General features: G+C 68.0%; 93 protein-coding genes (2 of these 93 running past the window's edge). 49 read left to right on the top strand and 44 right to left on the bottom strand.

Annotated elements, in window-relative coordinates; translation table 11 throughout:
* Positions 1 to 293, bottom strand: the start of a protein-coding gene (locus ABNQ39_RS18300) for a glycosyltransferase family 9 protein (protein WP_376962409.1). 718 nt of this gene lie to the left of the window's left edge; only the first 293 of its 1,011 coding nucleotides appear in the window; its start codon is at positions 291 to 293; the stop codon falls past the left edge of the window.
* Positions 290 to 1,468 (bottom strand): LPS export ABC transporter permease LptF, encoded by a 1,179-nt coding sequence (gene lptF, locus ABNQ39_RS18295; protein ID WP_376962407.1) that lies wholly within the window; start codon positions 1,466 to 1,468, stop codon positions 290 to 292. Before lptF ends, ABNQ39_RS18300 begins: the two co-directional genes overlap by 4 nt.
* A 162-nt stretch (positions 1,469 to 1,630) precedes the next feature.
* Between lptF and ABNQ39_RS18290 the strand changes: the two genes are divergently transcribed.
* From ABNQ39_RS18290 to ABNQ39_RS18275, 4 genes are all read left to right on the top strand, one after another.
* Positions 1,631 to 3,793, top strand: coding sequence for an O-linked N-acetylglucosamine transferase family protein (locus tag ABNQ39_RS18290; RefSeq protein ID WP_376962405.1), 2,163 nt, complete (start codon positions 1,631 to 1,633; stop codon positions 3,791 to 3,793).
* 77 nt (positions 3,794 to 3,870) lie between these two features.
* A complete protein-coding gene (locus ABNQ39_RS18285) occupies positions 3,871 to 5,235 on the top strand; it encodes a PQQ-dependent sugar dehydrogenase (protein WP_376962403.1) in 1,365 nt (454 codons plus the stop codon).
* A gap of 63 nt (positions 5,236 to 5,298) precedes the next feature.
* Positions 5,299 to 6,441 (top strand): cysteine desulfurase family protein, encoded by a 1,143-nt coding sequence (locus ABNQ39_RS18280; RefSeq protein ID WP_376962401.1) that lies wholly within the window; start codon positions 5,299 to 5,301, stop codon positions 6,439 to 6,441.
* A gap of 87 nt (positions 6,442 to 6,528) precedes the next feature.
* Entirely contained in the window at positions 6,529 to 7,200 is a 672-nt protein-coding gene (locus tag ABNQ39_RS18275) for a hypothetical protein (RefSeq protein ID WP_376962399.1), read from the top strand.
* 63 nt (positions 7,201 to 7,263) lie between these two features.
* On the opposite strand, the gene ABNQ39_RS18270 is transcribed toward ABNQ39_RS18275, so the two are convergent.
* A complete protein-coding gene (locus ABNQ39_RS18270; protein WP_376962397.1) occupies positions 7,264 to 7,914 on the bottom strand; it encodes a porin in 651 nt (216 codons plus the stop codon).
* Between the two features lie 309 nt (positions 7,915 to 8,223).
* Between ABNQ39_RS18270 and ABNQ39_RS18265 the strand changes: the two genes are divergently transcribed.
* Entirely contained in the window at positions 8,224 to 8,448 is a 225-nt protein-coding gene (locus ABNQ39_RS18265) for a hypothetical protein (protein WP_376962395.1), read from the top strand.
* A gap of 139 nt (positions 8,449 to 8,587) precedes the next feature.
* Positions 8,588 to 9,394: a hypothetical protein gene (locus ABNQ39_RS18260; RefSeq protein WP_376962393.1), complete on the top strand. Its 807-nt coding sequence runs from the start codon at positions 8,588 to 8,590 to the stop codon at positions 9,392 to 9,394.
* Positions 9,395 to 9,565: 171 nt separating this feature from the next.
* On the opposite strand, the gene ABNQ39_RS18255 is transcribed toward ABNQ39_RS18260, so the two are convergent.
* The 16 genes from ABNQ39_RS18255 to ABNQ39_RS18180 form a co-directional block, all read right to left on the bottom strand.
* Positions 9,566 to 10,327 (bottom strand): 5-oxoprolinase subunit PxpA, encoded by a 762-nt coding sequence (locus tag ABNQ39_RS18255; RefSeq protein WP_376962391.1) that lies wholly within the window; start codon positions 10,325 to 10,327, stop codon positions 9,566 to 9,568.
* 42 nt (positions 10,328 to 10,369) lie between these two features.
* A complete protein-coding gene (locus ABNQ39_RS18250) occupies positions 10,370 to 11,944 on the bottom strand; it encodes a methyl-accepting chemotaxis protein (protein ID WP_376962389.1) in 1,575 nt (524 codons plus the stop codon).
* Positions 11,945 to 11,989: 45 nt separating this feature from the next.
* Positions 11,990 to 13,012 carry a biotin-dependent carboxyltransferase family protein gene (locus ABNQ39_RS18245; RefSeq protein WP_376962387.1) on the bottom strand — a complete coding sequence of 341 codons (1,023 nt, stop codon included), beginning with the start codon at positions 13,010 to 13,012 and terminating at the stop codon, positions 11,990 to 11,992.
* Positions 13,009 to 13,776 carry a 5-oxoprolinase subunit PxpB gene (gene pxpB, locus ABNQ39_RS18240; protein ID WP_376962385.1) on the bottom strand — a complete coding sequence of 256 codons (768 nt, stop codon included), beginning with the start codon at positions 13,774 to 13,776 and terminating at the stop codon, positions 13,009 to 13,011. The genes ABNQ39_RS18245 and pxpB overlap by 4 nt, the downstream gene beginning before the upstream one ends.
* 41 nt (positions 13,777 to 13,817) lie before the next feature.
* A complete protein-coding gene (locus ABNQ39_RS18235; RefSeq protein ID WP_376962383.1) occupies positions 13,818 to 14,579 on the bottom strand; it encodes a substrate-binding periplasmic protein in 762 nt (253 codons plus the stop codon).
* 86 nt (positions 14,580 to 14,665) lie between these two features.
* Positions 14,666 to 15,454, bottom strand: a complete 789-nt coding sequence (locus ABNQ39_RS18230) for a putative hydro-lyase (protein WP_376962381.1) — start codon at positions 15,452 to 15,454, stop codon at positions 14,666 to 14,668.
* A gap of 163 nt (positions 15,455 to 15,617) precedes the next feature.
* Entirely contained in the window at positions 15,618 to 16,385 is a 768-nt protein-coding gene (locus ABNQ39_RS18225) for an ABC transporter ATP-binding protein (protein ID WP_428846414.1), read from the bottom strand.
* Between the two features lie 4 nt (positions 16,386 to 16,389).
* Complete coding sequence (locus ABNQ39_RS18220; protein WP_193548444.1) at positions 16,390 to 17,109, bottom strand: ABC transporter ATP-binding protein; 720 nt, start codon at positions 17,107 to 17,109, stop codon at positions 16,390 to 16,392.
* Positions 17,106 to 18,122, bottom strand: a complete 1,017-nt coding sequence (locus tag ABNQ39_RS18215) for a branched-chain amino acid ABC transporter permease (RefSeq protein ID WP_376962379.1) — start codon at positions 18,120 to 18,122, stop codon at positions 17,106 to 17,108. Before ABNQ39_RS18215 ends, ABNQ39_RS18220 begins: the two co-directional genes overlap by 4 nt.
* Positions 18,122 to 18,988: a branched-chain amino acid ABC transporter permease gene (locus ABNQ39_RS18210; RefSeq protein ID WP_109049546.1), complete on the bottom strand. Its 867-nt coding sequence runs from the start codon at positions 18,986 to 18,988 to the stop codon at positions 18,122 to 18,124. The genes ABNQ39_RS18215 and ABNQ39_RS18210 overlap by 1 nt, the downstream gene beginning before the upstream one ends.
* Before the next feature lie 226 nt (positions 18,989 to 19,214).
* Entirely contained in the window at positions 19,215 to 20,555 is a 1,341-nt protein-coding gene (locus tag ABNQ39_RS18205) for an ABC transporter substrate-binding protein (protein ID WP_376962377.1), read from the bottom strand.
* 174 nt (positions 20,556 to 20,729) lie between these two features.
* Complete coding sequence (locus tag ABNQ39_RS18200; protein ID WP_376962375.1) at positions 20,730 to 21,650, bottom strand: LysR family transcriptional regulator; 921 nt, start codon at positions 21,648 to 21,650, stop codon at positions 20,730 to 20,732.
* 52 nt (positions 21,651 to 21,702) lie between these two features.
* On the bottom strand, positions 21,703 to 22,272 hold the full coding sequence (locus ABNQ39_RS18195; RefSeq protein ID WP_376962373.1) for a hypothetical protein: 570 nt from the start codon (positions 22,270 to 22,272) through the stop codon (positions 21,703 to 21,705).
* Entirely contained in the window at positions 22,269 to 22,931 is a 663-nt protein-coding gene (locus ABNQ39_RS18190; RefSeq protein ID WP_098738091.1) for a ParA family protein, read from the bottom strand. Before ABNQ39_RS18190 ends, ABNQ39_RS18195 begins: the two co-directional genes overlap by 4 nt.
* 148 nt (positions 22,932 to 23,079) lie before the next feature.
* A complete protein-coding gene (locus ABNQ39_RS18185; protein ID WP_376962371.1) occupies positions 23,080 to 23,733 on the bottom strand; it encodes a hypothetical protein in 654 nt (217 codons plus the stop codon).
* A complete protein-coding gene (locus tag ABNQ39_RS18180; RefSeq protein WP_376962369.1) occupies positions 23,730 to 24,626 on the bottom strand; it encodes a helix-turn-helix domain-containing protein in 897 nt (298 codons plus the stop codon). Before ABNQ39_RS18180 ends, ABNQ39_RS18185 begins: the two co-directional genes overlap by 4 nt.
* Before the next feature lie 680 nt (positions 24,627 to 25,306).
* Here ABNQ39_RS18180 and ABNQ39_RS18175 point away from each other — a divergent pair.
* Positions 25,307 to 26,539 carry a plasmid replication protein gene (locus ABNQ39_RS18175; RefSeq protein ID WP_098738088.1) on the top strand — a complete coding sequence of 411 codons (1,233 nt, stop codon included), beginning with the start codon at positions 25,307 to 25,309 and terminating at the stop codon, positions 26,537 to 26,539.
* Between the two features lie 4 nt (positions 26,540 to 26,543).
* Here the strand turns inward: ABNQ39_RS18175 and ABNQ39_RS18170 are convergent, their stop codons facing one another.
* The 4 genes from ABNQ39_RS18170 to ABNQ39_RS18155 all read right to left on the bottom strand — a co-directional run bounded on the left by ABNQ39_RS18170 (position 26,544) and on the right by ABNQ39_RS18155 (position 30,991).
* A complete protein-coding gene (locus ABNQ39_RS18170; protein ID WP_376962367.1) occupies positions 26,544 to 27,179 on the bottom strand; it encodes a phosphatase PAP2 family protein in 636 nt (211 codons plus the stop codon).
* Between the two features lie 100 nt (positions 27,180 to 27,279).
* Complete coding sequence (hutG, locus tag ABNQ39_RS18165) at positions 27,280 to 28,095, bottom strand: N-formylglutamate deformylase (RefSeq protein ID WP_376962365.1); 816 nt, start codon at positions 28,093 to 28,095, stop codon at positions 27,280 to 27,282.
* Positions 28,092 to 29,630, bottom strand: a complete 1,539-nt coding sequence (gene hutH / locus ABNQ39_RS18160) for a histidine ammonia-lyase (protein ID WP_376962363.1) — start codon at positions 29,628 to 29,630, stop codon at positions 28,092 to 28,094. The genes hutG and hutH overlap by 4 nt, the downstream gene beginning before the upstream one ends.
* Complete coding sequence (locus ABNQ39_RS18155; RefSeq protein WP_376962361.1) at positions 29,627 to 30,991, bottom strand: formimidoylglutamate deiminase; 1,365 nt, start codon at positions 30,989 to 30,991, stop codon at positions 29,627 to 29,629. Before ABNQ39_RS18155 ends, hutH begins: the two co-directional genes overlap by 4 nt.
* A gap of 96 nt (positions 30,992 to 31,087) precedes the next feature.
* On the opposite strand from ABNQ39_RS18155, the gene hutI reads away from it, so the two are divergent.
* The 3 genes from hutI to hutU are packed head-to-tail and all read left to right on the top strand — an operon-like array spanning position 31,088 to position 34,800.
* On the top strand, positions 31,088 to 32,341 hold the full coding sequence (gene hutI / locus ABNQ39_RS18150; RefSeq protein ID WP_376962359.1) for an imidazolonepropionase: 1,254 nt from the start codon (positions 31,088 to 31,090) through the stop codon (positions 32,339 to 32,341).
* Positions 32,338 to 33,066, top strand: a complete 729-nt coding sequence (gene hutC / locus ABNQ39_RS18145; RefSeq protein WP_376962357.1) for a histidine utilization repressor — start codon at positions 32,338 to 32,340, stop codon at positions 33,064 to 33,066. Before hutI ends, hutC begins: the two co-directional genes overlap by 4 nt.
* A 51-nt stretch (positions 33,067 to 33,117) precedes the next feature.
* Entirely contained in the window at positions 33,118 to 34,800 is a 1,683-nt protein-coding gene (gene hutU / locus ABNQ39_RS18140; RefSeq protein ID WP_376962355.1) for a urocanate hydratase, read from the top strand.
* A gap of 17 nt (positions 34,801 to 34,817) precedes the next feature.
* On the opposite strand, the gene ABNQ39_RS18135 is transcribed toward hutU, so the two are convergent.
* Positions 34,818 to 36,146 carry a GH1 family beta-glucosidase gene (locus ABNQ39_RS18135; RefSeq protein WP_376962353.1) on the bottom strand — a complete coding sequence of 443 codons (1,329 nt, stop codon included), beginning with the start codon at positions 36,144 to 36,146 and terminating at the stop codon, positions 34,818 to 34,820.
* A 189-nt stretch (positions 36,147 to 36,335) separates the two neighbouring features.
* Between ABNQ39_RS18135 and ABNQ39_RS18130 the strand changes: the two genes are divergently transcribed.
* Positions 36,336 to 37,361, top strand: a complete 1,026-nt coding sequence (locus ABNQ39_RS18130; RefSeq protein ID WP_376962351.1) for a hypothetical protein — start codon at positions 36,336 to 36,338, stop codon at positions 37,359 to 37,361.
* Between the two features lie 37 nt (positions 37,362 to 37,398).
* Here ABNQ39_RS18130 and ABNQ39_RS18125 read toward each other — a convergent pair whose 3' ends face one another.
* Both ABNQ39_RS18125 and ABNQ39_RS18120 read right to left on the bottom strand, forming a co-directional pair.
* Positions 37,399 to 38,478 (bottom strand): transglycosylase SLT domain-containing protein, encoded by a 1,080-nt coding sequence (locus ABNQ39_RS18125; RefSeq protein WP_376962349.1) that lies wholly within the window; start codon positions 38,476 to 38,478, stop codon positions 37,399 to 37,401.
* Positions 38,479 to 38,659: 181 nt separating this feature from the next.
* Entirely contained in the window at positions 38,660 to 39,121 is a 462-nt protein-coding gene (locus ABNQ39_RS18120; RefSeq protein WP_376962347.1) for a hypothetical protein, read from the bottom strand.
* 423 nt (positions 39,122 to 39,544) lie between these two features.
* Between ABNQ39_RS18120 and ABNQ39_RS18115 the strand changes: the two genes are divergently transcribed.
* Entirely contained in the window at positions 39,545 to 41,512 is a 1,968-nt protein-coding gene (locus ABNQ39_RS18115; protein WP_376962345.1) for a methyl-accepting chemotaxis protein, read from the top strand.
* A gap of 196 nt (positions 41,513 to 41,708) precedes the next feature.
* Here ABNQ39_RS18115 and ABNQ39_RS18110 read toward each other — a convergent pair whose 3' ends face one another.
* The gene (locus ABNQ39_RS18110; protein WP_376962343.1) at positions 41,709 to 43,160 is read right to left on the bottom strand and encodes a catalase; all 1,452 of its coding nucleotides are present in this window, start codon (positions 43,158 to 43,160) and stop codon (positions 41,709 to 41,711) included.
* A 121-nt stretch (positions 43,161 to 43,281) separates the two neighbouring features.
* Here ABNQ39_RS18110 and ABNQ39_RS18105 point away from each other — a divergent pair, with 121 nt between their 5' ends.
* The 3 genes from ABNQ39_RS18105 to ABNQ39_RS18095 all read left to right on the top strand — a co-directional run bounded on the left by ABNQ39_RS18105 (position 43,282) and on the right by ABNQ39_RS18095 (position 47,878).
* Positions 43,282 to 44,253, top strand: coding sequence for a LysR substrate-binding domain-containing protein (locus ABNQ39_RS18105; RefSeq protein WP_376962341.1), 972 nt, complete (start codon positions 43,282 to 43,284; stop codon positions 44,251 to 44,253).
* A gap of 108 nt (positions 44,254 to 44,361) precedes the next feature.
* The gene (gene glgX / locus ABNQ39_RS18100; RefSeq protein WP_376962339.1) at positions 44,362 to 46,740 is read left to right on the top strand and encodes a glycogen debranching protein GlgX; all 2,379 of its coding nucleotides are present in this window, start codon (positions 44,362 to 44,364) and stop codon (positions 46,738 to 46,740) included.
* 67 nt (positions 46,741 to 46,807) lie between these two features.
* Positions 46,808 to 47,878, top strand: a complete 1,071-nt coding sequence (locus tag ABNQ39_RS18095; protein ID WP_376962337.1) for a zinc-binding metallopeptidase family protein — start codon at positions 46,808 to 46,810, stop codon at positions 47,876 to 47,878.
* A 14-nt stretch (positions 47,879 to 47,892) separates the two neighbouring features.
* Here the strand turns inward: ABNQ39_RS18095 and ABNQ39_RS18090 are convergent, their stop codons facing one another.
* Positions 47,893 to 49,584, bottom strand: coding sequence for a sensor domain-containing diguanylate cyclase (locus ABNQ39_RS18090; RefSeq protein WP_376962335.1), 1,692 nt, complete (start codon positions 49,582 to 49,584; stop codon positions 47,893 to 47,895).
* Between the two features lie 454 nt (positions 49,585 to 50,038).
* Between ABNQ39_RS18090 and ABNQ39_RS18085 the strand changes: the two genes are divergently transcribed.
* The 6 genes from ABNQ39_RS18085 to ABNQ39_RS18060 all read left to right on the top strand — a co-directional run bounded on the left by ABNQ39_RS18085 (position 50,039) and on the right by ABNQ39_RS18060 (position 56,406).
* Complete coding sequence (locus ABNQ39_RS18085; RefSeq protein ID WP_376962333.1) at positions 50,039 to 51,145, top strand: TRAP transporter substrate-binding protein; 1,107 nt, start codon at positions 50,039 to 50,041, stop codon at positions 51,143 to 51,145.
* 336 nt (positions 51,146 to 51,481) lie between these two features.
* Positions 51,482 to 52,591, top strand: a complete 1,110-nt coding sequence (locus tag ABNQ39_RS18080; RefSeq protein WP_109049521.1) for an ABC transporter ATP-binding protein — start codon at positions 51,482 to 51,484, stop codon at positions 52,589 to 52,591.
* A gap of 67 nt (positions 52,592 to 52,658) precedes the next feature.
* Positions 52,659 to 53,705, top strand: a complete 1,047-nt coding sequence (locus ABNQ39_RS18075) for an ABC transporter substrate-binding protein (protein WP_376962331.1) — start codon at positions 52,659 to 52,661, stop codon at positions 53,703 to 53,705.
* 250 nt (positions 53,706 to 53,955) lie between these two features.
* The gene (locus ABNQ39_RS18070; protein ID WP_376962329.1) at positions 53,956 to 55,206 is read left to right on the top strand and encodes an ABC transporter permease; all 1,251 of its coding nucleotides are present in this window, start codon (positions 53,956 to 53,958) and stop codon (positions 55,204 to 55,206) included.
* Positions 55,203 to 56,033, top strand: a complete 831-nt coding sequence (locus tag ABNQ39_RS18065; protein WP_376962327.1) for an ABC transporter permease — start codon at positions 55,203 to 55,205, stop codon at positions 56,031 to 56,033. Before ABNQ39_RS18070 ends, ABNQ39_RS18065 begins: the two co-directional genes overlap by 4 nt.
* Before the next feature lie 91 nt (positions 56,034 to 56,124).
* Positions 56,125 to 56,406, top strand: coding sequence for a hypothetical protein (locus ABNQ39_RS18060; protein WP_376962324.1), 282 nt, complete (start codon positions 56,125 to 56,127; stop codon positions 56,404 to 56,406).
* Between the two features lie 32 nt (positions 56,407 to 56,438).
* Here ABNQ39_RS18060 and ABNQ39_RS18055 read toward each other — a convergent pair whose 3' ends face one another.
* The gene (locus ABNQ39_RS18055; RefSeq protein WP_376962322.1) at positions 56,439 to 57,005 is read right to left on the bottom strand and encodes a cupin domain-containing protein; all 567 of its coding nucleotides are present in this window, start codon (positions 57,003 to 57,005) and stop codon (positions 56,439 to 56,441) included.
* 219 nt (positions 57,006 to 57,224) lie between these two features.
* On the opposite strand from ABNQ39_RS18055, the gene ABNQ39_RS18050 reads away from it, so the two are divergent.
* The 3 genes from ABNQ39_RS18050 (at position 57,225) to ABNQ39_RS18040 (ending at position 61,424) form a co-directional block, all read left to right on the top strand.
* Complete coding sequence (locus tag ABNQ39_RS18050; RefSeq protein WP_376962614.1) at positions 57,225 to 58,685, top strand: NAD-dependent succinate-semialdehyde dehydrogenase; 1,461 nt, start codon at positions 57,225 to 57,227, stop codon at positions 58,683 to 58,685.
* A 23-nt stretch (positions 58,686 to 58,708) separates the two neighbouring features.
* Positions 58,709 to 59,998, top strand: coding sequence for a 4-aminobutyrate--2-oxoglutarate transaminase (gabT, locus tag ABNQ39_RS18045; protein WP_376962320.1), 1,290 nt, complete (start codon positions 58,709 to 58,711; stop codon positions 59,996 to 59,998).
* Between the two features lie 223 nt (positions 59,999 to 60,221).
* The gene (locus tag ABNQ39_RS18040) at positions 60,222 to 61,424 is read left to right on the top strand and encodes a CaiB/BaiF CoA transferase family protein (protein WP_376962318.1); all 1,203 of its coding nucleotides are present in this window, start codon (positions 60,222 to 60,224) and stop codon (positions 61,422 to 61,424) included.
* Positions 61,425 to 61,481: 57 nt separating this feature from the next.
* On the opposite strand, the gene ABNQ39_RS18035 is transcribed toward ABNQ39_RS18040, so the two are convergent.
* On the bottom strand, positions 61,482 to 62,522 hold the full coding sequence (locus tag ABNQ39_RS18035; RefSeq protein ID WP_376962316.1) for a zinc-dependent alcohol dehydrogenase family protein: 1,041 nt from the start codon (positions 62,520 to 62,522) through the stop codon (positions 61,482 to 61,484).
* A gap of 135 nt (positions 62,523 to 62,657) precedes the next feature.
* On the opposite strand from ABNQ39_RS18035, the gene ABNQ39_RS18030 reads away from it, so the two are divergent.
* On the top strand, positions 62,658 to 63,125 hold the full coding sequence (locus ABNQ39_RS18030) for an Lrp/AsnC family transcriptional regulator (protein WP_376962314.1): 468 nt from the start codon (positions 62,658 to 62,660) through the stop codon (positions 63,123 to 63,125).
* Between the two features lie 90 nt (positions 63,126 to 63,215).
* Here the strand turns inward: ABNQ39_RS18030 and ABNQ39_RS18025 are convergent, their stop codons facing one another.
* Positions 63,216 to 64,991 (bottom strand): methyl-accepting chemotaxis protein, encoded by a 1,776-nt coding sequence (locus ABNQ39_RS18025; RefSeq protein ID WP_376962312.1) that lies wholly within the window; start codon positions 64,989 to 64,991, stop codon positions 63,216 to 63,218.
* A 501-nt stretch (positions 64,992 to 65,492) separates the two neighbouring features.
* On the opposite strand from ABNQ39_RS18025, the gene ABNQ39_RS18020 reads away from it, so the two are divergent.
* Positions 65,493 to 66,395 carry a DMT family transporter gene (locus tag ABNQ39_RS18020; RefSeq protein WP_376962310.1) on the top strand — a complete coding sequence of 301 codons (903 nt, stop codon included), beginning with the start codon at positions 65,493 to 65,495 and terminating at the stop codon, positions 66,393 to 66,395.
* A 19-nt stretch (positions 66,396 to 66,414) separates the two neighbouring features.
* Here ABNQ39_RS18020 and ABNQ39_RS18015 read toward each other — a convergent pair whose 3' ends face one another.
* The 3 genes from ABNQ39_RS18015 to ABNQ39_RS18005 are packed head-to-tail and all read right to left on the bottom strand — an operon-like array spanning position 66,415 to position 69,232.
* Positions 66,415 to 66,789 (bottom strand): hypothetical protein, encoded by a 375-nt coding sequence (locus ABNQ39_RS18015; protein WP_376962308.1) that lies wholly within the window; start codon positions 66,787 to 66,789, stop codon positions 66,415 to 66,417.
* A 35-nt stretch (positions 66,790 to 66,824) separates the two neighbouring features.
* Complete coding sequence (locus ABNQ39_RS18010; protein WP_376962306.1) at positions 66,825 to 68,126, bottom strand: hypothetical protein; 1,302 nt, start codon at positions 68,124 to 68,126, stop codon at positions 66,825 to 66,827.
* A gap of 2 nt (positions 68,127 to 68,128) precedes the next feature.
* On the bottom strand, positions 68,129 to 69,232 hold the full coding sequence (locus ABNQ39_RS18005; RefSeq protein WP_376962304.1) for a hypothetical protein: 1,104 nt from the start codon (positions 69,230 to 69,232) through the stop codon (positions 68,129 to 68,131).
* A gap of 214 nt (positions 69,233 to 69,446) precedes the next feature.
* Between ABNQ39_RS18005 and ABNQ39_RS18000 the strand changes: the two genes are divergently transcribed.
* The 4 genes from ABNQ39_RS18000 to ABNQ39_RS17985 all read left to right on the top strand — a co-directional run bounded on the left by ABNQ39_RS18000 (position 69,447) and on the right by ABNQ39_RS17985 (position 74,339).
* A complete protein-coding gene (locus tag ABNQ39_RS18000; RefSeq protein WP_376962302.1) occupies positions 69,447 to 71,471 on the top strand; it encodes an AsmA family protein in 2,025 nt (674 codons plus the stop codon).
* Between the two features lie 70 nt (positions 71,472 to 71,541).
* Positions 71,542 to 73,317: an SLC13 family permease gene (locus ABNQ39_RS17995; RefSeq protein WP_376962300.1), complete on the top strand. Its 1,776-nt coding sequence runs from the start codon at positions 71,542 to 71,544 to the stop codon at positions 73,315 to 73,317.
* A 116-nt stretch (positions 73,318 to 73,433) separates the two neighbouring features.
* Positions 73,434 to 73,913 carry a hypothetical protein gene (locus ABNQ39_RS17990; RefSeq protein ID WP_376962298.1) on the top strand — a complete coding sequence of 160 codons (480 nt, stop codon included), beginning with the start codon at positions 73,434 to 73,436 and terminating at the stop codon, positions 73,911 to 73,913.
* A gap of 135 nt (positions 73,914 to 74,048) precedes the next feature.
* The gene (locus ABNQ39_RS17985; protein ID WP_174469996.1) at positions 74,049 to 74,339 is read left to right on the top strand and encodes a hypothetical protein; all 291 of its coding nucleotides are present in this window, start codon (positions 74,049 to 74,051) and stop codon (positions 74,337 to 74,339) included.
* 52 nt (positions 74,340 to 74,391) lie between these two features.
* On the opposite strand, the gene ABNQ39_RS17980 is transcribed toward ABNQ39_RS17985, so the two are convergent.
* A complete protein-coding gene (locus tag ABNQ39_RS17980; RefSeq protein WP_376962296.1) occupies positions 74,392 to 75,423 on the bottom strand; it encodes a purine-nucleoside phosphorylase in 1,032 nt (343 codons plus the stop codon).
* 204 nt (positions 75,424 to 75,627) lie between these two features.
* On the opposite strand from ABNQ39_RS17980, the gene ABNQ39_RS17975 reads away from it, so the two are divergent.
* The 3 genes from ABNQ39_RS17975 to ABNQ39_RS17965 all read left to right on the top strand — a co-directional run bounded on the left by ABNQ39_RS17975 (position 75,628) and on the right by ABNQ39_RS17965 (position 83,584).
* Complete coding sequence (locus ABNQ39_RS17975; protein ID WP_376962294.1) at positions 75,628 to 76,791, top strand: aminotransferase; 1,164 nt, start codon at positions 75,628 to 75,630, stop codon at positions 76,789 to 76,791.
* Between the two features lie 164 nt (positions 76,792 to 76,955).
* Positions 76,956 to 78,614 carry a sensor histidine kinase gene (locus tag ABNQ39_RS17970; RefSeq protein WP_376962292.1) on the top strand — a complete coding sequence of 553 codons (1,659 nt, stop codon included), beginning with the start codon at positions 76,956 to 76,958 and terminating at the stop codon, positions 78,612 to 78,614.
* A gap of 188 nt (positions 78,615 to 78,802) precedes the next feature.
* Positions 78,803 to 83,584 (top strand): alpha-2-macroglobulin family protein, encoded by a 4,782-nt coding sequence (locus ABNQ39_RS17965; RefSeq protein ID WP_376962290.1) that lies wholly within the window; start codon positions 78,803 to 78,805, stop codon positions 83,582 to 83,584.
* A gap of 58 nt (positions 83,585 to 83,642) precedes the next feature.
* Here ABNQ39_RS17965 and ABNQ39_RS17960 read toward each other — a convergent pair whose 3' ends face one another.
* The gene (locus ABNQ39_RS17960) at positions 83,643 to 83,831 is read right to left on the bottom strand and encodes a hypothetical protein (protein ID WP_098738052.1); all 189 of its coding nucleotides are present in this window, start codon (positions 83,829 to 83,831) and stop codon (positions 83,643 to 83,645) included.
* A gap of 336 nt (positions 83,832 to 84,167) precedes the next feature.
* On the opposite strand from ABNQ39_RS17960, the gene ABNQ39_RS17955 reads away from it, so the two are divergent.
* The 5 genes from ABNQ39_RS17955 to ABNQ39_RS17935 all read left to right on the top strand — a co-directional run bounded on the left by ABNQ39_RS17955 (position 84,168) and on the right by ABNQ39_RS17935 (position 90,998).
* Positions 84,168 to 84,647, top strand: a complete 480-nt coding sequence (locus ABNQ39_RS17955) for a MerR family transcriptional regulator (RefSeq protein WP_376962288.1) — start codon at positions 84,168 to 84,170, stop codon at positions 84,645 to 84,647.
* Positions 84,644 to 85,780, top strand: coding sequence for a thiolase family protein (locus ABNQ39_RS17950; RefSeq protein WP_376962286.1), 1,137 nt, complete (start codon positions 84,644 to 84,646; stop codon positions 85,778 to 85,780). The genes ABNQ39_RS17955 and ABNQ39_RS17950 overlap by 4 nt, the downstream gene beginning before the upstream one ends.
* Before the next feature lie 26 nt (positions 85,781 to 85,806).
* Positions 85,807 to 88,146 carry a 3-hydroxyacyl-CoA dehydrogenase/enoyl-CoA hydratase family protein gene (locus ABNQ39_RS17945; protein WP_376962284.1) on the top strand — a complete coding sequence of 780 codons (2,340 nt, stop codon included), beginning with the start codon at positions 85,807 to 85,809 and terminating at the stop codon, positions 88,144 to 88,146.
* A gap of 16 nt (positions 88,147 to 88,162) precedes the next feature.
* Positions 88,163 to 89,953, top strand: coding sequence for an acyl-CoA dehydrogenase C-terminal domain-containing protein (locus tag ABNQ39_RS17940; protein WP_376962282.1), 1,791 nt, complete (start codon positions 88,163 to 88,165; stop codon positions 89,951 to 89,953).
* A 391-nt stretch (positions 89,954 to 90,344) separates the two neighbouring features.
* On the top strand, positions 90,345 to 90,998 hold the full coding sequence (locus ABNQ39_RS17935) for a response regulator (protein WP_376962280.1): 654 nt from the start codon (positions 90,345 to 90,347) through the stop codon (positions 90,996 to 90,998).
* Between the two features lie 81 nt (positions 90,999 to 91,079).
* Here the strand turns inward: ABNQ39_RS17935 and ABNQ39_RS17930 are convergent, their stop codons facing one another.
* From ABNQ39_RS17930 to mutY, 6 genes are all read right to left on the bottom strand, one after another.
* Positions 91,080 to 91,514, bottom strand: a complete 435-nt coding sequence (locus tag ABNQ39_RS17930) for a CBS domain-containing protein (RefSeq protein ID WP_174469987.1) — start codon at positions 91,512 to 91,514, stop codon at positions 91,080 to 91,082.
* A 255-nt stretch (positions 91,515 to 91,769) separates the two neighbouring features.
* Complete coding sequence (locus ABNQ39_RS17925; RefSeq protein ID WP_376962278.1) at positions 91,770 to 92,477, bottom strand: OmpW/AlkL family protein; 708 nt, start codon at positions 92,475 to 92,477, stop codon at positions 91,770 to 91,772.
* 156 nt (positions 92,478 to 92,633) lie between these two features.
* Entirely contained in the window at positions 92,634 to 93,143 is a 510-nt protein-coding gene (locus ABNQ39_RS17920) for a hypothetical protein (RefSeq protein ID WP_376962276.1), read from the bottom strand.
* Between the two features lie 45 nt (positions 93,144 to 93,188).
* Positions 93,189 to 94,328, bottom strand: coding sequence for an NAD(P)/FAD-dependent oxidoreductase (locus ABNQ39_RS17915; RefSeq protein WP_376962274.1), 1,140 nt, complete (start codon positions 94,326 to 94,328; stop codon positions 93,189 to 93,191).
* Positions 94,329 to 94,361: 33 nt separating this feature from the next.
* The gene (locus tag ABNQ39_RS17910; protein ID WP_376962272.1) at positions 94,362 to 95,078 is read right to left on the bottom strand and encodes a DUF1194 domain-containing protein; all 717 of its coding nucleotides are present in this window, start codon (positions 95,076 to 95,078) and stop codon (positions 94,362 to 94,364) included.
* A gap of 33 nt (positions 95,079 to 95,111) precedes the next feature.
* Entirely contained in the window at positions 95,112 to 96,170 is a 1,059-nt protein-coding gene (gene mutY, locus ABNQ39_RS17905) for an A/G-specific adenine glycosylase (protein ID WP_376962270.1), read from the bottom strand.
* Positions 96,171 to 96,319: 149 nt separating this feature from the next.
* On the opposite strand from mutY, the gene ABNQ39_RS17900 reads away from it, so the two are divergent.
* The 3 genes from ABNQ39_RS17900 to smc all read left to right on the top strand — a co-directional run bounded on the left by ABNQ39_RS17900 (position 96,320) and on the right by smc (position 101,122).
* Entirely contained in the window at positions 96,320 to 96,793 is a 474-nt protein-coding gene (locus ABNQ39_RS17900) for a DUF721 domain-containing protein (protein ID WP_376962268.1), read from the top strand.
* 66 nt (positions 96,794 to 96,859) lie between these two features.
* Positions 96,860 to 97,522: a DsbA family protein gene (locus ABNQ39_RS17895; protein WP_376962266.1), complete on the top strand. Its 663-nt coding sequence runs from the start codon at positions 96,860 to 96,862 to the stop codon at positions 97,520 to 97,522.
* A gap of 138 nt (positions 97,523 to 97,660) precedes the next feature.
* Positions 97,661 to 101,122, top strand: coding sequence for a chromosome segregation protein SMC (gene smc, locus ABNQ39_RS17890; RefSeq protein ID WP_376962264.1), 3,462 nt, complete (start codon positions 97,661 to 97,663; stop codon positions 101,120 to 101,122).
* A 30-nt stretch (positions 101,123 to 101,152) separates the two neighbouring features.
* Here the strand turns inward: smc and ABNQ39_RS17885 are convergent, their stop codons facing one another.
* Both ABNQ39_RS17885 and ABNQ39_RS17880 read right to left on the bottom strand, forming a co-directional pair.
* The gene (locus ABNQ39_RS17885) at positions 101,153 to 102,205 is read right to left on the bottom strand and encodes a hypothetical protein (protein WP_376962262.1); all 1,053 of its coding nucleotides are present in this window, start codon (positions 102,203 to 102,205) and stop codon (positions 101,153 to 101,155) included.
* 66 nt (positions 102,206 to 102,271) lie between these two features.
* Positions 102,272 to 103,552 carry an NAD(P)/FAD-dependent oxidoreductase gene (locus tag ABNQ39_RS17880; RefSeq protein WP_376962260.1) on the bottom strand — a complete coding sequence of 427 codons (1,281 nt, stop codon included), beginning with the start codon at positions 103,550 to 103,552 and terminating at the stop codon, positions 102,272 to 102,274.
* Between the two features lie 168 nt (positions 103,553 to 103,720).
* On the opposite strand from ABNQ39_RS17880, the gene ABNQ39_RS17875 reads away from it, so the two are divergent.
* The 8 genes from ABNQ39_RS17875 to ABNQ39_RS17840 form a co-directional block, all read left to right on the top strand.
* Complete coding sequence (locus tag ABNQ39_RS17875) at positions 103,721 to 105,064, top strand: glutamine synthetase family protein (RefSeq protein WP_109047704.1); 1,344 nt, start codon at positions 103,721 to 103,723, stop codon at positions 105,062 to 105,064.
* 660 nt (positions 105,065 to 105,724) lie between these two features.
* Entirely contained in the window at positions 105,725 to 108,613 is a 2,889-nt protein-coding gene (locus ABNQ39_RS17870) for a UbiA family prenyltransferase (RefSeq protein WP_376962258.1), read from the top strand.
* Between the two features lie 61 nt (positions 108,614 to 108,674).
* Entirely contained in the window at positions 108,675 to 109,049 is a 375-nt protein-coding gene (locus ABNQ39_RS17865; protein ID WP_376962256.1) for an EamA family transporter, read from the top strand.
* A 665-nt stretch (positions 109,050 to 109,714) separates the two neighbouring features.
* Positions 109,715 to 110,812, top strand: a complete 1,098-nt coding sequence (locus tag ABNQ39_RS17860; RefSeq protein WP_376962254.1) for an extracellular solute-binding protein — start codon at positions 109,715 to 109,717, stop codon at positions 110,810 to 110,812.
* A 99-nt stretch (positions 110,813 to 110,911) separates the two neighbouring features.
* Positions 110,912 to 112,063, top strand: a complete 1,152-nt coding sequence (locus tag ABNQ39_RS17855) for an ABC transporter ATP-binding protein (RefSeq protein WP_376962252.1) — start codon at positions 110,912 to 110,914, stop codon at positions 112,061 to 112,063.
* Positions 112,060 to 113,004 (top strand): ABC transporter permease subunit, encoded by a 945-nt coding sequence (locus tag ABNQ39_RS17850; RefSeq protein WP_376962250.1) that lies wholly within the window; start codon positions 112,060 to 112,062, stop codon positions 113,002 to 113,004. The genes ABNQ39_RS17855 and ABNQ39_RS17850 overlap by 4 nt, the downstream gene beginning before the upstream one ends.
* Positions 113,001 to 113,834 (top strand): ABC transporter permease subunit, encoded by an 834-nt coding sequence (locus ABNQ39_RS17845; RefSeq protein WP_376962248.1) that lies wholly within the window; start codon positions 113,001 to 113,003, stop codon positions 113,832 to 113,834. The genes ABNQ39_RS17850 and ABNQ39_RS17845 overlap by 4 nt, the downstream gene beginning before the upstream one ends.
* 540 nt (positions 113,835 to 114,374) lie before the next feature.
* On the top strand, positions 114,375 to 115,343 hold the 5' portion of the coding sequence (locus tag ABNQ39_RS17840; RefSeq protein ID WP_376962246.1) for an agmatine deiminase family protein. Its footprint extends 75 nt past the window's final position; 969 of the gene's 1,044 nt are visible here — the first part of the coding sequence; its start codon is at positions 114,375 to 114,377; the stop codon falls past the right edge of the window.

Here is a 115,343-nt window from a genome sequence, read left to right as displayed (position 1 = left end):
CGCCGCGCCGGCACCAGCCGCCCGACCGCCGAATTGCGCAAATCCACCACGAGATCCCAGCGCGTGCCGACGCAGTCCAGCCACAGCCGCAGCCAGTGCCGCGCATAGGACCGCTTCGCCAGCGGGATCAGCCGCTCCAGCCCCGGCACCGACCGGAACAGCGGCGCCGGCAGCGGCCCGCAGGCGACGGTCAGCCGCGCCCCCGGATAGGCGTCGGTCAGGTGGCCGAGCAGCCCGGTCGACAGCACCGCGTCGCCCAGCCGGTTGGAGGTGATGAAGAGGATGCGGCTCATGACGCCGACGACCCGGCCCGGCCTGCATCCGGGCCGGCATCGGGGTGGGCATCGAGGTCGGCATCGGGAGCCCCCTTCCGGCGCCCCGGACGCAGGCTGAGGCCGCGCGACATCACCCAGAGCGGCGGCAGCAGCATCGCCAGCGGCATGGCGTACATCAGCGGCACGAAGACGGTTGCCTTGCCGGCGAGGCTGGTCAGGCCCAGCGCGCCCGCCTGCAGCCCCATCACCGCCAGCACGGCGATGGTGACGCGGGAGGACTGGCCGCGCCGGTTGAACTCGCCCGACAGCAGCGCCGACAGCGCCACCAGCGCATAGGTCAGAGCCAGCAGCGGCGAGGAGAAACGGTGGTGCAGCTCGGCAATCAGGCCGCGGCGCATGCGGTCGTCCTGGGCCGGGACGTTGCCGTCCATCAGTTCCGCCGTCGTGCGCTCGCGGGCGTCGGGCCAGCGGTCCGCCGCCTGGGGCGCCACCGCCTTCAGGTCGACGGCATAGCGGTCGAAGAACAGCTGCGACAGCCGGTTGGTCTTGCGGTCCAGCTCCTGCCGGTTGCCGTCATAGACGACGAAGCGCGTGCCGTCCGGGCCGGTCTGCATCACCGCGCGGTCGCCCATGATCGTCACCGGCTTGTCCGGCTGGCGCCCGTCATGGATCAGCACCTTGTGCAGGTTGCCGTCGGAATCGCGGTCCCGCAGGAAGACGCTGAAGCGGTCGCCGACCTCGTTGAACACGCCCTCGCGCAGGAACAGCTGCGAATAGTCGCTGCGCACGGTGTATTCCATCCGCACCAGCTCGCGGTGGGCCGCCGGGGTGATCCAGATGTTCAGGGTGAAGACGACGACCGTCACCCCCACCGCCAGCACCAGCGCCGGGGTCGAGAGCGAGAAGGGGCCGACGCCGGCCGCGCGCATCACCACCAGCTCGCTGTCCGTCGCCATCTTGTTGTAGGTGAACAGGATGGCCCCGACCAGCGCCAGCGGCAGCACGATGCCGAGGAAGGTCGGCACGGTCAGCAGCAGCAGCCACAGGAACATGCCCATCGGCGCGCCGGCGCTGACCACGATCTCGATCAGGCGCAGCGACTGGCTGAGCCAGATGGTCAGCGTCAGGCCGGCCGTCGAATAGAGCGTGGCGATCAGCAGGTTGCGGAACAGGTACCGTTGCAGTCGGTTCATCGGGGATCGGCCGGGGGCTGTATACGGCCGGCAAGCTGACCGTCCCGGCCCGCCGGGTCAAGTGTTGAAAACCGCGCGCGCCGACACGGGTGCCCGCTCGGGCGCCCCCTCGGACTGGGAAAGCGCTGGCGCCCGCCCGCGCCAGCCGGTATGACGGTCGTCATGGCGACGATCCAGGAAGCGATGGCTGCCGCGGTGGCGCATCATCAGGCCGGCCGGCTCGGCGAGGCGGCGGCGCTGTATCACGCCGTCCTGGATGCCCTGCCCGGCCATGCCGACGCCGCCCATCTGCTGGGCGTCGTCCATTTGCAATCGGGCCAGCCCGAGCGCGCCGTCACCCTGATCCGCGGCGCCATCCAGCACAATCACCGGGTCGCCGACTATCACGACAATCTCGGCAGCGCGCTGAAAGCGCTGGGCCGGCTGGAGGAGGCGGTGGCCGCCCACCGGCAGGCGGTGCGCCTGCGGCCGGAGTTCGCCCAGGCGCTCTACAATCTCGGCAACGCGCTGGAGGCGCAGGGCCGGCTGGAGGAGGCGGCGACCGCCTTCCGGCAGGCGGCGGCGCGCCGTCCCGGCTATGCCCGCGCCCGCTTCAACCTGGGCAACGTGCTGGCGGCGCTGGGCCGGCGGGGGGACGCCGACGACGCCTATCGCGCCGCCCTGGCCGACGATCCGACCTTCGTCGAGGCGCATGCCAACCGTGGCGCCCTGCTGCTGGCGCTGGAGCGCCCGCGGGAGGCGGCGGCGGATCTGGCCCGCGCCCTGGCGCTGCGCCCCGACCATGCCCCGGCCCTGTCCAACCTCGCCGCGGCCCGGCTGGCGCTGGGCGACCGCGACGGTGCCGAGCTTGCGGCCCGCAATGCCGTGGCCGCCCGCCCGGATCTGGCCGACTGCCTGCTGCGGCTGGGCGAGGTGCGCCAGCGCGCCGACCGGCTGGGGGCCGCCGCCGACGCCTACCGGACGGCATTGGCCTGGAACCCGGGGCTGGCGGAGGCGCAGGCCAACCTCGCTCTGGTCCGCCAGGGCCAGGGGCTGCTCGATGCGGCGGAAGCCGGCAACCGGCGGGCGCTGGCGCTCGACCCTGGTCTCGCCGACGTTAGGTCCAACCTCGCCTATCTGCTGCTGTTCCGGCCGGGGGTGACGGTGGCGGCGGTGCTGGAGGCGCATCGCGACTGGGACCGGGTGCATGGCGCGCCCCACCGCGGGCGCTGGGTGAAGCCGGGGAAGGCCGGCGCGCGGAAGGGGCCGCTGACCGTCGCCATCCTGTCCGGCGATTTCCGCCGCCACCCCGCCGGCCTGTTCGCCCTCCGCACGGTGGAGGCGTTGCCGGGACAGGACATCCGGCTGCTGCTCTACGCCAACCAGAGCGAATCCGACGACGTGACCGGCCGCTTCCGCAAGGCGGCGGCGCAATGGACCCCGGTCGCCGGCCTGACGGATGCGGAGCTGGCGGCGCGGATCCGCCACGACCGGCCCGACGTGCTGATCGATCTTTCCGGCCACAATGCCCGCGGCCGTCCCGGCGTCTTCGCCCGCAAGCCGGCCCCGGTGCAGGTGGCATGGTCGGGCTATATGGCGACCACCGGGCTGGCGGCGATGGATGCGCTGGTCGCCGACCGCCACCATGTGCCGGAGGGAATGGAAGCCTTCTATGCCGAGCGGGTGCTGCGCATGCCCGACGCCTTCATCGCCTACGATCCGCCGGATGTTGAGGAACTGCCGCTGACACCGCCCCCCTGCCTGTCGGGCGGGCCGGTCACCTTCGGCAGCTTCAACATCCTGACCAAGCTGAACGACGGCGTGCTGGCGGCCTGGGCGGCGATCCTGGGGCGGGTGCCGGAATCGCGTCTGCTGATGAAGACCAAGGCACTGTCCTGCCCCGATACCGCCGCCCTGTGGCGCGGCCGGCTGGCCGCCGCCGGCATCGACCCCGGCCGGGTGACGATGGTCGGCGCCACCGGCAGCCTGGACCATATGCGCTGGTGCGCGTCGGTCGATGTGGCGCTCGACCCCTTCCCCTTCTCCGGCAGCACCACGACCCTGGAAACGCTGTGGATGGGGGTGCCGGTCGTCACCCTGCCGGGCGAGACCTTCTCCAGCCGCCATTCGCTCGCCTTCCTGACGGTGGCGGGTGTGGAGGGCTGCATCGCCGCCGATCCAGCCGATTATGTGGAGCGCGCCGTCGCCTGGGCGGCGGACCGGCAGGGGCTGGCGGATCTGCGCCGCACCTTGCGGACCCGCATGGCCGCCGGGCCGCTGTGCGACGGCGGAAAGCTGGCCGCCGCCCTGGCGGGGGAACTGCGGGCCCTGGCCTTGCCGCACTGACGGCGGAACCAACCCGAATGCGCCGGCGTTGAGCGTTGGGTACTCCCTCCACGCTTACAGACGCGGGATTTCGGCGCATGCACAGCACCACACGGCTCGCCTTCATGCTTTCGGCGACGGTCGCCGTCCTGTCGCTCGCCGGCTGCGGCGATCAGGCGTCCTTGCCGGTGTCGGCCGGCACCGGCCCCAACCCGACGCTGCCGGCACCGAAATCCACGCTGATCCCGACGGTCAACATCGCCGACGCCATCGGCTGGCCGCAGGGCGCGCAGCCGGTGGCGGCCCAGGGGCTGAGCCTCACCGCCTTCGCCACCGGCCTGGACCATCCGCGCTGGATGCTGGCCCTGCCCAACGGCGACATCCTGGTGGCGGAGACCAACGCTCCGCCGAAGCCGGAGGACGGCAAGGGCATCAAGGGGTGGGTGATGGGGCTGGTGATGGGCAAGGCCGGCGCCAAGACGCCGAGCGCCAACCGCATCACCCTGCTGCGCGACAGCGACGGCGACGGCAAGGCCGATGTCCGCGAGCCCTTCCTCGAAGGGTTGAACTCGCCCTTCGGCATGGCGCTGGTGGGCAGCGACCTCTACATCGCCAACAGCGACGCGGTGGTGAAGGTGCCCTACAAGCCGGGCGACACCCGGATCACCGCCAAGCCGGTGAAAATCGTCGATCTGCCGGGCGGGCCGATCAACCATCATTGGACCAAGAACATCATCGCCAGCCGCGACGGCACCAAGCTCTATGCCACGGTCGGCTCCAACAGCAATGTCGGGGAGAACGGGATGGAGGCGGAGCAGGGCCGCGCCGCCATCTGGGAAATCGACCTGAAGACCGGGGCGCACCGCATCTTCGCCTCGGGCCTGCGCAACCCGAACGGCATGGACTGGGAGCCGACCTCCGGCGTCCTGTGGACCGCGGTCAACGAACGCGACGAGATCGGCAGCGACCTCGTCCCCGACTATATGACCTCGGTGAAGGACGGCGCCTTCTATGGCTGGCCCTACAGCTATTACGGCCAGCATGTCGACCAGCGGGTGGAGCCGCAGCGCCCCGACCTCGTCGCCAAGGCAATCCCGCCCGACTATGCGCTGGGTCCGCACACCGCCTCGCTCGGCCTGACCTTCTCCCGCCAGGGCGACCTGCCGCCGAACCTGCAGGAGGGCGCCTTCATCGGCCAGCACGGCTCGTGGAACCGCGACCCGGCCAGCGGCTACAAGGTGATCTTCGTGCCGTTCCGCAACGGCAAGCCGGCGGGCGAGCCGGTGGATGTGCTGACCGGCTTCCTCGACAAGGACGGCAAGGCGCAGGGCCGTCCGGTCGGCGTGATCCTGGATAACAAGGGCGCCCTGCTGGTCGCCGACGATGTCGGCAACGCGATCTGGCGCGTCGGCGGCACCGCCACCGCACAGTCGGCGGAGCGGCCGGACCAACCGGCGAAGTAGCGACGGCGAGGGGAGGCGGGCATCCCCCCTCCCCTTCGCCGCGCGATGGCGCGATACTGCGTCATGATCTATCTCGACCATCTGGCCTCGACGCCGCTCGACCCGCAGGTGCTGGAGGCGATGCTGCCCTGGATGCGGATTGACGCGGCCGGCAACCCGCACGCCGCCCATCCGGCCGGCTGGCGTGCCGCCGACGCCATCGAACAGGCGCGGGCAGAGGTCGCCGCCCTGGTCGGCGCGCAGCCGGGCGAGGTCGTCTTCACCTCCGGCGCCACCGAGGCCAATGCGCTGGCAGTGCTGGGCGGCGTGCTGGCGAGCGGCGGCTGCGTCGTTTCGGCGGTGGAGCATGCCAGCATCCTCGGCTGCCTGCCTGAGCTGCGGCGGCGCGGCCATCCGGTGACCGTGCTGCCGGTCGACGGCAGCGGCTTGGTCGATCCGGCTGGATTGGACAGCGCCCTGTCCGGCCTGCCGAAGCCGTCCCTGGTCTCGGTGATGGCGGCGAACAACGAGGTCGGGACGGTCCAGCCTCTCGCCGAACTGGCCGCGGTCGCCGCCCGCCACGGCGCGACGATGCACAGCGACGCGGTGCAGGCGCTGGGCACGCGCACGCTCGACATGGCTGCGCTCGGGCTGCATGGGCTCAGCCTGTCGGGGCACAAGCTGTATGGGCCGATGGGCATCGGCGCGCTGATCGTCCGGCCGCCCTTCCGGCCGGTGCCGGCCTCGGCCGGCGGCGGGCAGCAGCGCGGCCTGCGGGCGGGAACGCTGCCGACGCCGCTCTGCGTCGGGCTGGGTGCCGCCTGCCGGCTGGCGCGGACGCGGCGAGAGGAGGATGCCCGCCGCATCGGCGCGCTGCGCGACCGGCTTTGGCAGCGCCTGCGGGACCAGCTGCCCGGCATCCGCCGCAACGGAGCGGCGGATGGGCTGGCCGGCTGCCTGAACGTCACCCTTCCCGGCATCGACGCCGCCGACCTGCTGCTGGACCTGCCGGAGCTTGCCGTCGCCACCGGGTCCGCATGCCACAGCGGAGCTGGCGAGCCGTCGCATGTCCTGCTGGCGCTCGGCCTGTCCGCAGCGGACGCCCATGCCAGCCTGCGCCTCGGGCTGGGCCGCGGCACTACGGTCGCGGAGGTGGACGAGGCGGCCGACCGGCTGACCACTGCGTTGGGTTCGGCCACGCTGGGATCAGCAAATCCAGGGGAATGAATCGCCCTGCTGGAGCGTCCTCCTTCAACTGGCTCCGCCGGTAAGGGCTGATCCGGCGGGGAAAACAACGGCAAAGGGAGAGAAACCATGATCGGTGCGAGCATCCGGACCGCGGCGGCGGCCGCCTTCCTGTTGGCGATCCCGGCGGCTGCGTCGGCGCAGCAGGCTGGTCCGTCCGCCATGACCTTCTTCGTCACCAGCGCCGGCACCGGCAAGGGGGCCGATCTCGGCGGGCTGGCCGGCGCCGACCAGCATTGCCAGCGGCTGGCCCAGGCGGCGGGCGCCGGCAGCCGCACATGGCGGGCCTATCTCAGCACCCAGGCAGCCGATGGCCAGCCGGCGGTCAACGCGCGCGACCGCATCGGCAAGGGCCCCTGGCAGAACGCCAAGGGCGAAATGGTCGCCCGCTCGGTCGAAGAGCTGCACGGCACCAACGCCCTGACCAAGCAGACCGCGCTGAACGAGAAGGGCGAAACGATCAACGGCCGTGGCGACCAGCCCAACACGCACGACATCCTGACCGGGTCGCAGCCCGACGGCACCGCCTTCCCCGCCGGCCAGGACATGACCTGCGGCAACTGGACCAGAAGCGGGACCGAGGGTGCGGCCATGCTCGGCCACCATGACCGCATGGGCCTGGACGAGCAGCCGCCGGCGAAATCCTGGAATTCGTCGCACGCCTCGCGCGGCGGCTGCAGCCAGGATGCTCTGAAGAGCACCGGCGGCGCCGGGCTGCTCTATTGCTTCGCGGCGAACTGAGCGGTTCGTCCCCGGCCAGGGCGGGGGAATGAGCGAACCGTTCCCCTGTCCCTTCCGGTGAGTTCAGAACACCAGACGCGCGCCGACCTTGACCACCGCACCCATGGACTCGGCACCAGTGTCGATGTTGGTGTCGGCCATCACCTGCCACTGCGGCGTGATGCGATAGGCCAGATCGGCGAGGTAATGGCCGCTGGCGGTACCATTCTCCGGCAAGGTCCGGCGCGCCCGCAACGACAGGGTCATGTCGCCGCGCCCATAGGCCAGCGCCGCGTTCAGGCTGCGCACCGACACGCCGTCGGACTCCTGCTGCTGGCGCAGATCGCCGTCGAGCGTCACGCTCTGCCATGCGAACTGGGTGCCGACGATCCAAGACTGGCGCGGCAGGCGGCGGCTGTCGCTGCGCACCCGCGCCCGGCTGGTCCCGGCGGAAAAGCGGGTGCTGATGCCGCCCATCAGGACGGTCTTGCGCACCGCCGCCTCGACCAGATGCATGGCCTCGCGCGGGTCGGGCATGTCGCCGGCACCGCGCGGCATCGGGGTATAGCTGGCGCCCAGCTCGAAACCACGCAGCGGCGGGGTGTAATAGCTCAGCTTCGCCGTCCGGCTGCCGGCCCCGGTGGAGGCCGGCACGGCCGCCGCCCCGACCAGCCGGTTGCGGGCACTGTCGGCCTGACCGATCTCCAGTTCCCCCCATGAGACATCGACGGCCAAAAAATGCCGCTGATCTGAAAAACTACCCTTTTGGTATAGGATATCCGCAGACGCACCGGTTGCCGATAAAATCGCCATTGCCGCCAGAATAGGCATGGAAATGCTTCGTTTCATTTGGCAAGCCCCGTGCTGTTCGGCCGATGGTCGACTGTCCGTTTGGTCGATACGGCCTTGTGTATCCTTTCGGGTTTGAGAGATGTTCGTCTAAAAATCTGACAAAACTGTGACCCGCTCTTTGCATGTTGCGATGCAAAAATTCGAGACCACTCGCGTTATGCGGGAGGCCGGTGCGGGCGGATATCCACAGTGGTGGCGATGAACATGGACGGCCGCCGCATCAGCGTGACCAGCCCCTATCCGACCTTCACGGACGGCAGCTTCCATTATCGCTGCCAGGACACTCTGAAGCGGTGCTTCTTCGTGCCGTCGCGCACCATGTCCGGCTCCGTCTGGAACCGGCCGACGACCAGCGCCAGCGCCACGGGCGTGAACTGCTCCGGCACCGAGAGCAGCGTCAACAGCAACGGCGACTGAGCCGTCAACTTCCGAATTTATTGATCGACCCATAACACAGCCTGCGGTACAGTAAATACGCTGTATCGTTACTGAAAAGTGTTGTGACTTGCCGGTGCATCACGGCGCCGGCAAGCCGGCGGCAGCGGGAGAGTGACCGATGAACGTACTGACTCCCATGGGCACACGTCGGCAGCCGCCCGTTCAGCTCGCCAACCCGCCGCCTGACTCCAAGGGCACGGCGCAGGCAGCGGGTGAAAGCGGCGGCCCCACCGGCAGTGCGCGCGACACCGCCGTGGTCGTCACGCTGTCGAAGACGGCCCAGACATCCCTGTCCGGTCAGGCTGCCGCCCAATCCGCCGGGAAAAAGGATTTCGCGACCGTCGCCAAGGACGCCCGGACGACCATCGATGCCAAATACGCCGAACTGGCCGGCAAGGGCAAGCCGATGGACTATATGCACGCGACGCAGGAGAGTTGGGACACCGTCTTCGGCGGACTGGACCGACGCTCCCTCTTCGCCATCGCCAGCAACAGCGATGGCAGCTTTTCGAAGGACGAACAGGATACCGCCCAGTCGATCATGTCCCAGCAGCAGGGACAGGCCATGATGGCCGCCGACCCGACGGGCAACAATCCCGCAGCCCGCTATCGCGCCGGAGCATCCTTTCTGGACGGCGTCAGCGACGAGGAGAAGACGTCCGACAACTGGGCCGTCCAACGTGCCGCCGCCCAGTTCGGGTATGAGCAGTCGATGCGCGACAGCGGTCAGGAACCCGATGCCCTCGACAGCGACAGCCCGCTGGTCCGCATGATCAAAGGCGCCCTGGACGGCCTCAAGGACAAGGCGCCCGGCGCCGTCGCCACTGGCGGTTATGTCAAGGATCTGAAGGATATGCCGCTGTTCCGCAACGGCGTGCCGCCGGTCGCGGCCGGTGCGGACAGGCCGCTCGACATCAAGGCCTGATCGGGCGGACATGAGTGCAGTCCTACGTCGGAGGCGGCCCGACATTCGCTGAGCTTCCGGCCCGATTTCCTGTCGCAGCAGACCGCCATCGAAGCGGCCAGGATCGGGCTGGACGTCGCCCGGAACCAGCGCCGAACCGCCTCATATGAGACCCCGACACCGCGCTCGACGCTAGACCACCGCCGCCACCACGACGCCCGCCGCCTCCAGCGCGCGGCGGACCGTCGCCGCCATGGCGACCGCGGTCGGTGTGTCGCCATGCACGCAGATGGTGTCGGCAACGATGGGCAGCCGGGTGCCGTGCCGGCTCTCCACCGCCCCGTCCAGCACCATCCGCACCACTCGGGCCGCCGCCAGTTCCGGGTCGTGGATCACCGATCCGGCCACCGAGCGCGGGGTCAGGGTGCCGTCATCCTCATAGGTGCGGTCGGCGAAGGCCTCGCGCGCCACGCGCAGGCCCAGATCCTGCCCCGCACGCTCCATGGCGCTCAGCGGCGGGACGACGAACAGCAGGGCGGGGTCGACCGCCTTGACGGCACGGGCGATGGCGCCGGCCAGATCCGGCTCCACCGCCGCCATGTTGTAGAGGGCACCGTGCGGCTTCACATGGGTCACACGACGGCCCGACAGCGCGGCACAGGCCTGGAGCGCGCCGACCTGATAGGCCACCAGCCGTTCGACCTCAGTCGTCGTGATGCCGCGCATGACGCGGCGGCCGAAGCCGGAGCGGTCCTCGAAACCGGGATGGGCGCCGATGCGCACCCCCTTCTCTCCCGCCAGCTTGGCTGTATCGGCCATGATGGTGGGATCGCCGGCATGGAAGCCGCAGGCGATGTTGGCGGAGGTGACGATGTCCAGCATCGCCCGGTCGTCGCCCATGGTCCAGGCGCCGTACCCTTCCCCCATGTCGCAGTTCAGATCGATGCTCGGCATGGCGTTTCTCGCTCGTTCAATCGTCAGAAGGCCCCGGCGTTTTCACGCCGCATCCGACTGTCGCAGGGAATGGATGAAGCCGGCAACCTCGCTGCGCATCGCCCCCATCTGGTCGGTCAGCATGCCGGCGGCGGTGTCGAGCTGTGCAGACGCGTCGCCGGTCTGTCCGGCCACTTCGGAGGTGGCGTTGACGTCGCCCAGCAGGGCGCGCACGCCCTGGGCGGCCTCGCTGACGCCGCGGCCGATCTCCGCCGTCGCGGCGTTCTGCTCCTCCACCGCCGCGGCGATGGAGGCGCTGATCTGGCTGAGGCTTTCCACCACGCGGGCGATCTCGACGATCTCCTCGGCGGCGGAACCGGTGGAGCCCTGGATGGCGCGGATCTGCGTCTCGATGTCCTCGGTCGCCTTGGCGGTCTGGGTCGCCAGCGCCTTCACCTCGCCGGCCACCACGGCGAAGCCTTTCCCCGCCTCGCCGGCGCGGGCCGCCTCGATGGTGGCGTTCAAGGCCAGCAAATTGGTCTGCTTGGCGATGGCGTGGATCAGCGTCACCACCGCCGACACCCGGTCCGACGCCTGGACCAGCCCGGCCACCTGATCGGTGGCACGGCCGGCGCGGCGCGATGCCTCGTCGGCGATGGACTGCGAATGCTGGGCCTGGGCCGAGATCTCGCGGATGGAGGCGACAAGCTCGTCCACCGCGGCGGCCATGCCGTCGACCGAGGCGTTGACCGTCGCGGCATTGCCGGCGGCCTGCCGGCTGACCTGCCCATTGTGCTCCGCCACTCCGGCAAGGCTGCGGGTGGCGAGCCCCATGCCGTCGGTGGTGCGCATCACCTCGCCCAGCGTGCTGCCGACGCGCCGTTCGAAATCGTCGGCAACCGCGGCGATGGCGGCATGGCGCTCAGCCTCGGCCTGCCGGCGCAGTTCGACCTGTTCGGCCTCCAGCCGCTGCTTGGCAGCACCCTGTTCCTTGAAGACCTGCACGGCTGCGGCCATGCGGCCGATCTCGTCCCGGCGGTCGAGCGAGGGCACATCGACCGCGCGCTCGCCGGCGGCCAGCCGGGTCATCACGCCGGTCAGGCGGACGATGGGTCGGGTGGCGCCGCGCACCATCAGGAACAGCACGCCGCACAGCGCCACCAGCGCCGCCAGCCCGCCGCCGGCCAGCAGCCACCCCCGGTCCGCCGCCTGCCGTTCGGCTCGGCGGGGCGACAGGTGGATTTCCACGGTGCCGAGCTTCTCCATCCGGGTGCCGGCCTTGCGCAGGATGTCGGCATGGCGGACCAGCACCGACGGATCGCCGTCAGACACGTCGCCGCTCTTGGCGAACACCTGCCCCTTGGGATCGAGCACCCGGCTGCCGAGATAGTCGGGATCGTTGGTCAGCGCGGCGAGTTGTGCCGCGGCGGATTCGGCATCGACGTTCCACAGCGGCTCGGCCAGCCCGCCGGCGATGACGCGGACGGTGACGGCGGCCTTGTCCTCCAGTGCGCTGCGGGCATCCTCGCGGTTGACGGTGACGACGGCGGCTATGCCGGTCGCGCTGATGACCGTGACCATCAGGGCGATGGGAACGACGACACGCATGGCAAGGGTACGGCCCACACGCTGCAGCATCAGGTCCACTCCATTGTGGGTGTTGGGGCGTTGGAAAGCGAAAGGTCAGTCCCAGCCGGTGACGGCGCCGCCGATCAGGTTGAAGCCGAGCAGCCGGCCGCTATCGTAGAGGGCGAAGCCGCCGGCCGATTGCAGCAGCGCCGGCAGGCCGTCCACCAGCTCGCGATGGCGGGCCTGGATGCGCCCGGCCTCCGCCGCGTCGACGGCGGCGAAGCGCAACCGCTCGCCGGGCCGCATCTGCGCCAGAGCCGCGACGTCCGGCCTGACGACGCAGGCGATCTTGGGATAGCCGCCGGTGGTCTGGCGGTCGGCCAGCAGCACAATGGGCCGCCCGGTGCCCGGCACCTGCACGGCCCCCAGCGGGATGCCGTCCGACGTGATGTTGAAGCCGCGGGAATGTTCGATCACCGGGCCGTCCAGCCGGCAGCCCATGCGGTCGGCCTCGTGGCTGAGGGCGTAGTCCTCCTCCAGGAAGGCTTCGATCCCGGCGGCGGTGAAATAGTCCTGCTGCGGTCCGAGCATCACGCGCAGCCGCCCGCCGCGTGCCGGCAGCAGGGAGGGGTCGAGGCAGCGCTCCCCCCTATCCGCCGCCTGGTCGAGGGCCAGCGGCAGCCGGTCGCCGGCCTTCAGCGCGCAGCCGTCCAGCCCGCCCATACGGCTGCGTATGTGGGTGGCGACGCTGCCCAGCACCGGCTGGAGCGCGAAGCCGCCCTCCACCGCCCAATAGCCGCGCATGCCGCTGCGCAAGGCGCCGATGCGCAGGGTCTGGCCGTCGGTCAGGCATAGGCTGGTCCAGCCCGGCACCGGATCGCCGTCCACCGTGAGGTCGGCATCGGCGGCGACGGCGATGCGCACCGGCCCGCCCTCGACCGTCACGCTGTCGCCGGCCAGGGTGAACTCCACCGCCCCCTCCCCCGGCCGGTTGCCGACCAGGGCGTTGGCGGCGGCATGCAGCAGGGGGTCGGCCGCCCCGGCGACCGAGACGCCATAGCGCTGATAGCCAACCCGGCCGCGATCCTGAATGGTGGAGCTGGGACCGGCTGCCGCGACGCGCAGATGGGTTGTCATGCAGCGGCTCCCTGCATCAGGGCGACGGAGGGCGTTACTGTTTCGCAGTCGGGCAGGTAACCGCTCATCCCCTCCAGCCGGTCATATTCGGCCGCACTGATCGCGGTGAAGCGGATGCGGTCGCCGGGGGCCAGCAGGAAGGGCGGCTCCCTTTTGAGATCGAACGTTCGGGCCGGGGTGCGGCCCAATAGGTGCCAGCCGCTGGGCATGGCGATGGGGGAGATCGCCGCCTGCGCCCCGCCCTGCATGACGCTGCCGGCCGGGGTGACCATGCGCGGGTTCTCGCGCCGGGGCTGGTGCAGCATCTCCGGCAGGCCGCCGAGATAGGCGAAGCCGGGAGAGAAGCCCAGCATGTAGACCCGGTAGTCGGCGGTGCAGTGCAGCCGCACCACCTCCTCCGTGCCAAGGCCGGAGCGGCGGGCCACCTCGTCCAGATCCTCGCCATGGGCACCACCGAAACAGACCGGCACGATCCAGCGCAGCTGCGGCTCCGCCGGCGCTTGCGTCAGCTCGGTTGCCAACCCGAGCAGGGCCTGTCCCAGCGGTTCCGCCGCCGTTACCGCCGGGTCGAACTGCACGAGGATCGAGCGGTATGTCGGCACCGTCTCGACGATGCCCGGCAGTTGGGCGTCGGCGATGCGGCGGTCGAGCCGGTGGACGGCGGCATTCAGATCCGGGGCGATGCCGTCGCCCAACTCGACGATCAGGGCACTGTCCCCGGCCGCCCGCAGAACGGGGGCCGGGACCGGGGTGGTCACGCTCATGGCGGCTTCTCGAAAGCTGGTCGAAGGGGAAGGCTCGCCGGTCAGCGGGCGTATTTGTCCAGGATCTGCTGATAGGCGCCGCTGGCCTTCATCGCCGTGACCCCGGCGTCGAACTCGTCGCGCAGCTTTGCGGTGTCGCGCGCCTTGGTGAAGGCGATGTAGCTGGGGATGTCCTGCACTGCCGGTGTCAGCTCCTTGACCTTGTCCAGGGCGCCGGCCTGCTTCAGGAAATACTGCGCGACGTAGCGGTTGCTGGGCATCACCTCGAAACGGCCGGAGACCAGTTTCTTGACGTTGCTGTCGCTGTCGTTGGATTTCTCCACCGCCGGCAGCACGCCGGTCTTGATCGCGTCATCGACGATGGAGCCGTAGCTGATCTGGTTGACCACGCCGAACTTGCGGTCGGCCAGCTTGGAGAGGTCACCGTCGAAGCTGACGGCGCTGTCCTTCGCAACGAACAGCGAGACCACCTGCGGCACCAGCACCTGAGTGGAGTAGTTCAGGAACTGCTCGCGCTCCGGCGTCTTGTAGGCGGTGAAGACGGCATCGGCGCCGCCCTCGCGCACGGTGTCGAGCGCGCGGGCCCAGGGCATGATCTCCACCGTCACGCTATGGCCGGCGGCCTTCATCGCCTCGGTCACGATGTCGTAGGCGATGCCGGCCGGCTTGCCGCCGTCGTCATAGATCAGCGGCGGGAAGCTGAGCGCCACCATGCGCAGTTGGTCGGCCGAGGCCGGGGCCGCAACGGCGGTGAGCAGGAGAACGGTGGAAGAGAGCAGGCGAATGGAAGACGGGGTTGGCATCGGGCAAGCCTCCACCGTGTCCGCGCGAGGCGGAATGCCCGCGCGGCGGCCGGTATCGCAGGGGATGAAGCGGGGAAAAGGAGCGGTCAGAGCACCGACAGGTGCGTGTTCAGCAGGTCGGTGATCAGCATCGCGCCGGGGCTGTGGCTGATAGCGATGGGCGGACGGGCGTTGCGGATCGCGACCTGTGGCGTCACCCCGCAGGCCCAGAAGACCGGCACCTCGCCGGGCTCGATGGGAACCGCCTCGCCATGTTCCGGCTGGGCGACGTCACGGATGCCGATGGCGGCCGGATCGCCGAAATGCACTGGCGCACCGTGTACCGACGGGAAGCGCGAGGTGATCTGGATGGCGCGGATGGCGTCCTTCGGCACCATCGGCCGCATCGACACCACCATGGTGCCGCCGAAGCGGCCGGCCGGGGTGCAGGGGATGCTGGTCTCATACATCGGCACATTGCGGTTCATCGCGATGTGGCGCACCGGCAGCCCGTCGGCCAGCAGGGCCTCCTCGAAGGAGAAGGAACAGCCGATCAGGAAGGCGACGAAATCGTCCTGCCACAGGTCGCCGATGTCGGTCGGCTCGGCGGAGAGCACGCCGTCGCGATAGACGCGGTAGCGCGGCACGTCGGTGCGGATGTCGATGTCATGGCCGAGCGTCGGCAGGCGCGGGTCGCCGACCTCCGACACCGCCAGCAGCGGACAGGGCCGCGGGTTGGCCTGGCAGAAGCGCAGGAAGTCTCCGGCCCAGTCCGCCGGCAGGATGGCGAGGTTGGCCTGGACATGGCCGGGGGCGAGGCCGGCGGTCTGGCCGCTGTTGGCGCCGCTGCGGATGCGCAGGCGTTCGGCGGCGGCGGTGAGGAAGGGTCTGGTCATGGGGATGGTCCGGGGTTTTGGTTGTTCCCTCTCCCCCCCGGGGAGAGGGTCAGGGTGAGGGGGATGCATTGCGTGGAGCTCTTCGGCTTTGCCGAACCCCCTCATCCCAACCTTCTCCCCAGGGGGGAGAAGGAGCAGAGGTCCGGCAATGGACTAAGCTCTCTCACATGCCAAGATACGCCTGCCGCACCTCGTCGTTGCCCAGCAGGTCCTGACCGCTGCCTTCCATCACGACGCGGCCGGTCTGGATGACATAGCCGCGGTCGGCGATCTCCAGCGCGCGGTGGACGTTCTGTTCGACCAGCAGCACGGTGATGCCGCGCTGGCGGATCAGTTGGATGGTCTCGAAGATGCGGGTGACCAGCTTGGGCGCGACGCCCCAGGACGGTTCGTCCAGCATCAGGAGGTCGGGCTGGCTCATCAGGCCGCGGCACATCGCCAGCATCTGCTGCTCACCGCCCGACAGCGTGCCGGCCTGCTGGCGGCGGCGTTCGCCGAGCACGGTGAAGGTATCGTAGGCGAATTGGAGCGTTTGCTCGCGTTTCGCCGCATCGCTGGTGGTGAAGCCGCCGAGCATCAGGTTCTGTTCCACCGTCAGGCGCGGGAACAGGCGGCGGCCTTCCGGCACCAGCACCAGCCCGCGCTTCACCCGCTCGTGGGCGGGGACGGACGAGATGTCCTGGCCCTTCAGCAGGATCGACCCGCCGTCGAGCGCGTTCAGCCCGGCGACGGCACGCAGCGTGGTGGACTTGCCGTTGCCGTTGCCGCCGACCAGCGCGACGATCTCGCCCCGCTTCAGGGTCAGGCTGATGTCGCGGATGGCCGGAACGCGGCGGTAGCTGGACTGGATGTTGCGGACCTGCAGCATCGTCTCGCCCGCAGGGGCGACGGCGACGGGGCGGACCGGTTCGGACAGCGTTGGTTGGAGCATCGTCTCACTCCCCCAGATAGGCGGCGATGACCGCCGGGTTCTCGGCGATCTCGGCCGGCGTGCCGTCGGCGATCTTGGCACCGTAATCGAGAACGAGCATCCGGTGGGCGATGGGCATGATGCCCTCCATCACATGTTCGACGATGATGCTGGCGATCCCGCGCTGGTGGATGCGGTGGACCAGGGCAGAGGCCTCGCGCACCTCGGTCGGGTTGAGGCCGGCCATCACCTCGTCCAGCAGGATCAGCTTCGGTTCGGTGGCGAGCGCACGGGCGACCTCCAGCCGCTTCTGCTCCGACACCGTCAGGTCCGACGCCGGGGTGTCCGCCCGGTGCGACAGGCCGACGAAGGCCAGCTCGTCCTCCGCCCGCTCGCGCGCCTCGGCCACCCGCTTGTTGCGCAGCATGGCGCCGACCATGACGTTCTCCAACGCCGTCATCGACTGGAAGACGCGGACGATCTGGAAGGTGCGGGCGATGCCGAGCGCCGCCGCCGCTTCCGGCGTCGAGCCGGTGATGTCCTGCCCTTCGAAGGCGATGCGGCCGGTGGTCGGGGTGTGGAAGCCGGCAAGGCAGTTGAACAGGGTGGTCTTGCCGGCGCCGTTCGGACCGATCAGCCCGATGATCTCGCCGTGATGGACGATGAAGCTGATGTCGCGGTTGGCGACCAGACCGTCGAAGGCCTTGCCCAGGCCGTCCACGGCAAGCAGGGGGGCGGTGTTCACGGGCGGGCCTCCTTGGCGCTGGTCTTGACCTCGGCCGGCTTGGCGCCGGGCAGATGGCGCCGCAGGTCACCCAGCAGGCCCAGCACGCCGGATGGGCTGAACACGGCGACGAGGATGATCATGGCGGCGTAGATGATCATGTCGGTGCCGGACCCGGTGCTGCCGAACAGGGTGCGGCTGTATTCCTCGATGGTGATGAGGATGACGGCACCCAGCACCGGTCCCATCAGCCGGCCGACGCCGCCGAGGATGGCGATCAGCGCGATCTTGATCGAGATCGTCGTGGCGAACACCGAACCCGGATCGATGAACATCTCCTTCTGGGCGTAGAAGCTACCGCCCATCGCCGTCAGGAAGGCCGACACCGTCAGGGCGATCAGCTTGTAGCGGGTCAGGCTGACGCCGAGCGCGCGGGCCGCTTCCGGCTCGTCCTTGATGGCGCGGAAATAATAGCCGATGTGGCTGCGCTCGATGGCCCAGGACACCAGCACCGTCAGCACCAGCAGGCCGAGGATGACGTAGTAGTAGGGCAGCTTCGACAGGAAGATCAGCACGCCCCAGCCGCTCTGGTCCATCGGCAAATAGAGGCCGACGGCCCCTTCGAGGGCGTCGCTGTTGGTGACCAGGATCTGCATGATCTCCGCCACCGCGATGGTCGCCATGGCGAAATAATGCCCCTTCAGCCGGAAGCAGGGCCAGCCCATGGCAAGGGCGAAGGCCGCCGCCACCAGCCCGCCGGCCAAGGCACCGATCCAGGGCGTCAGCCCCAGCGTCAGCAGCAGCATGGTCGAGGTGTAGGCGCCGATGCCGTAGAACACCGCATGGCCGAGCGAGACCTGTCCGGCATAGCCGCCGACGATGTTCCAGGCCACGCCCATCTGGGCGCCCATCAGGATCAGGATCAGGAAATTCTGCTGCGACGGTTCGGTGATCGCCAGCGGCAGGACGGCGGCGAGCGCCAGCAGGGCGGCGGTGCCGGCCATCTTACGGGAAACGTTGGTTCCGGTCGTCATCAGGCTTTCCCCAGCAGGCCGCGCGGACGCACCAGCAGCACGATCAGCAGCAGCGACAGCACGATGGCGGTCTTGTATTCCGGGCCGACCAGGAAGCCGCCCAGCACCTCGATCAAGCCGACGATGATGCCCGCCAGGAAGGCGCCGGTGACGCTGCCGAAGCCGCCCAGCACGACCACCACGAAGGCGATCAGGATGAAGTTCGACCCCACCTCCGGGAAGATCGGGAAGAAGGTGGCGATCAGCCCGCCGGCCAGCCCGGCGCAGGCGGCGCCGATGCCCCAGGCGAGCGCGAACATCTTCTGGCCGTCGATGCCCATCAGGGTGGCCGCCTCACGGTCGATGGCGGTGGCTTCCAGCGCGGTGCCGAGGCGGGTGCGGTGGAGGAACATCCACAGGGCGCCGGTGACGCCGACGGCACCCAGGGCGGCGACGAACTGCGGCAGGCCGAACTGCACGGGACCGAAGGCGACGTTGCCGCTGACGAGGCTGTGCGGGATCAACCGGTGGTCGGGCTTCCAGAAGAACTGGGCCAGACCGCGCAGCAGGATCATCAGGCCGAAGGTCGCGAAGATCTGCGACAGCATCGGCGCCTTCAGGATGCGGCGGATCACCGTCTGGTAGACGATGACGCCGACCGCGAACAGCAGCAACGCCGTCAGGGGAAGCGCCACGATGGGGTCGATGGCGAAGAGGGCGAAGGCCCAGAAGCTGGCATACATGCCCAGCATCAGGAATTCGCCATGGGCGAAATTGACGATGTCCATCACACCGAAGATCAGCGTCAGGCCGACCGCGACCAGGGCGTAGATCAGCCCGATCAGCAGGCCCGAGACGAGCACTTGGAAAAGAATGTCTGCGGTCATTGCAGCACCCCTTTTGCGGTCAGGGTGGGCCGGAGGAACTGTGCGGGAAAAAACCCTTTCCCATCCCGGAAAGGGTGGCGCCGATGGCGCCGGGCGGGAGATGCATCGTGGATCGAAGCGCGGAACCGACTGAACATCTCCGTAGCCCTACCCGTCGCGACGCGACGGGCTCCCCCTTTTCCGGGAAAGGAAAGGGTAAGCAGCAGCCCGATGAAAGAAGCGGTGGTCAGCGGCCGTCCCAGGCCGGCATCGGGTAGACGACCGGCTTGGTCGCCACGTCGAACGGCCACACCGTCACATACTGGCCGCCCTGGACCTGGACGATGATGCCGGTGCCCAACTCGTTCTGGCCGCTGGCGTCGAACTTGACGCCCTTCCAAGGCATGATCAGGCCGCTGGCCGGGATGTCGGTCTTCTGGAGCGCCTCGCGGATCGCGTCGGGCTTGGTCGAGCCGGCACGGTCCAGCGCGTCGGCCAGCACGGCGATGCCGGTAAAGGCGCGGGCCGAGTTGCCGTTGAAGTTCACGCCAGAGCGCTTCTGCATCAGCTCGTTGACCTGCTTGATCAGTGGGTTGCGCTCGGCCTGATCGAGCGCCCAGACCTCGCGGCTGATGACGAACTCGCCATCCTTGCCCATGGTCTTCAAGAACTCGCTGTCGTTGAAGCCGGCGTCGTTGGCCAGCAGCATCTTCGGCAGGAAGCCCAGCTCCTTGTAGGTCTTCATCGACAGGATGGCGTCGCCGAGGTAGCTGGACTGCATGATGACCGCCGGGGCGGCGGCCTTGATGCGCTGCACCTCCGACGTCATCTGCGTCGTCTTCGCCGGGTAGAGGATCTTCTCGGCGATGGTGAACTTCTGCTCCTCCGACAGCTTCACCTGAAGCTTGGTCGTCTCGTTGCCCCACAGCGTGTTCTCGTTGAACAGCGCGATGTTGCGCAGCTTGTCGCCGGTCTTCTTCTCCATGTCGCCGAGGAAGGTGAAGAAGTTGCCGACGAACAGGTCGTCATGCGGCGTGGTGCGGAAGAACCATTTGAACTTGCGCTGGGTCAGTGAAGCCGAGGAGGACTCGCCGTTGAGGAAGGGCACACCGTAGCGTTCGGCGACCTGGCTGGCGGTGGCGGTGACGTTGGAGAAATAGGCGCCGGTCAGCGCCACGACCTTCTCGCTGGTGATCAGCCGCTCGGCCTCGGTGGCGCCGACCTGCGGGTTGCCCTGGTGGTCGCCGAAGATCAGCTTGATCTTGGCTCCCTTCAGGTTCGGCAGGCCGATGCCGGCAACCAGACCCGGCGGAGCGGGGATTTCCTTGTTGACGATGGCGGCGGCCAGTTCGGCGGCGGCCTTCAGTTCGACGCCGGTGGAGGCGGCGGCACCGGTCAGCGGATAGATCACGCCGATGCGGATTTCATCATCGGCATGGGCCGGAGCGGCGCCGAAGCCGATGCCGGTCAGTGCGGTCGTCGTCAGCAGGGCCGCCGCGGCAAGCATGCGCTTGATCGTCTGACGGCGGGTGGGAGCATTGCCCGTGGACATGCGGGTGGGGTCGGTGATCGCTGCCGCGAACCGCATCGTGAAATCTCCTCTGTTCAGTGCCTTGGTGGCTTGCGGCGCCTGCCTTTGCGGCTGGTCGTTTGCGCCTTCTGAACAGGATGATGCCACGAACAGTCTTGGGTCCGTCCAATCGTAAGTTTTGATCTGGATTGATAAGCGGAGACGATCAATCGTCTGCTGATATGCTCGGTCTTACCCCGCCACGCGGGGCGCCTCGTTGCCGGTGGCAGCTTCGTATTCGGCAGCCACCGCGGCGGCGAGATCGGCGACCACCGACGCCATGTGGTTCTCCGCCGTGGCGGAATGGGCGGCACAGAAGGTCATTCCGGGCAGGGGCGCCTGCGAGCGGATCAGGCGAAGCCGGCCCTCCGCCAACTCCCGCTGGACGATTACCGTCGGGATGACGCTGACGCCCACCGCATCCACCGCCATGCGGACGACGCTGGCGAGCGAGCTGTTGCCGAACATCCGCACCTGCAAACCGACGGAGGAGAACATCTCGCGGATCACGCCATAGGGCTGGGTGGTGCGGGAAAAGGTGATGATCGGCCAAGCCGCCAGATCGCGCAGCGACACCGGCTCCTCCGGCAGGGGCAGAGACGGGCTGACCACCCAGCCAAGCGGATAACTGCCGACCGGGACCGCCCGGAACCGCACGTCGGTGTAGGAGGCCAGCATCACCGCCACGTCCAGCTCGTGCCGGGCGAGCGCATCGCGCATGCTGGGGGAGGTTTCGACCTCGATCTCCAGCGACACCGCGGGGTAGAGGGCATTCAGCCGTTCGATCAGCTGGCTGAGCCAGGTGTGGACCACCGTCTCCGCCACGCCCAGCCGGATGACGCCGCGGATGGCGCTGCGGTCAGCCACCGCGGTAAGCAGCTCCGACCTGAGCGCCATCATCTTCTCGGCGTAGGTCAGCAGCACCATCGCCTGCGGCGTCGGCGCCACCCGCCGGCCGACGCGGTCGAACAGGACGACGCCCAGCTCGTCCTGAAGCTGGGCGATGCGGGCGGAGATGGCGGGCTGGGTGGTGTTCAGCCGCTCCGCCGCCCGGCGGAACCCGCCGAGCCGCATCGTCCAGATGAAGGTCTCCAGCGACTTCAGGTCCAGCATGCCTCACTCATCCCCGTTTCGGATCATCGCACGCCGTACCGTCGCCGATCCGTCAGTCCCGGCCGTCCAGTGCCGCCAGTTCAACCTCGATGACGGCCAGCCGTTCCCGCAGCCGGCCACGCTCGGCCTCCAGCGCCTCGCGGCGGCTGACATGGTCGATGGCACGGTTGCGCAGGTCGCGCTTGAACCGGACGATTTCCGGCCGGGTGACGTCGGGGCGGATCAGGTTGCTCTGGTCGGCCAAACGCAGCTGCTCGCTGGTCAGGGTGGCGAGCTGGTAGACGGTGGCGTAGCTCGGCGGCAGCTTCGGCCCCGGCAGGCGTCCGCTGTCCACCGCCTCCGCCACCATGCGCAGCTGGTAGGCGACCTGATAGCCGAAGGGCAGCTCGTTCTCGACCATCGCCTGGAACTCGCCATGCGGCAGCCGCGCCCGCGCCTGGACCAGATAGCGGCCGATCAGCAGGAACTTCTCCTGCGCACTGCGCCAGAGGGTGGAGATCTCCTGGACGAACTCCTCGCGCCGGACGAGGTCGACCGTTGCCTCCGACATGCGCTCGATCCGCTCGTCCACCGCGATGTGACGACGGGCCTGGGCCTTAGAAACCTGTTTGAACCCGCTCATTGCGCCAGCTCCAGTTCGTGGCGGACGAAGGCCCAGACGCCGGCGACATGCTCGGCCCCCTTGCCCCCCTTCAGTTCCAGCAGACCGAGCCCGCGGCCGGCGGTGAACTGGATGTCCTCGTAGTCGGGAACCTCGACCGGGCAGATCCGGCCGTCGCCCAGCAGCTTGCGCTGCGCCTCGGTGAAGCCGCGGGTGCGCGGCTTGACGCGGTTCATGACGAAGGCGGCGTTCTTGCCGTAGCGGCGGACGAAGCGCATCCAGGGCCGGACGGAGTCCAGATCGTCGTCGCTCTGGCCGGTCGGCACGACGATCAGGTCGGACGACAGCGCCAGCAGCTTGAACTCCTCCGGATGGTCCTCGATGGACGGCGGCGTGTCGATCACCAGCAGGTCGAAGCCCGCGATGCCGTCGAGCGCCGCCCGGATGTCGAGCGGCGTCATGCCCGCCTCGAAATGAGTGATGGACGCCATGCCGTCCGGACGCTTGGCGAACCACTTGGTCAGGCTGCGCTGCGGATCGAGGTCGAGCGTCGCCACCGCGCAGCCGTCGAGCGCTGCCGCCACCGCGATGTTGCGGCTGAGGGTCGTCTTGCCGATCCCGCCCTTCGGGCCATTGACCAGCAAGCGTTTCACCGGCACGTGCCCCGTGTCGTTGCTCATTCCCGTGCCCCTTATCGCCATCGGCTGTCGGCCCCTTTTACCAAAGCCCGGCCATGACGCAAATCTAAGACATGTCTTAGCTTCGCAGCGACCGGACAGGGTGTCGCCCCTGCCACAGATTGGCGATCTAAGACAGAAAACCATCTCATCATCGCATACGGCGCATGGCCGACGCCAGCACCGGACGCACCGCGCCGGTCGGGTTGCCGCTGTCCCCGGCCCGCTCGCCTGCCATGGCAATGGCGCGCAACCGGTCGGCAAGGGAATTTTCCTCGGCGCAGGCCTCCTCGCACAGAGCGCGGATCTCGGCGATGCTCGGCCGCCATTTGCGGGTGCGCCGCCACCGGCGAGCCGCTTGGTCGATGGCCCAGGCCGGGAACTCGCCCAGATCGTCGGCCCAATCCATCGCGAGCAATTGCTCCACCTCCGGGCTCGTCGCCTTTGCCGGAAAATGGCTCAGCAGAGCCAGCACCCGCCCCAGCAGATGGTTGGCCGATGCCGGTGCCAGGATGGTGTCGGCGATCTCCGACAGGGCGCGGCGGGCCAATGCGGCATGGCGCGGCGTCACGCCGTCCGGTGGTGTCCAATCCTCCACGACATCGGCGAAGCCGTCTTCGGTGAAGCGGCTGTGGCGTCCGACCTGTCCGCGGTCGAGAAGGCGCTGCAAAGGTTCCGGCAGGGCGTCGCGCAGCATGCGGCTGCGCAGGGCCGGCGCCATTGCCGGGTCGAAGGGCAGCGGCAGGCCGGGCGGTGCGGCGGCAGAGGAGGAGGTGGTGGTGGGGAACTGGTGCAGGTTGCTCATGCGATCCCCCAGGGGTTGGCGGGTGTGTTCGACGCTGTGTTGGGCGGCGTGTTGTTCAGACGGGCGGCAACGCTGGCCCAGGCCGACAGGCGCTGCTCGGCGTTGGCGGCTGCGGAACTCGACCCGGAAGCGGCGGTGCGGGACGTCGGTCGTCCTGCTCGTGCGTTTGGTCCGTGGCTGCTCAGTGCGCGGAGGCTTGCCGCGGGCTGTTGCGCCATACGGCCGGCATCCTGGAGCAGCCAGGACCGCCATGCCGCGGCCGGATCGCGGTAGCGGTAGCCATGAGCTTGGCATTGCTGGACGAAGCGCTCGGCATGGCGGTCGACGTCGATGTCGGGAAAGCGCTCCGCCGCCCATTCCCGGTCGGCCGGGGGAGGCGCCCAATCGGGGGCAACCGGTTCGGCACTGGCGGCAGAGCTGAACGATGTCCCCTCGTCCGCACGCCGGTGGAGCATGTCAGGAATCTGTTCTGGTTTAGGCTGTTCATGACTCGTCGCTGAACAGGGGGAGTCCGCGGATGAGTCAGCGGGGATGTCCACCCCTGCACCGTCCGGCGTCCCGTTCGAGGAGATCAGCACCAGCCGGTAGCGGCAGCTGAGACGCCCGCCATTGGCCGAGCGGCGGTGTTCGATGCCGACCAGCCCAAGCGCCTCCAGCCGGCCCAGGATCCGGTTGACGGTCGGCCGGCTGCGTTTCAGCTTGTCTGCCAGCGTCGCCTGCGACGGCCAGCACACCCCCGCCTCGTCGGCGTAGGTGCTGAGCGCCGCCAGCACGGCGAGGCCGTCGGCGTCGAGATCGGGATGGTCGAGCCACCAGGCCGGGATCCGGCCCCAGCGGTTCTGCCCGGTATGGGTTTGCCCGGGGCGATTCGGGCTTGCAGTGCGGTTTGTCATCTGTGGCGATACTCCTCCGCGCCCTGGACGCGAGATTGGCGCAAGATTGGCCGGATGATCGGCCGTCGCGATTGGCGCAGAGGATTCGAAGCGGTCGGCGGAAGAGTCGAATCGCGGGCTCGCACTCCATGGAGCCGCAGCCCGCAGATGGTCAGCGACAGCCCGCGACCGTAAAGCCCCTGCCCGCGACCATGGAGCATCGGCCCGCGATTGGCCGGCGATGCCGCGCCGAATCGGGATCCTGGCGCCTTTGGCCGCGGATGTGGAGCCATTGCCCGCGATTGCCGCCGGAACGCGGGCCGCGATCTTGGAGCAACAGCCCGCGATTGGTTGCCGATGTCATGAGGATGGTGCGAATCGCGGGCAATCCGGCGCTGAAGCGATCCGCCTCCGCCCCCTATGGAGCGGCAGCCCGCGGTTCGCCTCGCCGCGATTCCCGGCCGGCGGGGCCGATTCTCCCCGATTCTTCAAGGGCTCGCGGAGTTCGGCTCCGGCGATGCCGCGTCCGGGTGGCAATCGCGGGCTATCGCTCCATGACCGCGGGCCGTTGCTCCATCATCGCGGGGTGCGGCACCATATCCGCGGGCTGTCGCTCCATCCCGGATGCGGTAAACTCACTGCGTTCTGTTGCACCGGCGGGTCCGCCGCGCCATGGTTGTTCCCGACACCCGGAGACGTTCATGACCAAGATGGCCCCGACCAGCGCCGCACAGCTCATCCTGTTCGAGCTGGAAGACCGTTCGCAATCGCACCTGATCGCGCTCTACGATCTGGCGCCGCGCTTCGTCTTCGTCTCCCGCGACAACGACAAGGAAAAGACCGCCAAGGACAAGGGCGAGCTGGTCACCAAGGACAACTTCATCAAGTCGGTGCGGCGCGAGTTCGCCTTCCGCGGCCGCAATTACCGCCTGACCGTCCAGCCCGCCCGTATCGACCGGCTCAGCACCGCCAAGAGGGACGACCGCGCCCCCGGTGCCGGTCCGGATCTGGTCGAAGTCGAGATCTTCCCGTCGGAGCGCGAACAGGTGGTGGAGCAGGTCGTCCGCCGCCTCGCCATGGACCGCTCGCGCCTGTCGCTGACCGGTGAGAACCGCGACAAGGTGCAGATGCGCTTCAGCCTCTACGAGATCCAGCGGGAGCTGCGGGCGGTCAACCACACCCTGTCGATCCAGGACATCCGCGAATCCCTGACCATCCTGGCGCGGTCGCGCATCATCATCTCCACCGGCGGCAGTGCCGAGCCGGGCAAGAAGAGCCGCGGCCAGAACCTGCTGGAATCGACCGCCTTCCCGGTGCTGGCGATCCGCTCGCGCCCCGATCTGGTCGATGAGGACGGCGGGGTCGAGGAGACCTATCTGGAGTTCAACCCGCTGGTCTCCGCCGCCATTCGCGACCTGGAGTTCAAGCCGGTCTCTTACGCTTGGCTGATGAAGCTGAAGTCGCCGGTGTCGCGCTGGCTCTACAACCGCCTGTCCATTGAGTACGACACCGCCGACGACGAGGCGAAGCCGGTGTCGATCAGCGCCGACGAGATCATCAAGAACAGCGGCATGAACGAGTGGTCGCGCCGCCGCGACACCTTGCGCGTGGTGACCTCCGCCGTCGACGCCCTGGTGGACGAGGGGATTCTTGACATCGCCGACAAGGAATACACCAAGGTCGGCAAGCGCATCGACGCCATCGACTATGTGCTGACCCCGTCGCAAAAGTTCCTCGATCAGGTCCGCCGCGGCCGCCGGGTGCAGATCACCAACATCGACCTGCTCAAGCAGATCGTAGGCAACGCCATGCGGCCTGACGGCTTCGTGCCGTTGAAGGCGGGCGAGGTGGCGGAAATGCGCAACAAGCGCGCCAAGCGGCTGGCCGATCCGGCCAAGGCCGAACAGGCCAGCCTGCCGCTGCCGAAGAAATAGCTGCTCAGCGCGGCAGGATCCGCCGTGCCAGCAGAGTGATCGCGGTCCCCAGCAACGCGCCGGCCACCACGTCGGACGCCCAATGGCGGTGCTTCACCACCCGGCCGCTGGCCATCGCCGCGGCGGCGCCGTAAATCATCAGACTTTGTGCTGGCGACCGGCTGACCGTGGCGAGCGCGGTCGCGGCGGCGAAGGCGCTTCCCGCATGGCCGGACGGCAGCGAACGGGCGCTGATCCGCTTGCCTGGCCGTTGCCGCGGCTCGCATTCGTCGGGGCGGCGGCGCTTGACGTAGCGTTTGATCGAGCGGCTGGCCGTCGCCGTCGCCACCAGCCCGAGGACGCCGACGCTGCCGGCGCGGCGCAGATCCGGCTGCCCGGTCATCAGGCCGACGATGCCGGCAATGGCGAAGCTGGGGATTAGCACATGCCGCTTTATGGCGTAATGGCCCGCGGTCGCCAGGGCCTTGCTGACCGGGCCGGGATCGCAGGTGACGATGTCGTGGACCTGCGCATCCAGCGTGTCGACGGCGGTCAGGGCCGGCTGAAGGGCCGCGGGAGCCGGGCGTCCGCCATAGCCGATGCCGCCGCCCGGATTCTCGATGCCGCCCTGGTCGCTGTTCTGTTGGATGATGTCGCTCAATGCCGGTCCCCTGCATGCCGCGCCGCCGAAAACCGGCGCCGCAGAGGAACGCGGCGGACGCGGGGGCGGTTCCCCGCCCCCGCGCGCCTGTCCGCTGGTATCAGCCCTGCGCCGGCCGCCAGCCGGTGAAGGCGTCCAGCAGCGCGGTCAACACCCGTTGCAGCTTTTCGGCGCGGTCCGGACGGTAGGCGAAGGGCGGCGCCTCCTCGTCCATGTAGCGGTCCTGCGCCAGCTCCATCTGGATGGCGTGGACGCCGTTCGCCGGCTGGCCGTAAGCGCGGGTGATGTGGCCGCCGACGAAGCGGCCGTTGGTGACGCAGGTCAAACCCTCTGCTGCGGCGGCACTCTCCATCGCCGCGACGACCTGGGCGGCCAGCTGCGGATCGATGCTGGCGCCGCGCGCCGTGCCCAGATTGAGGTCGGGCAGACGGCCGTCGAACAGCCGCGGCACATGGCTGCGGATCGAATGGGCGTCATAGAGCAGGGCGAAGCCGTGCCGCGCCTTCACCCGCTCCAGCTCCGCCGCCAACGCCTCGTGGTAGGGGTGCCAATAGCCCTGCACCCGCTGCGCCACCTCGGCCTCGTCGGGGGCCTGGCCGTCGCGATAGAGCGGCGTGCCGTCGAACATCACGTCCGGGCAGAGGCCGGTGGTCGCCTGTCCGGGATAGAGGCTCTCGCCGGTCGAGGCCCGGTTGAGGTCGACGACATAGCGGGAATAGCGGGCGCTGAGCAGCGTGGCGCCCATCCCCGTCGCAAAGCCGTACAGGCGCGGGATGTGCCAGTCGGTGTCGCGCAGGGTCAGCGCCTCCTCCGTCAGCCGCTTGGCCAGACCGGGGAAGAGGTCGGTGCCGCAATGGGGCATGCTGATGACCAGCGGCCCGTCGCCTTGCACCAGATCGAAGATGGTGTCGCTCATTGTGCGGTCTCCAGGGATACCGGCATCAGATGGTCGAGCGAGCCGTCGCGCACCAGGGCACCGATGGCGGCCAGATCCGGGGCGAAGTAGCGGTCGACCTCGTAACGCGGCACCTGGGCGCGGATGGTGGCGATGGCCTGCTCCAGCCGCTCGGTGGTCTTCAGCGGGCGATGGAACTCCAGCCCCTGAATCGCGGCCAAAAGCTCTATACCGACGATGTCGGCGACGTTGCCGGCGATGTCGCCAAGGCGGCGTGCCGCGAAGGTCGCCATGCTGACATGGTCCTCCTGGTTGGCGGAGGTCGGCAGGCTGTCGACGCTGGCGGGGTGGGCGAGCGTCTTGTTCTCCGACGCGAGCGCGGCGGCGGTGACGTGGGCGATCATGAAGCCGGAGTTCAGCCCCGGCTCGGCGACCAGGAAGGGCGGCAGGCCGCTGATGGTGGTGTCGATCAGCATGGCGATGCGGCGTTCGGCCAAGGCGCCGATTTCCGACGCGGCGATGGCGAGCTGGTCGGCGGCCATCGCCACCGGCTCCGCATGGAAGTTGCCGCCGGACAGCACCTCGCCGGTATCGACCAGCACCAGCGGGTTGTCGGTGACGCCATTCGCTTCGATCACCAGCGTGCGCGCCGCCTGCCGCATCTGGTCGAGCACGGCGCCCATCACCTGCGGTTGGCAGCGCAGGCTGTAGGGGTCCTGCACCCGGTGGCAGTCGGGGCCCTGGTGGCTGGCGTTCAGCTCGCTGCCGGCCAGCATGTCGCGGAAGGCGGCGGCGACGGCGATCTGGCCGGGCTGGCCGCGCAGCGCGCTGATGCGGGCGTCGAATGGACGATGGCTGCCCATCACTGCCTCGACCGACAGGGAGCCGGCAACCAGCGCCGCCTTGAAGGTGCGCTCGATCTCGAACAGGCCGGCGAGCGCCAGACCGGTCGAGACCTGGGTGCCGTTGATCAGCGCCAGCCCTTCCTTGGCCTTCAGGTTGAAGACCGGCAGTCCGGCGATGCGCAGCCCCTCTTCCGCCGGCAGGGTGACGCCCTGCACCCGGACATGGCCGATGCCGAGCAGCACGCCGCACAGATGGGCCAGTGGCGCCAGATCGCCCGAGGCGCCGACGGAGCCCTTGCCCGGCACCACCGGCAGCACGTCGGCCTCATAGAGCTTCAGCAGCGCATCGACAAGCGCCGGCCGGACGCCCGAGGCGCCGACGGCGAGGCTGACCGCCTTGATGACCAGGATCAGCCGTACCACGCCATCGGCAAGCGGGGCGCCAACGCCGGTGGCATGCGACAGGATCAGGTTGCGCTGGAGCTTTTCCAGATCGCTCGCCGCGATGTGGGTGTGGGCCAGCTTGCCGAAGCCGGTGTTGACGCCGTAGACCGCCTCGTCGCCGCCGGCGATGCGGTCGATCAGGGCGCGCGAGCGCTCCATCCGCGGATAGGCCGCCGGGTCGAGCGTCAGGACCGGACGGTCGCGGTAGATGCTGCGCAGCGTGTCGAGCGACAGCGCGCCCGGAACCAGAGTGATGGTCTCGCTCATCCCAGAAGTCTCCCAAGTGTCTTTTTGAAGCGGTCGGCGATCTCCTCCTCGCGCGGGTGGCGGCGGTCGCGGACGACGGCGCGTCCGGCGATCAGCACGTCCCGGACGAGGGGAGTGTTTCCGGCGAAGATCCAGCCGTCCAGCAGCGCGTCGCCCTTGCGTGCCGCCAGCAGCGGGTGGTCGGTGTCGAGCACGACGATATCGGCGCGGAGGCCGGCGGCGATGCGCCCGGCCTCGAACCCGGTCGCCTGCGCCCCGCCGGCCTGGGCGTCCTCCACCAGCCGGCGGGCGGTGGAGCGGCGGGGGCCGCCGGCCAGCACGGTGCGCCGTTCGCTGGTCAGCCGCGCGCCGTACTCCAGCCAACGCAGTTCCTCCACCGGGCTGACGGAGATGTGGCTGTCGGAGCCGATGCCCCAGCACCCGCCCTGGGCCATGTAGGATTGGGCGGCGAAGAAGCCGTCGCCGAGATTGGCCTCGGTGGTCAGGCAAAGCCCGGCGATGGCGCCGCTGGCGGCGACACCCGCCACCTCGGCGTCGGTCATGTGGGTGGCGTGGATCAGGCACCAGCGGCCATCGACCGGCTGGGTGTCGAGCAGATGCTCCACCGGGCGGCGGCCGCGGTAGGCGACGCACTCCTCGACCTCCCGACGCTGCTCGGCGATGTGGATGTGGATAGGGCCTTGCGGGTTGGCGGCGACGGTCTCGGTCAGCAACCCATCCGGCACGGCGCGCAGCGAATGCGGGGCGATGCCGAGTTGGACGTCGTCTGCTTCGCCATAGCTGTGGCGAAGCGCCGTGGTCAGCCGGTCGAACCCTGCCCCGTCATGGATGAAGCGGCGCTGCCCGGCGGTCGGCGGCGTGCCGCCGAAGCCCGACGCGTTGTAGAGCACCGGCAGCAGCGCGATCGGCAGACCAGCGGTCCGCGCGGCGGCGATGGCGCGGTGGCTCATCTCCGCCGGGTCGGCATAGGCGCTGCCGTCGCGGTCGTGGTGCAGGTAATGGAATTCGGCGATGGCGGTGAAGCCGGCCTTCAGCGTCTCGACATAGAGTTGGGCGGCGACCGCCTCGAAATCCTCCGGCTCCATGCGGTCGAGCGCCCGGTACATCACATCGCGCCAGCTCCAGAAGCTGTCGGACCCCTCGCCTGAGGATTCGCCCATCCCGGCGATGGCACGCTGGTGGGCGTGGGAATGCAAATTGGCGATGCCGGCGACCGCCGCCCCGGCGAAGCGCTCCGCATCGGCCGGGCAGGCGGCGCCGGGCGTCGCCGAGACGATCCGGCCCCGGCCGTCCACCGTGACCAGCACATCCTCCGCCCAGCCGTCCGGCAGCAGCGCCGAGGCAAAAAACAGGTTGCTCATGAGGGCGCCCTCGCTATTATAGACAACACTATACAAGTATAGGCAACCTGATGCCAAGAGGGTTGCTGCACGAACTTGTAGGAAGGAGCCGAACCGATGCCGACCAGCGCGCCGTGGGATTCCCTGTGGATCGACCTGTCCGTTGCCACCATGAGCGGCGATGACGGCTACGGTGCCATCGCCGACGCGGCGGTGGGCATCAAGGACGGCCGGATCGCCTTCGTCGGCCGCCGCGCCGACCTGACCGATGCGCCCGACGCGCTGGCGACCGAGGTGCATTCGGGGCAGGGCGGCTGGATGACCCCCGGCCTGATCGATTGCCACACCCACCTCGTCTATGGCGGCAACCGCGCCCGCGAATTCGAGATGCGGCTGAACGGCGCCAGCTATGAGGAGATCGCGCGGGCCGGCGGCGGCATCCTGTCCACCGTCACCGCCACCCGCGCCGCCAGCGAGGACCAGCTTCTCGCCGCCAGCCTGCCGCGGCTGGACAGCCTGCTGGCCGAAGGCGTGACGACGGTGGAGGTCAAGTCCGGCTACGGCCTCGACAGCGAAACCGAGACGCGCATGCTGTGCGTCGCCCGCCGGCTGGCCCAGGTCCGCCCGGTGGAGGTGCGCACCACATATCTCGGCGCCCACGCCCTGCCGCCGGAGTTCAAGAACGACCCCGACGGCTATATCGACCGCATCTGCGCCGAGACGCTGCCGGCCATCGCCGAAGCGGGCCTCGCCGATGCGGTGGACGCCTTCTGCGAGGGGATCGGCTTCTCCGTCGCCCAGACCCGCCGGGTGTTCGAGACGGCGAAGCGGCTCGGCCTGCCGGTGAAGCTGCATGCCGAACAGCTCAGCAACCTCGGCGGCGCCCGGCTGGTGGCGGAGTTCGGCGGGCTGTCCGCCGACCACATAGAGCATCTGGATGAGGACGGCGTCGCCGCCATGGCCAAGGCCGGCACGGTGGCGGTTCTGCTGCCCGGCGCCTTCTACGCCCTGCGCGAGACCAAGCTGCCGCCCATCGAGCTGCTGCGCCGCCATGGCGTGCCGATGGCGCTGTCCACCGACAACAACCCCGGTACCTCGCCGGTGACCTCGCTGCTGCTGATGCTGTCGATGGGCTGCACCTTCTTCCGCCTGACCCCGGCGGAGGCGCTGGCCGGCATCACCCGCCATGCGGCCAAGGCGCTGGGGCTGGATGATCGCGGCGTGATCGCGCCGGGCAAGCGCGCCGATCTGGCGGTCTGGCGCATCGAGCATCCGGCGGAGCTGGCCTACGCCATCGGCCTCAACCCCTGCATGGCGGTGGTGAATGGCGGCGTTGTCCGCAAGCCGCGGATCGAAGCGGGGGCCGCATGAGCGACACCATCTCCACCGCCCAGCCGCGCTACGCCCAGATCAAGGAGGCCATCCGCCGCCGGATCAGCTCCGGCGACTGGCCGGAAGGCTTCCAGATCCCGTCGGAGCACAAGCTGCTGGAGGAATTCTCGGTCAGCCGCATGACGGTTCACCGCGCGCTGCGCGACCTGACCGACGAGGGGCTGCTGACCCGCGTGCAGGGGCTGGGCACCTTCGTCGCCGAACGGCCGCCCAGCACCGACGTGGTGGAACTGCGCAGCATCGCCGACGAGATCGCCGAGCGCGGCAACCTCCATTCCTGCCGGGTGGAGCGATTGCTCGCGGTTGCCGCCGATGCCGGGCTCGCCCGCCGCTTCAACCTGCCGGTCGGGGCGAGGCTGTTCCATTCCATCGTCGTCCACAGCGAAAGCGACGTGCCGGTCCAGTTGGAGGAGCGCTGGGTCAACCCGGCGGTGGCGCCCGACTATCTCGACCAGGACTTCACCCGCCAGACGCCGGGCGAGTATCTGATCCGGCTGGAGTCCTCGCCGCAGGTCGAGCATGTCATCGAAGCGGTGTCGCCGACGGCGGAGATCGCCCGCCTGCTCGACATCCCCGTCACCGAGCCCTGCCTGCGCGTGACCCGCCGCACCTGGGTGCAGGGCCGCGTCGTCACGGTGGCGATGCTGGTCCATCCCGGCAGCCGCTACCGGCTGGGCGCGCGCTTCCAGTTGCCGCCCCATTAGCAAAACCGATCCTCGGAACAGCACATCCCTCCCACCAGGAGCCATCACCAGATGTCATCCCGCCTCGACAACCAGCGCGTCATCCGTGCCCCGCACGGCCCCGAACTGAGCTGCAAGAGCTGGCTCGCCGAGGCGCCGATGCGCATGCTGATGAACAACCTCGACCCCGACGTGGCCGAACGGCCGCAGGAGCTGGTCGTCTATGGCGGCATCGGCCGCGCCGCCCGCGACTGGGAGAGCTTCGACCGCATCGTGTCGGCGCTGAAGACGCTGAACGACGACGAGACCCTGCTAGTCCAGTCGGGCAAGCCGGTCGGTGTCTTCCGCACCCATGCCGACGCGCCGCGCGTGCTGATCGCCAATTCCAACCTCGTGCCGCGCTGGGCGACCTGGGAGCATTTCAACGAGCTGGACCGCAAGGGTCTGGCGATGTACGGCCAGATGACCGCCGGCAGCTGGATCTACATCGGCAGCCAGGGCATCGTGCAGGGCACCTACGAGACCTTCGTCGAGGCCGGGCGCCAGCACTACAACGGCGATCTGAAGGGCAAGTGGATCCTGACCGGCGGCCTCGGCGGCATGGGCGGGGCGCAGCCGCTGGCCGCCACCATGGCCGGCGCCTGCATGCTGGCGGTCGAATGCCGGCCCAGCAGCATCGAGATGCGCATCCGCACCGGCTATCTCGACCGCCACACCGCCGATCTCGACGAGGCGCTGGCCTGGATCAACGAGGCCTGCGCCAAGGGCGAGGCGATCTCGGTCGGCCTGCTCGGCAACGCGGCGGACGTCTTCCCCGAACTGGCGCGCCGCGCCGGCACCGACATCAAGGCCCGGCCGCACATCGTCACCGACCAGACCTCCGCCCACGATCCGGTGAACGGTTACCTGCCGCAGGGCTGGACCCTGGAGGAGTGGGAAAACGCCCGCGAAAGCCAGCCCGCCGCCGTCGCCGCCGCCGCGCGCAAGTCGATGCGGGTACAGGTGGAAGCCATGCTGGCCTTCCACGCCATGGGCATCCCGACCGTCGATTACGGCAACAACATCCGGCAGATGGCGAAGGAGGAGGGGCTGGAGAACGCCTTCGACTTCCCCGGCTTTGTCCCCGCCTATATCCGCCCGCTGTTCTGCCGTGGTGTCGGCCCGTTCCGCTGGGCCGCGCTGTCCGGCGATCCGGAGGACATCCGCAAGACCGACGCCAAGGTGAAGGAGTTGATCCCCGACGATCCGCACCTGCACAACTGGCTCGACATGGCGGCCAAGCGCATCCAGTTCCAGGGCCTGCCGGCGCGCATCTGCTGGGTCGGTCTCGGGCAGCGCCATCGCCTCGGCCTCGCCTTCAACGAGATGGTGAAGTCGGGCGAGTTGAAGGCCCCGATCGTCATCGGCCGCGACCATCTCGACAGCGGCTCGGTCGCCAGCCCGAACCGCGAGACCGAGGCGATGAAGGACGGCACCGACGCCGTGTCGGACTGGCCGCTGCTGAACGCGCTGCTGAACACCGCCAGCGGCGCGACCTGGGTCAGCCTGCACCATGGCGGCGGCGTCGGCATGGGCTTCTCGCAGCATTCGGGCATGGTCATCGTCTGCGACGGCAGCGACGCGGCGGCCAAGCGGCTGGAGCGCGTGCTGTGGAACGACCCGGCCACCGGGGTGATGCGCCATGCCGACGCCGGCTATGACATCGCCATCGAGTGCGCCAAGGAGCAGGGGCTGAACCTGCCGTTTCTGAAGTAAGACGGGGAGGGGGGTGGTCACGCCCCCCGGATCAAATCCGAATACCAGCGCGCGGACTCCTTCGGGATCCGCGCCTGGGTTTCGAAATCGACCCGGACGATGCCGAACCGCGTGCCGTAGCCGCCGCCCCATTCGAAATTGTCCAGCAGCGACCAGACGAAATATCCCTGCACGTCAGCCCCCAGCCGCTTCGCCTCCGCCATCGCCGCGATGTAGGCCTGGAGGTAGGACAGCCGCTCCGTATCCATGACCCGCCCCTCCGCGTCCGGCGTCTCGGCCGCCTTGGTGCCGTAGCCGTTTTCGGTGACATAGATCGGCAGGCGGTATCGCCGCGTCAGGTCGAGCAGCGTGTCGCGGAAACAGCCGGGATCGTAGGGCCAGTCGATGGCCGTCCGCGTCATCCCCGGCGGCGGCGAGCCGAAGCCGAAGCCCCAGATCAGGCTGTCGTCCCGGCGGCCATAGACCGGCGCATAGTGGTTCAGCCCGAACCAGTCAACCGGCCGGGCGATGCGCGCCATGTCGCCGGGCTGCACATAGGGCTCGATGGCCTCGGCGATGCGGCGCGGGTAGTGGGCGCGCAACTGCGCGTCGGGGAAGGCGCGGTTCCAATGCTCGTCGAACAGGGCCGCCGCCTCGACATCCTCCGGCCTGTCGGTCTCCGGCCGCATCGGCTGCACGCTGTGCACCGCGCCGATGGAGGCATCCGGCACCAGGGCGCGCAGCACGTCGACCCCAGCGCCATGGGCGAGGTTGACGTGGTGGATCACCTTTAGATGGGTCGTGCGGTCGGCGATGCTGGGCGCCCCCCAGCCGAAGGCCCAGCCGAACAGGGTGAAGACGGAAAACTCGTTGAAGGTGGCCCAGCGCTTCACCCGGTCGCCATAGCGCCGGGCGCAGAGGGCGGCGTAGTCCTCGAACCAGCCGATGCTGTCGCGGGTTGCCCAGCCGCCCATGTCCTGCAAAGCCTGCGGCAGGTCCCAGTGGTAGAGGCAGAGCCACGGCTCGATCCCCTTGTCCAGCAGCCGGTCGATCAGCCGGTCGTAGAAATCCAGCCCCTTGCCGTTCGGCACCCCGCGTCCGCGCGGCAGCACCCGCGGCCAGGAGACGGAGAAGCGGTAGGCCTGCAAGCCCAGCTCCGCCATCAGATCCACATCCTGCGGCATCCGGTTGTAATGGTCGCAGGCGACGTCGCCGCTGTCGCCGTTGTCGACCCGGCCCTTCAGCTTGCAGAAGCTGTCCCAGATGCTGGGCGCCCGCCCGTCGGCCTCGGCCCCGCCTTCGATCTGATAGGCGGAGGTGGAGGCGCCCCAGAGGAACTCTTTGGGAAAAACCGGACGTTCGGCCATGGCGGATCACCCGAATGGAGAGTGCCGGAATCCTACCCCTTTCCCGTCGGCGGGGAAGGGGCCAATCGTCGCTGGCGGCATCGTCGTCTGCCCGGTACTCCGTCACCATATCGCGGTCGACAGGACGGCGCGGCGCTCCTATGGTCTCGCCGACCGGACGAGCGAATTCAACAAAGGAACGGGCGCATCATGGCGAAAAAGGACGGAGTCAACGGCAAGGGCGGCCAGTTCAGCGGGACGCCGGCCGACCGGCTGGTCCGGCTGTGGCGCAACAACGACGAGCGCTTCGGCGCCCTGCTGGACGAGGTGCTGGACGGCAACCGCCAAGGCGTGATCGAGGCCGCGGTGGGCAAGCTGCGCGAGGAGGAGAGCTACGACTTCATGGACGAGGTCGAGGCCTTCTCGGAAACGGCGCAGAGCACCGACGAGCAGGGCGACCCGACCCTGTCGACCCTGTTCTGGGTGGCGCTGGAGGTCGATGGCCGGCTGGACGAGCCGCCGTCGGTCGACACCATCGAACGCGCGCTGGATTCGGCCGGGCTGCTGGAGAAGGCGTCGGACATGCGGCTGCTGCCGCTGTGGCTGGATCCGGAACCGCTGTCCTACCTGGAGGCCGCCGACCGCCGCACCCTGCTGCGCCGTCTGATCGACTCGACGGAGGCGGCGGAGGCCTTTGTGCGCGAACAGGATCTGGTCGCCAGTCCCGACGATGCCGGCATCCGCCTCGTCGGCGTGGTCGGTCTGGTGATCGAGGAGGATGCCGAGCGGGAGGGCGAGGCGATGCCCGATCCGCTCAACCTCGGCTTCGCCGGCGAGGGCCAGGAGATGGAGATCGACCCCATCGAGCAGGAGCGCATCCGCCAGTCGATGGCCGCCTTCGCCGAGGCGGTCGCCGCCGCCGACCCGCGGGTCAAGCGCTGTGAGCCGGTCGGCGGTCTGAACGACCTGCTGGACTTCACCGCCGAAGGCGTCTGGCCGGACGACGTGGATGCCAACTTCGACGAGGTCAACGACTTCCTCGACATCGCCGGCAACGAGACCGGCGACGGCGTTCTCGACGTGACGGTGAGCGAGGGGCCGGAGGGCCTGCAGCTGCGCGCCTACAACTCCGACGGCGTGCTGCTGGACGAACGGTCGTTCGACCTGAGCGGCGACCGTGCCGAAGAGGCGCTGGCCCTGATCAAGCGCCGCTGCCGCCGCGTCAGCGAAGGCTGAGCGGCAACAGGACCGAGGGGTGGGGGTCGGGGGCCGGTCAGGCCCCCGGCGCCACCACGAAGCAGGCCATGCCCTGGTTGACCAGCCCGCTGCAGGCGTTGGCCGCGTCCTGCTGCGACAGGCCTGACAGGCGGGCGCGGTAGAGCGGCCCGGTCTGGGTATCCACCGCCTGCACGATCCGCTGCGAGCGCGACAGCACCGGCACCGAGCTGCGGGCGCGGTCGATCACGCGCTGGCTGTCGTCGGGCGAGCGGAAGGCGCCGAGCTGCACCGTCCACACCCCGCCGCCGGCGGTCGCCGCCCCCGCCATCGTCGCCACCGGCCGCGGCGCCGGAGCATCGGGGGTGGAGGTGTCGGGCGCCACCACGCGCACGGTCTGTGCCGGGGCCGGAGCGGGGGAGGGCAAAGCCGCCACCGCAATCGGCGGACGGCTGGCTGCCGGCCGGCTGCTGGCGGGCGGCGTGTAGGACGGCGCAGGATTGACGGGCGCCGAATAGGAAGAGGACGGCCGGGCATAGGGCGAGCCGTAATCCGGCGGCGAATCGGACGAGGTGGATGGCGGCGCGCTGACCAGCACGATGTCGGCGCCGTTGGGGGCAGGGGTGCGGTTCAGCCGCGGTCCGACCGAGGCGATGTAGCGCTTGGTCTCGCCGGGCAGCCCGCGCTTGCCGGCCAGATAATCGCCGTAGCAGCCGGGACCGCAATTGTAGGCGCCGAGGAAGCCCGGCGCGCCGAACAGATTGTACATCTCGCGCAGGTAGGCGGTGCCGGCGATGATGTTGTCATGCGGATCGAACGGGTCGGAGCCCAGATTGTGCTTGCGCCGCATCTCGTCATAGGTCGCCGGCATCACCTGCATCAGGCCCATGGCGCCGGCCTTGCTGACGATCGGTTTGCCGTTGACGGTGGTGCGCCCGCCGCTCTCCTGGCGGATCACCTCGCGGATCCACAGCTCCGGCATGTCGAACCGCTTGGAGGCTTCCGCGACATGGGCATCGACCTCCTCCGGAGAGGCAACGCGATGTGAACCGCCTCCGCTGGCGCAGGCGCTCAGCAGGGCGGTCAAGGCGGCGCAGGTCAGCAACGGCTTCAGGCGACGCACGGAACCCCCGGTCATCGTTCAGTTCAATCTTTTGGATAAGCCCGATTTGGAGGTACGGACATTTGCACATTCCCGGCCCGCCGTAAACCGTCCCAGCTGTGACCTTCGACGCGGCCGGAGAGCGCGGAGGGGGAGGGGGCTGTCTAGTCCTTCGGACGCGCAAGCGGCCGTCCGGGCATCTGCCGTCCGGACGCCCTCAGCTCTCCCGGTCATCGTCCGGATCGCGGCGGGTGGCGAGTTCGCGCAGCAGCCGTTCCTTGGCGGTCTTCCGGCTCGGCCGGCCGCCGCCGCGCCCGAACAGCCCGCCCAGCAGCCCGCCCGGCTTCGGCGCGTCCTCCGGCTCCTCGGTCATCTGGGCGCGCTCCGCCTCGCGCCGGGCCAGCATGGCGGCCCGGTCGACCAGCGGGTTGCGCAACCGGCGCGGCAGCGCCTTGAAGGCGAGGTTGGCGCGTTCCAGGTCGGCGATGTCCTCGGTGGACCGGGCGATGCGCAGCGCCACCCGCAGCAGGTCGAGCCGCCACGCATCCTCCGGCGCATGCGGCAGCGTCTCCGCCGCCGCCAGCAGGGTATCCAGCCCCTTGCCGGTCAAGGCGCTGGTGGATCGTTCCCCGCCGGATTGCTCCCCATTGGGTCTGTCGGTGTCGCGGTCCCGTCCCATTCCGTCATCGAAGCTGTCGCACCGAAGGCGGACTTTAGGACGCCGACCGCCGCTTTGTCTGCCCCCAAGCGGGGGCCACACCGTTTGGGTGGGGGAGGGCAGGGCATTTGGCTGTGCCGGGAGAGGCGAGACATCGGGTCGTCTGCTGGAGAAACCTGGGAATGGGACATGGCTTGTGGCGCTGCTTTGGGCTCGGGTGCCGAATATCTATGCAAATTATTCTTCGCTAATACTTTGCTCGAACAAGGTGTCGCCAGAGCAAGACGGAACGTTCCTGGGAAGATGTGGACGCTCCGCAAATACAGTTAGCGTTTTCTTCATCATTTTTGGCCGTAGCTAATTTTATAGTATGCAGAGACGGTATGGCCGGGCGAAGGCCAGGGCAGCTCTACCCGATCCTGCGGTACAGCCAGGAGAGCGACCATGTTCCGCGGAATGAAGATCGGTGCCCGTCTGGCGGTTGCTCTGGCGGGAAGCGTCGTGCTGGCGGTCGGTGCGACCACGCTCAGCAATTTGTGGCTCAGCCGCCTGCTTGTCGAACATGCCGCCGACAATCAACTGAAGACGCTGCAGGAATTCCTCGATGCGAATGTCGCGAGCGAGGCCCGGCGTGCCCTGACCCTTGCCCAGGCGCTGGCGGGGAACGGGGAAATCCAGGCTGCGTTCGCCGCCCAGGACCGCAACCGTCTTGCGGGCATGCTCGTGCAGGGGTTCAAGGATCTCAAGGAACAGCATGGCATCACCCAGATGCAGTTCCACACACCGGCATCGGTATCGTTCCTGCGGGTTCATCGGCCGGAGAAATTCGGCGATGACCTGTCCTCTTTCCGCTTCACCGTGGTCGAGGTGAACAAGACCCACAAGCCTGTCTTCGGGCTGGAGAACGGCGTGGAAGGCCTTGGCATCCGCGGCGTCGTGCCGATGGTCAGCCAGGGTGCCCAGATCGGCTCCTTCGAGGTCGGCCTCTCCTTCGGCAAGCCGTTCTTCGAGGCGTTCCACAAGGAGACCGGTGCCGAGGTCGCGTTCCATACCGTGAAGGACGGAGGCTTCGAAACCTTCGCCTCGACCTTCCGCGAGGCGCTCGCCCTCGGCCAGGATCGGATGAAGGACGCGCTGATCCGGGAATCGGAGGTGCAAACCTACCAGCTCGGCGGCGCCAATTACGCCGTCCGGCTCGCTCCCGTCCGCGACTATCGCGGAACCGCCATCGGCTTCTACACCATCGCGATGGACCGGAGCGCGTTCGACACGGAAATTGCGGAAGCGCGAACCTCGGCGATCCTGATCGGGTTGGCGGTGCTCGCGGTGGCGCTCGGTGTTGCCTGGCTGGTGAACCGGGGCATTGCGCGTCCCATTCAGGGGATGACCGAGTCGATGGGCGACCTCGCCAGGGGGAACACCGATATCCGCGTTTCCGGGATCGGGCGCCGCGACGAGATCGGCGCCATGGCGGACGCGCTGGAGGTTTTCCGCCGCGGCATGATCGAGACCGAGGCGCTGCGGGCCGAGCAGGAGATTCTGAAGCAGCGGGCGCAGGAGGACCGGCGGGCGGCGATGCTTGACCTTGCCGACCGTTTCGAGGAGAGGGTCGGCCGTCTGGTCGGGGCCGTATCCTCGGCGGCGACGGAAATGGAGGCGTCGGCAGGGTCGATGTCGTCCACCGCGGAGCAGACGAACCGGCAATCCGCCGCGGTGGCCGCGGCCTCGGAGCAGACGTCCGCCAATGTCCAGACGGTCGCGGCGGCGACCGAGGAGCTTGCCGCTTCCATCACCGAAATCGGCAGCCAGGCGTCGCAGTCGCAAAGCGTGGCGGGCAATGCCGTGACCGATGCGAGGCAGACCGACGAGGCCGTGCGCAAGCTGGCCGACAGCGCCAAGCGGATCGGGCAGGTCGTGGATCTGATCCAGGATATCGCGAGCCAGACCAATCTCCTGGCCTTGAACGCGACCATCGAGGCGGCAAGGGCCGGTGAAGCCGGGAAGGGCTTCGCCGTGGTGGCTTCCGAAGTCAAGGCGCTCGCCACCCAGACCGCGCGGGCGACGGAGGAGATCAGGCAGCAGATTTCCCAGATGCAGCAGGATTCGGATGGCGCCGTCGACGCCATCAAGGGGATCGGCGGAGTGATCGGCGAGATCAGTGAGATCGCCGGGGCTATCGCGGCGGCGGTCGAAGAACAGGGCACCGCCACGCAGGAAATCTCGCGCAATGTCCAGCAGGCGGCCGTCGGAACTCAGGAGGTGTCCTCGCACATCGTCAGTGTGCGCGAGGCTGCCAACGAAACCGGGGCGGCGGCGGCGCAGGTCCTCGGTGCGGCCCAGGAACTGTCGCATCAGGCGGAGGTCCTGGCGGCCGAGGTCAAGGGCTTCCTCGACAGCGTCCGGGCGGCATAGCGGACAGCCGGTCGGCGGGCCGTCGGAATAAAAGCGGTCCTCTTTCCATTCCGGGAAGAGGACCGCAAGTTACTCGGGGAACTGCGCGGCAGGATGCCGGCAACCATGCCGGCGCCAGCGGGGGCAGGCGCGGCATCTCGAAGCCGGCCCCTCCGCGATGGTGCGGATGGGCCGGAAAACTCACCTCAAAATTGCGTCATTCCGCGGCCTGCGCCACCGTCAGGCCCAGCCGCTTCGCCACGCCCTCGCCATAGGCCGGGTCGGCGGCCAGGAAATGGTTCAGCTGGCGCTGCTGGATGGTCAGCGGGGCGTTGCGCAGGCTGCCGGCGATGTTGTCCATCAGACGGTCCTGGGCTTGCCCGCCGATCAGGCGGAACAGCGCTCCTGCCTGGGCGTAGTCGTCGTTGCCTTCGCGGTGGTCGTAGTGGGCGGCGTCGCCGCTGATGCGCAGCGGCGGCTCGCTCGCCACGCCGGTCTGGGCCGGGCCGCCGAAGCTGTTCGGTTCGTAGTTCGGCCGGCCGCCGCCGTTGCCGTCGGTGCGCATGGCGCCGTCGCGCTGGTAATTGTGGACCGGGCAGCCCTGCGGCTTGTTCACCGGGATCTGGGCGTAGTTGCCGCCCAGCCGGTAGCGGTGGGCGTCGGCATAGGCGAACAGCCGGCCTTGCAGCATCTTGTCCGGGCTGAAGGAGATGCCGGGCACCACGCTGGCCGGGCTGAAGGCCGACTGCTCGGTCTCGGCGAAGAAGTTTTCCGGGTTGCGGTTCAGCACCAGCTCGCCGATCTCGACCAGCGGGTAATCGGCATGCGGCCACACCTTGGTCAGGTCGAAGGGGTTGATGCGGTAGCCGTCGGCCTCGACCTCCGGCATGATCTGCACCGAGACGGTCCAGGCCGGGAAGTCGCCGTCCTCGATGGCGGCGTACAGGTCGCGGGTGGCGTGGTCGGGGTCGATGCCGCTCATGGTTTCCGCCTGCTCGGCGGTCAGGTTCTGGATGCCCTGGCGGGTCTTGAAGTGGTACTTGACCCAGAAGCGCTCGTTGGCCGCATTGATCCACGAGAAGGTGTGGCTGCCGAAGCCGTCCATGTGGCGATAGCCGCGCGGGGTGCCGCGGTCGCTGAACAGGATGGTCAGCTGGTGCATGGTCTCCGGCGACAGCGAGAAGAAGTCCCACATCGCGGTGGGGTCCTTCAGGTTGGTGGCCGGGTTGCGCTTCTGGGTGTGGATGAAGTCCGGGAACTTCAGCGGATCGCGCAGGAAGAAGACCGGCGTGTTGTTGCCGACCAGATCGTAATTGCCCTCTTCGGTATAGAACTTCACGGCAAAGCCGCGCGGGTCGCGGGCGGCATCGGCGGAGCCCTTCTCGCCGCCGACGGTGGAGAAGCGCAGGAAGACGTCCGTCTCCTTGCCCACGCCCGACAGGAAGGCGGCCTTGGTCCACGCCGTCACGTCGCGGGTGACGCGGAAAGTGCCATAGGCGCCGGCGCCCTTGGCATGCACCACCCGCTCCGGAATGCGTTCGCGGTTGAAGTGGGCCAGCTTCTCGATCAGGTGGAAATCCTGGAGCAGCAGCGGACCGCGCGGCCCGGCGCTCAGCGAATTCTGGTTGTCGGGAACGGGCTGGCCGAAGCTGGTGGTCAGGGTGCTCATCCGGGTCATCCTCGTTGGGGCGGTGTCGCCTGAAGCGGCATCATTGTCTCGCCCCTGGTTATCCGGCGTCTTGAACGATATATCCAAGACATAGAAGGAAATGCACCAATAGGCTTCGTCTATGAATGTCTCCGGCACTCTCTCCGGCCTCTCCCTGCGTGACCTGGAATATGTCGTCGCCGTCGCCGAGCTGCGCCATTTCGGCCGCGCCGCCGAACGCTGCGCCGTCAGCCAGCCGTCGCTGAGCGCCCAGATCCGCAAGCTGGAGGAGCTGCTCGGCCTCTCCCTGTTCGAGCGGACCAGCCGCAAGGTGCTGCTGACCCCGCGCGGCGAGGCCATCGTGGCGCAGGCCCGCGTCGTGCTGGAGGAGGCGCGGCGCCTGCTGACGCTGGCCGACGGGTCGGACGGGGCGCTGAGCGGACGGCTGCGTCTGGCGGCGATCCACACGCTCGGCCCCTACCTGTTCCCGCATATCCTGCCGCAGCTGCGCAGCGCATGGCCCGACCTGACGCTGATCCTGTCGGAGGGCCGCACCGACAGCCTGCTGGACGAACTGCGCGACGGAAGGCTCGACGCCGTTCTGCTGGCCCTGCCGGTGGAGGCCGACGGGCTGATCGTCGAAGGTTTGTTCTTCGAGCCCTTCCTGCTCGCCCACCCCGCCGGCCATCGCCTGTGCGGCGCTCCCCACCTGTCGCTGGGCGATCTCGATCCGGCGGAGCTGCTGCTGCTGGAGGAGGGGCATTGCCTGCGCGATCAGGCGCTGGCCGCCTGCGGTCTCAGCGCGCGGGGTGGCGGCGTTCACGCGACCGGGCTGGAAACCCTGCGCCACATGGTGGCGGCCGGAGCGGGCTGCACGCTGATGCCGTTGCTGGCGACCAGGGGGGATGAGGGACGGACCGCGACTGTCGGCGGGCTGGTCGATTACCGCCCCTTCGATGGGGCATCCGCAGGGGTTCGGCCGCCCGGCCGCGTCATCGGTCTGGTCTGGCGCAGCAGCGATCCGCGCGACCGCGGCCTGCGCGATCTGGCGGCCTTGCTGCACCGCACCCTGCCGCCGGGCACGGAATCCGTTCTATCCCGAAGAGATGACTGAGGCGGGAGGAACAAGCGCCCATCGGCCGGGTTGAAGGCTCGGCTCATGCTCCTCACTGTCCAGGAGCACCGAGTGTGACTTTCGATTCAGCCGGAGAAACGGGCGATCATGGCAAACATCCTGAAACAAGCAACACGGCTCGGTGAAGGATTGCCCTTTCCCCTGGGTGCTACATGGGACGGGCTTGGCGTCAACTTCGCCTTGTTTTCCGCGAACGCCACCAAGGTCGAACTGTGTCTGTTCGATGAAAGCGGCGAGGAGGAGCTTGAGCGCATCGAGCTTCCCGAATTCACCAACGAGATCTGGCACGGCTATCTGCCCGACGCCCGCCCCGGCCTGCTCTACGGCTACCGCGTGCATGGCCCCTACGAGCCTGAGAACGGCCACCGCTTCAACGCGAACAAGCTGCTGCTGGACCCCTACGCCAAAGAACTGGTCGGCGAGATCCGCTGGAACCCGGCCCATTTCGGCTATGTCATGGAGTCGGGCGACGACCTGACCTTCGACGAGCGCGACAGCGCGCCTTTCATGCCGAAGTGCAAGGTCATCGACCCCGCCTTCACCTGGGGCCGCGACCTCAAGCCCGGCACCGCCTGGGACCGCACCATCTTCTACGAAACCCATGTGAAGGGTTTCACCAAGCTGCATCCGGCGGTGCCCGACAGCCTGCGCGGCACCTATGGCGGCATGGCGGTGAAGGAGGTCGTCGACTACATCAAGTCGCTCGGCGTCACCTCGGTGGAGCTGCTGCCGGTCCATGCCTTCGTCCAGGACCAGCATCTGGTCGATAAGGGGCTGGCCAACTACTGGGGCTACAACTCCATCGGCTTCTTCGCGCCGGAGCCGCGCTATGCCGCGTCGGGCAACACGATCAAGGAATTCAAGGAGATGGTCGCCCATCTCCACAATGCCGGGCTGGAGGTGATCCTCGACGTCGTCTACAACCACACGGCCGAGGGCAACGAGCGCGGGCCGACCCTGTCCTTCAAGGGCATCGACAACGCCTCCTACTACCGCCTGCTGCCGGACCAGAAACGCTACTACATCAACGAGACGGGGACCGGGAACACCGTCAATCTCAGCCATCCGCGCGTGTTGCAGATGGTGACCGACAGCCTGCGCTACTGGGCGACGGAGATGCATGTCGACGGCTTCCGCTTCGACCTCGCCACCATCCTCGGCCGCGAGCCCTACGGCTTCGACGAGGGCGGCGGTTTCCTCGACAGCTGTTTGCAGGACCCGATCCTCAACAGCGTCAAGCTGATCGCCGAGCCGTGGGACTGCGGCCCCGGCGGCTATCAGGTCGGCAACTTCCCGCCGGGCTGGGCGGAGTGGAACGACAAGTTCCGCGACACCGTCCGGGCCTTCTGGAAGGGCGACGAGGGCAAGCTGCCGGAGGTGGCGCCGCGGCTCTGCGGTTCGGGCGATGTCTTCAACAAGCGCGGGCGCAAGCCGTGGGCCAGCGTCAACTTCATCACTGCCCATGACGGCTACACGCTGAACGACCTCGTCTCCTACAACGACAAGCACAACGAGGCGAACGGCGAGGGCAACAACGACGGCCATTCCCACAACCTGTCCTGGAACCATGGGGCGGAGGGGCCGACCGACGATCCGGAGATCAGGTCGCTCCGCGAACGGCAGAAGCGCAACCTGCTGGCGACGCTGCTGCTGTCGCAGGGCTCGCCGATGCTGCTGGCCGGCGACGAATTCGGCAACACCCAGCACGGCAACAACAACGCCTATTGCCAGGACAACGAGACGGCTTGGCTGAACTGGGACGACATCGACGAGGACGGCCAGTCGCTGATCGAGTTCGTCCGCCGCGTCATCGCCATCCGCCAGTCCTTCCCCATGCTGCGCCGGGGCCGTTTCCTGTCGGGCGAATACAACGCCGAGTTCGACGTGAAGGACGTCACCTGGCTGACCCCCGCCGGCGACGAGATGGAGGAGGGCCACTGGCACGACGGCAACGCCCGCTGCCTCGGCATGCTCCTGGACGGCCGCGCCCAGGCCAGCGGCATCAAGCGCCCGGCGATGGATGCCACCCTGCTGCTGGTCATCAATTCCCACCATGACGTGGTGGAGTTCACCCTGCCGGAAGTGACCGGCGGCAGCGTCTGGCGCTGCCTGCTCGACACCAACCTGCCCGACCCGGACGAGGTGCCGCGCGTCAAGACCGGCGAGGGCTATATGGTGACCGGCCGCTCGCTGCTGCTGCTGGCGCTGGAGCCGGACGGCAAGACCTCTTTCGCGCTCCGCCGCGCCGCCCGTGCCCTGCGCAACGTCGCCGAGAGCCCGACCCTGTCCTTCGGCGAGGAGACCGCCGAGACGGCGAAGCCGTCGGAGATCGTTGAGACGGCGAAGCCGGCTGAGACCCCGGCTGAGACCGTCAAGGCTGGGAAGACGAAGGAGCCGGCCGAGGCCGAAGCGGCTGCGGAGCCCGCACCGGCAACGGGCGACGCGCCCGCGAAGACATCCAGCTGACCCATCGCCTTGTTTCCCCCTCTCCCCGCACGGGAGAGGGGGCCTCCCGGACCCCGGATCGCCCGCCATGAAACTCTACGAATGCCAGAACTGCCACCAGCCTCTCTACTTCGAGAACACGCTGTGCGAGCGCTGCGGCTACCGGCTCGGCTATCTGCCGGATGTGGGAACGCTGTCGGCCATCGACCCCACCGACCATGATGGGGTGTGGAGCGCACTTGCCACCAGCGAACCGCTCTACAAATTCTGCGCGAATGCCGAGCTGGACGCCTGCAACTGGATGCTGCCGGCCGATTCGGCCGACACCCACTGCGCCGCCTGCCGGCACAACCACATCATCCCCGACCTGTCCGACACCGACAACCTGACGCGCTGGCGCAAGCTGGAACTGGCCAAGCATCACCTGTTCTACACCCTGACCAACCTGAAGCTGCCCTTGCAGACCCGGATCGAGAATCCGGAGGAGGGGCTGGCCTTCGATTTCCTGACCGACACGGTGGCCCCCGACGGCACGGTGACGCCGGTTCTGACCGGCCATGCCAACGGCCTGATCACCATCAATGTCGCCGAGGCCGACGATGCCGAGCGCGAGAAGCGCCGCACCGAGATGGGCGAGCCCTACCGCACGCTGCTCGGCCATTTCCGGCACGAGATCGGCCATTACATCTGGGACCGTCTGGTGCGCGACGACCCGGCGCTGCTGGAGCGGTTCCGCGCCCTGTTCGGCGACGAGCGGGAGGATTACGGCGAGGCGCTGAAGCGCCATTACGCCAACGGCGCGCCGGCCGACTGGCAGGCCAACTTCGTCAGCACCTATGCCACCGCCCACCCGTGGGAGGATTTCGCCGAGACCTGGGCGCACTATCTGCACATCGTCGACACGCTGGAGACCGCCCGCGCCTTCGGGCTGAAGATCCGGCCGCGCATCACCGAGGGGGCCGAACTGGAGGCGGAGGTCGACTTCAACCCGCACAAGGCCCGGCGGATCGAGGATCTGATCGAACCGTGGCTGCCTCTGACCTATGCGGTCAACAGCCTGAACCGCAGCATGGGCCAGCCGGACCTCTACCCCTTCATCCTGTCGCCCGCGGTGATCGAGAAGCTGGGCTTCATGAACGGGATGGTTCGGGGGCTGTAGGCTATGCCCCCTTCCTAACCCTCCGCCCCCATCACCGACCGGATCCAGCGCACCGCGCGGTTGCGCCCGTCGCGTTTCGCCTTGTAGAGCGCGGCGTCGGCGTGGCGCATCACCGTCGCCATGTCGCGATCGTCCTCCGGCCAGGAGGCGATGCCGATGGAACAGCCGACCCTGACTCTCTCGCCGTTGAACGACACCGGTTCGTTGACGGCGGCGATGATCCGGGCGGCCAGTTCCGCGGTGTCCGGGGCCGGGCGGCCGGCGCGGCGGGGAAGCACGGCGGCGAACTCGTCGCCGCCCAGCCGGGCGACGACGTCGTCGTCGCGGAAGATGCTGGCCAGCCGGCCGCCGATCTGGCGCAGCACGACGTCGCCGGCATCGTGGCCCAGCCGGTCGTTCACCGGCTTGAAGCCGTCGAGATCGATGTACATCACCGTCGCCGAGCCGCCGCCCGTGCCGGTGGAGGCCTCGACATACTGCTCGAAATAGCGCCGGTTCGGCAGCGCCGTCAGCCGGTCCTCGTAGGCGATGTCCTCCAGCCGCATCAGCGCGGCGTCCTTATTGGTCAGGCTGTCGATCATCTCGCGCAGTGCCGCCGAAAGCCGGCGGATCTCCGCCGCACCGCCGACATCGGGGATCGCGACGCCGCGCTCGCCCTTGCCGATCTGTTCGGCGGCATCGGCGATGGCGCCCAGCGGACGGGCAATGCGGCCGGCGGCGATCCAGCCGAGTCCGCTGAACAGCAGGGCCAGCAGCGCACCAACCCCGACGATCATCGTCCGCAGGCGGTCGGTTTCGGCATAGACGATGTCGGCCGGCTGGCTGGCGACGACGGTCCAGCCCAACCCGGCGTAATCGTGCAGTCCCTTGCCATGGGCGACGCCGGTCACATAGGTGATGCCGTCGGGCCAGACCTCGCTGCGCCAGCCGTCGCGCTGCCTGGAGGTCAGCGTCGCCACCGGCAGGGGTTTCCCGACGGCCGAATCGGGTCCGATCAGCACGGTGCCGTCGGCCGACAGGATATAGAGCGTCAGTCCCTTGTGGTCGGTGAGCGGTTCGACCAGCTGCCGGATCAGGGCATGCGCCCATTCCCAGCTGTAATGGGTCGCCAGCACCCCCACAATGCTGCCGTCCGCCTTTTGCAGCGGGGCGGACACATCGACGAATTTCGGCGTCTCGCCTTCCAGATAGGGCACCTTGCCGCGCAGCGCCACCGCCTCGTGCACGTCGCCGACGAACAGGCCCTTCATGCCTTCCTGATGGACCGGACGGCTGGAGATGTCGGCCCCCATCAGCAACCCGTTGGACGCGGCGACCACCCGCCCGTTCACATCGGTCATGCCGATCCAGGCGATGGTCGGGTCGCGGCGCTTCAACTCGTCGATGGTCGATTGCGCCACCGCCGGATCCTTCAGCGCCTCGATGCGCGACAGCGCGGCGATCTGGTTGGCGCGCGCCCACATGGTCGAATCGAGCTGCCGCGCCAGCGATTGCGCCAGTCCGGTCATCGAGTTGCCGACCTCCTTGGCCAGCGCGTCCGCCGCACCGTTGCCGATCACCAGCCCCTTCACCAGCGTCGAGCCGAGCAGCAGGACGGCGACGGTGACCGCAACCGTCGCCCGCAACCCGATGGCCCGGCCCGGCTTGCGGGCCGGCCTGCTGCGCTCTCCGGCAGTGCTGCCGCTCGGCTGTCCGATGGCCGTCATCGTGGCATGATCCTTTCGGGCGATCTCGGCCCAGGCCGGATAAGGAACGGTCGGTGGAGACCGTCTATCATCTCAGCCCTTTAGAAAGGGTCAAGCGGAACCATGACTTTACTGTGCAATCTGCAGGCGTATCCAGCCGCGCTCCGGACCCGTTTCGAGCGCATGGCGATCAAAAAAGTTCGCAAAGCTGACTTTCAGCATATTGCGTAAAAAGGAAAAGGCCGCTAGCAATACAGCCGCGGCCCGAGTTTAGGGAGGAAACGCCTGAAAGGCGATAGAAACAACAAATAATGCTGCGTCGCCGAAAATCCAGCCCGATGAGGCTGGATTTTTCGTTTCTGCCGCAAGAATCTTCCTCTCAATCCCGCCGCCCCGTCAATGGGGGATTCCCCGGCCGGTTGGTTGCGCTATCATGTCGGCCCAACGAACCATAAGATCGGGAAGAGTCCTCATCATGAAACGGCGTGCGTTTCTCACCAGCGCCGGCGTCGGCCTTGCCGCCGCCGGGACCGCCGGGACCGTCGCGGCTCCGGCCATCGCGCAGTCCTCCCAGCCCGAGATCAAGTGGCGCATGGCGTCGAGCTATCCCAAGAGCCTCGACACCATCTATGGCGCGGCCGAATTCATCGCCAGGCGCGTGTCCGACGCCACCGACGGCAAGTTCCAGATCCGCACCTTCGCGGCTGGCGAGATCGTCCCGGCGTTGCAGGTGCTGGACGCCGTGCAGAACGGCACGGTCGAGTGCGGCCAGTCGGCGGCCTATTTCTATGTCGGCAAGGATCCGACCTTCTGCTTCGACACTGCCATGCCCTTCGGCCTGAACACCCGCCAGCACATCGCCTGGATGATGCATGGCGGCGGGCTGGAACTGATGCGGGAGGTGTTCAAGGACTACAACATCCACCACATCCCCGCCGGCAACACCGGCGCCCAGATGGGCGGCTGGTTCCGCAAGGAGATCAAAAGCCTGGACGATCTGAAGGGCCTGAAGATGCGCATCGGCGGTCTGGTCGGCCAGATCCTGACGCCCTTCGGTCTCGTGCCCCAGCAGCTCGGCGGCGGCGACATCTATCCGGCGCTGGAGCGCGGCACCATCGATGCGGCGGAGTTCGTCGGTCCCTACGACGACGAGAAGCTCGGCTTCCACAAGGTCGCCAAATACTACTACTACCCCGGCTGGTGGGAGGGCTCGGCCCAGATCCCGCTGATGTTCAACATGCAGGCCTGGGAATCCCTGCCGAAATCCTACCAGACGATCCTGGAGCAGGCCTGCTGGGAGGCCAACAGCTGGATGATCGCCAAGTACGACACGCTGAACGCCGCGGCGCTGAAGCGTCTGGTCGGTGCCGGCGCGGTGCTGCGTCCCTTCCCGCGCGACATGATGCAGGCCTGCGAGAAGGCGGCGTTCGAATTCTACGACAAGCTGGCCGCCAGCAATCCCCGCTTCAAGAAGGTCTATGACGGCTGGAAGCCGTTCCTGGAGCAGGAGCGCCTGTGGTTCCGCGTTGCCGAGAACGGCTTCGACAGCTTCGTCTACAGCCAGGCGGCCCAGCAGCGCTGACCGCCCGGTGCCTTCGGGCAACGATATGAATCCGGGGCGGATCGCCTGCGGCGATTCGCCCCGGCTTTCATGGCAAACACTGATTTTCATGCCGCCGTATGTCCGCTATCTCGATCATCGGTCTTCTCAATCGCACGCGGATGGAGCACACTGGCGGTCTAAGTGTGGGCATCGCCTTCGCATTTGCACAAAAATTCGGCAGACTGTTGAATTGATCAAGACATAGTCATTCCTCTTGTCTATTTTCTTAAACGCGTGTTACCGTCAGGGCCAGAAAGACGGACCGGGCCGGGGCGGCGTACCCGGCCGCAGGTCGCCTGTGACGGGAGCGGACGGATGGACGGCGGGATGATCGCGACGACAGATACCCTGGTGCGCTTCACCGGGGTGCAGAAGACCTACGATGGCGAGCATCTCGTGGTGAAAAGCCTCGATCTCGACATTCGCAAGGGCGAATTCCTGACGCTGCTGGGGCCGTCGGGGTCGGGCAAGACCACCACGCTGATGATGCTGGCCGGGTTCGAGGTGCCGACCCATGGCGACATCTTCATCGGCGACCGGCCGATCAAGAACGTGCCGCCGCACAAGCGCGACATCGGCATGGTCTTCCAGAACTACGCCCTGTTCCCCCACCTGACCATCGAGGAAAACGTCGCCTTCCCGCTGTCGGTCCGCGGCGTTTCCAAGGCGGAAACCAAGGATCGGGTGCGGGCCGCGCTCGACATGATCAAGCTCGGCAACCTCGCCGGCCGCCGTCCCGGCCAGCTGTCGGGCGGCCAGCAGCAGCGTGTGGCGCTCGCCCGTGCCCTGGTCTTCAATCCCGCCCTGGTGCTGATGGACGAGCCGCTGGGCGCGCTCGACAAGCGCCTGCGCGAGCATATGCAGCTGGAGATCAAGCGCCTGCACGAGACGATGGGCCTGACCGTCGTCTACGTCACCCACGACCAGGGCGAGGCGCTGACGATGTCCGACCGCATCGCGGTCTTCAACGACGGCATCGTCCAGCAGATCGACCGGCCGGATGCGCTGTACGAGCGGCCGGTGAACAGCTTCGTCGCCAACTTCATCGGCGAGAACAATGTTCTGAGCGGGGTTGTCGAAAATATCGAACAGGGCTGGGCGCGGGTCGCGCTGGATGCCGGCGGTTCGGTGGTGGCGCAGGCGGTGAACATCGGCGGCGCCGGCAACCGCACCTCGCTGTCGCTCCGCCCGGAACGCGTGGCCATCGAGACCGGCGACAGCGGCGACAGCACGATGAACCGGCTGCCGGCGACGCTGACCGACCTGATCTATCTCGGCGACCACACGCTGGCGGTGCTGAGCACCCCGGCCAACCCGGAATTCATGGTCAAGCTGCCGGCCGGCTCCTACGCCGGCCTGGTGCCGGGCCAGGACGTCTACATCGCTTTCCGCCCGGAGGACTGCCGGGCGCTCGATCCGGTCTGAGGACGTGGTTCCTCGGCACCAGGGTGCCTTCCAGCAACAACAACCACGACGAATAAGGACGGGGATCATGTCGAAGATTAAGGTGGCTCTCGGTTTCGCTGCGACCTTCACCGCCCTCACGGCCCTGTCATCGGCGGCCAGCGCCCGCGACCTCACCGTCGTGTCGTGGGGCGGCGCCTATCAGGACGTCCAGAAGAAGGTGTATTTCGAGCCGTTCAAGGCCACCGGCACGGCGATGAACGACGAGTCCTGGGACGGCGGCGTCGGCGTCCTGCGCGCCAAGGTCCAGGGCGGCGCCTCGACCTGGGACGTGGTGCAGGTCGAGAGCGAGGAACTGGCGCTCGGCTGCGACGAGGGCCTGTACGAGAAGATGAACTTCTCCAAGATCGGCGGCGAGGATTCCTATCTGCCGTCGACCGTCAACGCCTGCGGCGTCGGCGCCATCGTCTATGACTTTGTCCTGGGCTACGACAAGGACAAGCTGAAGGACGCGCCGAAGAGCTGGGCCGATTTCTTCGACACCAAGAAGTATCCGGGCAAGCGCGGCCTGCGCCAGGGCGCCAAGACCACGCTGGAAATCGCCCTGATGGCCGACGGTGTCGCGCCTGCCGACGTCTACAAGGTTCTGGGCACCGAGGCCGGCATCGACCGCGCCTTCAAGAAGCTCGACACCATCAAGAACGACATCGTCTGGTGGAAGGCCGGCGCCCAGCCGCCGCAGCTGCTGGCTTCGGGCGAAGTGGCGATGACCTCGGTCTACAACGGCCGCATCGACGCCGCCAACAAGAACGAGAAGAAGAACTTCGGCATGGTGTGGAACGGTGCGCTATACACCGTCGACAGCTGGGTCATCCTGAAGGGCAGCCCGAACCAGGACGCCGCCTACAAGTTCCTGAGCTTCGTCGGCAAGCCGGAGAACCAGGCCAAGCTGTCCGAAGGCATCGCCTACGGCACCTCGAACAAGAAGGCCCCGTCGCTGCTGCAGAAGGCGGTCCTGACCGACCTGCCGACCGCGCCGGACAACATGAAGAACGCGATCGAGATCAACACCGACTTCTGGCTGGAGAACATCGACCGCCTGACCGAGCGCTTCAACAAGTGGGCGGCGAAGTAAGCGTCTGAGCTGTATTTCCCTCTCCCGCCTATCGCACGAACTTTGTTTGTGCTGACGGCGTCAGGCGGATCGAAGATCTGCCGATAGCCCGGGAGAGGGAAGGGGCCCGCCGCGACGCGGTGGGAAGGGTGAGGGGCACCGCAAGAATCCCGAACCGCATGGTTCCTTGGATCACCCCTCACCCGGCGCCTTCGGCGCCACCCTCTCCCGGGGCGGGAGAGGGAAGGGACTTTCCAACAGGACAATGCCGATGACAGCCGCATTCGTTGCCGGCGCCGACGTGCCGTTGAAGCGTCGATTGAAACGGGCAGAGCGGGCCCGGCAGTTCCGTGCGCTGGGTCTGGTGCTGCCGCTGCTGGCCTTCCTGCTGTTCACCTTCGTCGTGCCGCTCGCCGGCATGATCTGGAAGTCGGCCGACGACTGGGAGGTGCCGCAGGTGATGCCGCAGACCGTCGCGGCGCTGGAGCATTGGAACGGCCAGGGCCTGCCCGACGAGGCCGCCTTCGCCGCACTCGCCGCCGACATGCGCACCGCGCGCGAGGCCGGAACGCTGGCCGTCGCGGCCAAGCGGCTGAACTACATCGTCAACGGCTACCGCACGACTCTGCTCTCCACCGCGCGCAAGCTGAAGGAGCAGCCCGCTCCCGGCACCGCGAAGGAGACGATGATCGGCCTCTCGCCCGCCTGGGGCGAGCGCGAAAGCTGGACGGCGATCAAGAGCGCCAGCGGCCCGGTCACCAGCTATTACCTGCTGGCCGCGGTCGACCTGACCCGCAATGCCGACGGCGCCATCGTGGCCGCCCCGCCGGATCAGGCGATCTACCGCGACGTCTTCATCCGCACCTTCACCATCGGCTTCGGCGTCACCGCGCTCTGCCTGATCCTCGGCTTCCCGGTCGCCTATCTGCTGGCGAACCTGCCGACCGGCCGGTCGAACCTGCTGATGATCTTCGTTCTGCTGCCCTTCTGGACCTCGCTTCTGGTGCGTACCTGCGCCTGGATCGTGATCCTGCAGAGCGAGGGCATCGTCAACGGCTCGCTGCAATGGCTGGGCGTGATCGACGAGCCGATGCGGCTGATCTACAACCGCTTCGGCGTCTACATGGCGATGACCCATGTGCTGCTGCCCTTCATGATCTTGCCGCTCTACAGCGTCATGCGCGGCATCTCGCCGGCCTATATGCGCGCCGCCGCCTCGCTGGGCGCGCCGCCGGCGACCGCCTTCATGCGCATCTACCTGCCGCAGACCATTCCGGGCATCGGCGCCGGCTGCCTGCTCGTCTTCATCCTGGCCATCGGCTACTACATCACGCCGGCGCTGGTCGGCGGGGCCGCCGACCAGATGATTTCGTCCTTCATCGCCTTCTACACCACGGAAACGGTCAACTGGGGCCTCGCCTCGGCGCTGGGTGCGGTTCTGCTGCTCTCCACGCTGGTGCTGGCGCTGGTCTACGGCAAGCTGGCGCTCGGCCGCCAGACGACGGGAGGTCTGAAGAATTGAGCGCGAACCATTCCCCCCAGACCGCCAGCCAGCGTTTTGCCTGGATGGCGACAATCGTCGCCTCCACGCTGGTGTTCATCTTCCTGATGGCGCCGATCCTGGCGATCGTGCCGCTCTCCTTCAGCTCCAGCACCTACCTGACCTATCCGCTGCCCGGCCTGTCGCTGCGCTGGTACGAGGATTTCCTCGGCTCCGCCCGCTGGATGAACGCGCTGAAGAACAGCGTCATCATCGGCGTGGCGTCGTCCATGCTGTCGATGGCGCTGGGCACGCTGGCCTCGCTGGGTCTGGCCCAGTGGAAGAGCAAGTGGAAGCCGCTGGTGCTGGCCGTCGTGCTGTCGCCGATGGTGGTCCCGGTGGTCATCACTGCGGTCGGCGTCTATTTCTTCTTCGCGCCGCTGGGTCTGACCGGCAACTATCTCGGCCTGATCCTGGTCCACACCGCGCTGGCGACCCCCTTCGTCGTCATCACCGTGTCGGCGACCCTGCAGAGCTTCGACATGACGCTGGCGAAGGCCGCCGCTTCGCTGGGCGCGCCGCCGCTGCTGACCTTCCGCAAGGTGATCCTGCCGCTGATCCTGCCGGGTCTGGCGTCGGGTGCCCTGTTCGCCTTCGCCACCAGCTTCGACGAGGTGGTGACGGTGCTGTTCCTCGCCGGGCCGGAGCAGCGCACGCTGCCGCGTGAGATGTTCAGCGGCATCCGCGAGAACATCAGCCCCACCATCACCGCGGTGGCGGTGGTGCTGACGGTGATCTCGGTCTGCATGCTGTCGACGCTGGAAATCCTGCGCCGGCGCAACGAGCGGCTGAAGGGGAAGGCGGAGTAGGGGGCCTGTAGAGCGGCGGCGGCATCGCCGTGGTGGAAAGTCCGGCCGCTCTGCCCTATCTTTTCGGTGGTTGTTGTGATGAGGGATCGCGATGTCCGCTGTGCCGTTCGACACGTTGCGCTTTGCCACGAAACTGCAAGCCGGCGGCTTCTCGGTGGAGCAGGCGCGCGCAGCGGCGGAGGCTTTCGCCGAAGCGACGAGCCAGGAAATCGCGACCAAGGCCGACATCGCCAGCTTGCGCAACGATATCCGCAGCGATGGTCAGATCATGGAGCGGGACCTGAAAATCTGGTTCGGCAAGATGATGGCATGGCAGCTCACCGCGATAGCCGGCCTATTGGGCATCGCGACCGCGGTGGTCAAGCTGATCTGATCCGGCGTGATTCGATCCGGTGGAGGCAGCCGTTACAGATAGGGCGGGGTGCAGGCGCTGATCACCTCGCACTCCACGTCGCCGATGTTGCGGAAGCGGTGGCTGACGCGGCTGTCGAAGAAATAGGCGTCGCCGGGGCCGAGAAGCTGCTTGCGGTCACCCACCGTCAGCTCGATCTGGCCCTTGATGACGATGCCGCCTTCCTCTCCCTCGTGCTGGAGCATGGTGCGGCCGGTGTCGGCGCCGGGGGCGTAGCGTTCGTGGAGGATTTGCAGGTTGCGGCTGCGCAGGTCGCCGACCTGCCGGAAGGAAACCTGGCCGACCGTGCCCTTCAGCTCGCCGGCCAGTTCGATCAGCTCGTCGCCCTTGAAGAAGATCTGCTCGGGCGGCGGCAGGTCATCGGAGGAGAAGAATTCGGCCAGGGTCATCGGGATGCCCTGAAGCACCTTGCGCAGCGACGACACGGACGGGCTGCTGCGGTTCTGCTCGATCAGAGAGATCGTGCCGTTGGTCACTCCGGCCCGCTGGGCGAGCGCCCGCTGCGACAGCCCATGCTGCTCGCGGATCTGCTTCAACCTGGCGCCGACATCGAATTCCATCACCGGACTCCTGCTCCTCACCCACTCTAGGCAATAGCCCATTCGCGCAACCCCGTCATTAGAATATGAACAGCTAAACAGGGGTTGTTTAATTTATTAAACATGGTAGGCTTCTGTCCAAGGTCCAGGCCCCCGCGCAGGAAATCCTTGATTACCAAGGAAGTTTTCGCCGGGCGTGGCCGGCCGGTTCCATATTCCTTCATCCAGGGCGGATCGAACATGCTGTCGCTGAACGACCAGGGCCTTCTCCGAACCAAGGGCTACGTGAACGGTGCGTGGCGCGCGGCCGATTCCGGGAAGAGCTTCCCGGTCACCAATCCCGCCACCGGCGCCGTCATCGCCGAAGTGTCCGACATGGGCGCCGCCGAGACGCGCGCGGCCATCGACGCCGCCAACGCCGCCCTGCCGGGCTGGAAGGCCAAGACCGCCAAGGAGCGCGCGGTCATCATGCGCCGCTGGTACGAGCTGATCCTCGCGGCGCAGGAGGATCTGGCCCAGCTGATGACCGCCGAGCAGGGCAAGCCGCTGACCGAATCGCGTGGCGAGGTCGTCTATGGCGCGTCCTTCATCGAGTGGTTCGCGGAGGAGGGCAAGCGCGCCTACGGCGACGTGATCCCCAGCTTCGCCGCCAACAAGCGCATCGTCGTGCTGAAGGAGGCCATCGGCGTCGTCGCGGCGATCACGCCGTGGAACTTCCCGAACGCCATGATCACCCGCAAGGTGGCTCCGGCGCTGGCCGCCGGCTGCACCGTGGTGGTCAAGCCGGCCGAGGACACCCCGCTGTCGGCGCTGGCGCTGGCCGAGCTGGCCGAGCGCGCCGGTTTCCCGGCCGGCGTCTTCAACATCGTCATGGGCAGCGAGCCGGCCGCCATCGGCAACGAGCTGACCCACAGCCCCATCGTCCGCAAGGTCAGCTTCACCGGCTCGACCGAGGTCGGCAAGCTGCTGATGCGGCAGGCCGCCAGCACGGTCAAGAAGGTGTCGCTGGAGCTGGGCGGCAACGCCCCCTTCATCGTCTTCGACGACGCCGACCTGGACGAGGCGGTCAAGGGCGCCATGGCGTCGAAGTACCGCAATGCCGGCCAGACCTGCGTCTGCGCCAACCGCCTGCTGGTCCAGGCCGGCGTCTATGACGCCTTCGCCGCCAAGCTGGCCGAGGCCGTCAAGGCGCTGAAGGTCGGCGACGGCACCGAGGCCGGCGTCACCCAGGGTCCGCTGATCAACGCCGACGCCATCGCCAAGGTGGAAGAGCTGATGGGCGATGCGCTGGAGAAGGGCGCCACCGTCGCCCTCGGCGGCAAGCGCCACGCGCTGGGCGGCACCTTCTTCGAGCCGACCATCCTGACCGGCATCACCACCGAGATGCGTGTCGCCCGCGAGGAGATCTTCGGCCCGGTCGCCCCGCTGTTCAAGTTCGAGACGGAAGAGGACGCCATCCGCATGGCGAACGACACCGAGTTCGGGCTTGCCGCCTATTTCTACAGCCGCGACATCGGCCGTGTCTGGCGCGTGGCGGAAAAGCTGGAATACGGCATCGTCGGCATCAACGAGGGCATCATCTCGACCGAAGTGGCTCCCTTCGGCGGCGTCAAGGAGTCCGGCATCGGCCGCGAAGGCTCCAAGTACGGCCTCGATGATTTCATGGAAGTCAAGTATCTCTGCGTCGGCCTCGGCGCCTGACCGTCGTCAAAGGAAAAGCGAACATGACCACCAACCAGTCCTTCGTCGCCCGTCGCGAGGCCGCCGTCTCCCGTGGCATTTCCGCCGGCATGCCCTTCTACATCGACCGCGCTGAGAATGCCGAGATGTGGGATGTCGAGGGCAAGCGCTTCATCGATTTCGCCGGCGGCATCGCCGTGCTGAACACCGGCCACCGCCATCCGAAGGTGATGGAGGCGGTGAAGGCGCAGCTGGAGCGTTTCACCCACACCTGCGCGATGGTCACGCCCTATGACAGCTTCGTCGAGCTGGCGGAGAAGCTGAACGCGCTGGTCCCCGGCCCGACGCCGAAGAAGACCGCCTTCTTTACCACCGGCGCCGAGGCGGTCGAGAACGCCGTCAAGGTCGCCCGCGCCGCCACCGGCCGTCCGGGCGTGGTCGCCTTCTCCGGCGGCTTCCACGGCCGCACGCTGCTGACCATGGGCCTGACCGGCAAGGTCGTGCCCTACAAGGTCGGCTTCGGTCCGTTCCCGGCCGAGATCTTCCACGTGCCGTTCCCCAACGCCTACCGCGGCATCAGCGAGGCGGAGAGCCTGAAGGCGCTGGACAACCTGTTCAAGTCCGACGTCGATCCGGCCCGCGTCGCCGCGATCATCATCGAGCCGGTGCAGGGCGAGGGCGGCTTCAACATCGCCAGCCCGTCCTTCCTCCAGTCGCTGCGCGCGGTCTGCGACAAGCACGGCATCGTCATGATCGTCGACGAGATCCAGACCGGCTTCGCCCGCACCGGCAAGATGTTCGCCTTCGAGCATGCCGGGATCGAGCCGGACCTCGTCACCATGGCGAAGAGCTTGGCCGGCGGCTTCCCGCTGTCGGCGCTGACCGGCAAGGCGGCGCTGATGGATGCCCCGATCCCCGGCGGCCTCGGCGGCACCTATGCCGGCAGCCCGCTGGCGACCACCGCCGCGCTGGCCGTCATCAACGTCATCGAGGAAGAGAAGCTGGTCGAGCGCAGCGAGCAGCTGGGCGAGCGCATCGCCGGCCGCTTCCGCACCATGGCCCAGCGCAACAGCCTGTCGGTGATCGGCGACGTCCGCAACCTGGGCGCCATGGTCGCCATGGAGCTGGTGACCGACCGCGAGACCAAGGAGCCGGCGGCCGACCTGACCAAGGCGCTGGTCGCCAAGGCGGCGGAAAAGGGCCTGATCCTGCTGTCCTGCGGCACCTACGCCAACGTCATCCGCATCCTGGTCCCGCTGACCGCCTCCGATGCCCTGGTCGATGAAGGCCTGGACATCATCGAGCGCTCGCTGGAAGAACTGGTGTCGGCGTAACCTCTTCCGCCCCCAAAGCCCCCTCTCCCCCCCCGGGGAGAGGGAAGGGGCCCAAGCTTCGCTTGGGAAGGGTGAGGGGGACGCATGGCGAGGACTATCAGGACGCGCGGAGCGCCGGCATCGTCGCTGGTGTTCCGCTACGCATCCCCCTCACCCTAACCCTCTCCCCGGGGGGAGAGGGGACTCAAGGGCGGGGGGAGCCAATAAACAGGAGGAAGACACCTTGGCCGGACCCTTGTCGCACATCCGGGTGCTGGAGCTGTCGCGCGTGCTGGCCGGGCCGTGGTCGGCGCAGACGCTGGCCGATCTCGGTGCCGACGTGATCAAGGTGGAACGGCCGGGTGCCGGCGACGATACCCGTGCCTGGGGGCCGCCCTGGGCCGGCGACCAGTCGGCCTATTTTCTGTCGACCAACCGCGGCAAGCGGTCGATCACCATCGACTTCGAACGGCCGGAAGGGCAGGAGCTTGTCCGCAGGCTTGCCGCCCAGGCCGACGTCGTCATCGAGAATTTCAAGGTTGGCGGGCTGGTCAAATACGGCCTCGACTATGACAGCCTGAAGGCGGTCAACCCACGGCTGGTCTATTGCTCGATCACCGGCTTCGGCCAGACCGGGCCGTACCGCAACCGGGCCGGCTACGACTTCATGATTCAGGGCATGGGCGGGCTGATGAGCATCACCGGCCAGCCCGATGGCGAGCCGGGCGGCGGTCCGGTCAAGGTCGGCGTCGCAGTGACCGACATCTTCACCGGCCTCTACGCCACCATCGGCATCATGGGCGCGCTCGCCCACCGCGACCGCACCGGCGAGGGGCAGCAGGTCGATCTGGCCTTGCTGGATGTGCAGGTGGCGGTGCTGGCGAACCAGGCGATGAACTGCCTGGTCGGCGGCAAGGCGCCGCAGCGGCTCGGCAACGCCCATCCCAACATCGTGCCCTATCAGGCCTTCGCCACCCGCGACGGCTACATCATCCTGGCGGTCGGCAACGACGGCCAGTTCGCCAAGTTCTGCACGGTCGCCGGCCGGCCCGATCTGGCCAAGGACGAACGCTACGCCACCAACCCGGCCCGCGTCGCCAACCGCAAGGAGCTGGTGGCCCTGCTGGAAGAACTGATCCGCACCCGCGACAGCCACGACTGGCTGGACGCGCTGGAGCAGGTCGGCGTGCCCTGCGGCCCGATCAACGATCTGGCGGCGGTTTTCGAAGATCCGCAGGTCAAGGCCCGCAACATCCACCAGGATCTACCGCACCCGACCCAGGGCAGCGTGCCGACGGTGGCGAGCCCGATCCGCTACAGCGGCACTCCGCTGGTCCACGACACCGCCCCGCCGACGCTGGGCCAGCACACCGACACGGTGCTGGCCGAGGCCCTCGGCCTGGGCGAGGCCGACATCGCCGCCCTGCGCGAGAAGGGCGTGATCTGATCGCCGAAGATCGGCCGGAAAGCGCGAGCTTTCCGGCCCCATCATTGAAAGCCGGCTTCAGAACTCCGTCACCACGGTGACGCCGGTGCCCTCGAACCTGTCCATGCTCATCAGGGCGTCGATGGACTGTTCCAGCGTGATCGTCCGGCCGATCAGCTTCTCCGGCGCCAGCTTGCCGGACCGCATCATCTCCAGCATCGCGTCATAGCGGTGAGCCTGCATGCCGTGGCTGCCGAGGATCTCCAGTTCGTTGGCGATGACGCGGCTCATCGGAATCGCCGGCGTGCTGTTCTCGGCCAGCATCAACCCGACCTGCACATGCTTGCCCCGCTTGCGCAGGTTGCTGATCGAGTTGAAGCAGGTGGTGGGATGGCCCAGCGCGTCGAGCGAGACATGGGCGCCGCCGCGGGTGGTCTCGATCACCGCTTCGGCGACCTCCCTGACCTCCGACGCGTTCACCGTGGCGACGGCGCCGAGCGCGCGGGCCAGGGCGAGCTTGTCCTCGGAAATATCAATGGCGACGACGTTGGCGCCCACCGCATTGGCGATCATGATCGCCGAAAGGCCGACGCCGCCGCAGCCGTGAACGGCGACCCACTGGCCGGCGGAGGCCTTGCCCTGGTCGATGACGGCGCGGAACGAGGTGACGAAGCGGCAGCCGAGGCTGGCCGCCGTGGTGAAGTCCATGCTCTCCGGCAGCCCCACCAGATTGATGTCCGCCTGATGCAGGCCGACATACTGGGCGAAGGAGCCCCAATGGGTGAAGCCGGGCTGGAACTGACGGTCGCAGACCTGATGGTTGCCGGAATGGCATTCGGGACAGGCGCCGCAGCCGCCGACGAACGGGACCGTCACCCGGTCCCCGACCTTCCATTTCGTCACGTCCCTGCCGACCGCCTCGATGATGCCGGCCAACTCGTGGCCGGGAACATGGGGAAGCTGGATGTCGGTGTCATGGCCGACCCAACCGTGCCAGTCGCTGCGGCAGACGCCGGTTGCCATCACCTTGACGACGACGCCATGCGGCTCCGGCGTCGGATCGGGCACGGTCATGATTTTGGGCGGGGCGGAAAATGCCTCGTAGACCACGGCTTTCATCGGGGGACTCCGTCTGGACGCTCCCCGCAGTCTACGACGGACCCGCTGAAATTGGCTTTCAATTGAAGATCGGCAGAACCGGAGATATGAAGGGCTCTTTCTTCGAATGGCTTGATTGCGAAGGAGTCCTTCAGCATGGCCCCGTTGGATAAAATGGATGCCGCGATTGCCGACCGACTGCAACAGGATGGCCGGCTGTCGAACGCCAAGCTCTCCGAACAGCTGGCGCTCAGCGAGGCGTCCTGCTGGCGGCGGCAGAAGCGTCTGGAGGAAAGCGGGGTGATCAAGGGCTATCAGGCGGTTCTCGACCGCCGCAAGCTCGGCTTCGGCGTCATGGCCTTCGTGCAGATCGTCTGCACCCAGCACGGCGAGGAGGTGACCGCGGCTTTCGAGGCGATCATCCAGGGTTGCCCCTCCGTACTGAGCTGCCACAACACCACCGGAGAGGCGGATTTCCTGCTGGTTGTCGTCGCGCGCGATCTCGACGATTACAGCGGCTTCGTCGACAGGGTTCTGCGAAAGCTGCCGGGGGTCGCCAGCATCCGGTCGAACCTGTCGCTGCGCGAGATGAAGGAGACCAACCGGTTGCCCGTCGCCGGGTAGCGTGGCATCGGCGATGGTGCGATGCCGAGGCGGGAGAGGTCTAGCCGATGTACTGACCTTTCCCGCCCACGGGACCGAGCGACGCCTCGGTCAGGCGGCGCGGACGCCTCGGAGGAACTCGTCGACCGCGGAGCTGAGCGTCCTGGCTTCGCGCGACAGTTCGCCGGCGGCGTCAAGAACCTGACCGGCCATGCTGCCGCTGAGGGTCGCGGCCTTCTGCACCTCGCTGACGTTGCTGGAAACCTCCATGGTGCCCGAGGCCGCCTGGGTCACATTGCGCGAGATTTCCCCGGTCGCCGCGTTCTGCTCTTCGACCGCCGAGGCGATCGCGGTGGCGATTCCGCTCATCTGCGTGATCGTCCCGCCGATCCCCTTGATCGCGTCGACGGCTTCGGAGGTCACCGCCTGCATCGTCGCGATCTGCGTGGCGATCTCGTCGGTCGCGCGGGCGGTCTGGGTGGCGAGGTTCTTCACCTCCGAAGCGACGACGGCGAAGCCCTTGCCGGCGTCGCCCGCCCGGGCCGCCTCGATGGTGGCGTTCAGCGCCAGCAGGTTGGTCTGGCCGGCGATGCTCTGGATCAGCGTCACCACCTCGCCGATCTTCTGCGCGGCGTTCGCCAGACCGGCGACGGTGTCGTTGGTCCGCTCCGCATCCCTGACCGCCTGGGCGGAGATCTGGGACGAGGTGCTGACCTGCTTGGAGATTTCGACCAGCGAAGCCGACATCTCCTCGGCGGCGGCGGCGACGGTCTGGACGTTGGCGGAGGTCTGTTCGGCTGCAGCGGCCGAGGCGCTGGCCTGCTGGCTGGTTTGTTGCGCCGTTCCGACCATCGTCGTGGCGACCGACTGCATGTTGCCGGATGCCGTGGCGACGCTTTCCACCACGCCCTTGACGCTGGCTTCGAAACTGCGGGCCAGCGCCGCCATCGACGCCTTGCGGTCCGCCTCCGCCTTCGCCTTCAATTGCTCCTGTTCGGCCTCCAGGCGGGTATTCTCGATGGCGTTCCGCTTGAACACTTCGACGGCCTGCGCCATCGCGCCGATCTCGTCGTGGCGCTGCTGCCCCTCGATCTGCACGCCGTTGTCGCCGGCGGCCAGCCGTCCCATGACGGCGGTCATGTCGCGGATCGGCGTGGCGATGCCGCGCGACAACAGGATGCCGGCCGCTATCGCAAGGATGATCATGCCGCCGCTGCCGGCGAGATTGACGGTGTAGGAGGTGGAAAAGGCGTCGGCCTGATCGACGGCGCGCTTGGCGAGGAGATCGCGCTCCGTCTTGTCGATCTCCGCGATTTTGCCGCGCAGACCGTCCATCGACTCCTTTCCTGCACCCGAAGCCGCCAGGGTGAGCGCCTGCTCGCGAGTTTCGGGATTCGCCATGAGCGCGATCTCCCTTTCGGCGACCGTGGTCAGCCACGTCCGATAGAAGCGGTCGATCTCGGTGAGACGGGCCTGCTGCGCCGGATTGTCCGCAGTCAGCTGCTTCGCCTTCGCAAAGCTATCCACATAGCTGCGCTGGCCCGCCCGATACGGCTCCAGGAACTTGTCGTCGCCGGCAATGAGATAGCCACGGACCCCGGTTTCCTGGTTCACCACGTCTCCCAGGAGCCTATTGACCTCTTCGAGCACCTCGTATGTGTGGGCCGTCCAGCCACTCGACGTCTCGATGAACGAAAGCTTCGAATAGCTGGAAAGCGCGACGGCGAGGGCAATCGCAACCAGGGACGCGAAAGCGCCGGTAAGCTTCTTGGCGATGGAAAGATTTGAAAGATTCAACATGGCCTGATCCTCTTCGAAGCCATACGCCAGGAGTGCGCTGGGGATGCGCCCTAATGCGGCGACAACGATAAACCAAAACAAGGCCATTAGGCCTTTAGGGTGATTGATGAAAAATACCCTATCTCAAAGATAAAGCATGGTTAAAATGTGCAGACCGCATAAATATTTATTCACCCTGTTGATATTTGTCATATTCTGATAGATATTCACAATTATTCATTAGAATAAAAAAAGAAATCCGCAATCTGAAGTTTCCCTTCGTTTTTGGAAGAAAAATTCTACACATGATAATTTAATTTCTTCATTTTGGAGTGCTGTAGCCTCGCCAAGTTGCGGAAATCCCGGTCAAACTTTGGACGTGGACAATCCCGTGCCGCCTTGCCCGAAGGGCATCGCCGTCGCACGGTCACGAAGGGCATCGCCGTCGCACGACGGCGCCAGCGCCCATTTGTCATTGCTCCCGTCCCGCGCGGAGGGGTTGCGTTCGCTCGGCAATCCCGCAATATGCCGGCCCCGCAACCGGCTCATTTGCAGGCCATGGCCTGCGGCCTTCGAAATCAGCCCTTAACCAATTCCCGGACCCCTTCCATGACCGCGGCACCCGCGACCGACACCCGCCGTGGCATCCTGATGATGCTGGGCGGGATGACGCTCTTCACGCTGAACGACGCGCTCGGCAAGTGGCTGGTGGCCGACCATCCGGTCGCCATGCTGCTGGCCGTGCGCAGCCTGTTCGGGCTGGCGGTGCTGGCGCCGATGATCTGGCGCGAGGGCATCGCTGCGGTCTTCGCGGTGGACCGGCTGCCGCTGCACATCCTGCGTGTGCTGCTGATGACGGTGGACGTCGCCTGCTTCTACTGGGCGGTCGGTTATCTGCCGCTGGCCGACGTGATGACCATCTACATGTCGGCGCCGCTGATCGTCACCGCGCTGTCGGTGCTGGTCCTGCGGGAAAGCGTCGGCTGGCGCCGCTGGGTGGCGGTGCTGGTCGGCTTCGTCGGCGTCGTCATCGTGCTGAACCCGACCGGCCGCTTCGACCTGTGGCCGTCGCTGGTGGCGCTGATCGGCGCCTTCATCTTCTCCAGTGGCGTGATCTCCACCCGCGTCCTGCGCTCCGCCTCCAGCCTGACGCTGGTCGGCAACCAGATGGTCGGCGGCCTGCTGATCGGCGGGGTGACGCTGCCCTGGACCTGGGAGGCGCCGGGCTGGCTCGGCTTCATCCTGCTGGGGCTGCTGGGCGTCACTGCGCTGGCCGGCCACGCCATGATGAACCGCTCGCTGCAACTCAGCCCGGCCGCGGTGGTGGTGCCGTTCCAGTATGTGTCGATCCTGTGGGCGGTGATCCTCGACCTTGCGGTCTGGGGCACGGCCCCCACCGCGCGCATGGGGGTGGGCGCGGCATTGATCATCGGCAGCGGCCTGTTCATCGTCTACCGCGAACAGCGCCTCAAGCGCGGCGTCGCCGCCGAAGGCGTGGCGGAGGTGCCGTGAGCTGCCGTGAGGTTTTGCCTTACAGCGCGAAATAGCGCGGCACCAGCCTGACCGTCACCGGGTCCACCGGACGCCAGCCATAGTCGTGGATGACGTCGTTGGATTCCACCGGGCGCCGCCCGTCCGCCAGCGACCAGGTGATGTGGTAGGTCGATCCGTCCGGCCGGTCGCTGGCGCCGTCGACGGCGACGACCAGCGCCTGCACCCCCTCGCCGTCGTCGGCATAGCCGATCACGTCGGCCTCGGTGGCGGCGGGCAGCGGCTCCTGCGGGCCGACGCCGAAGGTCAGGGTCACATGGTCGGCGACCAGCCTCTCATAGCGGGGCGGAACCAGGGCCAGCAGGCGCCCGCGCTCGTCCGGCGGCAATTCCCACCCGGTGTATCCCGATCCCATCGCCCGCTCCTCCGAACCGCAAGGTGCCGGCACGCTCACCGCCGGCCGCCGCTCATGATGTCGTCCATGATCTTATTCGCTTCGGCCGGTCCGGCAATCAGTTCGATCATGCGGATGGCGGTGTAGCCGGTGCGGCTGTTGCCGGCCGGTCCGGCCAGCGCCTGCTGCGCTTTTGCCGTCAGCGAGGCGGTGGTCTTCTGCGTCATCTCCCGCAGCTCGCCGCGCAGCCCCAGCGTATCGGCGATGGTCGCGCATTTGCGCAGCGCACGGGCGTGGTTCTCCGCCTGGGCCAGCTGGGCGCGTCCTTCGCTGCCGCCCTCCAGCGCGCCGATGGCGGCGACGATGCCGGCATCGGCATCCTGCAACACCTGGGACTTCACCATGGCGTGGACCGAGCTGCGGACCTGCTTCAGCCGCTGGTCGAACTCCTTGTTGCGGCTGTGTTCCATCGCCGTCCGCGTGGCGTCCAGGCTGGCGACGAGGTCGAGCGCCAGATCGGCTACCGCCATGCGGTCGCTGGCCGGGGTGTCCTGCCAGCTGCGCGAGCGGTCCTCGATTTGGGCGACGACGGTGCCGCTCAGCTGCATGAACAGGGCGGCGCGGTCGGCCGACTTCTGGCCCAGATCCATGTCCCAAAGCCCGCTCAGCAGCACCGACGGATCGGTCAGGCGCGAGGCGGCGAGCAGGATGAAGATCTTCAACGATTCCGGTCTAGCGCGCGACAGCCGGCGGCCGATGGTCTGGATCGCCTCGATATGGTCGCCATGGAGCTTCGGCACCGGCTTGGGCGACAGCGCCGCCTTCAGCTCCATGATCTCGGGCGCGATGGACAGGATGATGGCGATGTCCGCGAGCGCCCGCATCCGGTTGGGGTTCATCCGCAGGTCGAGCGCTTCGCTGAAATGCCCGGACACCGCCCCCTGGGCGATGGTCGTCACCGCCGCGGCGCATTCCCCCCAGAAGGCTTCGGCCAGCGCCTTGCGCTCCGGCCCGTCCTGCAGGGCCGGGCGGAAGGCGCGCATGTGCTCCTTGCCGACCTGCGCCTCGACCAGCGGCCACAGGCTGTTCATCAGCGACCGCTCGATCACGCTCAGCGGCACCGGGTCGGCCTTGCCCAGCGCTTCGAACAGGTCTTCGAACGGATCGCAGAACAGCCGCTTCAGCGTCGGCCGGCGGTGCAGCCGCAGCTCGACCAGGCGGGGGCGGATCACGGCGATGGTGCGCTGGATGTCGGGATGGTCGTTCATCTGCTCCAGCAGATCGACGATCTGGCGGAACTTGGGCTCGTCGATGTCCAGAAGCTTGTCGCCCAGCGCGACCAGATCCTTCATCTCCATGATCAGGCCGCCCTCCCTTTGATCGTCTCGATCCGCATGACCAGATCGACATCGAGCTGGCCGCTGCGCCAGTCGACATAAGCGCGCACCGACCGCTTGTGGCTGGTGGTCAGCTTGTCCGCCAGCGTCGACTGGTCGGCGCGCCCCTCGTCCTTCGGCAGCAGGGGGATGACGCGGAAGATGTCGTGGACGGCCATGTCCTGGCTGTAGCGGTCCTGGGTCAGCGCATCGTTCCACAGCAGGATCAGGTATTCCCAGCCGTCGAGCAGCCAGGACAGCCGGCTCGACGCCTTGCGGATCTGCGGGCGCTTGGTCTCCCACTGGCGCAGCAGCACCTCGAACGATGCCATCGCCTGATCGAACTGGCCGATGACGTTGCGGGCGTGGTTGACCGTATGCTCCGCCACCTCGGCGCAGAAGCCGCCGATGGGGGCCGCCTCCGACACGTTGTCGGTCGCCCAGTCGATCATGCTGTCGCGGAACCCCTGGAGATCGCGCATCAGCCGCCGCAGCCGCGCCGGCTTGGGTGAGCTGGCCAGCCCGATGGCCTCCATCATCAGCGCCAGCTCGGCGATGCGGCCGTAGAGTTCCTTCGGTTCCAGAGCCAGACGCTGCGCCGCCTTCATCATCAGGTCGCGCGTCAGCTTCTGCCCTGCGGCGGAGGTCAGGCCGACCTTCAGGATCTCCGTCGATTCCAGGCCGACCGCCTTCAGCGCCTCGACGATCAGCTGGTAGTTGATGAGAAGCCGCTGGTCCTCGTCGTCGCCCAGCGCCGCTTCCGCCGCCGCCACGGCGCCGCCGCCGGCCAGCCCGCAGCGCGCCGCCTCCAGCACCGCCTTGCGGATGTCGTCGGGCGAACAGCCCTCGGCCTTGGCGATCAGATCGTGCAGCATCCGGTCATGCACGGTCATCGGGAAGGCCAGCGGCAGCGATTTCCACGGAACCACATAGACGCCACGCCCTTCCGACAGGTTGGGCACCAGCACTTCCAGCTGGTCGCGGCTGTCCTTGCGCACGCGGGTCTGCGCCAGCACCGGCGTGGTGAAGGCCACGGCGGCACCGCGTTCCTCGAAGGTGGACGGGGCGAAGTTGGTCAGAGAACGCATCTTGTCCTGCGGCCCTGGCTGCGGGGATGGGGCATCGTTCGATTACGGCGCTGCGATACTGAATTTTGCGTTAAATCCAATATAAGCGCCAACGGAATATATAACTTTCGGGCTGGAGCGCTGGATCTCTTGCGGTAATCCCCGCCTCCGGCCTTCGCTGTTCCGCCCCCTTGTCCGTTGTCAGGGGAAGGGACGGTGCGCGGAGGGCAGGGGGATGAAAGCGGGTGCGGGATCGGTGTTCAAATGGATCGGCTACGGCCTGCTGGGCCTCGTCGGTCTCGTTGTCGTCGGGGTCGGCGCGGTGGTGCTGCTGTTCGACTGGAACGACGCCCGTGGCTTCGTCGCCCGCCGCGCCTCGGCGGCGCTGAACCGCGAGGTCGCCATCGACGGCGACCTGCGCGTGCATCTCGGCAACCCGATCCGCATCCATCTGGAAGGGCTGCGCGTCGCCAACGCCGACTGGGCGCAGGATAGGACGATGGCGGAGATCAAGGCGCTGGACGCCTCGCTGCGCCCCTGGCCGCTGTTGCGCGGCAATTGGGAACTGCCGGAGCTGAAATTCGAGGGTCCGAAGCTGATCCTGGAAAAGAACGACAAGGGCGAGGCGAACTGGAATTTCGGCCCGCCCAACGCGGAGAAGGAGGTGGCGAAGGAGACCGTGACCCCCGACAAGCGCGGCGACATTCCGGTGATCGAACGGCTGCTGATCGCCGACGGCAGGATTCGCTACCGCGACCCAACCGGCGACATCGACATCGACAACACCATCAATACCGCCACCGGCGACAATGACAGCGACACCGTTCAACTGAACGGCAAGGGCAACTTCGCCGGCAAGCCCTTCACCCTGGCGGTCGAGGGCGGCTCGCTGCTCTATCTGCGCGACGACCCCAAGCCCTATCCGCTGAAGATCGACGCCGCCGTCGGCAAGACCAAGGGCCGCATCGAAGGGTCGGTGGCCGAGCCGGTGAAGCTGGAGGGCGTCGACCTGTCGGTGGCGCTCAGCGGCAACGATCTGGCGGAGATCTTCCCGATCCTCGGCATCCCGACGCCGAAGACCCGGCCCTACTCCATTTCCGGTCACCTGTCGCGCGAAGGGGGCCTGTGGGCCTTCCACGGCATGAATGGCAAGGTCGGCGAGAGCGACCTTGCCGGCGACCTGTCCGTCGACACCAATGGGGAGCGGCCGATGGTGAAGGCCGACCTCACCTCCAACCGGCTGGCGGCCCAGGATCTGGCCGGCCTGATCGGCGCCTCGCCGCGCGGTAGCGGCGACTACCCGACCCGCGGCAACGGCCGCGTCATCCCGGCGACCCCAGTGAATGTGGAGATGCTGCGCAACACCGACATGGATGTCCGCCTGCGCGGCAAGCGAGTGGAGGCGCCATTCGCCCCACTCCAGGATCTGGACATGCGGGTCAGGCTGGCCAACGGCGATCTGCATTTCGATCCGCTGTCGCTGGGCATCGGCGGCGGGCGGATCGCCGGCACGGTGCAGGTGGACGGCAGCCGCAAGGTGCCGGCGATGCGCACCAACCTGGACATCCGCGCGATGAAGCTGTCCACCTTCTTCAGCGAAACCTCCCTGGCGGGCCAGATCGGCGGCACGGTGGCCGGACGCATCCAGCTTGCCGGTTCGGGCAAGACGGTGGCCGACCTGCTGGGCAGCTCCGACGGCAAGATCGGCGTCGCGGTGGACGGCGGACGGGTCACCAGCCTCGCGGTCAAGGGGTTGAAGACCAACATCCTGGAAACGCTGGGCGTGGTCATTTCCGGGTCGAAGCCGATGCCTTTCAACTGCCTGGTCGGCAACATGGCGGTGCAGAACGGTGTCGCCCAGGTCGAGGCGCTGGTGCTCGACACGCCGGAAACGCTGGTCACCGGCAAGGGCCGGATCAGCCTGCGCAACGAGGCGCTGGATCTGCGCATCGTCGGCGATTCGAAGTCGCCGCAGGTCTTCGCCACCCACGTCCCGGTGCTGGTCGGCGGCACGCTGGGCAACCCGGACATCGGCGTCGATCCCACCGAGTCGGCGGCGCGGGGTGCTGCGGCGGTGGCGCTGGGCGTGCTGCTGACCCCGCTGGCCGGCGTGCTGCCCTTCCTTGACCCGGGCAGTGAGGAACAGCCACAGTGCGGCCGGCTGGTGCAGGATGCCCGGTCGCCCGACAAGGGGGCGGCGGCATCCGGCAAGTCGGGCAATGGCCGCGGGGACGGAAAGGCGTCGGGTTCGGCGCGCTGACCGGACGCAGAACCGCGTTCCCCTGTCCGATCCGGCTTCGGATCACAGGATAAGGACGCTGCCTTTCCCAATGACCATCGACCAGATGTTATCGTTCGGGATCATCGGTGCGGTGATCGCGCTGCTGATCTGGGACCGGCTGCGCTACGACCTTATCGGGATGATCGCCCTGCTGGCCTCGGTCGCCGCCGGAATCGTGCCGGCGAAGGAGGCATTCCAGGGCTTTTCCGACGACATCGTCATCATCGTCGGATCGGCCCTGGTGGTCAGCGCCGCCGTCGGCCGCTCCGGCGTGGTGGAGGCGGCAATGCGCCCGCTGACCGCGCGGATGACCGGCGTCTGGACCCAGGTGGCCGTCCTGGCCGGGGCGGTGACCATGCTGTCGGCCATCGTCAAGAACATCGGCGCGCTGGCCATCTTCATGCCCATCGCCGTGCAGGTCGCGCGGCGGAGCGGCACGCCGGTGTCGCTGCTGCTGATGCCGATGGCCTTCGGCTCGCTGCTGGGCGGGCTGATGACGCTGGTCGGCACCTCGCCCAACATCATCGTGTCGCGGGTGCGGGCGGAGATGACCGGCGAGCCCTTCCACATGTTCGACTTCACGCCCGTGGGGTTGGTGATCGCGGTGGTCGGCGTCGCCTTCCTGACGGTCGGCTACCGGCTGCTGCCGAAGGGGCGGGCGGCGGGAGCCGGGCCGGCCTTCAACATCGACGATTACACGGCGGAGGCGCGGCTGCCCGCCGGCTCGCAGTTCGTCGGCCGCACGGTGGCGGAGCTGGAGACGTTCGGGGAGAACGAGGTGACGGTCGCCGCCATCGTGCGCGAGAATTACCGCCGCTATGTCCCGTCGGGCCATTGGGTGCTGTTCGCCGACGACATCCTGGTGCTGGAGGGCGACACCACGGCGCTGGGCGATCTGGTCAAGCGTGCCGGCCTGCGCATGATGCACGACAAGGACCAGGAGGGGGTCGAGAACGAGGACGACATCGCCGTGGTCGAGGCGGTGGTGGAGCAGCGCTCCGCCATGATCGGCCACAGCATCGAGGAGGTGAACCTGCGCGAGCGGTTCGGCGCCAATCTGGTGGCGCTCAGCCGGCGCGGCCGGCCAATCCGCCAGCGGCTGCGCCGCATCCGCCTGCAATCGGGCGATCTGGTGGTGCTGCAATGCCGGCAGGCCGCCGTCTCCGACACGCTGGCCGAGCTGGGCTGCCTGCCGCTGGCCGAGCGCAACCTCGCCATCGGCCGCACGCCGAAGCGCGCCGTGGCGGTGGCGGTGCTGGGGCTGACCGTCACGCTGGTCGCCACCGGGCTGGTGCCGGTCGCCATCGCCTTCTTCGGAGCGGCGGTGGCGATGACCGCCCTGAAGGTGGTCAGCCTGCGCGATGCCTATGAGGCCATCGAATGGCCGATCCTGGTGCTTCTGGGGTCGCTGATTCCGGTCAGCGAGACGCTGCGCACCACCGGCGGCACCGAGCTGATCGCCGGCTTCCTGTCGGAGCTGTCGCAGGGGCTGCCGCCGGTGGGGGCGCTGGCGATGATCATGGTGGCGGCGATGGCGGTGACCCCGTTCCTGAACAACGCCGCGACGGTGCTGGTGATGGCGCCCATCGGCGCCAGCCTCGCCACCCATCTCGGGCTGCGGCCCGACGCCTTCCTGATGGCGGTGGCGATCGGGGCGGGCTGCGATTTCCTCACCCCCATCGGCCACCAGTGCAACACGCTGGTGATGGGGCCCGGCGGCTACCGTTTCGGCGATTACTGGCGGCTCGGCCTGCCGCTGTCGATCATGGTCGTGGTGTTCGGCACGACGGCCATCGCGATCTTCTGGCCGCTGGTGCCGCGCTGAGGCCGAGGCGCGCCGGAACCCGACCGTTCACGGGATCGTGTGTTCATGAGCGGTTCCGTGTTCCCTCCGTCTGGTGTAGGCTTCGCATCGGGGCTGAAGCCTGACGGGAGGCGGAAATGTCGGTGTGGCGCCGCTATCTGGTGAAGGACGTGACCGGCCGGCTGGTCGATCTGCCGAGCCGCCTGCTCGACCGTGCCGACGACGGCACCGCGCCGCTGCCGCATTTCGCCGGCCGTTGCGTGGAGGTGGTGGCGGCGGTGATCGTCGGCGACCGCGAGGCCCAGGCCCGCGTCACCGAACTTGCCTTCACCAAGCTCTATTTCGACCAGATGGGCTATGTCGATGCCGCCAAGCGCGAGCGGATGATCCGCCTGATGCTGGAAAGCTGCGCCGACCGCCGCTGCCCGCCGCCGCGCCGGGGCAAAGGCCCGGACGGCTGCGCCCACCTGTCCCGCCGCGCCGTCGCCGCCCGCGACCAGCTGATCCGCGAATTCGGCTGGGAGCCCAAGCCCGCCGAACGCGACGCCGCCCTCAGCCGCCTGGACCCGGCCCGCCTGCGCGCCGCGCCGCCGGAACCGATGCGCACGCTGCATTGAAAATCGGGGCATTGAGCCCACCGGGACGGGAGAAGACGCGTTCCCACACCTGCAAAGGGGAGGGGGGCCTTTTCGACACGCTCCTCCAGGCCCATATGCGGACGAACGCAAAGCTTGGAGCCTGTCGAACCGCAGATGAGTCCTCCCGATACCGCCCAGACGCTGTCTTTCGCGCGTGTGCGACAGCTGGCCCTGATCGGCGCCGGATGCACGATCATCCTGCTCGGCCTGCTGATCGCCCCCTTGCCCGGTCCCGGCGGCCTGCCGGTGATGCTGCTCGGCGGCGTGCTGGTGCTGCGCAACTCCGCCGACGCCCGCCGCCTGTTCGTACGGGGCAAGCGCCGCTACCCCCGCATCTTCAGCCCGGTCGAACGCATCCGGCTGAAGCTGCGCAACCGCCGCCTGCGCAAGATTTACGGCGAGTAGGCCGCAAGCGCCTGCCGGGCGGTTTCCCGGCAGGTGCTGACGAGTCCGTTCGTCAGGGAGCGGGCAGGGCAGGAACGCCGTCCTTCCACTGGTCCCAATGGCCGACGATGTGGTCGACCATCCGCGACCCGACCAGCTCCACATTCTCCACCGTCTCGGCGAAGCCGCCGGCGGTCTCGCCCGGCTTCGGGTCGAGGTGCTGGAGCGTGGTCTCGTTCGGGTTGCCCTGGTCGAAATTGACCGCGCCGCGCAGGCTCATCACCCGGTCGGAGCCTTGCAGCCGCTTGATGACCAGCGTGATCGCCGCCGCCTCCATCTCGGTGATGACGTAGTCGTCCGCGCCATAGAGCTTGGCGATGTACTGCGCCTGGGCCGACATGCCGGGGCCGTGGAAGAAGGTGTCGCCGGTCATGTGGGTGCCGGTGCCCACAAAAGGAGCACGCTGTGCCGCTTCCTGCGGATAACGCTTGCGGTAGGCGCGGGCGGAATCGCTGTCCTTCAGCGGCGTGTCGGCGGTCAGCCGCATCGCCCAGGACACCAGCGCCGGGTTCATCAGGAACAGCCGCACCGCCTCGTAACCCTTGCGCGGCATGAAGGTCGGCTCGCCCGGCTTGTTTTCCTCGGGTGCCCAGCGGTGGCCGAGGTCATAGTCGACCACCCAGGTCGCCCAGCTCACTTCGCCGATGGTGCCGCGCGACGGCGGGGTGCCGGCCACGCCGGTGACCATGAAATAGGCTTGCGACAGGTCGAGCTGCGGGTTCAGCAGGATCGCCTGCATCGAGGCCGACGAGCTGACCTTGCCCATGCCGAGCACCGATCCGCAGATGCCGTCGGCGTTGCAGTAGACCGGGTTCAGCGCGCCCTTCACCGCGATCGGCTCGGCCGTCTGCCAATAGCGCTCGTACCAGTGCTGAAACTCGCCGGCGCGGTCGCCGGTGTTCTTGCCGATCTCGAACATCGAGCCGACGAACACCTTGACCTTGATCGGTTCCGCAGCCTGCGCGGAACCGGCCAGCCCGAACAGGACCAGGGCCGGGACCAAAGCCGACAGGGCGGCACCGCGGCAGCGGGAAGAGAATGACATCGGAATTACACTCCTTGGGACAGAAACTTACCTGAGTATGCAACAGCCATACCATGGCCGTCTCCATCGCTCGGTGGGAGTCCAAACGATTTTGCCGACGGCAGACGACCGCTCCCCTGCGGTCAGCCCTGCGGAAGCGGGCACTGGACAGCGTCGCCCCGCAGCGGCCATCTTGTGCGTCCGTTCGCATGAGGAGGTTTTCCGGTGAAGTCGGGCAACGCGCTGCTGTCCAGCTATGGCACCACCATTTTCGAGGTCATGTCCCGCCTGTCGGAGGAGCATGGCGCGATCAACCTGGGCCAGGGATTCCCCGATGACCGCGGGCCGGCCGACGTGCTGCAAACCGCGGCCGATGCGCTGCTGACCGGGTGGAACCAGTACCCGTCGATGATGGGCACGCCCGATCTGCGTCAGGCGCTGGCCGCCCACGCCGGCCGCTTCTATGGGCTCGACGTCGACTGGAAGACCGAGACGATGGTCACCTCCGGCGCGACCGAGGCGCTGACCGCCTGCCTGCTCGGCCTGATCAATCCGGGCGACGAGGTGGTGCTGTTCCAGCCGATGTACGACAGCTACCTGCCCATCGTCCGGCTGGCCGGCGGCGTGCCGCGTTTCGTCTCGCTGAAGGCGCCGGACTGGAGCTTCAGCCGCGCCGATCTGGAGGCCGCCTTCTCTCCCCGCACCAAGCTGGTGCTGATCAACGATCCGCTGAACCCCGCCGCCAAGGTCTTCGACCGGGCCGAGCTGGAGCTGATCGCCGAGTTCGTGCAGCGCCACGATGCGCTGGCGGTCTGCGACGAAGTGTACGAGCACATCGTCTTCGACGGCCGCCGCCACATCCCGCTGATGAGCCTGCCGGGCATGCGCGACCGCTGCCTGAAGATCGGGTCGGCCGGCAAGACCTTCTCGCTGACCGGCTGGAAGGTCGGCTACGTCACCGCCGCCCCGCATTTGTTGCAGCCGGTCGCCAAGGCGCACCAGTTCCTGACCTTCACCACCCCGCCGAACCTCCAGACCGCCGTCGCCTACGGGCTGGGCAAGGAGGAGGGTTATTTCACCGGGCTCGCCGCCGGGCTCCAGGCCAAGCGCGACCGGCTGTCGGTCGGCCTCGCCTCGGTCGGCTTCGACGTGCTGCCCAGCGCCGGCACCTATTTCGTCGCCGCCGACATCTCGCGCTTCGGCTTCGACGGCGACGATCAGGCCTTCTGCCGCTGGCTGGTGGCGGAGGCGAAGGTCGCCGCCATCCCCGTCAGCGCCTTCTTCGTGGAAAACGCGCCGACCAACGTCGTGCGCTTCTGCTTCTCAAAGAAGGACGAAGTGCTCGACACCGCCATCGAGCGGCTGCGGCACCGTTTCGTGTCAAAATAGAAATCCACGGGCACAAATGGTAGGTAGACAAACAGTTCGGATATTTGACAAGTCTTAACCGATTGGCGCGATGATCGGCTCCACCCCCGCCGCATCGCGCCCGACGTTGCCGATCGGCGCTGCGGACCGGATGCGGGGGGCGGTGGAATGGCGGAGCGCAGGGCATGCCACGTCTCCCGACCTTTCGGTTCCCCTCCGTCAGGGGGCTGTCCATCCGGAACGGCATCCTGGTGGCGACCGTGCTGGCGCTGGCCGGGGTGTGGGCCGGCTATGCCCTGATGGCGTCCTCCATGCTGGAAGGCCAGATTCGGGAGGCCATCGTCAATGCCCAGACGACGGCACGCGCCTATGAGAGCAGCACCAGCCGCACCGTGCATGACGTCGACACCACGCTGCGCTCCTTCGCCGAACGCTATGCCGAAGGCGGCTTGCCCCGCGCCCGCCGCATCATCGACGACGGGCTCTACGACACCGGCCTGATCCATCATTTCAGCGTCTTCGGTCCCGACGGCGCCCAGCTTTTCCGCAGCGAGGGCATGGGGCCGCCCGAAGGGTTGGAGGGCAGCGGCCTGATCGCCTATCACCAGGGGGAGGGGCGGTCGCTGATGAAGATCGGCCTGCCCTTCAACGGCTCGGCGACCGGGCAGCCGCTGTTGCGCTTTTCCCGGCGGCTGGAGGATGCGGCGGGGGAATTCGCCGGCGTGGCGGTCGCCAATGTCGATCCCGATCACCTCTCGGGCTTCTACCGGCAGGCCGATGTCGGCCGCAACGGGGTGGTCACGCTGGTCGGGCTGGACCGGGTCATCCGCGCCCGCGGCTCCAAGGACGGCAAGGATTCGGTCGGGCTCGACAGCACCGGCTCCAATTTGTGGACCGCGGTCCAGCAGTCGGTGAGCGGGGTTTTCTGGCAGGACAGCATCGCCGACGGCATCCGCCGCGCCTACGCCTACCGGCCGGTCGAGGGCTACCCGCTGATCCTCGTCGTCGGCATCGCGGTGAAGGACATCGACGCCGCGGTCGCCGGCTTCCGCGGGCAGATGCGGATCATCGCGGCGCTGCTCGGCGTCTCCATCCTGCTGGTCGCCGCCTTCCTGCTGGTCCAGCAGCGCAACGCGGAACGGCTGGCGGCGGCGCTGGCGGTCAACCGCGATTTTCTGGCCCGCGTCAGCCACGAGCTGCGCACGCCGCTGAACGCCATCCTCGGCTTTTCCGAGATCATCAAGGACCAGATGTTCGGACAGGACGCCGGTCCGCGCTATGCCGACTACGCCCGCGACATCCATGCCTCCGGACAGCATCTGCTGACCCTGATCGACGACATCCTCGACCTGTCGCGCCTCCAGGCCGGGAGGTTCGCCTTGCTGATGGAGGATGTCGACCCGGTCGCCGCTGCCGAATGGGCGCTCCGCATCGTCGCCCCCCAGGCGGAGCAGAAGTCGATCCGGTTGGAGATCAACCGCCCGCCGTCGCCGACGCTGGTGCGGGCGGACGAGCGGGCGCTGAAGCAGATGCTGCTGAACCTGCTGGGCAACGCCCTGAAATTCACCCCGGAAAACGGGCGCGTGCTGGTCAGCGTCGCGCGCGGGGCGAGTGGCCGCTGCGTCGTCCGCGTCACCGACAACGGCATCGGCATGACGGCGGAGGAATTGCGGCAGGCCTCCGTCCCCTTCGGCCAGACCTCCGCCCTCACCACCCATCCCGGCCGCGGCACCGGCCTGGGGCTGCCCATCGTCAAGTCGCTGATCGAGGCGCATGGCGGCAGCCTCCGCATCGACAGCCGGCCGGGGCAGGGCAGCCAGGTCACGCTGGAATTCGCCGCCTGACCCTGCCGCCGCCTCCCATTTCCGACGCGCGATCAAAGCGATCTTCGGGACGGCGCCGCAAAGCCATGGCGAAACCTCGGCCGCTTGGGCATACTCCGCGCCGGTTTTATCCAGGTCCGAGCCGACGCCAGGGCTGCCCCCCGGCCGCGTGCCTTCGGATCCACCCGCGGAATTGGGGCCTGTCTATAATGTTGCGTGCGCTGGCGCGTGTCTGTGCCGTTCTTGCCGCGTGCTCCGGCACGCTCACCGTATCCCAGACCTTCGCCGCCGATCCGCCGGCCGAGCCGGTGCCCTTCGGCGTATCCAGCGTCGAGGTGGTGGCGGAGCGCGATACGCCACAGGCCTGCTTCACCTTCACCGACCGGCTGGAGCGCTCGCGCGCCGTCAACTACCGCGACTATGTCACGGTGGAGCCGGCGGTCGACGGTGCCGCCATCGCCCGCGACCGCACGCTCTGCGTCGAGGGGCTGCGCCACGGCGACAGCTACCGCGTCACGCTGAAGGACGGGCTGCCCGGCGCCGACGGCAAGCGCCTGCCGGCCGCCGACACCCGTGAGGTGCAGGTGCCCAACCGCAAGCCGTCGCTGGCCTTTCGCGGCGCCGGCTACATCCTGCCGCGCGTCGGCGCCGAAGGGCTGCCGCTGCGCTCCATCAATCTGGACCGGGCGAAGCTCCAGGTCCTGCGCATCGCCGACCGTGCGCTGGTCGAGAAGATCTATTTCGGCCGCATCACCCAGCAGATGACCGATTACGACATCGGCGAGATCCTGGACAAGTCGGGTCAGGAGGTCTGGCGCGGCGAGATGGGGATCGGCAACCAGCCGAACCGCACCGTCACCACCGCCTTCCCGATCGACGCCGTGCTGGGCAAGCTCGAGCCCGGCGTCTATGTCGCCATCGCAGGCGCCGACGAGATCAAGCCGGGCGGCTGGGACCGCAAGGCGACCCAGTGGTTCGTCGTCTCCGACCTCGGCCTCAACACCATCCTGGGCGACGACTCGCTGGTGGTCTTCTCCCGCTCCGTCCAGACCGCGGCACCCGCTGCCGGGGTGGAGCTGCGTCTGGTCGCCCGCAACGGCACCGAACTGGGACGCCTGCAGACCGGCGAGGACGGGCTCGGCCGCTTCGACCTCGCGGCCTTGCGCGCCGCCGGGGCCGAGCCGGTCCAGGCGCTGTTCGCCGCGCGCGGCGACGGCGACTTCGCCGTTCTCGACCTGACCGCCGGCGGCGCCCCGCCGGCCGAGGCGCAGGACAAGCCGGTCGGCGTCGTCCGCCCGGCCGCCGGCGGACTCGACACCTATCTCTACACCGAGCGCGGCATCTACCGTCCGGGCGAGACGGTGCAGCTGACCGCCCTGCTGCGCGACGCCGACCTCAACCCGCCGCCGGCCGGCAAGCAGTTGACCATCCGCGTCCTGCGTCCCGACGGCCTGGAGGTGGAGCGGCGCAGCCTGGCCGACAGCGGGGCCGGCGGCTATGCCACCCGCATCGACCTACCGATGAACGCCTATCCCGGCAACTGGGTCGTCACCGCCCATGCCGAGCCGGACGGACCGGCCATCGGCCGCGTGGAGTTCCTGCTGGAGGACTTTGTGCCGCCGCGGCTGGACGTGGCGCTCGCCTCCCCGACCACGGAACTGGCCTCCGACGGCGAGGCCGACATCGCGCTCGACAGCCATTATCTCTACGGCGCGCCGGCTTCGGGCCTGCCGGGCGAGCTGACGGTGACTCTGCGCGCCGCTGCCAACCCCTACCCCAACCTGCCGGGCTACCATTTCGGTCTGGTGCAGGAGGAGGTGAAGCCGGCCCGCGCCGACCTGCCGGGCTTTATCACCGACTCCAACGGCTCCGCCCGCCTGAAGGTCAAGCTGCCGCGTCCGCCCGACAGCACCCGCCCGCTGGAGGCGGTGGTGCGCGCCACCCTGTTCGACATCGGCGGCCGTCCGGTCGGCCGCGATTTCGTGCTGCCGGTGCGCCACCAGCCCTTCGCCGTCGGCATCAAGCCGCGCTTCGAAGGCGACGGCGTGCCGGAGGGGGCCACCGCCGGCTTCGACGTGATCGCCGTCGGCCCCGACGGCAAGCCGACCGACCGCGCCGACCTCTCCTACGAGCTGTTCGAGGAGGAGTACGACTACGCGTGGTACGAGGCCAACGGCCGCTGGGACTACAAGGTCACGGTGAAGGACCAGCGGGTGACCGGCGGGTCGCTGTCGGTCCAGTCCGCCACCCCGGCCTCGGTGGAGACCCCGGTCGCCGCCGGCCGCTACCGGCTGGAGGTGTTCGATCCCAAGACCGGCGTCGCCAGCAGCTTCCGCTTCGCCGCCGGCTGGTGGATGACCCCGACCGCCGGCGACCGGCCGGACGCGGTCGACGTCTCGGTGATGATGCCGGCCTACCGCTCCGGCGAAAGCGCCTGGGTCTTCGTCAAGCCGCCTTACGACAGCCAAGTGCTGGTGGCGGTGGCCGACCGCGGCGTCAGCTATGCCGTCACCCGCGCCATCGGTCCGCAGGGCGCCTTCCTGGAAATCCCGGTCGGGCAGGGCTGGACCAGCGGCGCCCATGTGCTGGCGACCGCCTTCGCCACCTCCGACCCGCAGTCGAAGAAGCCGCCGCGCCGCGCCGTCGGCCTCGCCTGGCTGGCGATGGACAAGGCCCCGCGCACGCTGGACGTCCGGCTCTCCGCCCCGGCGGAGACGGAACCGCGCCGCGTCATGACCGCCGACATCGCGGTGGAGGGTGTCGCCGAGGGCAAGCAGGCCTTCGTCACGTTGGCCGCCGTCGACGAATCGGTGATGCAGCTGACCGACCAGCCCTCGCCCGATCCGTCCCGCCATTACCTGCGCAAGCGTCCGCTGACCGTGGAGCTGCGCGATTCCTACGGCCGCCTGATCGATCCGGCCAGCCTGGACGCCGCCCGGCCGCCGGTGCAGCCGACGCCGCGCCTGCGCCAGATCTCCGGGATGGTACCGCCCAAGTCGGAACGGGTGGTCTCGCTCTATTCCGGCATCCTGACCGTCGGCGCCGACGGCAAGGTTTCGGTTCCCTTCGACCTGCCCGATTTCCAGGGGCGCCTGCGCCTGATGGCGGTGGCCTGGAGCGAAGGGCGGATCGGTCAGGCCGAAAGCCAGATGCTGGTGCGCGACGCGGTCGTCGCCGACGCGGTGCTGCCGCGCTTCCTCGCCCCCGGCGATTCGGCGCAGGTCCTGCTGTCGCTCGACAACCTGAGCGGCCCGTCCGGCGATTACCGCATGACGCTGACCGCCGAGGGCGCCGTCTCCATCGTCCAAAGCGACTCGGGCAATGAGCTGGCCGTGCCGAAGCTGGTGCGCGGCAAGCGGGCGACCGCCGGCCGTGTGCTGACCGCCACCGCGGTCGGGGCCGGCCATGTCACGCTGGACGTCACCGGTCCCGACGGCGTGCGCGTCACCCGCCGCTGGGACGTGACGGTGCGTCCGGCCTCGCCGCCGGTGTCGCGCCGCAACGTCGCCGCTTTGCCGACCGACAAGGGCCTGACCGTTCCCGCCGACATCACCGCCGGCCTGCGGCCGGAAACCGTCGCGGTCGGTGCGGAGGTCGCGCCGCTGCCGGACCTGGACGTGCCGGGCCTGCTCTTCGCGCTCGACCGCGCCACCGCCGGCGGAGCGGAGCAGACCGCCAGCCGCATCCTGCCGCTGCTGTCGCTGAGCGACGTCGCCGCCGGCCTCGGCATCGCGCCGGAAGACCGCATCAAGGCGCGCGTCCAGCGCAGCGTCGACCGGCTGCTGACCTTCCAGCGCATCGACGGCGCCTTCGCCCCCTGGTCGCCGAAGGGCGATCTCGATCCCTGGCTGACCGCCTATGCGGTGGATGTGCTGGGCCGGGCCAAGGCGGCGGGCTACCGCATTCCCGACCAGCCCTACCGCAAGGGTCTGGACTGGCTGAAGCAGGCCATCGACAACGCCTGGGTCGAGACCGCCGACCTGCCGGGCCGCGCCTATGCGCTCCATGTGCTGGCGCGGGCCAAGATGATCGATGCCGGTGCGGTGCGGTACTTCCGCGAGAATTATTGGGACCGTCTGCCGACCGACTTCGCCCGGGCGCAGATCGCCGCGGCGACCGCCGTGCTCGGCGACCAGCCGGGTGCTGCGGAGGCCTTCTCCAAGCTGTCCGGCGCCCGCATGGTCACATCCGGCCTGCGCGATCAGGGATCCTCCCTGCGGGACGAGGCCGGCGTCGTCTTCCTGATGGCGGAGAGCGGCGCCGTGGAGCGCGACCGCATCTTCCAGGCCGCCGAGCGTGTGGCAAAGACCTTCGCCGCCGTCCGCACCACCAACCTGCAGGAGCAGGCCTGGCTGCTGCTGGCGTCCAAGGCGCTGATCGACCGGGCGGCGCCGATGAAGCTCGCCATCGGCGAGCAGACGGTGGAGAACGCCAAGCCGCAGATCCTCGCCGTCGATCCCACCGCCCCGCCCGCCATCCGCAATCTGGGCGGCGAGGTCCGGCAGATCGTCTCGGTGACCGGTGTGCCCGACCAGCCGGCCGGCGCGGAGGAGCAGGGGATGACCATCCGCCGCCGCCTGTTCGACATGGCCGGCCGTCCGGTCGATCCGGCCGGCATCCGCCACAACGACCTGCTGGTGGTGATCCTGGAGGGCGAGGTCGGCGACCCGCTCGACCATTCGGTGCTGGTCAGCGATCCGCTGCCGGCCGGCTTCGAGATCGAGAATGTCCGGCTCGCCAACAGCGGTCAGCTCGGCAAGCTGTCCTGGCTGGGCGACCTGTCGTCGGCCCGCAATGTCGAGTTCCGCGAGGACCGCTTCCTGGCCGCCGTCGACCTGCCGAAGGCGGCCCCCCGCTTCCGGCTGGTCTATCTGGTCCGCGCCGTCACCCCCGGCGACTTCGCGGCCCCCGGCGCCCAGGTGCAGGATCTCCAGCGTCCCCACCTGTCCGCCCGCACCGCCGCCTCCCGGCTGCGCGTGCTGCCGGAGTGAGTCCGGGCACAGGCGCAAGGGGCGCCGGCAACGGCGCCCCCAGACGAGTTGACGAAGCCTAAAGGTAGCTCTGTTCGCCCCGGTGGCTGTCCCGCCGCCGGGCGAGCAGGGTCAATCCTGCGACGACCACGGCGAATGCCAGGGTCAGCATCAGGTAAAAGGCCAATGCAAGGCCGACCGTCATGGTGCCGATCAGCACCATGGCCAGTATCCAGACGCCCAACGATACGATGGCGCGCGCCGACATGGGTTGTCTCCTGTCCCCTGTCCTGATCCGCCCGAAAATTTCAAAACCCGCCCTGAACCCGTCACGGCCTTCCGGCCGTCTGTTATTCGCCGCCCCCGCTTCCCACATCCGATAGGGGAATGGGGCGGACGCGCGCGTTCACACCAAAGCCTGCCACAGCTATTGGGAGTGCCGGGGCGTGGCATCCTGTCACTGTGCGGGCGCGCCGCACCTATTGGTGGCTGGGCAGGGCCTGCCCGCTGGCCTGCCAACTGGTTGGCATGGTCAACAAGTCTGTTGACAGCATGCGGCATCGACCTTACCTTTACGTAAACGTCAGGGAAGGGAGCAGGCGGAGTGGATCGGCTTTCGTTCGGCAACGGCGCGATGGGGATGGGGGAGGAGGGCGGCGATGGCTGCCTGTCCGGCCCCAGGCTCGCCATCGGCGAACTGGCCGGGGAGTTCGGTCTGACCCACCGCACCATCCGCCATTACGAGGATGAGGGGCTGCTGTCGCCGGAGAGGCTCGGCAGCGCACGCGTCTACGGCCACCGCGATCGCGCCCGGCTGGCGCTGATCTGCCGGGGCAAGCGGCTGGGCTTCAGCCTGGCCGAGATCAAGGATTTCCTGAACCTCTACGACACCGACGACGCCCAGATCGAGCAGATGCGCTATATGCGCTCCATCGCGCGCCGCCGGATTTCCGCACTTGAACAGCAGCTTGCCGACGTCCAGCAGACGCTGGCGGAGCTGTGCACCATCGACACCCAGATCTCCGAGCATCTCAGCCGCAACGGCATCACGGAGACGCAGGACATGGAGGAGAAGCACTCATGAAGTCGGTCGTCATCGCCGGTTATGCCCGTTCGCCCTTCGCCTTCGCCCACAAGGGCGAGCTGACCAAGGTCCGCCCCGACGATCTGCTGGCCCGCGTCTTCGCGGCGCTGGTCGAGCGCACCGGCCTGAAGACCGACGACATCGAGGATGTGATCGTCGGCTGCTCCTTCCCCGAAGGTGAGCAGGGCCTGAACGTCGCCCGCAGCATCGCCTTCCTGGCCAAGCTGCCGCAGACCGCGGCGGCCACCACGGTGAACCGCTATTGCGGCTCCTCCATGCAGTCGATCCATCAGGCGGCCGGTGCCATCCAGATGGGGGCCGGCGAGGTTTTCCTCTGCGGCGGCGTCGAATCGATGACCCGCGTGCCGATCATGGGCTTCAACCCGATGCCGAACCCGGCGCTGAAGGCCTCCTACCCCGAGGCCTACTGCTCGATGGGCATCACCGCGGAGAATGTCGCCCGCAAATACGCCATCTCCCGCGCCGAGCAGGAGGCGCTCGCCGTCGCCTCCCACGCCAAGGCGGCGGAAGCGCAGGCCGCCGGCCGCATGGCCGATGAGATCGTCGGCATCCAGACCCCGGCCGGCCTGATCGACAAGGACGGCTGCATCCGTCCCGGCACCAATGCCGACAGCCTGTCGGGCCTGAAGCCGGCCTTCACCGCCGATGGCACCGTGACCGCCGGCACCTCCTCGCCGCTGACCGACGGCGCCGCCGCCGTGCTGGTGACGACGGAAGAGTATGCCCGCGCCAACGGCCTTCCGATCCTGGCGAAGATCCGCTCGGTCGCCGTCGCCGGCTGCGCGCCGGAACTGATGGGTCTGGGTCCGGTCCCGGCGACCCGCAAGGCGCTGGCCCGCGCCGGCCTGTCGATCAATGACATCGACATCATCGAGATCAACGAGGCCTTCTCGTCCCAGGCCATCGCCTGCATGCGCGACCTCGACATCGACCCGTCCCGCATCAATCCGGACGGCGGCGCGCTGGCGCTCGGCCATCCGCTGGGCGCCACCGGCGCCCGCATCACCGGCAAGGCCGCGGCCCTGCTGAAGCGCGAAGGCAAGCAGTTCGCGCTGGCGACCCAGTGCATCGGCGGCGGCCAGGGCATCGCCACCATCCTGGAAGCGGTCTGACGAACGGGATCGGGGAGGAAACGACCATGAAGATCGAACGCGCCGCCGTGATCGGTGCGGGCGTGATGGGTGCGGGCATCGCCGCCCATTTCGCCAACGCCGGCATCCCCTGCGTCCTGCTCGACATCCCGGCGAAGGAAGGGAACGACCGCAGCGCCATCGCCAAGGGGGCGGTGGCCAGGATGCTGAAGACCGATCCGGCTCCCTTCATGCATCCCAAGAATGCCAAGCTGATCACGCCCGGCAATCTTGAGGACGACCTGAACCTTCTGGCCGATGTCGACTGGATTGTCGAGGCCATCGTCGAGAACCCGGCGATCAAGGCCGACCTCTACAAGCGCATCGACCCGGTGCGCAAGGCGGGCTCGGTGGTGTCGTCCAACACCTCCACCATCCCGCTGGCGGTGCTGACCGAGGGGCAGGGCGAGCAGTTCCGCCGGGATTTCCTGATCACCCACTTCTTCAACCCGCCGCGCTACATGCGGCTGCTGGAGATCGTCGGCGGCGCCGACACCCGCGCCGACGCGCTGGCCGCCATCGCCGACGTCTGCGACCGCCGTCTCGGCAAGGGCGTGGTCCATTGCAAGGACACGCCGGGCTTCATTGCCAACCGCATCGGCGTCTTCTGGATCCAGGCGGCGGTGAATGCCGCGGTCGATCTGGGCCTGACGGTCGAGGAGGCGGACGCCGTCGGCGGCCGTCCGATGGGCATCCCCAAGACCGGCGTCTTCGGCCTGATGGATCTGGTCGGGCTCGACCTGATGCCGCACATCGCCAAGAGCATGTCGGCCACCCTGCCGGCGAACGACGCCTATCGCGGCCAGATGCGCGAGCACCCGGTCATCACCAGGATGATCGCGGAGGGCTACACCGGCCGCAAGGGCAAGGGCGGCTTCTACCGCATCAACAAGGCCGGCGGCGGCAAGGTGAAGGAGTCGGTCGACCTCCGGACCGGCGAGTACGCCCCGTCGGAGAAGGCCCGGCTGGACAGCGTGTCCGCCGCCGGCCGCGACCTGCGCCGGCTGTGCGAGCACCCGGACAAGGGCGGCCTCTTCGCCCGCCGCGTCCTGGCCCAGACTCTGGCCTATGCCGCCAGCCTGGTGCCGGAGATCGCCGACAGCATCGTCGCCGTCGATGAGGGCATGAGGCTCGGCTACAACTGGAAGCAGGGTCCGTTCGAGCTGATCGACCGGCTGGGCACCGACTGGTTCGCCGAGCTGTGCCGCGCGGAAGGCATCCCGGTCCCGGCGCTGGTCGAGACCGCCGCCGGCCGTCCCTTCTACCGGGTCGAGGGCGGCAAGCTCCAGCACCTGACCACTGCCGGCGTCTATGACACGGTGGTGCGTCCGGACGGCGTGCTGCTGCTGTCGGACATCAAGCGCGCCGCCGGCAAGCCGGTGTGGAAGAACGGCTCGGCCAGCTTGTGGGACATCGGCGACGGCGTGCTGTGCGTCGAGTTCACCAGCAAGATGAACGCCGTCGATGCCGACATCATGGCCGCCTACGAGAAGGCGATGCGCCTGATCGGCGACGGCAAAGGTGACTGGAAGGCGCTGGTCATCCACAACGAGGCCGACAATTTCTCGGTCGGCGCCAATCTGGGCCTCGCTCTCTTCGCGCTGAACATCGGCCTGTGGCCGCAGATCGAGGAGATGGTGGAGGGCGGCCAGCGTACCTACCGCGCGCTGAAATACGCCCCCTTCCCGGTGGTGGCGGCCCCCAGCGGCATGGCGCTCGGTGGCGGCTGCGAGATCCTGCTGCATTCCGACCATGTCCAGGCCCATGCCGAGACCTATGTCGGCCTCGTCGAGGTCGGCGTCGGCCTGATCCCGGCCTGGGGCGGCTGCACCGAGATGCTGGCCCGCCATCAGGCCAACCCGAAGGCGCCGCGCGGTCCGATGCCGGGCATCGCCAAGGCCTTCGAGATCATCAGCACCGCCACCGTCGCCAAGTCGGCGGCCGAGGCCAAGGAGCTGCTGTATTTCCGCGCCACCGACGGCATCACCATGAACCGCGACCGGCTGCTGGCCGACGCCAAGGCCAAGGCGCTGGAGCTGGCGGCGGACTATGCCGCGCCGGAGAAGACCACCAGCTATGTCCTGCCCGGCCCCAGCGCTAAGGCGGCGATGGAACTGGCGGTGGAAGGCTTCGCCCTGCAAGGCAAGGTCACGCCGCACGACAAGGTGGTTTGCGCCGCGCTGGCCGAGGTGCTGAGCGGCGGCGAGGAGGCCGACATCTCCAAGCCGGTCGGCGAGGACCACATCCTGCGGCTGGAGCGCGAGGCGTTCATGGGTCTGGTGCGCACCGGCGGCACCATCGACCGGATCGAGCACATGCTGCTCACCGGCAAGCCGCTGCGGAACTGAGGGGGAGGAACGAGAGATGCCGATCTACAAGGCTCCGCTTGAGGATGTGCGCTTCGTCCTGGACGAGATCGTCGGCCTGGACAAGCTGTCGGCCCTGCCGGGCTATGAGGACGCCACGCCGGAACTCGTCGGCCAGGTGCTGGAGGAAGGCGCCAAGCTGTGCGAGGAGGTTCTGTTCCCGCTGAACCAGTCCGGCGACGGCGAGGGCTGCCATTTCGAGAATGGCGAGGTCCGCACGCCCAAGGGCTTCAAGGAGGCCTACACCACCTACATCGAGGCCGGCTGGCAGGGTCTGGCCTGCGACCCGGCCTATGGCGGGCAGGGGCTGCCGAAGCTGGTCAACACCATGCTGGAGGAGTTCATCTGCTCCGCCAACCTCAGCTTCGGCATGTATCCCGGCCTGTCGCTCGGCGCCTACAACGCGCTGGCGATGTACGGCTCGGACGAGTTGAAGCAGCGCTTCCTGCCCAAGCTGGTCGACGGCACCTGGTCCGGCACCATGTGCCTGACCGAGCCGCATTGCGGCACCGACCTCGGCATCATCCGCACCAAGGCGGTGCCGGACGGGGAGGGTGGCTACAGGATCACCGGCACCAAGATCTTCATCTCGGCCGGCGAGCATGACCTGACCGAGAACATCCTGCATCTGGTGCTGGCCCGCCTGCCGGACGCCCCGGCCGGCACCCGCGGCATCAGCCTGTTCCTGGTGCCGAAGTTCATGCCCGATGCCGACGGCACGCCGGGGGCGCGCAACGGCGTCGCCTGCGGCTCCATCGAGCACAAGATGGGCATCAAGGCGTCGTCGACCTGCGTCATGAACTTCGAGGACGCCACCGGCTGGCTGGTCGGCGAGCCGCACAAGGGCATGCGCGCCATGTTCGTGATGATGAACGCGGCCCGTCTGGCCGTGGGCATCCAGGGGCTGGGGCTGGCCGAGGTGTCCTACCAGAACGCCGTCAACTACGCCCGTGAACGGCTCCAGGGCCGCTCGCTGTCGGGGGTGAAGGCACCGGACAAGCCGGCCGACCCGATCATCGTCCATCCCGACGTGCGCCGGAACCTGCTGACCGCCCGCGCCTTCACCGAGGGGGCGCGTGCGCTCGGCGCACTGACCGCCTACAAGCTCGACGTGGCGGAGAAGCATCCCGACGAGCGCACCCGCCGCGATGCCGACGAGTTCGTCCAGCTGATGACGCCGATCGTCAAGGCTCTGTTCACCGACATCGGCTTCGAGTCGGCCAACATCGCCGTGCAGGTCCATGGCGGCCACGGCTTCATCTGGGAGACCGGCGTCGAGCAGTATGTCCGCGATGCCCGCATCTGCCAGATCTATGAGGGCACCAACGGCATCCAGGCGCTCGACCTCGTCGGCCGCAAGCTGCCGCAGAACATCGGTCGCCTGCTCCGCCACTTCTTCCACCCCGTCGGCCGCGACATCGAAGCGGCGATGGAGAAGGACGAGTTGGGTGAGTTCGTGATGCCGCTGGCCAAGGCCTTCGCCAAGCTGCAGCAGGCCACCGCCCTCATTGCCCAGAAGGGCCTGAAGGATCCTGAGGAGGCCGGTGCCGCCGCCAGCGACTATCTGCGCCTGTTCGGGCTGGTGGCGCTGGGCTGGACCTGGCTGACCATGGTGGAAAAGGCGCAGGCCAGGCTCGAAGCCGGGGAGGGCAATGCCGCCTTCTTCGAGGCCAAGATCAAGACCGCGCGCTTCTATATGGCCAAGCTGCTGCCGCAGACCAACAGCCTGTTCATCACCATCGCCGCCGGCGCCAAGCCGCTGATGGAGCTGGAAGACACCGCCTTCTGACGGGCTGCGCGATCCTCGGTCCGATTGTCGTCCGGACTGTGAAACTTTAAAACCGGTCCGGTGCCGTAAGATGGCGCCGGACCGGTTTTTTTCTTTTCCGACAGATCCAGCCGCGCATTCGCACATTGACCTGAAATTGTCATAGCTCTTTGGAAATATCACTGCTGGGAAGTGCGGCCTCTGTCCCCTAGGCCATCGGAGCGGTGACAAAAGTTAATTTCGGGTTGTCGGTCATCGTCCCTGCGTGTTACATCTCAATAGAGATTACGTTCGGCCGGTGCCTGCTATATCCTTTGGATTTTAGGGAATATGCGGGTGGCGACAAACCCCTCCTTTTCTCAAGCCCTTTGGGCGTCTTTCGGAGGGGCAGCATGGTTCAGGAGTTTGAGCGATGAAGATCCTGATCGGTGATGATCACGTCCTGTTTCGGGAAGGTCTTCGCCGTCTGCTTGAGCAGCTTCGAGATAATGCCACCTTTGCGGAGGCAAGCAATTTCGATGAGCTTCTGGACATGGCGGCATCGAAGGACGAGACCTATGACCTCGTCCTGACCGACCTGCGCATGCCGGGGTGGCCCGGCTTTTCCGGCATCGGCATGCTGCGCGACCGGCAGCCGAACGCGAAGGTCGTGGTGATCTCCGCGTCCGAAGCGCAATCCGACGTGCGCGAGGCGCTGGAGAACGGCGCTGCCGGCTATATCCCGAAATCGTCCAGCGTGAAGATCATGCTGAGCGCGCTCGACCTGATCTTCTCCGGCGGCGTCTATGTCCCGGCGACGGTTCTGCGCGAGGGGAACGAGCCCGACCAGCGTGGCGGCGGCTCGGTCATTCCGCCGACCGATCCGCAGCTGGAACAGCTGCTGACCCAGCGCCAGCGCGAGGTGCTGGACCGTCTGCGCGAAGGCAAGTCGAACAAGCAGATCGCCCATGAGCTTGGCCTGTCCGAAGGCACGGTGAAGATCCACATGACGGCGATCTTCAAATCGCTGGGCGTGCGCAACCGCACCCAGGCGGCGATGGCCTTCCCGCAGTCGCATTCGGCCTGACCCCGCTCTTCCCGAGCAAAAGCAAACGCCCCGCCGGATCGCTCCGGCGGGGCGTTTGCTTTTCTGGCTGCGGAAACCGGGTCAGCCCATGCCGGCGACGTAGCCGCGCAGAGACTCGACCTCCAGCTCGGCATCGTCGATGCGGGCCTTCACCACATCGCCGATGCTAATGACGCCGATCACCCGGCCGGCCTCGACGATGGGCACATGGCGGATGCGCCGTTCGGTCATCACCGCCATCATGTCGGCAACGGTATCGGTCGGGGCGGCGGTGATCAGCTCGCGCGTCATCAGGTTCGCGGCCGGGCCGTCCAGGGCCGCGGCACCGTTGCGGGCGATTGCCCGCACGACATCGCGTTCCGACAGAATGCCGACCGGCTGCCCATCGCCATCGATCACCAGCACGGCGCCGATCCGATGCTCGGTCAGCAGGCGGGTGACGGCGGCAACGCTGTCGTCTGGTGCGGCAGAGACGATCCTGTTGCCCTTGCGCTTCAAAACGGCTGCAACATGCATGACGGTACGGCCTCCCTTCCGATGACCCCTATATCGGAATCATGGGAATGACCGTACAATCCGCAAGGCTGACGGTGAAAAGAAAAAAGGCCGCCTCCCCCAAATGGGAGAGGCAGCCCTTCGGATGCCCGGGACTGGTCCCGAAACCCGGTCCTAGAGTCTGTCTGATGCTTATTGAAGCACCAGACAGACTCTAAGCTTTTGGTTTTCCGTGTGATTCACGCTTCAAACGATTACGCTTGAACCGATCACACTTTAGAAGCGGTAGCCGACGCCGACGCCGACCAGCCACGGGTCCAGCGTGACCTTCGAGGTGACCGGCAGGACGGCGGAGCCCAGGCGGGCGTTGGCGGTCACGTCGGTCTTCAGGAAGACCTTCTTGACGTCGAAGTTAAGCGACCAGTTGCCGGTCAGGGCAACGTCGACACCGGCCTGCAGGGCCCAGCCGAAGCGGTTCTTGTAGTTGGTGTCGGTGATGCGCAGGCCGGCGGCGTTGGGGCTCTCGGCCGCATCCTCGTTGTAGAACAGGGTGTAGTTGATGCCGGCGCCGACGTACGGGCTGATGCGCTCCTTCGGCAGGAAATGGTACTGCACGGTCAGGGTCGGCGGCAGCAGCGAGACCTTGCCGATCTCGGTGACGCCACCGGCGGCGGCGATCAGGTTGCCCTTCACACGGTGACGGCTGGTGCCGGCGATCAGCTCGGCGGCGATGTTGTCGGTGAAGAAGTAGGTGAAATCGACTTCCGGAATGTAGTCGTTGCCGACCTTGGCCGAGCCGACGTCACCCAGCGTCGTGTTGTTGATCGTGCCCTTTTCCTGAGGCAGCACGGCCAGGCCGCGCGCACGGACGACGATGTCGCCGGCCGACTTACCCTTGAAGTCCTGAGCGAGCGACGGGGAAGCGATGGCGACAAGGGCCGAGGTCGCCAGCAGGGCGGCGGCGGCGCGCGACAGGATGGTCATGGGGTCTGCTCCAGGCAATGCGTTGTTGCTGTTCTGTGGCATCAGCCGATGGAGCTATTACCAGACACCGAGTACGGGTACTAGAGGGGCTACAACCCTTCCTCTCCTGATGAAGCAGCTATGCAACAGTGACGAGTTGTCGCATGGACAAGGTAATCAAGGGCTTGGTTTGATCGTCCGTTGCGGAACCAGCGCCATGCAGTTCTGGACGATGGCATAGCATTGGCCAAGTCGTGCCGACCCGCCGGTGGCACCGCCATATACGACGCGCTCGACCACGCCATTCCTCAAACTGAAGGTTGCTTCACAGTCGAAGCTGTTGACTTCATAACCATAGGACGGCCAGCCGGCGCCATAGCCGTAATAAGGCCAGCCCCAGCCGCCGTAATACCCCACCGGCGGCGGGCTTGGGTAGGAGACGAGGCGGGAACTGCGGTAGGTGAAGAACTCGCGGTTGTCGACACTGGCCTGGCGTTCCGGCACCCCGGCGCAGGACAGCAGCGTTTCCTTCGGCATGCCGACCAGCGCGGTCTGCGCCACCAGCGCCTCGTCCGCCGCGGGGTTGGCACAGCCAGCCAGCGCGCCGGTGGCGGCCAGCGCCGCCACGGCAAGAGCACGCCCGCTCATCGTCCCCGACCGATGCACCACCGACCGACGCACACGCATCGCACGCCTCCTGCGCCCCGACGGGCGACTCTGCCGACTTCCCTGTTAGCGTTTCCTGGCCGGCGACAGATCCGACTCGGTCACACCCAGCGCCCGCACATCCTCCGGCAGGCCGCGTCCGGTGGCCAGACCGGCCGCCACCCGGCCCATGGCCGGCGCCGTCTGGATGCCGTAGCCGCCCTGACCGGCCAGCCAGAAGAACCCTTCCGCATCCGGTGCGAATCCCACCACCGGCACCTTGTCGGCGACGAAGCTGCGCAGGCCGGCCCAGCGATGGGCCAATCTGCGAACGGAAAAGTGTGCGGCTTGTTCCAGCCGGTCCACCGTAATGGCGACGTCGATGTCCTCCGGCTGCACGTCGCAGGGCTCGATCGGCGTCTGATCGGCGGGGGAGGCCAGCAGGCGGCCGGCATCCGGCTTGACATAGAAGGTCTCGGCCACGTCCGACACCATCGGCCAGCCGTCCAGCCCGGCCTTGTCGGCGGGATCCTCGAACACCGGATCGAAGGTGATGGCGGTGCGCCGCTTGGGCACCAGACCGACGGTGGCGACGCCGGCCAGCGTCGCCAGCGCGTCCGCCCAGGCGCCGGCGGCGTTCACCACCACCGGTGCGGCAAAGCTGCCGGCCCCGGTCTCCGCCACCCACAACCCGTCCTTCCGAGCGAGCGCTCGCACTTCGGCATCGGTCACCACCCGGCCGCCGCGCGCCTTCAGCCCGCGCAGATAGCCCTGGTGAAGCGCATGCACGTCGATGTCGCGGGCATCCGGCTCCCACACGCCGCCGGCGACATAGTCCGGGCGGAGGAAGGGCGCGCGGGCCAGAACCTGTTCGCGGTCGTAGCGCTCCACCGACGGCGTCAGGCTGCGGCCCTGTTCGTACTCCGCATCCAGCCGGTCGATCTCGTTCTCGCGCCCGACGATGAGGACGCCGCGCGGGGTCAGCATCGCATGCTCGGCGAAGCCGGCGGGCGGGTCGGTGTAGAAGCCCCAGCTCGCCACCGTCAGCGCGCGGATCGGCGCCGGACCGTAGGTCTGGGTGTAGAGCGCCGCCGAGCGGCCGGTCGAGTGGTAGGCGGGCTGCGATTCGCGCTCCAGCACCAGCACCCGACCCTGTGCGGCCAGCTCGTAGGCCGCGGATGCGCCGGCAATGCCGGCCCCGATCACCAGGAAATCGACGCGCTCCAACGGTCCCGCTCCTCTCGCTTTGTTATCGGCCACCTATCTCGCGGCGGCGCTTTGCTGCGGCATTTGATCCGGCAGGGCCACCATTTCAAGGATCAGTTTCTGCCGCAATGCCGCGACGAAGCTGTCCTTGTCCAGGGCGGTCTTGACGAAGCTGCCCGGTCCGCCGATCACGGATTCCTCAAAATACTCCTCCAGCCAGGGGAATTCGTCGAGAATGGCGAGGCCGTTGATGACGATTCCGCGCTTCGTCACCCGGTCGCGCGCCTCGGCCGGCTCGATCCCGGCATTGGAAAAACCGTTGGACACCAGATCGATCACCTGCCGAGGCGCCTTGCCTCCCCGGTCGAACAGTTTCGCCGCCTCGACGAGGGCGCTGCCGATGGCGGTCGAGTCGCCCTGGAAGCCGCGGGGCAGGGCGTCGATGCGGTCGGCGAAGCGGCCGGCATCCTCCGGCTTGTCCAGCGCGGTCCAGGGGATCAGCACGCGCAGGCTGTTCGGCCCGGAATAGGCCGCTAGCGTCACCCGCGCCCCGGCCGAGGCCAGCGCGTCGGCCACCGCCGGATCGCGGAAGGCGGCGGCATGGCCCTGCAGCTGGAACTCCAGATCGCCGGTGGTGATCGAGGCCGATCCGTCGAGCGCCAGGACTAGCGCCACCCCCACCTTCCCATCCGTCCCGCCGGGCGGGGCGGCCAGCGCCGCTCCGCACAGGCCGAGCAGGGCCACCAGAAGGGCGATCACGGCACGCGGCATTCCCATCGGCACTCCATCAGGCGTCAGCCCCGCTCAGGCATGCGAGAGGGCATGGCGCACCACCTTCACCATCACCGACGGCAGGGCGTGATCGCCCAGCCGGTCCACCGGCACCCAATTGCCGTCGGCCAGACGCCAGTCGGCACCGGCCTGTCCGGCAACCACCTCAAGCTCCAGGTGAAAATGGGTGAATGTATGGCGGACCATGCCGGGCAGCCGGCGCCAGCGGGCGGGCAGGGGCTGCTGCGCCGCCACCGCCGCCTCGCCGGGCAGCTCCGGCCCCCAGGAGGTCGAGGGCACCTCCGCCATTCCGCCCAGCAGCCCTTCCTCCGCCCGGCGGCGCAGCAGGACGGAGCCGTCGGGGTTCAGCAGCCAATAGGCGACGCCGCGCCGGGTCGGCTTCTCCGCCTTGGCGACCTTGCGCGGCAGGGTTTCAGCAATACCGGCGGCGCGCGCCTCGCAATAGTCCGCCCATGGGCACAGCATGCATTTCGGCTTGCGCGGCGTGCAGATGGTGGCGCCCAGATCCATCATCGCCTGGGCATAGTCGCCGGGCCGGACGTCCGGCGTCAGGGTGGCGGCCAGCCGGCGCAGCGTCGGCTTGGCATTGGGCAGCGGCTCCTCCACCGCGAAGATGCGGGCGATCACCCGCTCGACATTGCCGTCCACCACGGTTGCCTTGCGGTCGAAGGCGATGGCGGTGATCGCCGCGGCGGTGTAGGCGCCGATGCCCGGCAGCTCCAGCAATTCCGCCTCGTTGCCCGGAAACCGCCCGCCATGAAGGTCCACCACCGCGCGGGCGCATTTGTGCAGGTTGCGCGCCCGCGCGTAGTAGCCGAGCCCGGCCCAGGCGACCAGCAGGTCGTCCAGCGGCGAGTCCGCCAGATCGCGTACGGTCGGCCAGCGTTCGGTGAAGTTGCGGAAATAGGGCGCTGCGGCGGGGACGGTCGTCTGCTGCAGCATGATCTCCGACAGCCAGACCCGGTAGGGATCGGCGGTCTCCCCCGGCTTGGCGCGCCAGGGCAGGTCGCGGCGGTGGCGGTCGTACCAGGACAGCAGCCGCCGGGCGGCCTCGATGGAATCTGGAATCATGATGGGAAGAAATAGAGGGTTCGGAGCGTCTGGGGAAGGGAGCAGGCCGGGCGCTGGGCATCGGCCCACGCTTGCGCTAGGGTGCCGCCAACCCACATGACCCGGAACCGGTCGCGAAGGCCGGGGCCGCACAGGAGTGATCGCAGAGCATGAGCGGACCGCGTCGCATCGGCCAATCCGTTCCGGAGGTCGCCGGCAAGGTGCTGGGCAAGCGCGGGCTTGCCTTCGGCGCGTTGATCACCGACTGGCCGTCCATCGTCGGCCAGCAGCTGTCGCTGCGCACTGCCCCCGACAAGCTCAGCTTCCCCCGCGGCAAGCGGGAGGAGGCGACGCTGCACATCCGTGCCATGGGCGCCATCGCGCTGGAGTTGCAGCATCTGGAGCCGCAGATCATCGAGCGCATCAACAGCTTCTTCGGCTATCGCGCGGTGGCGAAGATCAAGCTGATCCACGCGGCCCTGCCCTCATCCCCGTCGCCGGTGGTGCGCCCGCGCGCCCTGACGATGGACGAGGAGATCGGCATCACCACCACCACGGCGACCATCGAGGACGAGGAACTGCGCGCCACGCTGGAGCGCTTCGGCCGTTCGCTGATGGCCCGGCCGAAGCGGGCGGCGCGCTAGCCGCCTCGCTGGACGCATGGTTGCGTCATTGTCTATACGTCAACATCTGGTAGGAACGAGGGCAAAGTGAACCGCAAAATTCTGGGACGCAGGTATTTCGGGCTGGCCGGGCTTCTGGCCATCGGCTTCACCGCCGCGTTCGGCACCGCCATGACCGCCGCGCCGACGGCGGCACAGGCTGCCGCCACCCTGCCGCCGGTGTCGGAGCTGATGGCCGACCGCGTCATGGGCGATGCGAATGCGCCGGTGACGATCCTCGACTATTCGTCGATGACCTGCCCGCACTGCGCCCACTTCCACACCGACATCCTGCCGAAGATCAAGGAAGCCTACATCGACACCGGCAAGGTGAAGCTGATCTTCCGCGACTTCCCCTTCGATCAAGCCGCCCTCACCGCCAGCATGCTGGCCCACTGCGCGCCGGCCGAGCGCTACTATCCGCTGACCGACGTGCTGTTCAAGAGCCAGGCGACCTGGAGCCGTGCCTCCGATCCGGCCAAGGCGCTGGGCCAGTACGGCAAGCTGGCCGGCATGAGCCAGGAGACCATCGACGCCTGCCTCGCCAACAAGGAACTGGCCGACGCCATCCTGAACAGCCGCCTGACCGGCCAGAACCAGTACAAGGTCGAAGCGACCCCGACCTTCATCCTCAACGACGGCAAGGCCCGCATCGAAGGCGCCCAGTCGTTCGAGGAGTTCTCCAAGGCGATCGACAAGCTGCTGAAGTAAGTCTGTCTTCAAGATCCTTGTCAGTGATGCCTGCTCCCTGATCCTTCCCGGACTTTTGACGCTGGGGGGCGGGGAGCGGGCGACAGTTTTGCAGTGTCCGCACTGTTCTAAGCCCAGTACACCGAAGGTTCTTTCCCAGTGCAGTTCACGCGTCTCCGCCTGTCGGGCTTCAAGTCTTTCGTCGATGCCACCGATCTGGTCATCGAACCCGGCATGACCGGCATCGTCGGTCCCAACGGCTGCGGCAAGTCCAATCTGGTGGAGGCGCTGCGCTGGGTGATGGGCGAGACCTCGGCCAAGCGCATGCGCGGCGACGACATGGACGACGTCATCTTCGGCGGCACCTCCAGCCGGCCGGCGCGCAATCTGGGCGAGGTGACGCTGGCGGTCGACAACCGGTCGCGCACCGCGCCCGCCGGCTTCAACGAACATGACGAGCTGGAGATCACCCGCCGGATCGAGCGCGGGTCCGGCTCCGATTACCGCATCAACGGCAAGCTGGTGCGGGCGCGCGACGTCCAGCTGCTGTTCGCCGACAATGCCTCGGGCGCCGCTTCGCCGGCGCTGGTCAGCCAGGGCAAGGTGGCGCAGATCATCTCCGCCAAGCCGCAGGACCGCCGCGCCCTGCTGGAGGAGGCCGCCGGCATCACCGGCCTGCATTCCCGCCGGCACGAGGCCGAGCTGCGGCTGAAGGCGGCGGAGACCAACCTGACCCGCCTCGACGACGTGATCGGGGCGATGGACACCCAGCTGCAAAGCCTGAAGAAGCAGGCGCGGCAGGCATCCCGCTACCGCAACCTGTCCGACCAGATCCGCAAGGCGGAGGCGGTGCTGTGGCATTTGCGCTGGCTTGCCGCCCAGGAGGAACGCGCCCGCGCCCATGCCGCCTTCGCAGCCGCCGAGGCCGAGGTGCGCGACCGCATGCTGGCCGTCAACCAGCTGGCCGCGCGCCGCACCGAAGCCGCCGCCGGCCTGCCCGAGAAGCGCCAGGACGAGGCGCGGGCGGCCTCCGCCCTGCAACGGCTGGTGATCGCCCGCGAACAGCTGGACGCCGAGGAGAAACGCGTAGCCGACCAGCAGCGTGCGCTGGAGGCGAGGCTGCGCCAGATCGCCGGCGACCTCGGCCGCGAGGAGGCCTTGGCCGCCGATGCCGGCGAGGCGCTGGCCCGGCTGATGGCCGAGCGCGACCGCTTGATCGAGGCGCAGGCCGACGAGGAGATGCTGGAGGATGCCGCCGGGGAGGCTCTGGCCGAAGCGCGCGAGCAGGTCGACGCGCTCGACCGCGAGCTGACCCGGCTGACCGAGGCGGTCGCCACCGACGAGGCCCGCCGTGTCGCCACCCAGCGTCAGGCCGCAGAACTGGAGGCCCGCGCCGCCGGCCTCGCCAAGCGGCTGGCCGACCAGCAGGCCCAGCGCGCCGCACTGGAGGCGGAGATTGCCGCCCGTGCCGACCTGTCGGACGCCGAACTGGCGGTCGAGCTGGCAGAACAGCGGCTGGAGCAGGCCCGCGATGCCGCCGAAGCCGCCGAACAGGCGAAGGCGGAGGCCGAACCGGCCCAGTCCCGCGCGCGGGAGACGCTATCCGCCGCCGACAGCGCCCGCGCCCGGCTGCGCGCCGAGGAACGCGCGCTGGCCGAACTGCTGGAGGCCGGTGCCGGCGGGCAGTTCCCGCCGCTGGTCGATGCGGTGACGGTGTCGCCCGGCTATGAGGGGGCGCTGGCCGCCGCGCTCGGCGATGCGCTGACCGCGCCCTTGGACACGGCAGCGCCGGTGCATTGGCGCATGCTTCCCGCCTACGAGGCCACAGCGCCGCTGCCGGCCGGCGCCGTGCCGCTGTCGAACCATGTACAGGGCCCGCCCGCCGCCGGCCGCGCGCTTGCCCACATCGCGGTGGTCGCCGACGCCGCCCAGGGTGCGGCCCTGGCGGCGACGCTGGCGCCCGGACAGGTGCTGGTCAGCCGCGACGGCGGGGCATGGCGCTGGGACGGGCTGACCGTGCAGGCCGGCGCCCCGACCGCCGCCGCCATCCGCCTGAAGCAGCGCAACCGGCTGGCCGAACTCCGCGGCGAGCTGGAGCTTGCCGAGGAACAGGTCGAGCTGGCGCGCGAGGCGCTGGACGCCGCCAAGCGGACGGTCGAGGAAGCGGCCCAGACCGACCGCCGCGCCCGCGACGCCGTGCGCGACGGCTTCGCCGCGCTGAACGCCGCCCGCGACCGCCATGCCAAGCTGGCGCGCGAGGCCGACGCCGCATCCACCCGCCTCGCCGCGCTGGCGGAGGCGGTGGAACGGCTCGCTGCCGAGGAGGGCGAGGCCGCCGCCCGCCGCGACGAGGTGCTGGACCTGCTGGAGCAGCTGCCCGATCCGCGCGAAGGGCGGGAGCAGGTCAACGACCGGCGCACCGCCCTGGCCGAGCGCCGCGCCGTCCTGGCCGAGCGGCAGAACGCGCTCGACCGGCTGACCCGCGAGGCCCAGGCCCGGCGCCTGCGCCTTGCCGCCATCCAGTCGGAAACCGCCTCCTGGGACACCCGCTCCGCCGGGGCCGGCGGCCGCGTCGCCGAGCTGCGCCAGCGTGCGGCGGAGGCCGAGGGCGAGATCGCCCTGCTGGCCGGCCGGCCGGCCGAGATCGCGGCGGAGCGCCAGGAGCTTCTCGACCGCATCGCCCTGGCCGAGCGCGACCGCAAGCGCGCCGCCGACGCGCTGGCCGAGGCAGAATCCAGGCTGGCCGCGACCGAGCAGGCGCTGCACGATGCCGAAGCGGCGCTGGCCGATGGGCGCGAGGCCCGCGCCCGTGCGGAAGCCGCGGTGTCCGCGGCGCTCCAGCAGGAACGCACCCTGACGGAGCGCATCGCCGAACGGCTGGACTGCCGGCCGGAGGACACGCGCGCCGCCGCCGACCTCGACCCCGCCGAACCGATGCCCGATGCGGGGGCGGTGGAGGCGCGGCTCGACAAGCTGACGCGCGAGCGCGAGAACATGGGGCCGGTCAATCTGCGCGCCGAAATCGAGGCGGAGGAGCTGGACGCCCAGATCGGCGGACTGAACGGCGAGCGCGAGGATCTGACTGCCGCCATCGCCCGCCTGCGCCAGGGCATCGCCAGCCTGAACCGCGAGGCGCGCGAACGGCTGGTCGCCAGCTTCGACGTGGTCAACCGCGACTTCCAGGAGCTGTTCACCCGCCTGTTCGGCGGCGGCAAGGCCTATCTGGAACTGGTCAACGCCGAGGATCCGCTGAATGCCGGGCTGGAGATCTACGCCAGCCCGCCGGGCAAGAAGCTGCAGGTGCTCTCGCTGCTGTCGGGCGGCGAGCAGGCGCTGACGGCGCTGTCATTGCTGTTCGCCGTCTTCCGGTCGAACCCGGCGCCGATCTGCGTGCTGGACGAGGTCGACGCCCCGCTGGACGAGGCGAATGTCGGCCGCTTCTGCGATCTGGTGGAGGACATCGCGCGGCAGGGCGACACCCGCTTCCTGATCATCACCCACCACCGCCTGACCATGGCCCGCGTCGACCGCCTGTTCGGCGTGACGATGGTGGAGCGCGGCGTGTCGCAGCTGGTCAGCGTGGATCTGAGCCGTGCGGAGGAGCTTCGGGGAGTGGCGTAAAGGGGGAGGGTCGGCGGAGGCCGCCCGCGCTCATCCCCCCCGCTTCCACACCGTCGTCTCGATGTAGCGGCTGGCCAGGAACCGGTAGGTCTGCTTCTGCAACGCCTCCACCTTGGGCGAGCGTTCCATCGAGATGTCGTCCCAGCCGCGCAGCAAATCTTCCCACTCCAAGAGCTTGGCGCGCAGATCGTCGCGGATCTTGCGGATGAACTGGATGGTGGGGTGGAAGTTGCGCAGCGCGCCGACGATATCGCCGGTCTGGGCGTCGGCCTGATCGAAGATCATGTCGTATTCGCGCACCGGCTTGCGGATCAGCCCCTGCATCCGGTTCAGCTCGCTGCAGAAGGTGCGGTCGGTGCGGTAGATGGTGGCGAGCTTGCCCATTGCCTGCTCGATCCGGCGGATGTGCCTGAAGCGGTCGCGCAACGCCTCGATGTAGGACAGTTCCTGCGCCAGATCGTCGATGCGGTCGGTCAGGTACTGTTCGGGGTTGTTGGTCAGCTTCAGCCGCTCGGCGATCTTGGCGAAGGCCGCCTTCATCTTCTCGTGCGTCTGCGGATCGTCCAGCAGCTGTTCCAGCTGCGACTGGTCGGAAACGATGATCTCGTTGCCGGTGAAGGACGAGACGATCTGCATGGTCAGCCGCCCCTTGGCGGCGATGCGGTGCTTGTCCTCCACCGACCAGGAGGCGCGGCCGTCAAGCAACTCGCCGGGAATTTCCTCGCCCGGCCGGATCTGCTTCACGAAGGCCAGCCCCTGTTCGATGACCTCCAGCAGGCGGGCGTCGTGGGTGCCGTCCTCGATCTGGAAGGACTCCATCAGGGTGGGGAAGGCCAGCGCCACCTTCAGATCGCCCAGCAGCATGTTCAGCACGGGATCCTTGCTGTTCGGATCCTGGCAGAAGAAGGCGCCCGGCAGGCTGAAGACCTTGTGCTGGAAATCGAAATGCGTGTCCCGCATCGGCTGGACCAGGACATTCTCCTGCGCCGCCTTCTCGGCGATGGCAGCGTCTGGGGCGGTGTCCTTGCCCGGTGCGGCATCCGAAGAGGGAGGAGTCTCGTCGCTGCTGGAGATGTCGGTCATGGGTGGGGGTGATACTCGGCGGGGGACGGAGGTGGATGGGGGGAGGGCATGGATTGCTTCCCCAGCCTACAGCAGATCGCGCAGACGGAACCACATCATTGCGAGGACCAGCGCCGGGGTGCGGAAACGCCGTCCGCCGGGGAAGGGGGTGTGGGGGACACGGGCGAACACGTCGAAGCGCCCGGCGGTGCCGCTCACCGTCTCCGCCATCAGCCGCCCGGCCATGCCGGCCAGCGCCACGCCATGGCCGGAATAGCCATGGGCATAGAGCGTGGTCGGCGACAGCCGGCCCAGATGCGGCATGCGGTTCATGGTGATGGCGACGCGCCCGCCCCAGAAATAATCGACGCGGGCGTCCTTCAGATCCGGATAGATCGCCAGCATCTTCATCCGCATCGCCTGCTTCAGCCCCGGCCCATCGACGCCGGAATAGCTGACGCCGCCGCCGAACAGCAACCGGTGGTCGGCGGAGCGGCGGAAGTAATCCAGCGAGAACTTCATGTCCGAAACCGCGATGTTGGTCGGCAGCAGGGTCCGTGCCCGCTCTTCGCCCAGCGGTTCGGTGGCGATCATGTAGGTCGCGACCGGCATGATGGTGCGGTCGAGCGCCGGGGCCAGCCCGCCGAGATAGGCGTTGCCGGCCAGGATCAGGTACCTGGCCGTCACCCGGCCGCGTTCGGTGCGGACCCAGGGCTTCGCCCCGCTGTCCATGGCCAGCACGCGGCTGTTCTCGAAGATGCGAACCCCGGCGGCATCGGCGGCGCGGGCGAGGCCCAGCGCGTAGTTCAGCGGGTGCAGGTGGCCGCTGCCCTCGTCCAGCAGGCCGCCGATATAGGCGTCGCTGCCGACATGCTTGCTGATGCCGGCGCGGTCCAGCCGCTGCACCCGGTCATAGCCGTACCCGTCGCGCATCTCGCGTTCCAGCGCTGCCACGTCCTGCATGTGGCGCGGCTTCAGCGCGGCATAGGCGAAGCCCCAGGTCAGGTCGCAGGCGATGGCGTGGCGCTCCACCCGCCCGGCCAGCTGGGCCTTCGCCTCCTCGCCGAACTCCCACAGGCGGCGGGCATCCTCCTTGCCGACCCAGCCCTCGATGGTCGCCATCGGCTTGTTGTAGCCGGTGATGATCTGTCCGCCGTTGCGGCCCGAAGCGCCCCAGCCGCACTGTTCCGCCTCCAGCAGGACGACGTCGAAGCCGCGCTCCGCCAGTTCCAGCGCCGCGGTCAGGCCGGTGTAGCCGCCGCCGACGATGCAGACGTCGCAGGCGGTCTCTCCCTCCAGGGCCGGTCGGTCGGAAGGGCGAGCGGCGGAGGCCGCGTACCAGCTGTTCAGGTAGGAGGCTTTCGGCATGGCCGCAGTTAAGTCCGAGCCGATGGGGGAGGTCAACGGAAAGGCGGATATTTCACCGAACCGTCATGCGGAACCCTCTGGCGCGTTCCGCCGGAACGGCGTCATAGTGTCGCTGTCGTCCACAGCACGGAGGGGGCTGCCCATAGTCCGGAGCGGTCCGCCATACCCATGGGTTTTATGGAAGACTTCATCAAGAAGAACCGCATTACCGAAGTCGAATGTCTTGTGCCCGACATGTCGGGCATCGCGCGGGGAAAGATCGTCCCTGCCGAAAAATTCCTCCGCATCCTGCGCGACCGCGGCCTGCGCCTGCCCGAGGCGATCTTTGTCCAGACCGTGACCGGTGAATTCCCCGACGACGAGGACATCACCTCGGACGAGAATTCCGACATCTACATGATCCCGGACGAACGGACGATCCGCTTCGTCCCCTGGTACACTGAGCCGACGGCACAGGTCATCACCGACTGCGTCTATGCCGACGGCCGGCCGGTCGACGTGTCGCCCCGCCATGTGCTGAAGCGCGTGCTGTCGCTCTACGAGGAGCGCGGCTGGAAGCCGCTGGTGGCGCCGGAGCTGGAATTCTTCCTGGTCCAGGTCAACAAGGACCCCGATTACCCGCTGGTCCCGCCGGTCGGGCGCAACGGCCGGATGGAGAGCGGCCGGCAGGCCTTCGGCATCGACGCCGTCAACGAATTCGACCCGATCTTCGAGGCGGTGTACGATTTCTGCGAGAAGCAGGACATCGACATCGACACGCTGACCCACGAGGCCGGCGCCGCCCAGATCGAGATCAACTTCAACCACGGCGACGCGCTGGAACTGGCCGACCAGGCCTTCCTGTTCAAGCGCACGGCGCGCGAGGCGGCGATCCGCCACCAGATCTACGCCACCTTCATGGCGAAGCCGATGCAGGGCGAACCCGGCAGCGCCATGCACATCCACCAGTCGGTGGTCGATACGGTCAACGGCCGCAACCTGTTCAGCAATCCCGACGGCACCGACAGCGACCTGTTCATGGCGCACATCGCCGGGTTGCAGAAATACCTGCCCTACGTGATGCCGCTGCTGGCGCCGAACGTCAACAGCTACCGCCGGCTGGTTCCTAACTCGGATGCGCCGATCAACGTGCATTGGGGCCGTGACAACCGCACCACCGGCCTGCGTGTCCCCGTCTCCCAGCCCGACGCCCGCCGGGTGGAGAACCGGGTGGCCGGCGCCGACGCCAACCCCTATCTCGCCATCGCCGCGTCGCTCGCCTGCGGCTATGTCGGCATGACCCAGGGGCTGGAACCGAACGACCCGATCAAGGGCTCCGCCTACCGCCTCGCCTTCACGCTGCCGCGCCACCAGTCGGAGGCGCTGACCAAGTTCAACGCCTGCAAGCCGTTGAAGGAAATCCTCGGCGAACGCTTCATCGACGCCGTCACCTGCGTGAAGCAGACGGAGTACGAGGCCTACAACCGGGTCATCAGCTCGTGGGAGCGGGAAAACCTGCTGCTGAACGTCTGATCGCACTCTCAAGGCAACGCGCGAAGGGGCTGCCGGCGGGGACATCCGCCGGCAGCCCTTTTCCGTTTTTGGTTCCCTGTTCCTGCGCCGTTCCCGCTCGCTGGCGTCCGTTCGCTCCGTAGCGGGTCGCGCCGGCCGACTCGCCGTTCGTGAGCCGTCCAGCCCCGGACATTCGAAAGTTCGGCCCGAAAGACCGGCCCGTCCGCGCCCTCCACCGCCCGTCCTACCCCGAGCGGTGCGATCCCCCTCGCCGGCCGGTCGCCGGGTGCGGTGCTCTGCCACCACCGTGCAGCCCGCTTTTGGCGGATGCGCTTAAAAACGCAAGGTCGTCGTTCATCCCTTTATGGCCGGCGGCACACGTAATCGAAGACTTTCAAAGCAAAACCGCAGTGTATTTTCGACCCTGTGAGGAGAGGCAGGGGAAGATGCGGTCGCCATGCGGCGGTTTGGCGCCGGTTGGGCGTCGCTGCACTTTGTTATCTCCTTTGAAAATAGTCAAGGCACGGAGCCGTAGCTTCCGCGGACATGGCGTTTCTGCCGCCGCGGCACGCCTTCGATTGCCCTGGCCGATTGCCCCGCCCGATGCGCCGCCCGAGCGGGTGAGCCGGAGCCGGGGCCGTGTCGCGACAAAAGTGATGGGCAACCGATGGATGGCCAAGCATGAGCATGCAACCTGCGATCCCGTCCCTTCGAACAGGCCTGCGAAGCGTGGGCTGGGTTCAGCGCAGCATCATCCTGGCGTCGCTGTTCATCGTGCTGACGACCGGGCTGCTGGGGCTGGCGCTGCACCGCGGCGGCCATGCCAGCAACCTGACCGACATCCAGAACCTGTTCGTGCTGGAGAACCCCGACCTGATCCCGGTCGACAGCTGGGACCCGATGATCGCCGCGCTCGACTGGCTGCATGAACGGCCGGGCGAGAATGTCTATGACGGGGTGTTCTTCAAACAGCACATCAAGTTCCAGTATCCGGTGACCTCGCTGCTGCCGCTGGAGGCGATGAAGGCGCTGGGGGTGCTGAACCTCGTGGCGTTCGAGCGGGTCAACCTGCTGTTCGTGCTGGCGACCGCGGCGGGCATGGCGATCCTGGTGCTGGAGATGGCGGCGCGGCTGCGCCTGCCCGGCGCGCGGGACGACCGGCTGACCCAGGTGCTGCTGGGCGGCTTCGGCTTCGTCGCCACCCTGTGCTTCTATCCGGTTCTGAAGGCCTTCTCGCTGGGGCAGGTGCAGGTCTGGCTGAACGCCGCCTTCGTCTTCGCCTGTATCGCCCTCTTGCGTGATCGGCGGGTGCTGTGCGGAGCCCTGCTCGGCGCATCGACCCTGATGAAGCCGCAGATGTCGCTGTTCCTCGCCTGGGCGGCGCTGCGCGGCGACTGGCGGATGGCGGCGGGCTGGGCGGCGATCGTGGTGCCGGGGGTGGCGCTGGCGACCCTGTTCTACGGCTTTGCGCCGATGGTCGATTACCTTGAGGTCCTGCTGTTCATTGGCCGCCACGGCGAGAGCTATCACGTCAACCAGACCGTCAACGGGCTGGTCAACCGCCTGCTGCACAACGGCAACAATCTGGAGTGGTCGGCGGAGGCCTTCGCCCCCTATCACCCGGTGGTCCATATCGCCACGCAGGTTTCCGGCCTCGCCTTCGTCGGCTTCGGCCTGCTGTGGCGGCGGCGCGACCGCGGGGCCGAGCGGATCCTGGCTTTCGTCGTCGCCGGCATCTGCTTCACCGTCGGTTCGCCGGTCGCCTGGGTGCATCATTACGGCATCCTGCTGCCGGCCTTCGCGCTCGCCTTCCTGATCCTGCTGGAGCCCGGGCTGCGGCGTCCGGCCGGGGCGGTCACGCTGCTGGCGGTGGCCTATTTCCTGGCCGGCAACGTCCTGTTCTGGCCGGTCAACGCGCTGGCCGACACGCCGCTGAACATCCTGCAATCCTACCTGTTCTTCGCCACTCTGATGCTGCTGGGCCTGATCCCGGTGCTGGCCGGCCGGCACGACCGCGCCGCAGCGGCCCTGTGGGGCGTCGAGGGAACGGTCGGGCGCGGTCCTGTCCCCTCGGTAGAGGAGGCTGCGCCGTCCGTCGTCGCGCTCCCGCGTGCCGCCGCCGGGACGCCGGTGCCGCCCCCGGTCGCCGAGGAGCCGCCGCTGTTCGTCGATCTCGACGGCACGCTGCTGAGGACCGACCTCCTCTATGAGTCGCTGTTCGGCCTGATCAAGGCGCAGCCCTGGGCGGCGCTGCTGGTGCCGGTCTGGCTGGCCGGCGGCAAGGCGCGGCTGAAGGCGGAGCTGGCCCGCCGGGTGGAGATCGACCCGGCCGGCCTGATCTACAACCCGGCCGTCCTGCAACGGCTGGAGGCGGAGCGCAAGCGCGGCCGGCGGCTGGTGCTGGCGACCGCGGCCCATCACCGTTATGCCGATGCCATCGCCCGTCATCTCGGCCTGTTCGATCAGGTGCTGTCCAGCAGCGACGGGCTGAACCTGAAGAGTGAGCGCAAGCTGGAGGCGATCCGGGCGCAGGTGCCGTCCGGCATCTTCGACTACATGGGCAATGACGAGGCCGATTATGCCGTCTGGCGCGCCGCCCGCCGCGGCATTGCGGTGGACGCCGCGGCCGGGGTGGTTCGCCACGCCGCCACGCTGTGCCCGCTGGAGACCATCGCCACCCCGCGCCGGCCACGCCTGCTGCTGATCCTGAAGGCGCTGCGCCTGCACCAATGGCTGAAGAACCTGCTGGTCTTCGTGCCGCTGGTGGCCGGCCAGAAGCTTGGGGAGGTCGGGCCGACCCTCCAGGCCGTCGCCGCCTTCTTCGCCTTCGGGCTGTGCGCGTCGAGCATCTATGTGCTGAACGACCTGCTGGACCTGCCGGCCGACCGCCGCCACCCGCGCAAGCGCCGCCGTCCCTTCGCGGCCGGCGACCTGCCGCTCGACCTCGGCCTGTCGCTGATCCCCGGCCTGCTGCTGGCCAGCCTCGTCCTGTCGCTGGTGGCGCTGCCGCCGCTGTTCCTGGCGGCGCTGGCGACCTATGCCGCCTCGTCGCTGTTCTACAACCTGTTCGCCAAGAACCGGGTGATCTGGGACGTGATGCTGCTGGCCGGGCTCTATTCGCTGCGGGTGCTGGGCGGCGCCACGGCGACGGCCATCGTCCCCTCCTTCTGGCTGCTCGCCTTCTCGATGTTCCTGTTCCTCAGCCTCGCCATGGTGAAGCGCTATTCGGAAATGGACAGCATGCTGAAGCTCGGGCTGGGGCAGGCGGAGGGCAGGGGCTATGTGACCGCCGACATGCCGGTGCTGCAATCCATCGGCGTGTCGGCCGGCTTCCTCTCGGTGCTGGTGATGGCGCTCTACATCAACAGCCCGGAGGTCGGGCGGGTCTATGACCAGCCGCAGGCGCTGTGGATCATCTGCCCGCTGCTGCTCTTCTGGATCGGGCGGGTATGGCTGCAAACCCACCGCGGGCTGATGCACGACGACCCGGTGGTGTTCGCCGCCCGCGACAAGTGGAGCATCGCCATCGGGCTGGTCTGCGGCGTCGCGCTGATCCTCGGTCGGGCGTGACGCCGCTTGGCCGGGCGTGAGCCGTCGCCCTTCATCCTTCCGTCATTTTCCCGGAGTCGTCATGCCCATCGCCGTCGTCGGACTGATCCTGCTGAGCGTCACCCTGTCCGCCATCGCGCAGATTTCCCTGAAGATCGGCATGTCCAGCCCCGCGGTGTCGACCGCGCTGGCACGGGGGGAGGCCGGACAGATCGCCCTGTCGGTGGTCGCCACGCCGCACATCCTGACCGGTCTGGCCTGCTACGGGCTGGGCATGGTGGTGTGGCTGGCGGTCCTGGCGAAGGTCGACGTTTCCATGGCCTATCCCTTCGTCGGGCTGGGCTTCCTGGTCACGCTGGCGCTCGGCATGCTGCTGCTGGGGGAGACCATCAGCCTGACCCGCCTGATCGGCACGCTGCTGGTGGTGCTGGGCGTGGTGCTGACGGCACAGAGTTAAGGTTCCGTAAACCAAATCATAGACCCAGCTGAAAAATAGGAAGGCCCCGTGACAACAGTCTCGGGGCCTTCTTTTGCACTGCAACACCATCAGCGGCAAACGACTGTCGGCATGTCGCTGAGTACCATGATATGGCGACGAATTTCGTCATGGTATCTTTCAATTTGAAAATGGAATGACACGATTCGGGCATTGACCGGAAAAGAAAGGTGGGTATAACTGACCGCATATTCGCGAGCACAAATACCAGGGCACGCAATTTTAAAGACGGGCGACCCAGGTTCCGGCCAGCAGGCCATTATCTGGGGAAAGGGTTTCCTTTGCCGGCCGCGACACTCCCTTGCGGGTTCTCCGGAACCGCTGGGGTCGCGGCCGGTCGCCATTTGCCAGCCCCAGGACCCGGATGGGCGGCTGCGACTTTCCGGCGGCGATTCGCAGCGTTGAAGCCGGGTCTTCACCCCGACCGGGCCGCTGCGACATTCGGTGTGTAGACGATTGATTGCGCATGGCTTCGCCGAGATCGCCGCCGCCTGCAAACCAGTCCCCGACCATGACCCAAACCGTTGACAACATGGCCGGGCGTGGGTGCAATAGCGCCCGCGAGCCGGGCCAGCCGTTGGGATGTGGCGGTGCCCGCAACACACACGAAAAGGTCGGGGCAAATCATGAAAAAACTCGCTCTCAGCCTCATCGGCGCGGTCGCGGCGATCGCCATCGCCGGCCCGGCGATGGCCCAGGCCAAGAAGCCGGTCAACATCTACATCTGGAACGATTATCTGGGTGAAACGACCCTCGCCGACTTCACCAAGGCCACGGGCGCTGAGACGAAGGTCGACCTGTACGACAGCCTGGAACTGCTGGAGCAGAAGGTGCTCGTCGGCAAGTCCGGCTATGACGTGATCGTGCCCACCGCGGAGCCGACCCTGTCCCGCCTGATCCAAGCCAAGGTGGTGGGCCCGCTCGACAAGTCGAAGATCCCCAACTACAAGAACCTCGACCCGAAGGTCCTGAAGCTGCTGGAGAATTCCGATCCCGGCAACAAGTACGCCGTGCCCTATCTCGGCGGCACCGTCGGCATCGCCATCATCCCGGAAAAGATCAAGGCCGTCGCCCCCGACGTGGCGCTCGACAGCTGGGATCTGATCTTCAAGCCGGACGTGGCGAAGAAGGTCGCGGCCTGCGGCATCACCGTGATGGATTCGGCCATCGACGTCATCCCGTCGGTTCTGAACTATCTCGGCCTCGATCCGAACTCCGAGAAGAAGGAGGATCTGGACAAGGTCGAGAAGACGCTGATGGCGGTCCGCCCCTACATCAAGCGCTTCGTCACCGGCGAGAACATCAACATCCTGGCCGGCGGCGACGCCTGCGTCGTGATGGCCTACAACGGCGACGCCATCCAGGGTGCCGCCCGCGCCGCCGAGGCCAAGAGCGCCAAGGTCGAATACATCACGCCGAAGGAAGGCGTGCAGGTCTGGTGGGACACGCTGGCGGTTCCGGCCGACGCGCCGAACAAGGACGGCGCCTACGAGTACATCAACTTCGTGCTCGACCCGGTCAACATGGCGAACATCTCCAACAAGGTCAGCTACGCCAACGCGGTGCCGGCCTCGCTGGCGACGGTCGCCGACGACATCAAGTCGAACCCCGGCATCTTCCTGCCGGCCGACAGCAAGCTGAAGCTGTTCTCGCTGAAGCAGATCAAGCAGGCCACCGACCGCGCCCGCACCCGCGTGTGGACCAAGGTCAAGACCGGCAAGTAAGCCGGGGCCCCTGAGAAGCGCCTCCATGGCGCTGGCCCGCCCCGGCCGATCCCCAGCGATGGGGAGCGGCCGGGGCGTTGTCATGAAAGAGGAAACCGGATGGCCGGTCAGCCGATTCGCAAGCCCACCCGCCTGGAACCGTGGCAGGACGCGGGCCAGACTCCCTATGTCCGCATCGAGAAGGTGACGAAGACCTTCGGCGATTTCGTCGCCGTGGACGAGGTCAGCCTGTCGATCTACCGCAACGAGTTCTTCGCCCTGCTCGGCGGCTCCGGCTCCGGCAAGACGACGCTGCTGCGCATGCTGGCGGGGTTCGAACAGCCGACCGAGGGCAGGATCTACATCGACGGCGTCGATATGGCCGGCATCCCGCCCTATGAGCGGCCGGTCAACATGATGTTCCAGTCCTACGCCCTGTTCCCGCACATGACGGTGGAGCAGAACGTCGCCTTCGGCCTGAAACAGGACGGGGTGGCGAAGGCGGAGATCCGCGACCGCGTGACGGAGATGCTGGGGATGGTCCAGCTCTCGGCCTTCGGCAAGCGCCGCCCGCACCAGCTGTCCGGCGGCCAGCGCCAGCGCGTGGCGCTCGCCCGCTCGCTGGTCAAGCGGCCGAAACTGCTGCTGCTGGACGAGCCGCTGGGCGCGCTCGACAAGAAGCTGCGCGAGCGCACGCAGTTCGAACTGGTCAACATCCAGGAAAAGCTGGGCGTCACCTTCATCGTCGTGACCCACGACCAGGAAGAGGCGATGACCATGTCCTCGCGCATCGCCGTGATGAACCATGGCGTGATCGCGCAGGTCGGCACGCCGACCGAGATCTACGAATACCCGCACAACCGCTTCGTCGCCGAGTTCATCGGCTCGATCAACATGTTCGACGGCCGCGTCGTCTCGACCGAAGGCGATCAGGTTTTGGTGGCCTCGGAGGAGGCCGGCTGCGAGCTGCTGATTTCCCACGCCACCCCGGCGCCGGCCGGCTCGCCGGTGTCCGTCGCCATCCGGCCGGAGAAGATCGCCCTGTCGAAGGAGCCGGTTGCTGCCGGTGATGGCCGCAACACCACCACCGGCATCGTGCGCGAGATCGCCTATCTCGGCGACGTGTCGATCTATCTGGTGCAGTTGCCGACCGGCAAGACGGTGCGCGTCACCGCCCCGAACGTCACCCGCCGCACCGAAATGCCGATCACCTGGGAGGATGAGGTGACCCTGACCTGGCGTCCCTTCGCCGGCGTGGTGCTGACCCAATGAGGACGGTCGTCTCCGTCCTCGTGTCCGGGCTCAGCCGGATCGGGCTGTGGGGCCGCGGCGTGGTCGTCGCCATCCCCTATTTGTGGCTGCTGCTGTTCTTCATGGTGCCCTTCCTGATCGTCTTCGGCATCAGCTTCTCCGAATCGATCATCGCCCAGCCGCCCTATTCGTCGCTGGTGGACTGGCTGACCGACGAGGACGCCGGCACCTCCAAGCTGCAGATCCTGCTGAACATCAGCAATTACTTCCGGCTGGGCGGGGACGACCTCTACATCCTCGCCTACCTGAATTCGCTGCGCATCGCGGCGGTGACCACGCTGATGTGCCTCGCCATCGGCTATCCCATGGCCTATGCCATCGCCAGGGCCGATCCGGCCCGGCGCGGGCCCCTGATGATGCTGGTGATCCTGCCCTTCTGGACCAGCTTCCTGATCCGCATCTATGCCTGGATCGGCATCCTCAAGGGCAATGGCGTCATCAGCAACCTGCTGGAATGGGTGGGCATCACCAGCGGGCCGGTGGAGATCCTCTATTCCGACTGGGCCGTCTATATCGGCATGACCTACTGCTATCTGCCCTTCATGGTCCTGCCGCTCTATTCGACCCTGGAGAAGATGGACCCCAGCCTGCTGGAGGCGGCGGCCGATCTCGGCTCCCGTCCCTTCAAGTCCTTCCTGGCGATCACGCTGCCGCTGTCGCTGCCCGGCATCATCGCCGGCTCGCTGCTGGTCTTCATTCCGGCGGTGGGCGAGTTCGTGACGCCTGAACTGCTGGGCGGCCCGGACACGCTGATGATCGGCCGCGTGCTGTGGAACGAGTTCTTCGCCAACCGCGACTGGCCGGTGGCGTCGGCGGTGGCCATCGCGCTGCTTCTGGTTCTGGTGGTTCCGATCATGATCTTCCAGCATGTCCAGGGCAAACAGGCGGAGGCCGGGCAATGAAACGGTTCGGGTTCCTGTCCTGGGCGCTGCTGTTCGGCTATGCCTTCCTCTATGTCCCCATCGCACTGCTGGTCGTCTTCAGCTTCAACGAGTCGCGGCTGGTGACGGTGTGGAGCGGCTTTTCGACCAAATGGTATGGCGAGCTGCTGCACAACGATGCGCTGCTGGATGCGGCCTTCCTGTCCTTCCAGGTGGCGGCGGTGTCGGCGACGCTGTCGGTCCTGCTCGGCACCTGCGCCGGGCTGGCGCTGACCCGCTTCGGCCGGTTCCGCGGCCGCACCCTGTTCGGTGGCATGATCACCGCGCCGCTGGTCATGCCGGAGGTCATCACCGGCCTGTCGCTTCTGCTGCTGTTCGTGGCGATGGAGCAATGGCTCGGCTGGCCCGACGGGCGCGGCGTCACCACCATCACCATCGCCCACACCACCTTCACCATGTCCTATGTCGCCGTGGTCATCCAGTCGCGGCTGGCCGGCATGGATGGCAGCCTGGAAGAGGCGGCGATGGATCTGGGCGCCCGCCCGGCCAAGGTGTTCTTCGTCATCACCCTGCCGCTGATCGCCCCGGCGCTGGTCGCCGGCTGGCTGCTGGCCTTCACCCTGTCGCTGGACGACGTGGTGGTGGCGAGCTTCGTCTCCGGTCCCGGTTCGACGACGCTGCCGATGGTGATCTTCTCCAGCGTGAAGTTCGGCATCAGTCCGCAGATCAACGCGTTGGCAACGCTGATGGTTCTGGTGGTGGCGACCGGCATCTTCGTCGCCAGCATCGTCATGGCCCGCCAGGAACGGCAACGCAAACGCGACGAGCAGATGGCGATCCAGAACGGCTGATCCGGAGCGTCCGACCGGTCTTTTTAAGCGTTCCGCAGACCTACCCATCCGCGCGCAGCAGACCTCTGCCGCCGCGGATGGCAATTGCCCGTTTCTTTTGCTATGGTGATGTCATCGTCAACAGCGAAAGAGGCCGTGCCATGCGCGCGCTCCTGTGGTTCCCCTTGTTGAGACTTGGATTTTTCAGTCCCGTTTCCACTGCCTATGCGACCACCCGTTCGGTCACCGCCCGCCGCGCCCTGCGCCCGCCGTCCGGCCTCTAGCCGGGCCTCATGTCGGATCCCTTTCCCGGCATGCCGACGCGACGTCCTTCCGCGTCTTTTTAAAAATCCCTTCGCCGCAAGGCCCCTCTGCACGACGCCCCTCTGCCATAAGGCCAAGCATCCGCTGCGGCGGACGCGATTGCCAAAGGCGCGCTCCCGTGGTTAGGGTGGATGGGGATGAAAAATGTCCCGGTCCCTTGCGGCCCGCCGACCGTTGTTTCGGTGTTGCAGCTGCGAAGGGCAGGGGACTTTTGAAAAAGGGTAGAGGGATCGACGCATGACGACACCGAACGCCCCGATGCCGACGGGTGAAGGGACGGGTCAAGGCTTCCGTATGCCCGGCGAGTGGGCCAGCCACAGCGGATGCTGGATGGCGTGGCCGTGCCGGCCGGAAACCTGGCCGGAGGGCGCCTTCGACGCCGCGTGCGACGCCTATGCCGAGGTCGCGCAGGCCATCTCCCGCTTCGAGCCGGTGACGATGGTGTGCGACCCGGCGGACGTGGCGGAAGCCTCGCTCGCCTGCGGCCCCGGCATCCAGATCCTGCCGCTGCCGATCAGCGATTCCTGGATTCGCGATACCGGCCCCAGCTTCGTCATCGACGGCAAGGGCGGGTTGGCCGGCGTTCATTGGGGCTTCAACGCCTGGGGCGGCAATTACCAGGGCAGCGACAAGGACCAGCAGGTCGGCCGCCTGATTCTCGACCATCTCAAGCTCCCCTGCATTTCCGCCCCGCTGGTGATGGAGGGCGGCTCCTTCCATGTGGACGGGGAGGGGACGCTGATCACCACCGAACAGTGCCTGCTGAATCCCAACCGCAATCCCGGCCTGTCGCGGGAGGAGATCGAGCAGCAGCTGAAGGACCATCTCGGCGTCGAGACGGTGATCTGGCTCGGGCAGGGCTATCAGGACGACGAGACCGACGGCCACATCGACGAGATCGCGCTGTTCGTGCGCCCGGGCGTGGTGATGGCGATCACCACCGACGATCCCGGCGATCCCAATTTCAAGATCTTCCAGGACAATCTCGACCGGCTGAAGCGTGCCCGCGACGCGAAGGGCCGTGAACTGGAGGTCATCACCATCCAGCAGCCCGCCCGCCGCGATCTGAACGGCGTGCGCCTGACCCTGTCCTACACCAACCTCTACATCGCCAACGGCGGCATCGTCATGCCGGCCTTCGAGGATCCGGCCGACGACGAGGCGTTCCGCGTCGTCCGCAAGGCCTTCCCCGACCGCGAGGTGATG

It is taken from the genome of Azospirillum sp. A26 (genome assembly GCF_042604635.1).
Lineage (GTDB): Bacteria > Pseudomonadota > Alphaproteobacteria > Azospirillales > Azospirillaceae > Azospirillum > Azospirillum palustre.
Note: the sequence above shows the minus strand (reverse complement) of the source record. Positions and strands in the feature narration are given on the sequence as shown.

Coding starts and splice junctions, on each gene's coding strand:
- lptF (WP_376962407.1), bottom strand. CDS start 1,468: ATGAACCGACTGCAACGGTACCTGTTCCGCAACCTGCTGATCGCCACG.
- ABNQ39_RS18290 (WP_376962405.1), top strand. CDS start 1,631: ATGGCGACGATCCAGGAAGCGATGGCTGCCGCGGTGGCGCATCATCAG.
- ABNQ39_RS18285 (WP_376962403.1), top strand. CDS start 3,871: ATGCACAGCACCACACGGCTCGCCTTCATGCTTTCGGCGACGGTCGCC.
- ABNQ39_RS18280 (WP_376962401.1), top strand. CDS start 5,299: ATGATCTATCTCGACCATCTGGCCTCGACGCCGCTCGACCCGCAGGTG.
- ABNQ39_RS18275 (WP_376962399.1), top strand. CDS start 6,529: ATGATCGGTGCGAGCATCCGGACCGCGGCGGCGGCCGCCTTCCTGTTG.
- ABNQ39_RS18260 (WP_376962393.1), top strand. CDS start 8,588: ATGAACGTACTGACTCCCATGGGCACACGTCGGCAGCCGCCCGTTCAG.
- ABNQ39_RS18255 (WP_376962391.1), bottom strand. CDS start 10,327: ATGCCGAGCATCGATCTGAACTGCGACATGGGGGAAGGGTACGGCGCC.
- ABNQ39_RS18250 (WP_376962389.1), bottom strand. CDS start 11,944: ATGCTGCAGCGTGTGGGCCGTACCCTTGCCATGCGTGTCGTCGTTCCC.
- ABNQ39_RS18245 (WP_376962387.1), bottom strand. CDS start 13,012: ATGACAACCCATCTGCGCGTCGCGGCAGCCGGTCCCAGCTCCACCATT.
- pxpB (WP_376962385.1), bottom strand. CDS start 13,776: ATGAGCGTGACCACCCCGGTCCCGGCCCCCGTTCTGCGGGCGGCCGGG.
- ABNQ39_RS18235 (WP_376962383.1), bottom strand. CDS start 14,579: ATGCCAACCCCGTCTTCCATTCGCCTGCTCTCTTCCACCGTTCTCCTG.
- ABNQ39_RS18230 (WP_376962381.1), bottom strand. CDS start 15,454: ATGACCAGACCCTTCCTCACCGCCGCCGCCGAACGCCTGCGCATCCGC.
- ABNQ39_RS18225 (WP_428846414.1), bottom strand. CDS start 16,385: ATGCTCCAACCAACGCTGTCCGAACCGGTCCGCCCCGTCGCCGTCGCC.
- ABNQ39_RS18215 (WP_376962379.1), bottom strand. CDS start 18,122: ATGACGACCGGAACCAACGTTTCCCGTAAGATGGCCGGCACCGCCGCC.
- ABNQ39_RS18210 (WP_109049546.1), bottom strand. CDS start 18,988: ATGACCGCAGACATTCTTTTCCAAGTGCTCGTCTCGGGCCTGCTGATC.
- ABNQ39_RS18205 (WP_376962377.1), bottom strand. CDS start 20,555: ATGCGGTTCGCGGCAGCGATCACCGACCCCACCCGCATGTCCACGGGC.
- ABNQ39_RS18200 (WP_376962375.1), bottom strand. CDS start 21,650: ATGCTGGACCTGAAGTCGCTGGAGACCTTCATCTGGACGATGCGGCTC.
- ABNQ39_RS18195 (WP_376962373.1), bottom strand. CDS start 22,272: ATGAGCGGGTTCAAACAGGTTTCTAAGGCCCAGGCCCGTCGTCACATC.
- ABNQ39_RS18190 (WP_098738091.1), bottom strand. CDS start 22,931: ATGAGCAACGACACGGGGCACGTGCCGGTGAAACGCTTGCTGGTCAAT.
- ABNQ39_RS18185 (WP_376962371.1), bottom strand. CDS start 23,733: ATGAGCAACCTGCACCAGTTCCCCACCACCACCTCCTCCTCTGCCGCC.
- ABNQ39_RS18180 (WP_376962369.1), bottom strand. CDS start 24,626: ATGACAAACCGCACTGCAAGCCCGAATCGCCCCGGGCAAACCCATACC.
- ABNQ39_RS18175 (WP_098738088.1), top strand. CDS start 25,307: ATGACCAAGATGGCCCCGACCAGCGCCGCACAGCTCATCCTGTTCGAG.
- hutG (WP_376962365.1), bottom strand. CDS start 28,095: ATGAGCGACACCATCTTCGATCTGGTGCAAGGCGACGGGCCGCTGGTC.
- hutH (WP_376962363.1), bottom strand. CDS start 29,630: ATGAGCGAGACCATCACTCTGGTTCCGGGCGCGCTGTCGCTCGACACG.
- ABNQ39_RS18155 (WP_376962361.1), bottom strand. CDS start 30,991: ATGAGCAACCTGTTTTTTGCCTCGGCGCTGCTGCCGGACGGCTGGGCG.
- hutI (WP_376962359.1), top strand. CDS start 31,088: ATGCCGACCAGCGCGCCGTGGGATTCCCTGTGGATCGACCTGTCCGTT.
- hutC (WP_376962357.1), top strand. CDS start 32,338: ATGAGCGACACCATCTCCACCGCCCAGCCGCGCTACGCCCAGATCAAG.
- hutU (WP_376962355.1), top strand. CDS start 33,118: ATGTCATCCCGCCTCGACAACCAGCGCGTCATCCGTGCCCCGCACGGC.
- ABNQ39_RS18135 (WP_376962353.1), bottom strand. CDS start 36,146: ATGGCCGAACGTCCGGTTTTTCCCAAAGAGTTCCTCTGGGGCGCCTCC.
- ABNQ39_RS18130 (WP_376962351.1), top strand. CDS start 36,336: ATGGCGAAAAAGGACGGAGTCAACGGCAAGGGCGGCCAGTTCAGCGGG.
- ABNQ39_RS18125 (WP_376962349.1), bottom strand. CDS start 38,478: ATGACCGGGGGTTCCGTGCGTCGCCTGAAGCCGTTGCTGACCTGCGCC.
- ABNQ39_RS18120 (WP_376962347.1), bottom strand. CDS start 39,121: ATGGGACGGGACCGCGACACCGACAGACCCAATGGGGAGCAATCCGGC.
- ABNQ39_RS18115 (WP_376962345.1), top strand. CDS start 39,545: ATGTTCCGCGGAATGAAGATCGGTGCCCGTCTGGCGGTTGCTCTGGCG.
- ABNQ39_RS18110 (WP_376962343.1), bottom strand. CDS start 43,160: ATGAGCACCCTGACCACCAGCTTCGGCCAGCCCGTTCCCGACAACCAG.
- ABNQ39_RS18105 (WP_376962341.1), top strand. CDS start 43,282: ATGAATGTCTCCGGCACTCTCTCCGGCCTCTCCCTGCGTGACCTGGAA.
- glgX (WP_376962339.1), top strand. CDS start 44,362: ATGGCAAACATCCTGAAACAAGCAACACGGCTCGGTGAAGGATTGCCC.
- ABNQ39_RS18095 (WP_376962337.1), top strand. CDS start 46,808: ATGAAACTCTACGAATGCCAGAACTGCCACCAGCCTCTCTACTTCGAG.
- ABNQ39_RS18090 (WP_376962335.1), bottom strand. CDS start 49,584: ATGACGGCCATCGGACAGCCGAGCGGCAGCACTGCCGGAGAGCGCAGC.
- ABNQ39_RS18085 (WP_376962333.1), top strand. CDS start 50,039: ATGAAACGGCGTGCGTTTCTCACCAGCGCCGGCGTCGGCCTTGCCGCC.
- ABNQ39_RS18080 (WP_109049521.1), top strand. CDS start 51,482: ATGGACGGCGGGATGATCGCGACGACAGATACCCTGGTGCGCTTCACC.
- ABNQ39_RS18075 (WP_376962331.1), top strand. CDS start 52,659: ATGTCGAAGATTAAGGTGGCTCTCGGTTTCGCTGCGACCTTCACCGCC.
- ABNQ39_RS18070 (WP_376962329.1), top strand. CDS start 53,956: ATGACAGCCGCATTCGTTGCCGGCGCCGACGTGCCGTTGAAGCGTCGA.
- ABNQ39_RS18060 (WP_376962324.1), top strand. CDS start 56,125: ATGTCCGCTGTGCCGTTCGACACGTTGCGCTTTGCCACGAAACTGCAA.
- ABNQ39_RS18055 (WP_376962322.1), bottom strand. CDS start 57,005: ATGGAATTCGATGTCGGCGCCAGGTTGAAGCAGATCCGCGAGCAGCAT.
- ABNQ39_RS18050 (WP_376962614.1), top strand. CDS start 57,225: ATGCTGTCGCTGAACGACCAGGGCCTTCTCCGAACCAAGGGCTACGTG.
- gabT (WP_376962320.1), top strand. CDS start 58,709: ATGACCACCAACCAGTCCTTCGTCGCCCGTCGCGAGGCCGCCGTCTCC.
- ABNQ39_RS18035 (WP_376962316.1), bottom strand. CDS start 62,522: ATGAAAGCCGTGGTCTACGAGGCATTTTCCGCCCCGCCCAAAATCATG.
- ABNQ39_RS18030 (WP_376962314.1), top strand. CDS start 62,658: ATGGCCCCGTTGGATAAAATGGATGCCGCGATTGCCGACCGACTGCAA.
- ABNQ39_RS18025 (WP_376962312.1), bottom strand. CDS start 64,991: ATGGCCTTGTTTTGGTTTATCGTTGTCGCCGCATTAGGGCGCATCCCC.
- ABNQ39_RS18020 (WP_376962310.1), top strand. CDS start 65,493: ATGACCGCGGCACCCGCGACCGACACCCGCCGTGGCATCCTGATGATG.
- ABNQ39_RS18015 (WP_376962308.1), bottom strand. CDS start 66,789: ATGGGATCGGGATACACCGGGTGGGAATTGCCGCCGGACGAGCGCGGG.
- ABNQ39_RS18010 (WP_376962306.1), bottom strand. CDS start 68,126: ATGGAGATGAAGGATCTGGTCGCGCTGGGCGACAAGCTTCTGGACATC.
- ABNQ39_RS18005 (WP_376962304.1), bottom strand. CDS start 69,232: ATGCGTTCTCTGACCAACTTCGCCCCGTCCACCTTCGAGGAACGCGGT.
- ABNQ39_RS18000 (WP_376962302.1), top strand. CDS start 69,447: ATGAAAGCGGGTGCGGGATCGGTGTTCAAATGGATCGGCTACGGCCTG.
- ABNQ39_RS17995 (WP_376962300.1), top strand. CDS start 71,542: ATGACCATCGACCAGATGTTATCGTTCGGGATCATCGGTGCGGTGATC.
- ABNQ39_RS17990 (WP_376962298.1), top strand. CDS start 73,434: ATGTCGGTGTGGCGCCGCTATCTGGTGAAGGACGTGACCGGCCGGCTG.
- ABNQ39_RS17985 (WP_174469996.1), top strand. CDS start 74,049: ATGAGTCCTCCCGATACCGCCCAGACGCTGTCTTTCGCGCGTGTGCGA.
- ABNQ39_RS17980 (WP_376962296.1), bottom strand. CDS start 75,423: ATGTCATTCTCTTCCCGCTGCCGCGGTGCCGCCCTGTCGGCTTTGGTC.
- ABNQ39_RS17970 (WP_376962292.1), top strand. CDS start 76,956: ATGCCACGTCTCCCGACCTTTCGGTTCCCCTCCGTCAGGGGGCTGTCC.
- ABNQ39_RS17965 (WP_376962290.1), top strand. CDS start 78,803: ATGTTGCGTGCGCTGGCGCGTGTCTGTGCCGTTCTTGCCGCGTGCTCC.
- ABNQ39_RS17960 (WP_098738052.1), bottom strand. CDS start 83,831: ATGTCGGCGCGCGCCATCGTATCGTTGGGCGTCTGGATACTGGCCATG.
- ABNQ39_RS17950 (WP_376962286.1), top strand. CDS start 84,644: ATGAAGTCGGTCGTCATCGCCGGTTATGCCCGTTCGCCCTTCGCCTTC.
- ABNQ39_RS17945 (WP_376962284.1), top strand. CDS start 85,807: ATGAAGATCGAACGCGCCGCCGTGATCGGTGCGGGCGTGATGGGTGCG.
- ABNQ39_RS17940 (WP_376962282.1), top strand. CDS start 88,163: ATGCCGATCTACAAGGCTCCGCTTGAGGATGTGCGCTTCGTCCTGGAC.
- ABNQ39_RS17935 (WP_376962280.1), top strand. CDS start 90,345: ATGAAGATCCTGATCGGTGATGATCACGTCCTGTTTCGGGAAGGTCTT.
- ABNQ39_RS17930 (WP_174469987.1), bottom strand. CDS start 91,514: ATGCATGTTGCAGCCGTTTTGAAGCGCAAGGGCAACAGGATCGTCTCT.
- ABNQ39_RS17925 (WP_376962278.1), bottom strand. CDS start 92,477: ATGACCATCCTGTCGCGCGCCGCCGCCGCCCTGCTGGCGACCTCGGCC.
- ABNQ39_RS17920 (WP_376962276.1), bottom strand. CDS start 93,143: ATGCGTGTGCGTCGGTCGGTGGTGCATCGGTCGGGGACGATGAGCGGG.
- ABNQ39_RS17910 (WP_376962272.1), bottom strand. CDS start 95,078: ATGCCGCGTGCCGTGATCGCCCTTCTGGTGGCCCTGCTCGGCCTGTGC.
- mutY (WP_376962270.1), bottom strand. CDS start 96,170: ATGATTCCAGATTCCATCGAGGCCGCCCGGCGGCTGCTGTCCTGGTAC.
- ABNQ39_RS17900 (WP_376962268.1), top strand. CDS start 96,320: ATGAGCGGACCGCGTCGCATCGGCCAATCCGTTCCGGAGGTCGCCGGC.
- ABNQ39_RS17885 (WP_376962262.1), bottom strand. CDS start 102,205: ATGACCGACATCTCCAGCAGCGACGAGACTCCTCCCTCTTCGGATGCC.
- ABNQ39_RS17880 (WP_376962260.1), bottom strand. CDS start 103,552: ATGCCGAAAGCCTCCTACCTGAACAGCTGGTACGCGGCCTCCGCCGCT.
- ABNQ39_RS17875 (WP_109047704.1), top strand. CDS start 103,721: ATGGGTTTTATGGAAGACTTCATCAAGAAGAACCGCATTACCGAAGTC.
- ABNQ39_RS17870 (WP_376962258.1), top strand. CDS start 105,725: ATGAGCATGCAACCTGCGATCCCGTCCCTTCGAACAGGCCTGCGAAGC.
- ABNQ39_RS17865 (WP_376962256.1), top strand. CDS start 108,675: ATGCCCATCGCCGTCGTCGGACTGATCCTGCTGAGCGTCACCCTGTCC.
- ABNQ39_RS17860 (WP_376962254.1), top strand. CDS start 109,715: ATGAAAAAACTCGCTCTCAGCCTCATCGGCGCGGTCGCGGCGATCGCC.
- ABNQ39_RS17855 (WP_376962252.1), top strand. CDS start 110,912: ATGGCCGGTCAGCCGATTCGCAAGCCCACCCGCCTGGAACCGTGGCAG.
- ABNQ39_RS17850 (WP_376962250.1), top strand. CDS start 112,060: ATGAGGACGGTCGTCTCCGTCCTCGTGTCCGGGCTCAGCCGGATCGGG.
- ABNQ39_RS17845 (WP_376962248.1), top strand. CDS start 113,001: ATGAAACGGTTCGGGTTCCTGTCCTGGGCGCTGCTGTTCGGCTATGCC.